Raw genomic sequence first — 110055 nt, 5'->3', positions numbered from 1 at the left:
CGGCGTCGGAATCGGCGTGGCGAGACGTCCGTTCAGTCCCTTCGACGCGGTGACGGGCACGGGATGGACGAAACCGCGTACGCTCTCCCGGACGGCGGGCTCAGCACCCGGCGTCGATGTTGCGTCACAGAGCGGCGTAGCGCGTTTGCGGAGCCCATCGTGGGGTTCGCCGCCGAGGTCGCTCCCGGTATCGATCAGACCGGAGGCCCGCGGTGGCCCGCAGCGAGGAACAACGATCCGTCGAAGCTGCCGAGGCACTCCGGCACCTGGGCCAGCGGTCCTTGCGGGAACTCTCCATGGAGAGCCTGCTGCAGTCGATGGCCGACCTCGCCAAGCGCGTCATGCCCGGTGACCCCGAGGCATCGGTCACGCTGCTGATCGAGGACGAGCCGCGCACCGTCGTCACCACCGGGTCACTGGCCCTCGGGCTCGACGAGGTCCAGTACCACCGCGGGGACGGGCCGTGCCTGCACACCGCCCGCAACGGCGTCCTGGTCGAGATGGGGGACACCCGTGTCGACAGCCGGTGGCCGGACTACGGGCGGTACGTCGCCGACACGGGTGTCCTCAGCGTGCTGGCCGTTCCTCTGGTCATCTCCGGGGAGGAGCAGGTCGCGGGATCGCTGAACGTCTACGCCCGGAGGCCGGAGGCCTTCGACGAGGCCAGCCGGGCGGTGGCCACCGGGTTCGCCCCCTACGCCGCGGTCGCCGCCGGCACCGTCCAGGCGTACCGCCGCGCCCGTGAGACGGCCGACAACCTGCAACGGGCACTGGAGTCCCGAGCCGTCATCGAGCAGGCCAAGGGCATCCTGATCGAGCGCCACAAGCTGACCCCCGACCAGGCGTTCGAGGCCCTGGCCACCGTCTCGATGAACACGAACATCAAGGTGCGCGACATCGCCGAGCACCTGGTCCTCACCGGCGAACTACCGCTCGTCCGGACCGGATCCTCGCTCTCCGCCGACCAGGCCATCCAGCAGCGGGGCCGCTAGCATCACTTCTCGCCCGTGTGCAGCCGCGGCGGTCACCCGGGTGGCGTGCCGCGGTGAGGCCCCGTCACTCCACGACCGCGGGTGGCGGGGCCGCCCACGCGATCAGGACGGGAACCTCCCGACGCCCCACCGCGCACCCGATCCGTCAGGCCGCCCGGCGGCCGACCAGTCGTCGGCGAGGCGGGCAGTGCGCGATCCGGCCCCCTCCGGTCGACGCCCACCCGCCGTGCGGAGCGGCAGGGGTCCGGTCGGCGGCGGTCAGCCGGGTTCTCCGGGGCTCGACCGGTGCCTGTCGAGCAGCTCCTCGACGAGGCCGGTCTGCAGGGGCCTGCTGGAAACGTCCGGCATGGCCGTCCCGAGGGGCACCCGGGCGGCCCGGTAGAGCTCGTCGAGTCGCTCGTTGACGGCGACGGCGAGCATGTCCTGCTCCAGCGTGTTCAGGGGGAGGACGCCCTGGAGGTAGCCGTCGACGTCGAACTCGTCGTGGTTGCCGCCGAGGGCCAGGTAGCGCAGCCAGAGCTCCTGGACGGTCAGCTCCGCCCGCACCCGCGCCGTCTCGCAGAGCCGGTGCCGGTCGTCGGTGTCCATGGCGATGGAACCGCCCCTCGTCAGGCCTGAAGGCGGTCGTCGTCCCGGGGAGCCGCGGTCAGGAGCTCCCGCGCGACCTCCTCGACGGAACGGCCCGACCTGCGGGCGGTGTCGGCGAGCAGGGTGAAGGCGGCATGCCCGTCGGCCGCTCCCTGTGCCATGAGGATGCCCGTTGCCCGGTTGATCGCGTCCCGGCTGCCCAGGGCATCGGTCAGCTGGCGACTGAGCCGGCGGGCGTGCTGCAGGCTCTGGGTGTTCGCGAGGAGGATCGCTGCCTGCTGGGCGAACAGGCTCATCACCCGCTCGGCGTGCGCGTCGTAGTTGTCCGGGCGGTCGGAGTAGACCTTGATGGCGCCGATGGCTTCGTCGGCGACCACGAGGGCGGTACTCAGCACCGAGCGCACCCCCCGGGCGCCGGCCGCGGCGCTCCACGCCGCCCAGCGGTTGTCGGTGGCGGTGTCGTCGATGCGGACCAGCTGCCGCGATCGCCACGCGGTCAGGCACGGTCCCTCGTCGAGTTCGTACTGGAGGCCGTCGGCCTCTTCCACAGCCTGGTTGGAGGACGCCCGCGAGCGCTTGCCGTGCTCGTCGGCGAGGGTGACGCCGGCGCCGATGCTCCCGGCGACGGTGACCTCGGCCAGCGTGGTGACCAGTCGAAGGGCGCTGTCGACCGTCTCCCGGGACAGGACCAGCCCGGCCATCTGCCTCAGGGCGGGGGAGAGCTCCGCGGGCTCCTCCTGCAGGCGGTCAGCGGGTCGGGCCGCAGGGTCGGTCATGGCGTTCCCCTCAGAGGTGGGATCGGGGTCCGTGGGGAATGGCGGCCTCCGGTCGACCGCGTCACCGGGGCCGATCCGCGACGCCGGCCACGATCGCGGCGGCGATCTCCCGGAGCTTCCGGTTGGCGCGTTGGGAGGCCATGGCGAGGATGTCGAAGGCCTCCGCCGCGTCGCAGCGCCGTTGGGCCATCAGGACGCCTTTGGCCTGCTCGATGACGGCCCGGTGCTGCATCGCGATCTCGAGGTTCTCGGCCCGCTGGCGGGTGGTCTCGTAGAGATGCATGTTGCCCACGGCCACGGCGGCGTAGGACGCGAACTTGCGGGCGACGACTGCGGCCTCGGAGCCAAAGGCGTGTGCGCCGACCGCGTAGAGGTTCAGGGCGGCATGGACGGTCTGGTGAACCGGGACCGGGACGGACAGGGAGCTCAGCGAACCGTGCTCGACGCAGGCCCGGGCGTAGTCCGGCCAGCGGGTCTCGGTGCGGGCGTCGGGGATCTCCCGCAGCTCTTCCCCCACCGCGGCCTCCAGGCAGGGGCCGTAGCCGCGGCCGTACTGGGTCTCGTCCAGCTGCAGGGCCAGCGCACCCGTGTAGGCCGCCGTGGTGGCCTTGTCGTTGACGACCACGCTGACGGAGGACTCCGCGACGCCGGGGATGACCTGCTTGGCCAGCACGGCGACGCGCCGCAGAACCGACTCCATCGATTCCTGGCCGAGAGCGACCCGGGCGAGTTCGGCAAACGCCTGTTGCGCGTCGGTGACGGGTGCGGCGGACGATAGATGGGTGCTCACGGCTGTCCGGCCTGTCTATTCGGCAGAGGGCGAGACGGGGTTCTCGTCGACGACGGAGATGGCGCTGGGCGCATCTCCCGTGGTCGCGAGGCCGCTTCCTGACGCCGCGATCGCCGCTCGTCGCGGCGTGGGGCCAACCGTACGCCACCGCGATACGGCGCGGACATGTTCGGGAACACGCCTTGGCACGCCCGTGCCGGTGAAGTCTTCTGGGGCGGCCGCTGGTGCGGAACCGCGGCCGAGGAGCCCGGGTATGCATTCCCGGACGCCCAGCGGTCGTGCAAGAGTGCGGGGGTGGGCCACACGAGTCCTGGCGCGCCCGGGCCTTCCGGTGACGAGCGTTGGCGGACTGACGCGGACCCCGTACCCGCCGACGGTCGGGGGCGGCCGTCGACGCACGCCACCGGTGACGCGGTCCGTCACGACCTGTCCCAGCGGCTGTCCGACCTCGCGCGGCAGATGCAGCACCAGAGCGACCCCCCGGCGGTCATGGAGCTCATCGTCTCGGCGGTCGCGGGCACGATCCCGGGAGCAGAGGAGGCCACTGTCAGCCTGGTGCAGGGACGCCGGCGGGTGATCTCGGCCGCAGCCACCGGCGAGCGGGCGCGGCGGTTCGACGACCTGCAGCGGGAGATCGGTCAGGGCCCCTGCCTGGACGCCGTGTACCAGCAGGTCACCGTGCGCGTCGACGACCTGGCCGGCGACCCGCGCTGGCCGGAGCTGGCCCGTCGGGCCACCGCGGAGCTCGACGTGGCCAGCATCCTGTGCATCCAGCTGTTCGTGCACGGGAGCGACCTCGGCGCCCTGAACCTGATGTCCCACCGGCCCGGGGCGTTCACCGACGAGTCGGAGCGGATCGGTCTGCTGTACGCCAGCCACGCCGCGATCGCGGTCGCCAACGCTCAGGACCTGCACCACATCACCGCCGCTCTGGCCAGCCGCGACGTCATCGGCCAGGCCAAAGGGATCCTGATGGAGCGCTACAAGGTCACCGGGGACATGGCGTTCGCCCTGCTGGTCAGGACGAGCCAGGAGACCAACAGCAAGCTCACGGAGGTCGCCGAACTGCTCACGGAGACCGGCACCCTGGGGCGTTGACACCGCAGCACCGCCGGACGTGGAAGAGCACGACCGTGCTGCCGTGCCGGCCGGTACGGGGCGACGAGCGCCTCAGGACGGCGGGTTCCGGTTCTCGCCCGTGCACCCCTGCGACGACGAGGCGGAGATCCTCTCCCCGCTGTCGGCCTGGTGAGCGACCACGGTGGCGGGTGGTGGCGGCGGCCGGCCGATCATCGGAGGGTCGGTTCAGTCGACCGCAGCCGGACCGGGGTGGTCCCGGCAAGGCCGCGGCCACGGGGCGCCCGCCGGTGCCACGGCCTGGTGCGCCTCGTCACGAGCCCCCCGAACCGGGACGAGGCTCGGACTGCCGACGTCCCACAGGGCCTCGTTCAGGGCCTGGGACAGGGCGTTGTGCTCGTTGTCCGGCCAGAGCGTCGTGCCGGCGAGGTAGTCGGCCATGTCGGTGCGGGAACGGTTTCCGCCGCACTCGAGATAGGCCCACCACAGCGAGTCCGGCCCCAGGTCTCCGAGCCGATGGGCGACGACGGTCAGGGGGCAGGCGAGGGCGGTGCTGGTCATGAGAGTCCCTTCGTGAAGGACGACGGGTCGCGGGACGCAACCGGGGCTCCGGCGAGCGACGGCGGGGTGGCGGGAAGGCGGCCTCGCTGAGGGAGTGGCCGCCTCGGGTCAGGGACGACCGAGGTCGTCGCCCGGCGACGTGCCGAGGAGCTCGCCGGTGTGCACGAGGTGGTCGGCGATGTCGCGGACTTTTCGGTTGCTGTGCATCGATGCGCGCGCCAGGAGCTGGAAGGCCTGGTCAGGCGTCAGCTTGTGCCGCTCCACGAGCACGCCCTTGGCCTGGTCGATGACCGCGCGGGACTGCAGCGCGAGCTGCAGGTTCTCGGCCGTGTCGCGGGCGCTCCGGTAGGCGTGCAGGTTGCCGGCCGCGACCGCGGCGTACGGGCCCAACCGGGTGGCGGCCGATCGGCTGTCCTCGTCGAAGGCGTGGGTGCGGCGGGCGTAGATGTTCAGCGCCCCGGTCACCTCTGCGTCCCCGTCGATGAGCAGGGGGACGGCCAGGGAACTCAGGTTGCCGTGCTCGGCCGCGCGGCGGCTGTAGTCCGGCCACCGGGTGTCGGCGCGGGTGTCGAGGATCTCGGTCAGCTCGCCGGTCCGCGCCGCGTGCAGGCAGGGGCCGTGGCAGCCCTCGTACTGGGTCTCGTCGAGGGCCACGGCGAGCTGCCCGGTGGACACCACCGTGGTGGGTCGCCCCCTGACCAGCAGCGTCACCGAGGTGTCGGGGTGGCCGGGCATGACCTCCGTGGTGAGGTCGGCCACCGTCTGCAGCAGGGCCTGCATCGACAGGTCGCGCAGGGAGAGTCGCCCCAGCTGCTCGAGCGCCTCGGCAGCCGTCGCGGGGTGAGCGTTGTGCGTGCCGTCCACGGCAGGGCCTCCGGTGGTGAAACCGGGGGCGAGGTGGCCTCGGCAGCAGGCCCCGGTCGAGGGGCCCGCATCGCGGATACGCCGATGCTGGACGCAGTGTCGACGCACGTGCACATCGCCGCTGAACTCGACGGTACGCGCATTCGGCGCACCTGGACAGGGACTGGCGGGAGTGCGGCCGCCGGAGCGGGCGGGGGGAGAACTGTGACCAGCCGGTGTGCGACCGCTCAGCCCGAGCCGGCCGGCGCATCCACGAGAGTGGCGAGGGTGGCCCGCGCGCCGCATGCACGAAGGACCGCCAGGGCCCGTCGGTAGGGCTCGACGAAGCGCTCGTCGTCCACCAGGTCGCCGAAGATGCTGCGGTCGGCGACGAAGGCCAGTGGATCCTCGTCGAGCCGGCCGGCGTTGGCGCGGACGCGGTCGGCCTGCCGGTCGACGAGGGTGATCGGGCGCGCCTGGTCATCCCGGCCCTCGGCGAACCGCGCCCAGCTGGCGACGACGGCTGCGGCCCGGTGCACCTCTCCGCCGGTAGCGAGGTTGTCGCGGATCACCGGCAGTACGTACTTGGGGATCAACGCCGAGGTCTGGCTGCACAGCCGGGTCACCGTGTCCGCGACGGCGGCGCTGGTGAAGCGGGCCAGGAGGATCCGCTTGTAGTGCTCGAGGTCCACGTCGGGAACGTCAGGGAGGGTGGGGCTGACCTCCCGGTCCATGTAGTCCTGCAAGAACCGGGACCACAGCGGGTCCCGGCAGGCGTCGTGCACGAAGCGGTATCCGGCCAGGTGTGCGAAGTAGGCCAGCGCCTGGTGGCTGCCGTTGAGCAATCGCAGCTTCATGAGCTCGTAGGGCGTGACGTCCTCGACCAGCTGGACCCCGGCGTCCTCCCACGCCGGGCGGCCGGTCGGAAACCTGTCCTCGATCACCCACTGGGCGAAGGGCTCGCACACCACCGGCCACGCATCCGCGACGCCCAGCCGATCTCGCACCCACGCGACGTCGTCGGGTGTGGTCAGGGGCGTGATCCGGTCGACCATGCTGTTGGGGAAGGACACCTCTCGCCGCACCCAGGCACCCAGCTCGGGGTCCCGCAGGGTGGCGAAGGCGGTGAACGCCCGTCGGGCGACGTCGCCGTTGTTCTGCAGGTTGTCGCACGAGAGGACGGTGAACGGCGCGAGCCCGCGGGATCGGCGGCGAGCCAGGGCCTCGGTGACCAGACCGAAGGTGGTGCTGAGGACCGCGTCGGGGCGCAGGTCGGCCCGGACCTCCGGCGTGCTGTCGTCGAAGGCACCGGACACCGGGTCGGAGTTGTAGCCGCGTTCCGTGATCGTCAGGGAGACGATCCGGGTCTCGGGGTCCGCCATCCTCTCGACCACGGCCTCGGGGTCGTCGGGCGCCAGCAGGTGCTCGACGAGGGAACCGACGACCCGTGGTTCCAGCGATCCGTCGGGGTGCTTCACCACGAGGGTGTACAGCCCGTCCTGTGCGCTCAGGACCTCGTGCATGCGCCGATCCGAGGGTAGGACGCCGACTCCGCAGATCCCCCAGTCGAGGCCCTTGCCGGCATTCATCAGCCGGTCCGCGTACATGGCCTGGTGCGCGCGGTGGAACCCGCCGACGCCGATGTGCACCATGCCGGTGCGCACCCGGCGACGGTCGTAGGACGGGATCGCGACCGCCGGCGCCAGCGACCCGAGCGTGCCGGGGCCGAGGGCGAGCGCCGACGTGCGGTCAGGACCGTGGAACACACCCCTACCCTAACGTGAGGTAAGAGTATTGTGCTCCTTCGTGGAGCTGTCGACGGGCGGGGCGCGCCGGCTCGGTCGCGAGCCGTCAGGCCGCCGCTTCCCTCGCCGCCTTGTCCGCGGGCAGGAAGACGGTCCTGGGGTCGCGTTCGACGACGTCGCCGAGCACCTCGTCGACGCGGGTCATGACGTCGGCCTCGAGCCGGACCCCGGCCGCCTTGACGTTGTCGTGGACCTGCTCGGGGCGGCTGGCGCCGATGATCGCCGCGGCGACGTTCGGGTTCTGCAGCACCCAGGCCAGCGCCAGCTGCGCCATCGTCAGGCCGAGATCATCGGCGATGGGACGCAGCCGCTGCACGCGGACCAGGACGTCGTCGGCGAGGAACCCCGCCACCTGGAAGCCGACCCCGGTGTGGCTGGCCCGGCTGCCCTCCGGCGGCTGCTCCCCGGGCCGGTACTTGCCGGTGAGCACTCCCTGGGCCAGCGGCGACCAGACGATCTGGGACAGCCCCTCCTGCTCGCAGGCGGGAACGACCTGGGCCTCGATGACCCGCCAGAGCATCGAGTACTGCGGCTGGTTGCTGATCAGCTGCACTCCCAGCTCCCGGGCCAGGGAGGCTGCGGCGGCTATCTGGTCGGCCTGCCACTCGGAGACGCCGAGGTAGAGCACCTTGCCGGCCCGCACGAGGTCCGCGAAGGCGGTCATCGTCTCCTCCAGCGGCACCGTGGGGTCGTACCGGTGCGCCTGGTAGAGGTCGATGTAGTCGGTCCCGAGCCGCCGGAGCGACGCGTGGCAGCTCTCGGTGACGTGCTTGCGGGACAGCCCGCGGTCGTTGGGGCCGGGCCCCGTCGGCCAGTAGACCTTGGTCGCGATCTCCAGACCCTCACGGCGCTGACCTGCGAGTGCGCGGCCGAGCACGGATTCGGCGGCCGTGCCGGCATACACGTCGGCGGTGTCGAACGTGGTGATCCCGACGTCGAGCGCCGCCTGCACGCAGGCGACGGCGGCGTCCTCCTCCACCTGGCTGCCGTGCGTCAGCCAGTTGCCGAAGGCGATCTGCGAGACGTTCAGGCCCGACCGGCCCAGTCGACGGAACTCCACGCCGTCCGACCGTAGTCGCAGCCACGCCGCCCGGCCCATGGAGCGCCGGGTGCGAGCGGGAGCGGAGGCACTTGCGCGATCGACCTCTCCCCGCCATCGTGCGGCCAACGAGAGCGGAGAAGAGGTGGTCGATGGCGACCGCGGCCGACGAGGCGACTGACGGCCTCGGCCCCTCAGCAGCGGGGGAGTCGTCCCTGGCATCCGGGTGCGCGGCGTGGCCTCGCCGACGGCTGTCGATCTGCCTGTACTCCCCGTCGGTCGACCCCTCCGGGATGGGCTCCCACATGCTCGACCTGGCTGCGGAGTTCCGGTCGGAGGCCGACGTCTCGGTGCTCTGCTGGGGGACGGCGAGCGGGCGCCGGGTCCTCGACCGTGCCGAGGCGCTGGGGGTCGCCACCCGCGCTCTTCCTCCTCCGCGAGACCCCGAGTTCGGTCAGGCCGTCGTCGACTTCCTCAGCGCCCACCCGGCGGACGTGTTCCACATCCACGTCGGCAGCGGGCGGGAGAACTTCGACGGCGCCCGGGCGGCGCGCCGGGCCGGCGTGCCGGCCGTGGTGCAGACCCAGCACCAGCCGTGGCTGTTGAACCCGCGGAAGCGCGCGCCGTTCTTCCGGGCCATCACCGCGGTGGACCGGCTCATCGCCGTCTCCGAGGGGGTGCGGCTCACGCACGAGCGCATCGGGGTGCCCGCCGACCGGTTGGTGACCGTCCCGAACGGGATCGCCCCCCGCGGACCGGCTCCCGGCCGGGCGGCCGCGCGGCGAGCGTTGGGCCTGCGCCCCGACCACATGGTCGTCATGAACGTGGGCCGGCTCCTCGTGCAGAAGGGGCAGCGCCACCTCGTGGCGGCGATGCCCGCCCTCGCGGCACGCTTCCCGTGCCTGGCGGTGGTGATCGTCGGCGGCGGCTACCTGGCCGACGCCCTGGCCCGCCAGGCGGCCGAGCTCGGCGTGGCCGACTTCCTCCACCTCCCCGGACACCGCACGGACGCCCGGATGCTGCTGGACGCCGCCGACGTCTTCATCCTGCCGTCCCGCCAGGAGGGCATGCCCCTGGCGGCCCTCGAGGCGATGGACGCCGCGCTCCCCGTGGTCGCCACCGACGTCATCGGAACGGCGGAGGTCGTGGTCTCCGGGGTGACCGGGACACTCGTGCCGCCCGAGGACCCGCCCGCCCTCGCCGAGGCGATCGCGGAACTGCTCGCCGACCCGGCCCTGCGGCAGCGGTACGCGCAGGCCGGGCGGCGCCGGTACGTGGAACTGTTCACCGCGCGGCGGATGGCGCAGGACACCCTGCGCGTCTACGAGGACGTCCTGACGTCACCCCGTCCACCGATCGGGAGCGTCTGCCGTGGTGCCGAGTCGTCTGCCGAGCCGTTCGCCCGGTCGCTCGCTGTCCGCGATGCGAGGAACCCGCCGTCCTCACGCCGGAGGAGCGCAGCGACTGCCGAGGGGCCGTGACGGACCGTTCGACGTGCCTGCGCACCGCCAACACAGCACGCGGTGCTCTGGCAGGCGCGCGGTGGGTCAGCCGGGCCCGAACTGCAGCACCGCCTGCAGCGGTGGGCTCGCCAGCCGTCGACCGGCCAGGTCGGCCAGGAAACGAGGGCCGTCCTCGAAGGGGAGGACATCGGTGACCAGCGACGAGCGGATCTGCGCGCCGCGGTCCCGCAGCAGGTCGAGGGTGGCCGCCGCCAGCGCTGTGCGCGTCCATGTCCTCGCCATGCCTCGTGGCACCCGGCCGATCTGCGCGCAGACCAGCGCCAGGCCGTTGTGGTGGAACTCCTCGCCCAGCCGGACGGCCTCGGCACCGGCTTGGTAGAAGCCCAGGTCGACCACCGTGCCTTGCGGCCGCAGGGCTTTCAGGGCGGTGGCGAGGGCGACGTCGTGCCCGCGGCACTGGAGGACGACGTCGGCGCCGGCGTCCCCTGGACCGTGCCGCCAGCGGTGCTTGGCCTCGAGCCAGCCGCGGCCGTCGGCGTCGTCGATGGTGTCGAGTCCGAGGGCGTCCGCGACCGCGCGCCGCTGAGCGGACGGTTCGGCGACGGCCACCGCTGCCGCACCGTGCCGGACGGCGAGCAGAGCGGTGAGGAGCCCGATGACGCCGGCCCCTGTGACGAGCACGTGGCGGTCCCGGACGCCGGCGTCCAGGGGAGCCTCGGGCCCGGCGAGCGCCGCGGCGGCGTGGAGGAGGCCGTTGACGCAGATCGGGCCCATCTGCGCGAGGTAGATCCCGAGCACGGGATCGAGGTCGTCCGGCACCGTGATCGCCGTCGTGCGGGCGGGATCGGCACAGCGGCCGGTGCGGTGGCCGTAGGCCATGGCGACGCGAGTCCCGACGGGCAGGGCGTCCGTGCTGCTCTCGGTCACCCGGCCGACCTCCATGTAGCCGAGGCTGCGCTTCGGGTAGCCGTCCCGGGCGCCCACCCCGAAGGCCCGCAGGTCCGGGTCCCAGCCCAGCCGGTGCTGCGGGTCGGTCCCGCGGACGAGGGCGACCTCGGTCCCGGCACTGATACCGGACCACTCGGTGGCCACCCACGCCTGCCCCGGTCCCGGCTCGGGCTCCGCGTCGTCCAAGATCACGGGCCGGCCGGGCTCGGCCACGCCGATGGACCGCACGCGCCGCTCAGCCATCCACGTCGCCGTCCGTGAGCCGCACCGGAACCCCCTCGCGGGCAGCGCGGTCGGCGGCGCAGGCCAGGACGTGCGTGCGCAGCGCCTCCCCGTAGGGGACACGGGCCTGCTGCACCCGGCCGAGCAGGACGTCGACGAACTCGCGGTCCTCCGTGGCGATCGGGTCCTGCTCGGACCGCAGGACCTCCTCGCCCTCGGCAGTGGTCACCCGGAGCTCGTGGTCGGCGAGCCCACGCTCGGACAGCTCGAGGACGCACCCACCCGTCACCACCTGGAGGCCGACCCGGTGCCGCCAGCCCAGCACCCGGGTGGAGGAGATGCTGCCCACCACCCCCGAGGCGAACCGCAGCAGCGCGGCTGAGGCGGTGGGGACGTCCTCCGGCCCCTCCGGGGCGCTTCGCTCGACGGCCGCCACCGTCTCGACCTCTCCGGCCAACCGGCGGGCGAGGTCGAAGATGTGCGTCGTCTGCTCCACCACCTGGCCGCCGGAGTGCCCCCGTCTCGGCCACCACGGGACCGGGGGCGTCTTGTCCAGCCAGTAGCCGGTGAGGAGGTGGACGGGCTCGTCGGCGAGCAGGTCAGCGGCACGCTGCACGACGTCGAGGTGCCGCCAGTGGTAGCCCACCGCGGTCGGGAGCCCCGTCCCCACCAGCCGGCCGGCGACGGCCTCCGCGGTCGGCAGGTCCGACGCGAGGGGCTTCTCGACGAAGAACGGCAGTCCGCGGTCGATCGCCGCTGCCTCGAGGGCCCCGTGCGCGAACGGCGGCACGCACAACCAGACCGCGTCGAGATCCTCCGTCTCCAGCAACGCCAACCCGTCCCCGTACGGGCGTGCCCCGTACCGCGTGGCGGTCTCCTCGGCGCGCTCCGGCCGGCTGTCGGCGATCGCCACGACGTCGACCTCGGGCAGGCGGGCGAGAGCTCGCAGGTGCTGGCCGGCGATGAAGCCGCTGCCCACGCAGGCCACCCGCAGCCGCCTCATGCCGGGCTCCGGCCGTCCACCGCGCCTCCTCGCTGCCGACGACCCGCCGGGGCCGCGCGTCCCGGCCCCGTCGCGGTGACGGCGCCGGTGGGTCGGTGCCGTGCAAGCTACCGGCTGGGTCCGTCCGTCGCGCGCTGTGCGCCCTGGGCCGCCCGCCCGTTGCCGTGGTCATCTCCGCCCCGCCCGATTCCCCGTACCGTCGGCGGCAGCCGACGACGAGTCCCTGCCGTCAGGCGCCACCGGTCCACACGAGCGGCCGGCGGGGTCGTCCCCGCCTCAGGATGGCTCTGGCCGCAGCGCGCCCGGCGCGACTCGTCGATCAGGGCACGCATCGATGCCTGCCCACCGGCACCCGGCCCCATCGGGTGAGGGCCGGCGCCGAGGTGGCACCGGTCCGAGCCGGCGCGTTCCACCCTGGTCGGCATGACGTGCGACGACTGCCTCGAACTCGCCGACTTCTGCCGCTGCCGGTACCGCTCCTGGTGGCGCCGGCGCAGCTAGCGGCGTTCGCGCCACTCAGCCGAGGGCGTCGGCGACGACGTCGGCCAGCACCTCCGTGCCCGCGGCCGAGGGGTGGGTGCCGTCGTCGCTCATGCCCTCGGCGAAGGTGCCGTCCGGGTCGGCCAGCGGCGTCCAGAAGTCGAGCAGCTCCACCCCGCGCTCGTCCGCCCAGGCGCGCAGCCGCTCGTTGAGGGCCATGGTCTCGGCGGGGAACTCGGCGCTCGGGGGGAGGGTGGCGAAGACGGGCGCCGCCCCGCCGGCCTCGATCTCCTCGGCGATCCGGGTCAGCGTGTCGATCGTCCCCTCGGCGCGGCCCTGCCGGACGTCGTTCGTGCCGGCGAGCACGAGCACCGTGGCCGGGCGCGGGGCGAGCGCCTCGGGCACCCGGGCGAGGATCTCGTCGCTGCGTTCCCCGCCGACCCCGAAGTTGCCGCCGTAGGTGACGGGGGAGTCCTCGCGGCAGCCGAGCACGTCGACGTACGCGTCGTCGACCCCGATGGGCAGCGCCCCCACGTGGCTCCCGGCGGTGATCGAGTCGCCGAGGGCCACGGTGCCGCCCGGCTCGTCGGACGCGGAGAGGAAGCACTCGAAGTGCAGGACGGCGTGCGCCAGCCGGTTGCCGGGGCTGTCGCGGACGAACAGCGAGGCCGCCGAGAGCAGGACCAGCACCGCGACGACGGCCAGCACGACGCGCCTCCGGCCCATGGATCCGACGGTAGCGGCCGACCGGCGGGCGCTCCCGTGGCGCGGGTACCTGTGTGCCCTGCGTAACCGCTGACGAGGTCGCGCGTTGGTCCGCGCACACCGCCCCCACCCGATCTGGAGGAGACGTGCGCCGTCTCGCTACCTGCGTCCTCGCCGCCGTCGCGGTCCTCACCGGCGTCGTGGTGGCGCCCTCCGCCCAGGCCGCGCCGGCCCCGCTGCGCTACGTCGCCCTCGGCGACTCCTACAGCGCGGCCTCCGGCGTCCTCCCGCCGGACCTCGCGGCCCCGCCGCAGTGCCTGCGCTCGACCCGCAACTACCCGAACGTGATCGCCCGCGCGATCGGCGCCCAGCTCACCGACGTGACCTGCGGGGGCGCGGAGACCGGCGACTTCTTCACCGGGCAGCACCCCGGGGTCGCCCCGCAGCTCCAGGCGCTGGGCCGCGACACCCAGCTGGTCACCATGACGATCGGCGGCAACGACAGCGGCGTCTTCATCAACTCGGTCCTGGCCTGCAGCTCGGCCGGGCTCAGCACGCTCGGCCAGGGCAGCCCGTGCAAGGACCGGTACGGCACCTCGTTCACCGACACGGTGCGCAGCACCACCTTCCCGGCGCTGGTGGAGGCCCTGCGGGCGGTGCGGGCGGCGGCGCCGAACGCGCGGGTCGCGATCCTCGGCTACCCCTGGATCGTGCCGGCCAGCGGCGGTTGCTTCGACCGCATGACCATCGCCGCGGGTGACATCCCGTACCTGCGCGACCTCCAGGCGACCCTCAACGACGTGGTGCGGCGGGCGGCGTCCATGTCCGGGGTCACCTACGTCGACCTGAGCCGCGTCTCGGACGGCCACGACGCCTGCCAGCCGATCGGCGTCCGCTGGATCGAGCCGGTGCTGCAGGGCCTGAACCCGGTGATCGTGCACCCCAACGCGCTGGGCGAGGCGGAGATGGCCGCACGCGCCATGGCGGTGCTGCGGCTCGACCGCCGCTGAGCTGAGCGCGGCGTGCGGCGGCACGGTCGGGGAGGCGCCCCGGCCGGGCCGCCGTCGTCAGTGGGGGACGGCGCCCAGCCCCGGCTCGGGCGCGCGGCCGCTGCCGCGCCGCCGGGCGAGCCGGGCAGCGGCCGGCAGGGCGGCGTACCCGTCGGTGAGCCGCGACCGGGCGACGAGCGCACCGGCGCGGTGGGCGGCGATCGAGCGCAGGACCTCCTCGAACGCCGTCTCGACGACGTAGTGGGTGCCGTCGACCAGGTGGACGACCGTGTCGGCGTGGCGCTCGATCCGCTCGATGTGGTCGGGGTCGACGGAGAAGTGCTCGCCGTTGCGGCAGGTCACAGCGATCACGAGGCGGTCCTTTCGCACTCGTCGGCCCGGGGACCGGTGGGCCGGTCCGGAGGTCGGTCCGGCACGGGGGCCATCGGCAGGCCGGGGCCGGTGCTGGAGGCGGCGAGCGCGGGAAGCGCCCGAAGGGGTGAGCGGGCCCGGCTCAGAAGCCGAACAGCAGCCCCAGCCCGCCGAGGGTGAGCAGCACCATCACGACGACCAGCGGGAGCTGGTCGGACGCCCGCGCGTGCCGGGCCGAGAGCAGCGCGCGCTCGTGCGCCAGCGTCACCCCGGCGACGTGGCCGGCGATGATCGCCCCCACCTGCACCAGCGCGATCGCGTCCGAGCCCACCGCGGTGAGGTCGACCCGGTTGCCGTAGGTGCCGAACAGGTCGACGCCGGCCGCGCCGAACGGGTTGCTCACCAGGATCCAGGTCCGCTGCCCGTCGAGGAGCAGCAAGCTGAAGTAGTGCGCGACCGTGTAGCCCAGCGCGATCGGGATGACGGTGGTCGCGTACCGCCCCGGCTGGACGCCCGGGTCCTGACCGGCCAGCCGACCGGAGAGCCGGGTGCCCAGCGCGTAGAGGACGGCGACCACGGCGATCGACGCCAGCAGCCCCACGGTGCCCGAGAGCACGTCGTCCCCCGCCCCCGGACCGGTCTGCCACCACACCGTGCGGGTGAGCCCGTCGAATCCTGTCGAGCCCAGCAGCACGACCACGAGGGCGGTCAGCCCCGGTTCGGCCGGGGTGGCCAGGGCGTTGGCGAGCGGGTTGCGCAGCACCAGCCGGCCGTCGTCCCGCCGTCCCCAGGGGGAGAGCCGGGCGACCAGCGCGGAGTAGGCCTCGAACCCGTCGCCGCGGGCGAACCACCCCTCGCCGAACCACAGCGACAGCGCCACGTGCACGAAGGCGTGCAGCAGCAGGAACACCGCGACGGTCACCGGCTCGGCGCGGCCCGGGACGACCAGTTCCAGCCAGACGAAGACCAGGAGCGAACCCGCGGCGGGCCAGACCCCCAGGGAGGGCAGCCGTGCGGCGCCGGGTGGCGCGGGCACGGCGGGGCGCAGCAGGCGGTGCAGCAGCCGGAGCGGGTTCGCCACCCGCCAGACCGGCCCGAGGAGCAGGCTCGCCGGCACGAGCCCCACCCAGAACGTCACGTACAGGACCCAGGGCGCCAGGTTGCCCGAGGTCTCGTCGGGCCCGAGCAGCGCGACCGCGACGACGAAGGCCGAGACCGCCAGCGCCAGCGCCTGGAGCCCCCGCCGCAGCGGGGCGCCGTCGAGCAGCCGCTGGAGTCCCGCGGGCAGCGGGCGGCCCGACTCCGGGCCACCCAGCCGCGGCGTGCGCCAGAACAGGAGCAGGACGGCGAAGCCGACCAGGATCGCCGCGCCCGCGCCGTACAGCGCGAAGCCGATCGGGATCGGGAGGTCCGTGCGCGAGCCGACCCCGTGCGCGAGGAGGCTCACCCGACCTGCAGCGTGAGCAGCACCGTCCCGGCCCGGTGCAGCTCCAGCTCGAACACCCCGGGGATCGTGGCGTCGAACGTCAGCTCCGCCGGCTGCCCCGGGACGAGGCCGGCCAGGACGTCGTACCCGTGCAGGTGGGCCTCGTCGGCGACGTCGGAGGTGACGACGACGGTGACCGGCTCGCCGACCGGCACCGGCACCCGGCTCGTGCCTCCGGTGACCTGGCCGTCGGCGTACCGCACCTCGATCCGCCGGCCCGCCGCCTCGGACGCGGGGGCCGGCGGGTAGCTGCCGCCGGGGGTGGTCGCCACGGGGGAGACGGCTGGTGCCGCCGTCCCCTCGCCGACGGGGGCCGGCGTGCCGGCGCAGCCGGCCAGCACCAGCGCCAGCGGGACCAGGGCGGCGGCTGCCGCCCCGCGGCGGGTCACCGGCGCACCGCCCCGGTGGTCACGCGCTCCAGGGGGCCGTCGGCAGGGGCGTCGGCGAACGGCTCCGCCACGGCGGCGCGGCGGGCGTACCGGCCCACGCCCCAGGCCATCGCGGCGACGAGCGCGAGCGTGCAGGCCAGGACCACGAGGTTCGCCACCAGCCAGAGGCCACCGCCGGCGTCCTTCAGCTCCCGCTGCAGGATGTCGATCTCGGGGATCGCGCTGCGGGTCATGCCGTCCTCGGCCGGGATCTCGTCGGCGGGGATGGCCTCGTCCCGCGGCAGGTAGATCGGGAACGCGGTGAGCACGCGCCCGTCGTGCACGCGCAGCAGCGTCTTCCACGTGCCGTGCAGCGGCACGGGCTCGGTCGTCCGGTACTCGCCCTCGCCGACCCGTTCCAGGGAGGTCACGACCAGGCCCTGGCCCTGCCACGCGGTGATCTGCACCCACGCGGGGTCGTCCGGGAAGCCGGCGGGGTCCAGCCGGACGCCGATCTGCGCGGTGCGGGGCTCGGTGGTGACCTCCTCGATGGTGAAGGTCGCCTCGACGTCGTCGGGCACGGTCGCGACCAGGCCGTTCGCGACCGCCGCCGCCAGCACGGCGAGGCAGGCCAGCAGCGCCCCGCGGGCGACGGCGGGACGCGGCAGCCGGCGGCGCAGGCCGGAGGCGAGCAGTGCCCCGAGCACGGCCCCGGCGACGCCGCCGGCGAGCGCCATGAGGGTGCCCTCGACCAGGATGTCGCTGCCCCAGGTGAGCTCCTGGACGACGCGGGTCCACCCGGCCTCGGTCGCGTGGCCGACGGTGCCGATGGCGACGCCGGCCAGGGCGCCGAACAGCAGGGGCCGGCGGGCCGGGGGCAGCGCCAGGGCCAGGAGCTCGACCAGGAGCGCCGACCCCAGGTAGAGCGGGAACGTGGGGACGATCTCGTCGAAGACCGGGCCGACGACCAGCGCGATGGCGCTGCGGACGACGAGGAAGAACGCCGTCGCGGCGAGCGCGCCGCCGCGGCCGATGAACATGCGGGCGGCGACCAGCGCGATGCCGGCGGCCGCGGCGATGAGGAACGGCTCCAGCACCAGCCGGAACTGCGGCACGTCGAAGTCGTACTCGCCCTGGAACACCGACATGCCCAGCAGCAGCCCGCCCATGGCCGAGGTCCGCCGGGCGAACCGCGCGGTGCGGCCGCCCGCCCGGTCCCCGTCGTCGGTGGAGAGCCCGCCGTGGCCCTCCTGCTCCAGGACGAGCAGCCCGATGATCGACAGGCCGGCGCCGCCGATCAGCATCAGGTGCGTGGGGCCCCACAGCGTCACGTCCTGGCCGAACATGCGGTGCCACACGTCGTCGAGGGGGAAGCCGAGCAGCGCGTAGAAGCCCGCGCAGGTGAGCAGGATGCCGCCGACCGGGACGTCCCAGCCGCGGACGAACCGCACGGCGGCCGGGCCGGGCCGCTCGTCCAGCGGCATGGCGCAGGCGAGCACGCCGCCGGCGAAGACACCGAAGAGCCCGAAGAGGATGAGGTAGTGGGCCGGGTTGGCCAGCGGTCCCTCGTCGCGGCCCACGCCGATGTGCAGCGCGATGTCCCACAGCATCCCGAGCAGGGCCGTGAGCAGCGAGACCGTGGTGAGCAGGGTCGGGAGCGCCACCCAGGCCGGCGCGCCGGTGGCGGCGCCCAGCCGGTCGCCCACCCGCGTGAGCACGGTGGACCGCCGGGTGCGGTGCGCGAGGACCAGGGCCAGCAGGACCACCGTCAGGAGGACGCCGATGCCCGTGGCGAGGACGACCTCGCCCAGGGCGGCACCTCCGGCCGGTCGTGTCTCGGCGGTGAGCAGCACGGTTTCCCTCCCAGGCATGTAGCTATGGAACATCAGTAACAGTTACATCGGCAACTGGTACATGGAACGAGCGACATAGGCTGAGGTGACGAGGAGAGGGGGAGCAGGTGAGCGCAGCACCGCCCGGGCCGGCCGGTGAGGACGCCGAGCGTGAGCTGACCGTCGACGAGCTGGCCGCCCGTGTGGGGCTCACCGTGCGGAACGTGCGGGCCTACTCGGCACGCGGGCTGCTGCCCCCGCCGCGGCTGGCCGGCCGCACCGGCTACTACGGCCGCGAGCACGTCGCCCGGCTGCTGCTGGTGCGCGAGATGCTCGCCGAGGGCTACTCGCTGGCGATGATCGAGCGCACCCTCACCGGCGCGCCGCCCACCGCCAGCTCGGCCACCCTCTCGCTGCACCGGGCGCTCCTGAAGCCCTGGCTCCCGCCGGAGCCGGAGGTCGCCACGGGCCCCGAGCTGGCCGCCCGGACGGGCGCGCCCGTCGACCCCGAGCTGATCGACCAGCTGGTGGAGCACGGCATCGTGGAGCGGCTCGACGGGGAGCGCCTCCACGTGCACGACCCGGCCCTGCTCATGGCCGGGCTCCAGGTCGTGGGGCTCGGCGTGCCGGCCACGGCGCTGCTGGCGGCCCAGGCGCAGGTCGACGAGCACGTGCGGGCGATCAGCCGCACCTACGTCCAGTTGTTCGTCGACACCGTCTGGCGGGCCTTCGTGGAGGCGGGCGCGCCGCCGGAGCAGCTCGACGACATCCTCGCCACGGTCACCCGGCTCCAGCCGGTGGCGGCGCAGGCGGTGCTGGCGGCCTTCCGCACCGAGATGGCCGCGGAGGTGGCCGGCGCCGTGGAGGCGGCCCTGGGTGAGCTCGAGGACCAGCGGGAGCCCGGCGACCGGTCCGAGCCCGGGGGCTAACCGTTCGGCGGGCGGTCGGAGGGCTCGCCGTCGGCGATCCGCTCCCGGGTCCTGCCCTCGCGGTCGGCCTCGGCCGCCGCCTCCCGCGCGGTGAGCCGGCGGTCGCGCACGACGGCGCCGGCGACCAGCGCCACCAGGACGGCCGCGGGCACGAAGAAGCCGACGGTCCCGATGACGCTCAGGCCGTCCGTGGCGAGGACGTCGTAGCCAGGCACGGCCTCATGTGACACCGGACGATGACACGATGTCAAACGCAGGCGGCGTCAGTCGGAGCCGCGGCCCTCGCGCCAGTAGCCCATGAAGGCCACCGACCGGCGGTCGACCCCGGCCTCCTGCACCAGGTGCCGGCGCAGGCCCTTGACCACACCGGCCTCGCCGGCGAGCCAGGCGTAGACACCGGAGGAGCCGGGCGCGGCGGCGCCCTCGGCGGGGACCTCCCAGAGGATCCCCTCGTCGACGTCCACGTCGGCCAGGTCGGGCGCGGGGGAGGGGGCGATCAGCTCGCCCAGCTCGCGCACCGCGGCCAGGACGGCCTCGGTGAGCAGCTGCCCACGCGGCGCGGCGGGGGCGCCGTCGGCGGGCCAGCGGGGCAGCCAGGTGATCTCCACCCCGGCCGGGGCGGCGACGTTCAGGGCGTCACCGGCCGTCGGCACCTCGAGCAGGACCTTGGCGCGCGGGCCCGCGGGCAGGCCCTCGACGATCGCGCAGATCGCCGGCACTGCGGTCTCGTCGCCGGCGATCAGCAGGCAGGAGGCGTCGGCCGGCGGGTGCCACTCGAAGCCGCCCGTCTCGCCGGGGAAGCGGGCGTTCGGCGCGACCAGGACCACCTCGTCGCCGGCGGCGGCCTGCTCGGCCCAGGCGGAGGCGGGCCCGGTGGCGCCGTGCAGGACGAAGTCGACGTCGACCTCGCGGTGCTCGGGGCGCAGCGCCCGGACGGTGTACGTGCGGATCGGCATCCGGCGCTCCGGCGGCAGGGCGCGCCAGGCGCCGTACCAGTCCTCGCCGGCCGGGCAGTCGAGGATGCCGCGCCCCGGCAGCGGCAGCATGACCTTGATCCGCTGGTCCCGGCCGTTGGACGTCAGGTCGTCCATCTCCGGCCCGGTGAAGGTGATCCGCAGGAAGCTCGGGCTGAGCCGCTGCACCCGCGCGACCTGCACCGGGAAGGTGCGGTAGGCGGGGATCTGCGCGATCTCGACGGTCACGGCGGCTCCCGGGCTCGGTCGGTGTGGGCGCCCGCTTACTTAGGCTAGCCTCACCTGGCTTCCGGCAGTGTTCCACACCGACGCCGGCCGATCCAGATGCACATCCCCTGACCTGCGCCGTCCGAAGGAGAACGATGACCATGCGCCCCTTCCGCGCGACCGCCCTCGCCGTGGTGGCCGCCCTCGCCCTGGCCGCCTGCGGTGGGAACGCCGAACCCGACGACGGGGTGGCGGCCGCGGCGGCCGCCGGCGAGGCCGAGTTCCCCCGCACGGTCGAGCACGCCATGGGCACCACCGCGATCCCGGCGGAGCCGCAGCGGGTCGTCGTCCTGGACACCGGCGAGCTGGACTCGGCGCTCTCCCTCGGGGTGACCCCGGTGGGCGCGGTGACCACCGACGTCTCCGAGGAGTTCCTCAGCTACCTCGCCGACGACGCCGAGGGCGTCGAGGTCGTCGGCACCATCGCCGAGCCGGACCTGGAGGAGATCGCGGCGCTGCAGCCCGACCTCATCCTGTCCAACTCCGTGCGCCACGAGGCCCTGTACGACCAGCTGTCGCAGATCGCCCCCACGGTGTTCGCCGAGTTCCTCGGGGTGACCTGGAAGGAGAACCTCGAGCTCGCCGCCGAGGCGCTGGGCAAGGAGGAGGAGGCCGAGGCCGCGCTCGCCGAGTACGAGGAGCGGGCCGACGAGGTCGGGCAGGCCGTGGGGAACCCCGCGGAGACGACGGTCAGCCCGATCCGCTTCGTCGGTGGCCCGATCCGCGCCTACCAGCCGGAGTCGTTCATCGGCACGGTCCTGGCCGACATCGGCCTGGACCACGTCGACCTGCCCGAGGGCGAGATCCCCACCTTCGTGGAGCTGAGCCCGGAGGAGATCACCGAGGCCGATGCCGACGTCATCCTGTACTCGTCCTTCGGCCCGGCAGCCGAATCCGGTGAGGCGCAGGTCGTGGCCGGACCGCTGTGGCCGCTGCTGACCGCCGTCACCGACGGCCGGGCCTTCGCCGTGGAGGACGACGTCTTCTACACCGGTATCGGGCTCACCGCCGCGACCCTCCAGCTCGAGGCGCTGGAGGACCTGCTCGCCGGCTGACGCGCCGAGGGCCGCCTCCCGGTGATCGGGGGGCGGCCCTCCGTGCTCGGCCCCTCCGCAGGGTCCCGCGCCGAGCCTGCGACGCGTGGGGGGCAGAGGGGTCCTTCTTCAGGGCGTCCCGGTGGAGATCTGCGCGGCCAGGTACTGCGGGGAGCCCACCCGCTCGATGGCGGCGAGCTGCGCCTCGAACCAGTCGGCGTGCTTCTCCTCGTCCAGGACCATCTCCTCGAACACCGACGCGGTGCCGTGGTCGCCGAGGTCGTGGCACTCCTTGGCCGAGGCGTTGAACTGGGCGACGGCGGCCTTCTCGCTGTCGAGCGCGAGCACCAGCATCTCCTCGGCGGTCTCGCCCACGCGGATCGCGCCGAGGCGCTGCAGGTTGGGGTGGCCGTCGAAGAGCAGGATGCGCTGGATGAGGGCGTCCGCGTCGCGCATCTCGTCGATGGAGAGGTCGTAGTAGACCTTGCCCAGCTTGGGCAGACCCCAGGCGTCGAGCATGCGGGCGTTGAGGAAGTACGTGTTGGTGACCGTCAGTTCGAAGGTCAGTGCGTCGTTGAGCAGTTCGACCACGCGGGGGCTAACGGGCTGCACCGGATACTCCCAGCTCTCGCTCGGCCGAACGCTCGGTCGCGCGCCCGGCCCGGACCGGGCAATGCTGACACACCAGGTCGCGGAGCGAGTCGACGCAGTTGCCGCAGGTGCGCCCGGCCCCGGTCTCGCGGGCGACGTCGGCGACGCAGCGCGCGCCGTTGGCGATGGCCTCGAGGATGTCGCGGTCGGTCACCACGTTGCAGTGGCACACGTACATGGAGCGGGTCGCCTATCGCGAGACGGCAGGGCGGTGCTGCTCCGGCACCTGCCCCGGGCAACGGGTGCAGGTTAGCCTTACCTGACCGGCTTGCGCCAGACCACTGGTCAGGGCACCACGGCGGCGCCTAGGTTGCCGGCATGGCCGACCTGGCATCCCGCGCCCGCACCCTCCTGCGGCTCCACACCGATCCCCGCATCCTGGTCCTGGCCAACGTCTGGGACGTGACCTCGGCCCGGGTGGTGGCCGCCACGCCGGGGACCGGTGCCCTGGCCACCGCCAGCCACGCCATCGCGGCGTCCCTCGGGTACGAGGACGGCGAGCGCATCCCGCTGGACCTGCACCTGGACGTGGTGCGGCGGATCGCCGCCGCCGCCGAGCTGCCGGTCTCCGTGGACATGGAGGCCGGGTACGGCGACCCGGGCGGGACGGCGGCGCAGGTGATCGCGGCCGGCGCCGTCGGCGGCAACATCGAGGACGCGCGCCGCCCGCTGGACGAGGCGGTCGCCGCGGTGGCGCAGGTGCTCGCGGCCGGCCGCGCCGCCGGCGTCGACTTCGTGCTCAACGCCCGCACCGACGTCGTCCTGCTCGCGCCGGAGGGCGCCGACCGCGCGGCCCTGCTGGAGGAGGCGGCGCACCGGGGCCGCGCCTTCCTGGCCGCCGGCGCGGCCGCGGTCTTCGTGCCCGGCGTCGTCGCCGCCGACGAGATCGCCGCGCTGGTCGGGGCGCTGGGCCGGGGGAGGCTGAGCCTGCTCGCCGTCCCCGGCGCCACGCCGCCGGTCGCGGAGCTGGAGCGGATGGGCGTCACCCGGGTCTCCACCGGCCCGTTCACGCAGCGGGCCGCACTGACCGCCCTGCAGGACGTGACGGCGGCGTTGCTCGCCGGCGGGGTGCTGCCCGCGGGCACCCGGATGCTGAGCTAGGCGACCCGGCGTGCGGGCGTCGGAGCGGCTGACCTGGGCGGCGGGCCTGGTGGCCCCGGCGCCCGGGGAGCGGGTGCTGGAGGTCGGCTGCGGCCACGGCGTGCTCGTCGACCTGCTCGCCGCCCGGCTGCCGGGCGGGCGGGTCGTGGCGGTCGACCGCTCGCCGGCGATGGTCGCGGCGGCGACCGCCCGCAACCGGGCGTCGATCGAGGCCGGCCGGGTCACCGTCCACGGCGGGCCGCTGGTCGCCGCGGAGCTGCCGGAGCGCTGGTTCGACGCCGTCGTCGCGTTCGACGTGCGGGCCTTCTGGACGCCGCCGGGCACCGAGTGGGACGTCGTCGACCGGGTGCTGGCCCCCGGCGGCCGGGTGGTCGTCGGCTTCACGGAGATGGGGCCGGGCACCGTCGAGCAGGTCCGGGCGGGCGTCCGCCGGACGGCGGGGGAGCGCGGTCTCGTCGAGCACGCCCTGTACCGGGCGGCGACGGCGCCGCTGCCCGCGGCGGCGGTCGAGTTGCGGCGCGCGGCCGGCGGGTAGGAGCCCGAGGCCACCGACGAGAGGACGCCCGCATGACCGACGACCTGCTACCCGGCGACCTGTACGCCTACGAGTCCCTGCTGCCGGCCGAGGAACGGGAGGAGCTCGCCGGCATCCGCCGGTTCCTGCAGGAGGAGGTCAGGCCCCATGTCAACGAGCACTGGGAGGCCGCCACCTTCCCGATGGAGCTGATCCCGCGGTTCGCCGAAGCCGGGCTGGTCGGCCGGAGCTACGACACCGAGGGCTCCCCGCGGGGCTCGCGCCTGTTCACCGGCTTCATCGCGCTGGAGACCTCGCGCGTCGACCCGTCGATGGCCACGTTCCTCGGCGTGCACAACGGGCTGGCGATGGGGTCGATCGTCAACCTGGGCTCCGAGGAGCAGAAGCGGCGCTGGCTGCCCGGCATGCTGGCCCTCGACACGATCGGCTGCTTCGCGCTCACCGAGCCGCACGGTGGCTCCGACGTCGCGCTCGGCCTGGAGACCACCGCCCGGCGCGACGGCGACGAGTGGGTGATCGACGGCGCCAAGCGGTGGATCGGCAACGGCACCTTCGCCGACATCGTCGTCGTCTTCGCCCGGGACGTCGCCGACGACTCGGTGAAGACCTTCGTGGTGGAGAAGGGCACCCCCGGCTTCACCGCGACCAAGATGGAGGGCAAGTACGCGCTGCGCACGGTGCAGAACGCCGACATCACCTTCGAGGGCTGCCGCATCCCGGCGGAGAACAAGCTCGAGGGCGGCAACACCTTCAAGGACGTCAACCGGGTGCTCAAGCTGACCCGGGGCGGGGTCGCGTGGAACGCCGTGGGCTGCCAGATGGGTGCGTTCGAGGCCGCCCTGGCCTACGCGAAGGAGCGGGAGCAGTTCGGCCGCCCGATCGCCGGTTTCCAGCTGATCCAGGACCTCCTGGCCCGCATGGCCGGCAACGTCACCGCGAGCCTCGGCATGGCCGTCCGCGTCTCCCAGCTGCAGGAGGAGGGCATCTTCCGCGACGACCACGCCGCGCTGGCGAAGAGCTTCGTGACCAGCCGGGCACGCGAGACGGTGGCGTGGGCGCGCGAGCTGCTCGGCGGCAACGGCATCCTGCTCGAGCGCGACGTCGTCCGGTACTTCAACGACGCCGAGGCGCTCTACTCCTACGAGGGCACGCGGGAGATCAACCAGCTCATCGTCGGGCGGGCGCTGACCGGGGTGAGCGCGTTCACCTGAGCCGACGGTGCGGCCCGCCCCGCCCCGGGTCAGGGGGGCGGGCCGGGCCGCGGTCTCCGGGCGGTCTACCGATCGCCGCGACGTCCGACGCCGGCGGAGAGGACGGTCACCGAGCGCCGACCAGCCGGGTCGCGGACGCCGCGTCGGCCACCCAGGAGTAGCGGCCCACGGTCGTAGCTGCGTGGCTGTCGGTGGAGCCGACCAGGGTCACGCCGGCGGCGGCGAGGGCCAGCACCACGCGGGGCCCGGGGCAGCGCCACTTCTCGTTGACCTCGACCGTGGTGCCGGTGCGCACCGCGGCCCGCGCGATCGCGGCGATGTGCTCGTCGAGCAGGTCGCTCTCGTGCAACCCGATCTTGGGCAGCACCGAGAAGAGGTGGGCCAGCTGACCGCGACCGGCCCGCTCCATGGCCCGCACGGTCGCGTCGACGAGGAGGGAGAGCGCGTCCTCGGCGGACAGCCCGCCCTCCATCTCCTCGAGCGTGCGGCGGGGGTCCCACGGGCCGTCCAGCCCGGGGAACTGGTGGTCGGCGATGAGGATGCGGTCCACCCCGCCCGGCCCGACGAGGAGGTCGTCGGGGACGTCGAGGCGCCCGGAGGCGTCCAGGATCTTCGCCTCGACGCCGGTGAGCACCTCGAGCCCCTCGATGCGGGGCAGCGCGGCCACCTCGGCGAGGAAGCCGGGCACCCACGTCGTCGTCGACCGGACGTGGTCGACCATGCGGATGCTGGCCAGCCCGGTGTCGCGGGCGGAGATCAGGTTCTCCATCGGCGCGCTGACGGCGTCGTCGGACCAGGTGGAGTGCACGTGGTGGTCGGTGAGCAGCAGGTCGAGGTCCTGCACGGCGGTAGTCATCGGGCGGCCTCCTGGGCGAGGACGTGGGACGGGGAGGAGAAGACGTCCTCCAGGCAGGGCCGGGCGACCCTCGGTACCGCGGGGCGCAGCTGGCGCAGCCGGTCGAGCGACTCGAGCCCGGACATGCCCGGCATCTCGATGTCGGTGATCGCCGCGTCGAACTCGGAACGCGAGGCCAGGGCCAGCGCCTCCAGCGGGTCCGCGCACGTGGTCACGGCCATGCCGCCCCGCTGCAGCACGGTGCGTACGAAGAGTGCGGTGTCGGGGTCGTCGTCGACGACCAGGACGTGCAGAGCACCGTCCACGGTTCCGGCTCCCGTCGGTCGGGTCCCCCGGGCTGGCCGGGAGGGGAGACGCGTGTGTCCCCGCGGGAGTTGACGGCCGCGACCGCGGAACCCATGAGCCGGGCTCCCCACCCCTCACCCCATGGGGTGGGGCCGCCCCCGCGGGCGACGCGACGCCCGCTCAAGCCCACGGGCGCGCCTGCCGATCACCCGGTCAGGTGACCGGAGGACCAGCCTCGGCACGCACAGCGACCAGCGAGGAGGACGTCGTGCCGGAGCAGTCCGTGCTCGTGGTGGAGGACACCCCGGAGATCCGCGAGCTCGTGACCACCGTGCTCGAGCGGGCCGGCTTCGCCGTGCGGGCCGTGGGCACCGGTGCCGAGGCGCTCGAGGAGGTGCGGCGCGACCAGCCGGACCTGATCGTGCTCGACCTCGGCCTCCCGGACGCCGACGGCACCGAGGTCTGCCGGCAGATCCGCGCGGAGACGCCCTGCTACGTCCTCATGCTCACCGCCCGCGCCGAGGAGGTCGACCTGCTCATCGGGCTGGCCGTCGGTGCCGACGGGTACATGGCCAAGCCGTTCTCCCCGCGCGAGCTCGTGGCCCGGGTGCAGGCGATGCTCCGGTTCCCGCGGACCGGGCCGCAGCCGGCCGGGGCGCCCGCGCCGGTGGACGAGTCGGTGCGCCGGCTCGCCGAGCTGGAGGTCGACGAGGACAGCCGCGAGGTGCGGGTGGACGGCGCCGTCGTCGACCTCACCCGCACCGAGTTCGACCTGCTCGCCGCCCTCGCCTCGCGACCGGGCCGGGTGCTCCAGCGGGAGACGCTCCTGCGCGAGGTCTGGCACACCGACTGGGAAGGCAACCTGCGCCTGGTCGAGGCGCACATGTCGAACCTGCGCCGGAAGCTCGTGGCCGCGGGGCTGAACTCCCCGGAGATCAAGACCGTGCGGGGCGTCGGCTACCGGCTCGTCGCCACCGCCGCCGCCTAGCCCGACCCCTAGCCGCCGCCGGGGCATAGGAAGCTGTCCACGCGCCTCGGGGCCGTAGGACGCCGGTGGAGCTCCCTATGCCCCCGGGGTCCGGGCGCTTCAGACGCCGGCGAGCTCCTGCAGACGGGCCACCCGGGAGTGGGCGAGCACCCCGCGGCGGGCGTCGGCGGCGATCTCGCGGCAGAGGGAGGCGACCTCCGGGTGGCCCAGCTGACCGCTGGTCCCGGCGAGGGCGTGCGCGGCGAAGGCGACCGCGGTCACGTCACCCGTGCGCGTGTGCCGGTCGATGGCGGAGAGCCGGGAGGGCAGCGCGTCGGCGTAGAGGTCCTGGAGCCGGGTCATCAGCTCGGCGTCCACCAGGTCGTCGTCCGCGCCGGCGTCCCCGGCTTGCGCGCCCGGCCCCGTGGTCCGGGCGCGCAGGAAGCCGAGGAGGCCGGCGCGGGAGACGATCGCGACGGTCCGGCCGGGGGCAGGGGCCGTCCGATCCACGGGCAGGCTGCTCATGTCCGTGCGTCTCCTGCGTCCGGGTGGGCGCCGGTCGTCCGGCGACACAGAGGACTCTGCGGGGCGAACCGCAGGCCGCCCGCGAGCGATGCGCAAGGAATCCGCAAGAACGGAAGGCCTTCCGCCCGTCCCCGAGAGGTGCGGGGGGGGGCAGGGCGGAGGGCCTCGCTGGTCAGGCCGCCGCGGGGACCGGGAGCGTCATGGTGAAGGTGGTGCCGACGCCCTCGGCGCTGACCAGGTCCAGCCTGCCGCCGTGGGCGGTGGTGATCGCCTTGGTGATCGTGAGCCCGAGTCCCACCCCCGGCACGGCGTTGCGCTGGGCGGTGGAGGACCGGAAGAACCGGGTGAACAGCTGCCCCTGCTCACCGGCGGGGATGCCCATACCGGTGTCGCTGACCGAGAGCCGCGCGACCGGCTCGGCACCGGGCGCCCGGTCCGCGCGGAGCTCCCCGCCGGTGGTCCGCCACATCGGCCGCAGGACCAGCCGCACCTCCCCGCCGGCGGGGGTGAACTTCACGGCGTTGGACACGAGGTTGTCGCACGCCTGCCCGAGGCGGACGGCGTCCCCGGAGACCACCAGGCCCTCGTCCGGCACGTCGACGACGATCTGCACGCCCGCGCCGGTGGCGGCCACCCGAGCGGTCTCCTCCGCGGCGCGGACCACGCCGGCCAGGTCGACGTCGGCCGGCTGCAGGGTGAACCGGCCGCTCTCCACCTGCGCGGTGAAGAGGAGGTCGCCGACCAGCCGGAGCAGCCGCTGGGCGTTGCGCTCCACCGTGGACAGGTACTGCCGCTGCTCGTCGGTGAGGGGTTGGTCCTCGTCGTCCATGACCAGCTCCAGGTACCCGAGGATCGAGCTCAGCGGGGTGCGCAGCTCGTGGCTGATCAGGCTGACGAACTGGTCCTTCATCCGCTCGGTGACGCGGGCCTCGGTCATGTCGGTGCCGACGAAGTTCCAGCCGGCGTGCGCCCCGCGGTCGTCCGAGCGCGGGGTGATGGCGACCGACACGGTGCGGTGGCTTCCGTCGGCGGCGACGTAGGTCCAGTCACGGATGTCGCTGCCGTGCTCGCGGGCGGCGTGCACGAGCGCCTCCAGGCCGCTGCCGCAGGCGCGGTCCTCGGCCACTGCGGCGAGCTCCTCCGGCAGGTGGAAGTCGAGGATCGAGCGGGTGCGGACCACGTCCGGCCGGAGCACGCCCAGCATCTTCTCCGCGCCGGGGTTCCAGACGCGGATGGTGCCGTCCCGGTCGGTGCCGATGATCGAATGCTCGGTGACCGCGTCGATCACGCTCGTCATGGTCTGCGCCCGGGCGGCGAGGATGCGTGAGGCGGTGTCCAGCTCGTCGGCGCGGCTCCGCACCTGCTCGAGCAGCGCTGCCTGCTCCCGCTGCAGCTGGGCGATGTGGTCCGCCTGGGTGCCCAGGCGGCGGGTGTTCTCGTTGACGGCGAGGCTGCCGACGGCGACCGCCAGCGTCCCCAGCAGCAGGTCGCCGGCGGCGGTCACCGGGGTCGCGAGCACGGGCACCGCCAGCACCGCGGTGCCGCCGAGCACCCCGATCAGCACGCCGCGGCGGTCCGGCCGGGTGGCGAGGGCCCACAGCGGGCCGACGAGGAGCAGCAGGGCGGCGGCGGAGCCGGTGCCCGCGTGCAGGAGGGCGACGGCACCCAGCTGCGCCACCGGGACGGCGACGGAGCCGACGAGGGGTCGCGAGCCGAGGGTGACCCAGGCGCCGGTGGCGGCCGAGGCGGCGGCCAGCCCCGCGAGCACGAGGCCGCGGTCCACGACGGGGACGGCACCCGCCAGCAGCAGCAGCGCGGCCGCGGTGAACAGGACCGTGCCCAGCACTGGTCCGTGGAGGGCGTCCGGCGAGCCGGCCGGTCCGGTGGACCGACGGGTCCGGGGGCGGCCGGCGTCCTGCGGGCGGTCGAGGACGGCGAGGCTCATGCCACCGGCTGCCGCACCGCGAGCGCCCGCACCTGATGCACCAGACCGGAGACGGTGAACGGCTTCGGTAGGTAGGCGTCGGCGCCCGCGGCCAGGCCGCGGGCGGCCTCGTCCGGGGACGCGCCGGCCGACAGCAGCAGGATGCGGATGCCCGCGGTCGCGGGCGTGCCGCGGAGGGCGCCGCAGACCTCCAGGCCCGTCGCACCCGGCATGGAGACGTCGAGGACGGCCAGGTCGGGCAGTTCCGACCGCGCCGCGGCCAGGGCCGCCGTGCCGTCGGGGACGGCGGCGACCACCTCGCAGCGGGCCTTGCGCACGGCGAGGCACACCAGGTCGCGGATGTCGTCCTCGTCGTCGGCCACCAGCACGCGGACCGCGCCGCCCGGGGCCGGCCCGGCGGGCCCGCCGGGGGAGTGCAGGACCGGGTCCACGCGGACTCCCGTCGGTCGTGGTCCCCGCCCGCGGCTGCGGAGGGACCGGTGTCGTCGTCCCGGGGAAGAACGGCGGCCCGTCGGGGGGCCTCCAGCAGGGGCCACACCACCTCACCCCTCGGGGTGGGGTGGGGTGGTGTGGCGCGGACAGCAGCGCGCCCCGCCGGGAGGACCCGGCGGGGCGCGCTGCTGTCAGGTGCGGGTCGGCCGACCCGCGGGTGTCAGGAGCCGGAGGTCCGGCTCTGCACCGACTCCTTGGAGTGCTGGGCCTGCCCCTGCACCGTCTCCTTGGACTGCTGGGCCTGCCCCTGCACGGTCTCCTTGGACTGCTGGGCCTGGCCCTGCACGTCCTGGGCCGCCGACTGGCCCTCCTGCTTGACGGTCTCGGCCGCGTCCTGAGCGGTGGACCTGACCTCCTCCACCGCGTGCTGGGCGGCCGGCTTGAGCTGCTCACCCATCTCCTGCGCCGCCTGCTTGGCGGGCTGGAGCAGCGCGTCCTTGTTCTCGCGCAGCGCGGTCTCGGCCTGGTGGGCCAGCTCCTGCTCCTTCTGCGTGGCGGGGAGCAGGCTGGAGACCAGCCACCCGACGCCGAAGGCGATCAGCCCGGCGGCGAGCGGGTTGCCCTGCGCCTGGCGCACGATCGTGTCCGGTGCCTGCTGGACGGCGCCGACCGCGGACGAGGCCGCGTCCTGCACGCTCCCGGCCGCGTTCGAGGCCGCGTCCTGCACGGAGCCGGCTGCGTTGGAGGCCGCGCCCTGCACGGAGCTGGCTGCGTCCGATGCCCGGTGCTGGGCCGAGGAGGTGGTGTCGTGGGCGGAACCCATGACCTTCTCCTTGAGGGAGGACATGCGGCCCTTGGCCGCGGTCACCCGCCGGTCCATGACGCGGGACGGGTTGACCTTCTCGTTGAGGGCGTCGACGTCGTAGCTGAGCTCGCGCCGGGTGTCCTCGATCTGCCGCCGGATGACGTCCGGGTCACTGCTGGTCATTGTTGCGACTCCTCGCGGTCTGGTGGTCAGTTGGGCTTCAGGGCGCCGGGAACCTGCGACAGGGTCTCGGCGGTGCGCTCGGGCTTCGGGTTGACCTGTTCGAACTTCTTCTTGCCCATCAGACCTGCCACCGCAGCGACGATGCCCCAGAGGACCGCGACGATCAGCGCGGACCAGCTGTGGCCCACCAGGTGGGAGAGCGCCCACCACAGTGCGATGGAGAGGAAGAAGATCATCATGTAGGCGGCGAAGCCGGCTGCGCCGAAGAGCCCGGCACCGGTACCCGCCTTCTTCGCCTCGACCTTGAGCTCCACCTTGGCGAGCTCGAGCTCCTGGCGCATCAAGGTCGACATGTCCTTGGCGACCTCGCCGATCAGCGTGCCGACGGAGACGCCCTCGACGTCCGGGTGACCGGCGTCGGTGGTCGGGGTGCCCATGTCGCCGCTGTACTGCTGGCCCTCGGCGTAGTCGGCCGCGTAGTTCTGCGGTGACGGGTCCGCGTAGCCCTGAGGGGTCGATCCCGCAGGAGTCGCCCCGGAGTAAGGGGTGCTCATGTCAGCGCACCTCACCGGGACGGCGGGCCGGGTCGTCCCAGCCCGCGGGCGTGGCCGGCGGGACCATGGTGCCGGCGGGCGGCACCGTGCCGTACGGCGGCGGAGGAAGCGGAGCGCCCGTGCCGGTGCCGGCGCCGGTGGTGGCGGTCGAGTACCCGGAGTACGTGGGGGCCGGGTCGACGTAGTTGCCGGGCGCGCTGTGCTGGCCGGAGCCGGAGCCGGAGCCGGAATCGCTGTGCGCGGCCCGGGCTCCGCTGGTCAGCCGGCCGGCGACGATGCCCGCGGCCGCGGCGCCGAGCAGGAACAGCCCCGGCTTGCGGCGGGCGAAGGTGCGCACGTCGTCGAGCAGCTGGGCGGGCTCGCGGTTCTGCAGCTTGTCGGCGAAACCCTCCACCATGCTGGAGGCCTGGTGGAGCAGGTCCCGGGCGGGCCCGGGGGCGCCTTCGCTGGAGCCGTCGGCGAGACCGCGCAGCTCCTGGGCGAGGGACGAGAGCCCCGTCGCCGCCTTCTGCTGCTGGCTGACAGCCTGGTCCTTGAGCTGGCTGCGGCCCTGCTCGAGCAGGTCCTTGGCCTGGCGCTGCGTCTCGCCGGCCACCTGCTTGGCCTGGTCGGCGGCGGTCGAGGCGACCTGGCTGCCGGCCTGCGCGGCCGTCTGCCCGACGTTGCGGGCCTCGTCCTTCGCGACGTCCTTGGTGTGCTGGGCCTCGCCCTTGGCGACGTCCTTGGTGTGCTGGGCCTCGCCCTTGGCGACGTCCTTGGTGGACGAGCTGTCGGTCGTGTTGGTGGTCGTGGTGCTGGCGCCCGTCGTGGCCGGAACCGGCGGCGGGAACGGGGCATCGATGGAGTGAGTCATCGGTCCTCCTCGGCATGCTTCGTGGTCGGTGGGGCGCTACCCCGCCGTCGTTCCGGCACACATCCGGGCGGCGGAGCACCGCGGTCGGAGGGCCGTGACGTCGATGGGGTCGGCGCCGCGTGGGTTCTGGCGCAAGAGCTGATCTGGATACCCGGCGCATCCGTGCGTCCCGGGGCGCGGCCGGAGGGCGGTGGGGCGGGCCGGCGCTGCACTGCACCGTCCCTCCGCGGCTCGTGGGAGCCCCGTTCCGCGCAGAGGGTGGGGTACCCCTGCCAGGGGGTAGGTGAAACCGCAAGATCGCGGGCGGTTGCTCAACCCGACCAGGGGAAACGCGGCGCGCGGCGCTCGGCGAACGCGGAGACGCCCTCGGCGAGCTCTCCGGCGGCGATCGTCTCGCGGTACCGCGCGGCGGCCAGCGCCTCGCCGTCTCCGCCGTCGGCCAGCGCGGCGACGACCTCCTTGGTCGCCCGCTGGGTGAGCGCCGAGCGGGATGCCAGCACCTCGGCGAACCGGTGCGCCTCGTCGTCGAGCCCACCGGGCTCGACGAGCCGGTCGACCAGGCCGGTGCGCAGGGCGGTGGCGGCGTCGATCAGCTCCCCGCTGTAGAGCAGGTACTTCGTCGTCGCCGGCCCCACGAGGTCCACCAGGGCCTTGGTGGAGGAGGGGGTGTAGACGATGCCGACCTTGGCCGGGGTGACGCCGAAGACCGCCGTCGGGTCGGCGAAGCGCAGGTCGCAGCAGCTGGCGAGCTCCACGCCGCCCCCGATGCAGTGCCCGCGGACGACCGCGATCGTGGGCCGGGGGAAGGTGCGCAGCGCGGTCTGCGCGGCGAGGTTGTGCCGCCGCACGTCGGCCATGGGGTCGACCGGGTCGGCGCCGCCCAGCAGGTCGGAGATGTCGGCCCCCGCGCAGAAGCTGGGGCCGGCACCGGTGACCAGCAGGACCCGGACGCCGGGGTCCGCCGCGAGCGGCGCCAGGACGGCGGGGAGCTCCTCCCACATGCCCACGGTCATGGCGTTGCGCTTCTCGGGCCGGTCGATGGTGAGGACGGCGACGTGCCCGTCCCGCGTCACGCGGAGGTGGGGGGCTCCCGTGCGGGCTCCCGGCGCGAGCGTGCGAGTGCTGGGGGGCAAGGGGGTCCTCCTCTCAGCCCAGGTCGTCGGTGGCGAAGGTGTCGCAGCGTCGCGGGTCACCGGTCTCGTACCCGGTGCGGAACCAGCGCTGGCGCTGCTCGGACGAGCCGTGGGTGAACGCGTCCTGGTCCACCGTGCCGCTGCCCAGGTTCTCCTGGATGAAGTCGTCCCCGATGCGGCCGGCGGCGTCGAGCGCGCGGTTGATGTCGTCCTCGGTGATCTCGGCGATCAACGGCTGCCCCGACTCGTCGGGGACGGTCTCGGCGTGGTTGGCCCAGGCGCCGGCGAAGCAGTCGGCCTGCAGCTCCAGGCGCACGGTGCCACTGGTCGGCCCCGACTCGCCGGGGGCGACCTGGCGGTTGATGCCGAGCAGGTTCTGCACGTGGTGGGCGTACTCGTGGGCGATGATGTAGGCGTTGACGAACAGCCCACCCTGCGCCCCGAACTGCTGCTGCAGCTGGTCGAAGAAGGTCAGGTCGATGTACACCAGTTCGTCGGCCGGGCAGTAGAACGGCCCCGACCCGCTGGTGGCCCCGCCGCAGGCGGTCTGCACCGAGCCGGAGAAGAAGACGGTCTGGGTGGGCCGGTAGTCCGCGCCCAGCACGCCCGACCAGTAGTCCTGGATCGACTCGATGTCGGCGACCACCGCGCACTCGACCGAGGCGTTCGCGTCGGCCCCGGTGCGGCACTGCTGCTCCAGCTGGCCGTTGTCGGCCGTCTGGCCCGGCCCCAGACCGGAGAGACCGCCGACGCCGGCACCGGTGCCGTCGCCACCGCCGCCCAGCAGCTGGAACAGCACCAGCACGACGATGCCGACCACGCCCAGACCGCCGCCGCCCACGGCCAATCCGCGGCCGCCGCCGAACCCGCCGCCGCCCCGCAGGTCGCGGACGCCCGACGTGTCCAGGTCGGCTCCTTCGCTGTACCGCATCCCGTGCTGCTCCTCCCGCCGTCTGGCCGAGTGCACGGTGCCACCGGCCCCGGGTGCCCGCGACTCGGGTCGGCGCGCAGCGGGGTGGCGGCGGCCCTAGATTCGGCGCATGCCGCTGGAGGGTGAGTACGAACCGAGCACGCAGCAGTGGGTGCGCGACCAGGTCGAGCGCTACGAGGCGACCGGCGGGCGCGAGGCCAACACGCTGCGGGACACCGGGCTGCCCGTGGTCGTCTTCGCCACCCGCGGAGCCAGGAGCGGCAAGGTGCGCAAGCAGCCGCTGATGCGGGTCGAGAGCGAGGGCGTGTACGCCATGGTGGGCTCCCAGGGCGGTGCGCCGACCCACCCGGCGTGGGTGGCCAACCTGCGCGCCCACCCCGACCAGGTCACCGTGCAGGACGGCCCGGAGCCGTGGGACGGCGTGGCGCGGGAGATCTCCGGCGCCGAGCGCGACGAGTGGTGGGAGCGCGCCGTGGCGGCCTACCCGCCCTACGCCGAGTACCAGCAGAAGACCGAGCGGCGGATCCCCGTCTTCCTGGTCGAGCGCCGCTGACGCAGGGCGGCCCGGCGGCTCACGGCAGCGCCGCGGCCAGCCGGGGGATCGCCGCGGCGACGTCGGCGTCCCAGCCGGTGAAGGGCTCCGCCTCGACGGTGCGGGCGGCGCCCCGGCCCGCCGCGCGCCACGTGCCGGTGATCCGGCCGTCGACGACCACGGTCGGGCGGAAGACGCCGTTGCGCCCGGGCACGATGCGCTCGGCGTGCGCCGGGTCCAGGACCGCGCCGCGCTCGGCGTAGCCCAGCACGAACTCGTCGAACCCCGGCAGCAGCAGCGGCGCCCGGGCGGCCTCCCGGTGCGCGGCGCAGCGTTCGGAGGTCTCCGGGTCGAGGAAGTGCTCGACGCCCTCCACCTCGATGCGCTCCAGCCGGTCGCGGACGCCGTCGAGCCCGGCGCGCACGTCGCGCACGGTCGTGCCCGCCCAGCGGACGAGGTCGTGCACGGTGGCCGGACCGTGGCCGAGGAAGTACCGCAGTGCCAGCTCCGCGAGCGCCTCCTCGCGGGTGAGCCGGCGGGGGGAGTGGATCCACTCGTCGAGCAGCACGAACAGCTGCTCGCCTTCCTCGGTCGGCCCCAGGCAGAGCGTGCCGGTCTGGGCGAGGTACCAGAGCAGGTGGTAGCCGCGCTGACCGGTCGTCGGCACCCCGCCCTCCTCGATCGCCGCCAGCAGCGCCCGGCGGGGGAGGCGGCGGTCACCCGACAGCGCGGCGACGGCGAGCGTGCGGGCCCGCTCGGCGTCGGCATCGGTCAACCCCAGGGCGGCGCGCCGCCCGGCGAGCCCGGCCAGCGCGCGCGGCCCGAGCAGCTCGAGCATCCAGGGCAGATCGCCCGCGGGCAGCAGGTGCAGCGTCCCCCGCATCGGCCAGGAGCGGACGACGGCCCCGGTGTCGAGGGCGTGCAGCACGGCGGCACGGTCCCGGGCCCGGGTGCGCAGGGCCACCGAGGTCACCGCGCCCGGGAAGTCCTGGCCCTGGAGCGCCAGGAGCCGGTGCACCGCCGCGGCGGGGTCCGCGGCCGGTGGCCCGGCCAGCCGCTGGGCCACCAGGCGCAGGAGGGCCACGTCGTGCAGCGTCGTCACGCGCACACCGTGGCAGAGGAGTGCGACGGTCGGGCTACCGCCGCCGCTCGACCACCTCGACCGGTGGGGTGGCCGCGTGCCAGGCGCGCGACCGCTCGCTGGCCTGCTCGCCCTCGTCCCCGTGCAGCCGGTCGGCGATGTCGTCGAGGATCGCCTGCCGGCCGTAGAGGACGACGACGTCGCCCGTGCGCACCTGGAGGTCCTCGCTCGGCGCCCCCATCCACGTGCCGTCGTCCCGTTCCACGCCCAGGACGGTGACCCCCTCCTCGGGCAGCCGGAGCCGGCCCAGGGGACGTGAGGAGATCCAGTCGTCGTCCCGCACCGGCAGCTGGATCACCTGCCACCGGCCGCGGAGGTGCAGCAGGGCCGCGTAGTCGCGGATGTCGAGGTCCGCGACCCGGCTCAGCACCCGTTCGATGACCCGCCGCAGCACCCGGTCGACGCGGTCGTTCCGCGAGAGCCAGAGCAGCGCGGCCATCGAGCCGACGATGACCAGCGTCCGGCGCACGCCGCCTCCGGTGGAGTCCACCCCCGCGTAGGTGAGGATGAGCGTGCCGAGCACCGAGACGGCGCCGGCGCCGCTGACCAGCATCAGCACCATGACGATCCGCCGGCGCACCGGGTGGGACACCACGGCCTCGGCCTCCGACGTCGTGAAGCCGGTCCCCGTGAAGGCCGAGCGGGCCTGGAACCGGGCGTGCTGCAGCGACATCCCGGTCATGGTCAGCGCGACGGTGGCGACGCGGGTGACGAGCAGGCCCAGGGTGACGATGACGACGAGGGAGACGACGGCGGCCACGCACCACGCTTACCGTGCCCGGGCGTGCGGAGCGACCCGGCTGCCAGACTGCGGGCGTGCGGGCGGAGGACTGGGACCGGCGGTACGCGGAGCAGGCGCAGTGGTCCGCGGGGCCGAACGAGCTGGTTGCGGAGCTGCTCGCCGACCTGCCGCCGGGCGAGGCTGTCGACCTGGCCGCGGGTGAGGGGCGGCACGCGCTCTGGCTGGCCGCACGGGGCTGGGCGGTGACCGCGGTCGACTTCTCCGCCGTCGGGCTCGAGCGCGGGCGGGGCCGCCCCGGTGCGGAGCGGGTCCGCTGGGTGACCGGCGACGTCCGCACCTGGTCGGCGCCGCCGGGATCGCTGGACCTGGTCCTCGTCGCCTACCTCCACCTGCCCGAGCCGGAGACGACGGCGCTGCTCACCCGGGCCGTCGGCCGGCTCCGCCCCGGCGGGCGTTTGCTCCTGCTCGGGCACGACGTGGAGAACCTCACGGCAGGGGTCGGCGGGCCGCAGGACCCGGCGATCCTGCACAGCGTCGACCGGCTCGCCCCGGTGGCGCGCCTCCTCCACGTCGACCGGCTGGAGCAGGTCCGCCGGGCCACCCCGCACGGCACCGCCCTGGACACCCTGCTCTGGGGACGGGCGCGCGAGCTGACCGGTGATCGCGGCCCGCGTGCCGGCGTGGCGCCCCCGTCGTGACCGGGACGCCCGACGCGATCGAGGAGTGGTTCGCCGCCGCGCAGGGCTGAGCGGACCTCGGGCGGTACCGTCCCTCGCCATGATGGGCATGGGTGGTGCCGGCGGGCCGGAGTCGGAGCGCCGGCGGCGGCTGGTCGCGGCGATCGTGGTCCTGGCGATGCTGCTGGCGGCCGGGGCGACGGTGCTCTCCATCGCCCTCGGCTGAACCCGGTCAGGCCTTTGGGCCCTGGTGTCCGGCGCGGCGGAACGAGACCGTATGGAACCGCCGAGGCCTGATCCCGCCCGGCTCCACTCCGGAAACGAAGGACCGCCGATGACCCTGGTCGTCCCGCCGAGCTCCTCCGGCCCCGCCGCCGACGGCTCCACCGGTCCGGTGGACCTCCCCGCCGGCGCCACCCACGACCGGCCCCGCGGCGACGACGCGGTCAGCGCGGCCGTCGGCCGGCTGAGCGGCGAGTACTCCGGCCGGGTCGGGCGACGCGAGGTCGTCCGGGTCGTCCGGGAGAGCCGGCGCGACCTGGGCGGGTCGCCCGTGGGGGCGCTCCCCGAGCTGGTCGAGCGGCTGGCGCGCTACCGCCTGGACCGGCACATCGGCTGAGCGCCCCGGGAATGCGGTTGCCCGGCGGGGCAGGATGAGCCCGTGGGCTACGTCGACGTGACCGGGGTCCGGCACACCCTCTCCGACGGGCGGGTGCTGCTGGACGACGTCTCCTTCCGCATCGGGGAAGGAGCCCGCGCGGCGCTGGTGGGCGAGAACGGCGCGGGCAAGACGACCCTGCTGCGGATCATCGCCGGCGACCTCGCGGCCGAGGCCGGGTCGGTCGCCCGCACCGGTGGGCTGGGGGTGATGCGCCAGTTCATCGGGGCGGTCCGGGACGACACGACCGTGCAGCGGTTCCTCGTCGACCTCTCGCCGCCCGCGGTGCGCGACGCCTGGGACGCCGTCGAGTCCGCCGAGCTGACGCTCATGGAGACCGACGACGAGCGCTCCCAGATGGCCTACGCCGACGCGCTGGCGCAGTGGGGGGACGCCGGCGGTTACGACGCCGAGGTCACCTGGGACACGGTGACCGTCGCGGCGCTGGGCGTGCCCTACGAGCGCTGCAAGTACCGGGAGCTCGCCACGCTCTCGGGCGGGGAGCAGAAGCGGCTGGCGCTGGAGGCGTTGCTGCGCGGGCCGGACCAGGTCCTGCTGCTCGACGAGCCGGACAACTACCTCGACGTCCCCGGCAAGCGCTGGCTGGAGCAGCGCCTGCTGGAGACGCGGAAGACGGTGCTGTTCGTCAGCCACGACCGCGAGCTGCTGGCCCGGGTGGCCGACCGCGTGGTCACCGTCGAGGGCGGGACGGCGTGGGTGCACGGTGGCGGGTTCACCTCCTACCCCGAGGCGCGCACCGCCCGGCACGAGCGCCTGGCCGAGGTGCGGCGCCGGTGGGAGGAGGAGCACCAGCGGCTGGTCGACCTCGTCCGCACGCTGCAGCAGCAGGCCGCCAACTCGCCGGACATGGCCAACCGCTACCACGCCATGCAGACCCGCCTGGCCAAGTTCGAGGCCGCCGGGCCGCCTCCCGACCGGCCGCCGGAGCAGAAGGTCGCCATGCGGCTGCGGGGCGGCCGCACCGGTGTGCGCGCCGTGATCGCCGAGCAGCTGGAGCTGACCGGGCTGATGCGCCCGTTCGACCTCGAGGTCTGGTACGGCGACCGCGTCGGCGTGCTCGGCGCGAACGGGGCGGGCAAGTCGCACTTCCTGCGGCTGCTCGCGGGGCAGGAGGTCGCGCACACCGGGGCGTGCCGGCTCGGGGCGCGCGTCGTCCCCGGCTTCTTCGCCCAGACCCACGCCCATCCGGAGTGGCAGGACCGCACCCCGGTCGACCTGCTGTGGCACGGCGAGCCCGGCCGGCCGGGGGTCGACCGCGGGCGGGCGATGGCGGTGCTGCGCCGGTACGGCCTGACCGAGGCCGCCGACCGGCCCTTCCGCACCATGTCCGGCGGTCAGCAGGCGCGGTTCCAGATCGTCGCGCTGGAGCTGTCCGGCGCCACCTTGCTGCTGCTCGACGAGCCCACCGACAACCTCGACGTGCTCTCGGCGGAGGCGCTGGAGGAGGCGCTCGCGGCCTTCGACGGAACGGTGCTGGCGGTCACCCACGACCGCTGGTTCGCCCGCTCCTTCGACCGCTTCCTGGTCTTCGGCGCCGACGGTCGGGTGTACGAGTCCGCCGAGCCGGTGTTCGACGAGACGCGGGTCGTGCGGGCCCGGTGAGCACCTTTCCGAGTTGATCATCGGCGTGTGGCTGGGCGACACGCCGGTGGGGCCGACCGTTTGCCGATGATCAACGCCCGGGTCGGTCAGCCGAAGGCTCGGCCCTCGCCGCGGTAGGTGGGCAGCGCGTCGACGACGGTGCCGCCGTCCACCGCGTGCAGGGCGTCGACGTGCTCGCAGAGCTCGCCGGCCTTGGCGTGGCGGAACCACACCCGGTCACCGATCCGCAGCCCCGCGGTGCCCGGCCCGCGCAACGGGGTCTGCACCTCCCCGACGCCCTCGCCGGGCAGCCGGCGGAGCCCGGCCGGGAAGGTCGGCAGGGGCAGCCTGTCGGCCCCCGGCGGCCCGGAGGCGATCCACCCGCCGCCGGCCACGGTGACGACGCCCGGCGCCGGGACGCGGGTCACCGGGACGGCGAAGAAGGTGGCCGGGCGGCCGGTGAAGGCCCGGTACCCGTCGAAGAGGGCGGGGGAGTAGAGCCCCGATCCGGCCGCCACCTCGGTGACGGCGCTCTCGGCGGCGGTCCGCTCCAGGCTGCCGGTGCCGCCGCCGTCGACGAAGCGCAGCGGCGCCACCGCGGAGACGGCGGCCACCACCGCGGCGCGGCGGGCGGCGAGCTCGCGGGCGGAGAGGACGTGCAACGCGCGCACCGCCAGTCCCCGGAGCGGGCGCCCCGCCGGCGCGTCCTGCAGCCCGGCGATCTGCGCCTCGTAGGCCATCAGGCCGACCAGCTCGACGCCGGGGCGCGCGACCACGGCACGGGCCAGGGCGGCGGCCTCCGCGGGGGTGTGCACCGGCGACCGCCGGACACCCACGTGCACCCGACCGCCGGCGGCGCGCAGGGAGGCGTCGACGTCGATGCACACCCGCAGCACCGGGCGCCCGGCGGGCGGGGCCAGGGTGTCGATCAGGTCCAGGTGGCCGGTGGAGTCGACCATCAGGGTGATCCGCTCCGCCGCCCGCTCGTCCCGCGCGAGCTGCCGCAGCGCGCCGGCGTCCGCCGTGGGGTACCCGACGACGACATCGGTGCTGACGGGGTCCTCCCCGCCGGCCAGCCAGAGCGCCTCCCGAAGGGTGTAGGCGAGCACGCCGGAGAACCCGGGCCGTGCGAGCACCCGCCGCAGCACGCCGCGGCACCGGACGGACTTGCTGGCGACCCGGACGGGCCGGCCGGCGGCGCGGGCCACGAGGTCGGCGGCGTTGGCGTCCAGCGCGGCGAGGTCCAGCACGGCGAACGGGGCGTCGAGCCCCGAGGTGGCGCGCTCGAGGGCCCGGTGCCGGTCCGCGGTCATCACCGCGCAGCGTGCCGGGTGCGGAGCCGGACGGGCAAGGGCGCACGGGCGGTTGACCGGCGTGGGCGCACCCACCAGAGTGCGCGCTCGACGGAGGGAGACCGCGTGACGGAGCTGCTGGACCGGACGGCCGAGCGCACCCGCTGGCGCAACTGGGCGGGCAACCAGCGTGCGGAGGTGACCGCGGTGCACCCGGCGTCGACCGACGAGGTCGCCGAGGTGCTCACCGCGGCGTCCGCCGAGGGGCGCCGGGTGCGGCCGATCGGCAGCGGGCACTCCTTCTCCGGCATCGGGCTGCCTGCCGACGTCCAGCTCGTGTGCGACCGGCTGTCCGGGATCCGGGAGCTCGGCGACGACGGCCTGGTCACCGTGGGCGCCGGCACGACGCTGCACCGGCTCGGCGTGGAGCTGCTGCGCCGCGGGTGGGCGCTGACCGACCTCGGCGACATCGACCGGCAGACCGTCGCCGGCGCGCTGGCCACGGGGACGCACGGCACCGGGGCCCGCTTCGGCGGACTGGCCACGCAGGTGCGCGGCCTGGAGCTGGTGCTGCCCTCAGGGGAGGTGCTGGCCTGCGACGCCGACCGGCACCCGGAGGTGTTCGCCGCCGCGCGCGTGGGCCTGGGTGCCCTGGGTGTGGTGACGGCGGTGACCCTGCAGGCCGTGCCGGCGTTCGCGCTCCGCGCCGAGGAGCGGCCGGGCACCCTCACCGCGGCGCTCGAGGGCTTCGAGGAGCTGATGACCTCCACCGACCACGTGGAGTTCTACTGGTTCCCGCACACCGACGCGACGCGGGTGTTGGGCAACACCCGCGTCCCGCTGGCCGAGGGGCTCGCCCCCCTCCCACGCTGGCGGGCGGTGTGGGACGACGAGGTGCTCGCCAACGCGGCCTTCGCCGGGGTGGTCGCCGCCGGGCGCCGCGTGCCTGCGCTGGTTCCCACCCTGGCGCGGGTGTCGGCGCGCGCCCTGGGTGCCCGCGCGTGGACCGACCACTCCCAACGCGTCTTCGTCAGCCGGCGGCGGGTGCGCTTCCTGGAGATGGAGTACGCCGTCCCCCGCGCCGACGCCCCGGCGGTCCTGGCCGAGCTGCGCCGGGTGCACGAGGCGGGCGACTGGCGGGCGGCCTTCCCGGTGGAGGTGCGGCTGGCCGCGGCCGACGACGTCCCCCTGTCGACGGCGACGGGCCGGGACACCGCCTACATCGCCGCGCACGTGCCCGCGGGCACCGAGCCCGGGTGCTGGTTCGCCGCGCTCGAGCGCATCGCGGGGGAGGTGGGCGGCCGGCCGCACTGGGGCAAGCTGCACGGTCTGGACGCCGCCACGCTGCGCCGGCGCTACCCGCGGTTCGACGAGTTCGTGGCGCTGCGGGACCGGCTGGACCCGGCCGGGGTGCTCGGCAACGACCACCTGGACCGGGTGCTGGGGCCGGCGCCGCAGGCCTGAGCCCGGGCCGGCGCGGGTCACAGGTCGACGTCGGGCTCCCCGGTGCCGCCGATGCGGTCGAGCTCGGCCAGCTCGGCGGGGCCGAGCACCCGCGCCGAGGCCTGCAGGTTCTCCTCCAGGTGCGCGACCGATGAGGTGCCGGGGATGAGCAGGATGTTCGGGGAGCGGGCCAGCAGCCAGGTGAGCGCCACCTGCACCGGCGTCGTCTCCAGACGCCGGGCCACCGTCTCCAGCGCGGCCGACTGCAGCGGGGTGAAGCCCCCGAGCGGGAAGAACGGCGTGTAGGCGACGCCGTCCCGCGCGAGCGCGTCGATCAGCGGGTCGTCGGCGCGGTGCACCAGGTTGTAGTGGTTCTGCACGCAGACCACCGGCGCGATGGCCCGTGCCTCCGCGTACATCTGCGGGGTCATGTTGCTGACCCCCAGGTGCCGGACCAGCCCCTCCTGCTGCATGGCCGCCAGCGCCTCGAACGGCTCGGCGAGCGAGCGCTCCACGGGCTCGGCGAAGCCGGGCATGCGCAGGTTCACCACGTCGAGGGCCTCGACCCCCAGGTGGTCGATGTTCTCCTGCACGGCCCGGCGCAGGTCGTCGGGGTCCAGGGCTTCGGGCCAGCCGCCGTCGGCGTCGCGGCGGGCACCGACCTTGGTCACGATGACCAGGTCCTCGGGGAAGGGGTGCAGCGCCTCGCGGATGAGTTCGTTGACGACGGTCGGGCCGTAGTAGTCGCTGGTGTCGATGTGGTCGACGCCGAGCTCGACGGCCCGGCGCAGCACCGCGATCGCGGCGTCCCGGTCGGCCGGCGGCCCCATGACGTGCGGGCCGGCGAGCTGCATGGCCCCGTAACCGATGCGGTGCACCTCCCGGTCGCCGAGGCGGTAGGTGCCGGACTGCTCCGCGGTGCCGATCGTCATGCCCCTCCCTACCCGGTGGGCGGGGGGCATGCGCGCCTCAGGCGACCGGCTGCGGGTGGTCGCCGGTGCCGACCGGCACGGTGGCGGCCCGTGCGCGCCGGTCCGCGGACCCGGCCAGCAGCGCGAGCCCCGCACCCACCAGCGCGAGCGCCGCGCCCACCCACATCGGCGCGGTCAGCCCCAGCCCCTGGGAGATCACCAGGGCGCCGAGTGCGGCACCGAGGGCGTTGGCGACGTTGAACGCGGCCTGGTTCGCGGCCGACACCAGGCTGCCGCCACGGATCCGCGCGGCCTCGATCACGCCGTTCTGCACGACCGGGCCCATGGCGAACCCCAGCGTGCCGAAGAGCACGAGCAGCACCACGGCCGCGACCGGCTCGCGGGCCAGGAAGGAGAAGGCCACCAGGATGACGGCGACACCGGCCATCCCGGCGGCGACGAACCGGAACCCGTACCGGTCGCCCAGCCGCCCGCCGAGCAGCGTGCCGACGGTGGTGCCGACGCCGAAGAGCGCCAGCACGGGTGTGATCCCGGCCGCGGGCAGACCGGCGAGATCGGTGAGGATCGGGGCGACGTAGCTGTAGACGGCGAACGTGGCCGCGAAGCCGATCATGGTGAGGCCGAGCACGAGCCACACCTGGCCGCGGCGGAACGCCGCCAGCTCGGTGCGCAGGCCGGCGGCGTCGCCGCGGTCGCCGGGCAGCCAGGCCAGCAGCCCGGCGACGGTCACCAGCCCGATGACGGCGACGGCGGCGAGCACCAGCCGCCAGCTGGTCTGCTGGGCGACCCACGTGCCGATCGGGACGCCGATGACGTTGGCGAGGGTGAGCCCCAGGATCATCAGCGAGATGGCCCGGGTGGCGTGCTCGGGAGCCACCAGCCGGCGGGCGGCGACCGCGCCGACCCCGAAGAAGGAGCCGTGCGCGAGCGCGGTGAGGACCCGGGCGGCGGCCAGGGTGCCGTAGGTGGGCGCCAGTGCGGCCAGCGTGTTGCCGACGACGAAGACGACCATCAGCGCCACCAGGGTCTGCCGCGGGGTGAACCGCAGACCCAGCGCGGTCAGCGTGGGGGCGCCGACGACCACCCCGACGGCGTAGGCGGAGATGAGCAGGCCGGCGGCGGAGACCGAGACGCCCAGGCCGTCGGCGATCTGGGGCAGCATCCCCATGACGACGAACTCGGTGGTGCCGATGCCGAAGGCACCGATGGACAGGGCGAGCAGTCCGCGGGGCACGGGGAACTCCAGGGGACGCGGTCGGGGCGGGGCCGGCGGACGGCGTCGTCCTGGTGGTGCCGGGCTGCGTGCGGGTGGATCCGGTGTGGGCGGGGGAGCCCCGACCGGCGCCGGGCGGGCCCGGGGCCGGTCGGGACCACTGTGCCGAGCCGGGCGGCGCGGCCGCCCGGCGGGGGGTCAGGGCTGCAGGAGCACCTTCACCGCGCCGTCCTTCTTCTGACGGAAGTTGGCGTAGGCCTCGGGCGCCTGCTCCAGCGGCACGCGGTGGGTGGCGAACTCGTCCACGCCCAGCGGGTCGCCCTCGAGCAGCAGGGGGAGGATGTCGGGCACCCAGCGCCACACGTTGGCCTGCCCCATGCGCAGCTGCACCTGCTTGTCGAACATGCGCATGAGGGGCAGGGGGTCGGTCGCGCCGCCGTAGACGCCCGACAGCGAGATCGTGCCGCCGCGGCGGACGGCCTCGATGGCGGTGTTCAGGGCGGCCAGCCGGTCGATGCCGGCCACGGTCATCACCCGCTCCATGATCGCGTCGGGCACGAGCGCGCTCGCCTTCTGCGCGATCGTGGCCAGCGGGGAGCCGTGCGCCTCCATGCCGACGGCGTCGATGACGGCGTCCGGCCCACGGCCGTCGGTCAGGTCGCGGACGCGGGCGACGACCTCGGCCTGCTCCGTGGTGTCGATGACGGTGATGCCGTTGCGCCGGGCGCGGGCCAGGCGCTCGGGGACGACGTCGGAGGCGATGACCTGGCCGGCGCCGAGGTGCTTGGCGATGCGGGTGGCCATGTCGCCGATCGGGCCGAGCCCGAGGACCAGCACGCTGCCCCCCTCGGGGATGCCGGCGTACTGGACGGCCTGCCAGGCGGTGGGCAGCACGTCGGAGAGGTAGACGAACCGGTCGTCCAGCGGGGCGTCGGGGACCTTGATCGGCAGGGTGTTGCCGAAGGGCACCCGCAGGTACTCGGCCTGCCCGCCCGGCACCTGCCCGTAGAGCTTGGTGTAGCCGAACAGCGATGCCCCCATCCCCTGCTCGCGGTTCTGCGTGGTCTCGCACTGCGACTGCAGCCCCTCGGCGCACATCCAGCAGGTGCCGCAGGAGATGTTGAACGGCACGACCACGCGGTCGCCGGGCTTCACCGCGGTCACGTCGCGTCCGACCTCGCGGACGACCCCCATCGGCTCGTGACCCATCACGTCGCCCACCGACATGAACGGTGCCATGACCTCGATGAGGTGGAGGTCGGACCCGCAGATGCCGCTGGAGGTGATCTCGACGATCACGTCGGTCTGCTCCTGGATGGTGGGGTCGGGGACGGTCTCCACCCGGACGTCGCCTCGGCCGTGCCAGGTCACTGCGCGCATAGGTCTTCTCCCTCGATCGGGCTGCGGAAAAGGGCTCTTAGGCCCTACGTGAGCCGGATCGCGCCACTCTCAACCATCTGCAGCGTGTTCGTCACGTTACGTTGATAGATGGTCACGCTCAGGTGAGCAAACGGGCGGCGATTCGGTGATCCGGTTCACACAACCGGCCCCTCCTACCCCGTCGCAGAGATCACGAATCCATCACGGCGTGTTTACATGGGCCCCGCTCCTCTCCCCGGGAGCCGCTGTGCAATGTCCGCCGACGGAAGTCAGGTGCATGAGTTCGCTCCACCACGACCGCCTCCCCGAGAGGGGTGCAGCGCCGACCGCCACGGTCGACGCCACGCCCGCTCCGGCCCGCGCCACCCGCGGGTCGACCGAGGAGAAGGCCGCGTCCACGGCCTCGCCGCAGCGCCAGGGGAAGGCGCGCGGAACCGAGGCCCGCAGGACCGAGAACACCTCCCGCACGCGGGCCCGCGCCGCCACGGTGACGGCCGCGGGGGCCACGGCGGCCACCGCCGGCCCGGCGACCGCCACGGCTGCCGAGCCGACGGCGCCGTCCGCGGCGCGGCTCTCCGCGGCCCGGGCCGCGGTGGTGCAGGTCATCGCGGCCAAGGTCGCCGCGGCGGCCGCCGCCGAGGCGCCGGCGCGGCGCCGGCCCACCCCGTACAAGCGGTCGGCCGTCGACGTCGCCGCCCTGGCGCCGGTCACCGACGTCACCGCGCTGGTCGACGCCCCAACCCCCGAGGCCGTCGTCGTCGTGAAGGACGCCCCGGGGCGTCCCGCGCCGGCGTCCGCGCCCGTCGAGCCGGTCGTCCGCGTCCTCGACGCCGAGGAGGCGCCCGACGCGGGAGCGGCCGAGGTCGTGGCCGCCGTCGCGGCGGGCCGCCGAGGCTGGCTGGACCGCCGCCCGCCCGCGGGACGGCGACGGTCCGCGCTCTACCTCGCCGCCGCACTCGTCGGTGCGCTCAGCATCAGCGGCGCGTCGGTCAGCGGGGCGACGGAGGTCGAGACGGCCGGCCACTCGGTCAGCGTCGCCGAGCAGCTCGGCATCGACGCGTCGTCGGTGACGCCGCAGGTCGACGAGGACGACACCTCGCGGCTGCGGGAGATGGTCGCCAGCCGCACCGCCCGGGACGCCGATCGCACGGCCGCCGCGGACGCCCAGGCCGAGGCCGACCGGATCGCCCAGGAGGAGGCCGACCGCGCCGCCGCCGAGGCGGCCCGCCCCAAGGCGGTGCTCCCTGTCCAGGGTGGGCGGCTCACCAGCGGCTTCGGGCCGCGCTGGGGCACGCTCCACGCGGGCATCGACCTCGCCGCGCCCATGCGCACTCCGGAGTACGCCGTCATGGACGGCGTCGTGCTCGAGGCCGGCCCCGCCAGCGGCTACGGCCTGGTGGTCTACCTCCAGCACGAGAACGGCGACGTCACCGTCTACGGCCACATGGACGAGATCCTGGTGACCCCCGGGCAGGTGGTCCGCGCCGGCGACACCATCGCGCTGCTCGGCAACCGCGGTCAGTCCACCGGCCCGCACCTGCACTTCGAGGTGCACGTCGGCGGCATCGGCGGGGAGCGGATCGACCCCCTGCCGTGGCTGCGGGAGCGCGGCGTCCAGATCTGACACGCCGGATCCACGACGACGCCCTCCGCCGGAGCGATCCGGCGGGGGGCGTCGTCGTGCGTGGGGCAGTCGGCTCGTGCCTCGCGTGGAGGTCGGCGCGCGCGGTGGGACAGTGGAGGCGCACGACCGGCCGGCAGGAGGAGATCGCGGTGGAGCACGGGCACCACTCGGGCATGTGGGTCCCGGAAGAGGCGCCGACCTGGGGTCGGATGTTCCTGCCGCACCTGGACCCCTGGTCGGTGCTGGCGTTCCTCAGCATCATCGGGCTCGTCGTCTACCTGGCCGCGGTCGTCCGCCTGCGCCGCTCCGGCGTGGCCTGGCCGTGGTGGCGGACGCTGGCCTGGGTCGGCGGCACCGCCTCGCTCTTCGCCGTCACCGGCACCTGGTTCAACGGCTACAGCATGGTGCTCTTCAGCATCCACATGACCCAGCACATGGTGCTGTCGCTCATCACGCCGCTGCTCCTGCTGCTCGCCGCACCCGTCACGCTGGCGCTGCGCACCCTGCCGCGCGGTCGGGGGGCGGCAGGCGCCCCGCGGGCGCTGCTGCTGGAGGCGCTGCACAGCCGGTTCGCCCGTTCCGTGGCCCACCCGCTGTTCACCGTGCCGCTGTTCATCGCCAGCCTGTACGGCGTCTACTTCACGCCGCTGTTCGACGTGCTCATGTCCAACCCGGCGGGGCACCAGTTCATGCTGGCGCACTTCGTCGTCACGGGGCTGCTGTTCTTCGGGCCGATCACCGCCCAGGACCCGTGGCCGCGCACGCTCAGCCACCCCGGCCGGATGCTCGAGCTGTTCCTGCCGGTGCCGTTCCACGCCTTCTTCGGCGTCGCGATCATGATGGCCGGGTCGCTGGTCGTCGACACCTTCGCCCAGCCGCCGGCCGGGTGGGGCGTCGACCCGCTCGCCGACCAGGCCGTCGCCGGCGGCATCGTCTGGGCCTTCGGCGAGCTGCCCACCGTCCTGGTGCTGGCAGTCGTGTTCTTCTCCTGGGCGCGCTCGGACGACCGCCGGGCCCGCGCGCTGGACCGCGCGGCCGATCGCGACGGCGACGCCGAGCTGACCGCGTACAACGCCCGCCTCAAGGCGCTCGCCGAGCACGGGTGAGGAGCTGGAACGGCCCCCTGCAGGGTCCCGCCGCGAGCCTGCGAGCGGTGGGGGGTGGGGGGGTCCTTGCTCAGCCGACGTGGACGACGGCGTCACCCTCGGCCGGCAGGTCGTCCTTGGTCGCCTTGATGAGCAGCGCCGAGACGACGGCGCCCAGCAGCAGCAGCCCGGCCGCCCACGTGAAGGCCGTGGTGTAGCCCTCCACCTGCGCCGCGAGACCCACCGACGGGTCCTGCGGGTCCGCGCCCGAGGCGAGCACGTCGGCGGTGTAGGTGCTGATGGCGGCGACCGAGAGGGAGGCCAGCACGGCGGTGCCGATCGAGGCGCCGACCTGCTGCGTGGCGTTCAGCATCGCGCTGGCCGCCCCGGCGTCGTGGACGCCGGCGCCCACCAGTGCCAGGTTCGACAGCGGCACGAACGTGAAGCCGAGGCCGAGCCCCAGCAGCAGCTGGCCCGGGAAGGGCAGCTGCCAGAAGCCGGTCTCCAGCCCGACGAACGACAGGGTGAGGAGCCCGGCGGCGGCGAGCACGCCGCCGAGGACCATGAGCGGCTTCGGCCCGACCCGGGGGACGAGCACGCTGGCCAGGCCCGCCGAGACGAACACCCCGAGGGTGGTGGGCAGCGACGCCAGTCCCGCCATCACCGGCTCGTACCCGAGCACCTGCTGGAAGTACAGGCTCAGGAAGAAGAACGCCCCGAGCAGCCCGGCGCCGACCAGCGTCGAGGTCAGGTAGGCGCCGCCCCGGTTGCGGTCGAGGACGATGCGCATCGGCAGCAGCGGGTTGCGGGTCCGCAGCTCCAGCAGGACGAACAGCGCGACCAGCACCAGCCCGCCCACGATGAACAGCCACGCCGGGCCGTCGCTCCAGCCGCTCTCCGGCGTCACCAGCCTCGCGGTGCCCTGGGCCGCCGCCCGGGCGTTGGCCGCGGCGGCCGCGGCGGCGAAGGTCTGCGAGGCCTCGGCCACGCGGGTGAAGCCGTAGACGATCGACGCCAGGCCGAGGGTGACCAGGACGGCGCCGGGGATGTCGTAGCTGGTGTCCCCGGGGGCCCTGCTCTCCGGCACGATCGGGATCGCCAGCACGATGGCCAGCAGGGCGACCGGCAGGTTGACCCAGAAGCACCAGCGCCAGTCGGCGTACTCGGTGAGCACCCCGCCGAGCAGCAGGCCGATGGCCGAGCCGCCGCCGGCGATGGCGCCGTAGACGCCGAAGGCCTTGGCGCGCTCCTTCGGGTCGGTGAACAGGACGGTGAGCAGCGCGAGGGACGCCGGGGCCAGCAGCGCGCCGAAGACGCCCTGGAGGGCGCGGGCGCCGAAGAGCATCGCCTCGTTCTGCGCGACGCCGCCGAACGCCGAGGCGACGGCGAAGCCCGCCGCGCCGACCAGGTAGGTGCGCTTGCGGCCCCAGAAGTCGGCGATGCGCCCGCCGAGCAGGAGGAAGCCACCGAAGGTCAGGGTGTAGGCGGTGACGATCCACTGCTGGCTGGCCGCGCTGATGCCGAGGTCCGCGGTGACCGCGGGCAGTGCGATGTTGACGATCGTGGCATCGAGGATGACCAGCAGGACGGTCATGGCGATGACGCCGAGGGCCAGCCAGCGCTTCTCGTAGGGCTCGTCGGCGCCGGTCGCCGGTCCGCCGCCGGCGGGGGAGGGGAGGGATTCGGTCACGGGCGTCCTCGGTTCGTGCGGAGCGGGCAGGATCGCCGGCCGGAAGAGAACGTAGCGGCCTGCAACCATGTCGTCGTGCCTGTTTCGCTGGTGTTCACCTCCGACACGCACGTCCCCAAGCGCGCGCGTGACCTACCTCATGCGCTGTGGACGGCGATCGACGCCGCCGACGTGGTGGTGCACGCCGGGGACTGGGTCGACGCCGCTCTCCTGGACCTGTTCGAGGCCCGCTCCCGCCGCCTGGTGGCCGTGCACGGCAACAACGACCACGGGCCGCTGCGCGACCGCCTGCCGCTGGTCGCCCGCGCCGAGATCGAGGGGATCCGGTTCGCCGTCGTGCACGAGACCGGCGACGCCAAGGGGCGCGAGGAGCGGTGTGCGGTCCGCTTCTCCGACACCGACGTCCTGGTGTTCGGGCACAGCCACATCCCCTGGGACACGGTGGCGCCCTCCGGGCTGCGGCTGCTCAACCCGGGCTCGCCCACCGACCGGCGTCGCCAGCCGCACGGCACGTACGTGACCGCGGTGGCCGACGCCGGGCGCCTGCGGGACGTGACCTTCCACGCCGTGCCGCCGCGGCGGTGAGCGGGCCGCCGCTGGACCCGCGCGCGGTGGCGTTGCTGGCCTGCCCGGCGTGCGCCGCGCCCCTCGCCGCCGAGCCCGGCGACGCGGGGCTGCGCTGCGACCGGGGCCACGCCTTCGACCGCGCCCGTCAGGGGCACGTGACGCTCCTCCCCCCCGGCCACCGGGCGCCGTCGGGGGACTCGGCGGCCATGGTCGCCGACCGGGTGGCGTTCCTCTCGGCCGGTCACTACGACGGCGTCACCGCCGCCCTGGCCGGGGCCGTCCGCGCGCCCGGGGAGCCCGCCACCCTGCTCGACCTCGGCGGCGGCACCGGGCACCACCTGGCCCGCCTGCTCGACGACCTCCCGCGGGCGGCGGGTGTGGTGCTCGACGCCTCGCGCTACGCCGCGCGCCGGGCGGCGAGGGCCCACCCGGGCGCGGTGGCGGTGGTCGGGGACACCTGGGCGCGGCTCCCGGTCCGCGACGGCGCCGTCGACCGGGCCCTCGTGGTCTTCGCCCCGCGCAACGGCCCGGAGATCGCCCGGGTGCTGCACCCGGAGGGGCGGCTGGTCGTCGTGACGCCCGGCCCGGACCACCTCGCCGAGCTCGTCGGCCCGCTGGGCCTGCTCCGCGTCGACCCCGGCAAGGCCGGCCGGCTCAGCGCGACCCTGGAGCCCCACCTGGCGCGCGAGGGCGGGCGGCGGCACCGCCGGACCCTCTCGCTCGACCACGCCTCGGTGGCGACCCTGGTAGGGATGGGGCCGCACGCGCGGCACCTCACGGCGGCGGCGCTCGCGGCCTCGCTGGCGCGGTTGCCGGCCGCCGTGGAGGTCACGATCTCGGTCGACGTGGCCACCTACCAGCGCCTCCGGTGATCCTCACGGCGCGCCTCACCTGCCCGACCTGAGGTGCCGCACGGCACGGTCTAAGCTGCGAGCCGTGACGATTGCACCGGCGCCCATCGTGAGCCGGCCCAGCCCGGCTCACGTGGTCGAGAAGGGCTCGCGGCTCTCGAACCTGCTGCGGACCACCGACCACAAGACCATCGGTCTGATGTACCTGACCACCTCGTTCGTCTTCTTCATCGGTGGTGGCCTGATGGCGCTGCTGATGCGGGGTGAGCTGGCGCGGCCGGGCCTGCAGTTCCTGTCCCCGGAGCAGTACAACCAGCTCGTCACGATGCACGGCACGGTCATGCTGCTGATGTTCGCGACGCCGCTGTTCTTCGCGTTCTCGAACCTGATCATGCCGCTGCAGATCGGTGCGCCGGACGTCGCCTTCCCGCGGCTGAACGCCTTCTCCTTCTGGCTGTTCCTGTTCGGCAGCCTGATCGCGGTCGGCGGCTTCCTGACCCCCGGTGGCGCGGCGGACTTCGGCTGGTACGCCTACGCGCCGCTGTCGAACGTGGTCCACTCCCCGGGCCCCGGCGCGAACATGTGGTTCGCGGGCCTGGCGGTCAGCGGTCTGGGCACGATCCTGGGCGCGGTCAACTTCATCACCACGATCGTCTGCCTGCGGGCGCCTGGCATGACGCTGTTCCGGATGCCGATCTTCACCTGGAACACGCTGGTGACCAGCGTGCTGGTCCTCTTCGCCTTCCCGATCCTGACCGCCGCCATCATGGGCATGCTGGCCGACCGCAACATGGGCGCTCTCATCTACTCGGATGAGAACGGCGGCCCGATGCTGTGGCAGCACCTGTTCTGGTTCTTCGGGCACCCCGAGGTCTACATCATCGCGCTGCCGTTCTTCGGCATCGTCACCGAGATCATCCCGGTCTTCGCCCGCAAGCCGCTGTTCGGCTACAAGGGCATGGTCTTCGCGACGCTGGCGATCGGTGCCCTCTCGCTCGCCGTCTGGGCGCACCACATGTACGCCACCGGCGCGGTGCTCCTGCCGTTCTTCGCCTTCCTGACCTACCTCATCGCCGTGCCGACCGGCATCAAGTTCTTCAACTGGATCGGCACCATGTGGCGGGGTCAGATGACCTTCGAGACGCCGATGCTGTTCTCCATCGGCTTCATGATCACCTTCCTCCTGGGTGGTCTGACCGGCGTGCTGCTGGCCAGCCCGCCGCTGGACTGGCACGTCAACGACAGCTACTTCGTCGTCGCCCACTTCCACTACGTCGTCTTCGGCACCGTCGTGTTCGCCGCCTATGCCGGCATCTACTTCTGGTTCCCCAAGATGTGCGGCCGGATGATGGACGAGCGGCTGGGCAGGCTGCAGTTCTGGCTGACCTTCATCGGCTTCCACGTCACGTTCCTGGTGCAGCACTGGCTGGGCAACGAGGGCATGCCGCGCCGCTACGTCGACTACCTGGAGACCGACGCCTTCACGACGCTGCACACGGTGTCGACGATCGGCTCGTTCATCCTGGGCGCCGCGACGATCCCGTTCGTCTACAACGTGGTGAAGTCGTGGAAGTACGGCGAGCTCGCGCTGCGGGACGACCCGTGGGGCCACGGCAACAGCCTCGAGTGGGCCACCTCCTCCCCGCCGCCGCGGCACAACTTCGTGGAGATCCCCCGGATCCGCTCGGAGCGCCCCGCGTTCGAGGCGCACTACCCGCACCTCATCGAGCGGCTGCAGGCCGAGGCCCACGTGGGCAAGCGGCACGAGCCCTACGGCGGCGTCAGTGAGCTCGGCGCCACCACCGGTCACCGCGCCGGGCCGAACGACCCCGACCCGACCTGAGGAAGGACCACCCTTCCCCCGCGCCTCGCAGGCTCGGCGCGGGCCCCTGAAGGGTGGCCGTCCAGACCGTCACCGACGCCCCGTCGGCCTCCGGGCCGGCGGGGCGTCGGGCGTCTGCCGTGGCGGGTCAAGGGGCGCAGGCTGCGTGCGGCACGATGACCGCGTGCCGCACGAGCCCACACCCGACCTGCTGCCCTCCCCCGTCGCGACCGCGCCGCGGGCGCTGCTGACCGTCACCGGGGCAGACCGGCCGGGGGTGACCGCCCAGCTCTTCACCGCCCTCGCCGCGGACGGGGACGGGCACCCCGCCGTCGAGGTCCTCGACGTCGAGCAGGTCGTGGTGCACGGGCACCTGGTGCTCGGCGTCGTGGTCGGCGCCCTCGGCAGCGAGGCGATCGCGCCGGTGGGGGAGGAGGAGCTGCTCGACCGGCTCCGCACGGTGGCGCAGGACGTCGAGACCGCGGTGGGCGTCCGCGTGTCCGTGGAGTCGGCCAGCGGCCCCGACGCACCGGTCGCCGCGGGGCGCCCGCACCACGTCATCGTGCTGGGGCGCCCGGTGCCGCCCGAAGCGGTGGCCGGCGCCGCGCAGGCGGTCGCCGGCATCGGCGGCAACATCGACGCGATCCGGCGGCTCTCCGACTACCCGGTCACCAGCTTCGAGCTCACCGTCTCCGGGGCGGAGGCCACCGCCCTGCGCGCCGCGCTCGCCTCGGTGGCGGCCTCGACCGGCGCCGACATCGCCGTCGAGCAGGTCGGGATCGCCCGGCGCAGCAAGCGGCTGATCGTCCTCGACGTCGACTCCACCCTCGTGCGCGGGGAGGTCATCGACGAGCTGGCCGCGCGCGCGGGGCGGGCGGCGGAGGTCGCCCGCATCACCGCGGCCGCCATGAACGGCGAGCTGGACTTCGCCGAGTCGCTCCGGGCGCGGGTCGCGGTGCTGGCCGGGCTGCCGGAGGAGGTGCTGGACGAGGTCCGCGAGCACCTGGTGCTGACACCGGGCGCGCGCACCCTCATCCGGACGCTCCAGCGCCTCGGCTTCCGGTGCGGCATCGTCAGCGGCGGCTTCACCCAGATCACCGACCCGCTGGCCGAGAGCCTGGGGCTGGACTTCGCCGCCGCGAACACGCTGGAGGTGGTCGACGGCCGCCTCACCGGCGGGCTGGTCGGGGAGATCGTCGACCGGCCCGGCAAGGCGCGGGCGCTGATCCGCTTCGCCGAGCAGTACGGCATCCCGCTGGACCAGACGGTGGCCGTCGGCGACGGGGCGAACGACCTGGACATGCTGAGCACCGCCGGGCTGGGGATCGCGTTCAACGCCAAGCCGTTCGTGCGGGAGCAGGCGCACACCGCACTCAACCAGCCCTACCTGGACGCGGTCCTGCAGGTGCTCGGGTTCACCCGGGACGAGGTCCTCGACGCGGTCTGACCGCCCACCCGCCGCCATGATCAGGTTCCCTGATCGTGGCGCGTCCTCCCTCACGGTCGGCGGTGAGGGAGGACACCGCGCGGTGAGGGTGGACGTCGTCGCAGCGGCGTCTCAGGCGGTGCGGGGCGACCCCTCCAGCGCGACGCCGGCGGTGCGCAGCTGGTCCAGCGCCGCCGCGGTGGTCGCCTCGGAGACCCCTGCGGTGAGCGGCAGCAGGACGCGGGTGGCGAACCCCGCGGCGACGGCGTCGAGTGCCGTGGCGCGCACGCAGTGGTCGGTGGCGATGCCGACGACGTCCACCTCCTGGACGCCGTGCCCCCGCAGCCAGTCGGCCAGCCCCACCCCGTCGGCGGTCCCCTCGAAGCCGGAGTAGGCGGCGGCGTACTCGCCCTTGTCGAACACGGCCTCCAGCGGGCCGCGGTCCAGCGCCGGGTGCAGCTCCACCCCGCCGGTGCCGACCACGCAGTGCGGCGGCCAGGTCTCCAGGAAGTCCGGGTGCTCGGCGAAGTGGTCGCCGGGGTCGATGTGGTGGTCCCGGGTCGCGACGACGTGGTCGTAGCCCGCCGAGCGGACGTGCTCGGTGATCGCGGCCGCGACCGCTGCGCCGCCGGCGACGGCCAGGCTGCCGCCCTCGCAGAAGTCGTTCTGCACGTCGACGACGATCAGTGCACGGGTCATCTGTGCAGTGTGCCTTTCCCGGCCCCGTCCAGGGCACCGCCGCGAGCTTGCGAGTGGTCGGGAGGACGGGGCCCTTCTGCCGCTCAGGCGGTCTCGGTCTCCAGCGCCGGTTCCCCGCGGGAGAGCGCCCATGCCTCGGCCGGCAGCGCCTCGCGCACCCGCGCGTGGTGCTCGCGGGCCCGCCGCAGCGCCTCGGGCGGGGTGACGTCGTCGCAGGGCGCGCCGTCCCGGACGAGCGGCACCACCAGGTCGCGGTCGCCCTCACGCGCCTCGACCGGGGAGCTGCTCACCACCTCGGCGGTGGCCGTGCCGTCGGCGGCGTGCCGGCGCACGGCCCGCTTGCGCCCGCCGACGGAGTTCTTGCCCTCGGAGCGCTTGGCCACCGGGACGCCGTCGCGCTCCACCAGCTTGTAGACCATCCCGGCCGTCGGCGCCCCCGAGCCGGTGACCAGCGAGGTGCCCACCCCGTAGCCGTCGACCGGCGCGGCCATGAGCCCCGCGATGGCGTACTCGTCCAGGTCGCTGGTGACGATCACGCGGGTGCGGTTGGCGCCCAGCTCGTCGAGGAGCTCCCGGGCCCGCGTGGCCAGGGTCGGCAGGTCGCCGGAGTCCAGCCGGATGGCGCCCAGCTCCGGGCCGGCCACCTCGATCGCCGTCCGGATGCCCTGCTCCACGTCGTAGGTGTCGACGAGCAGCGTGGTGCCGGTGCCGAGGGTCTCCACCTGGGCGCGGAAGGCCGCCCGCTCGTCGTCGTGCAGCAGCGTGAACGCGTGGGCGCTGGTACCGGTGGTGGGGACGCCGTAGCGCCGCCCCGCCTCCAGGTTGGAGCTCGACGCGAACCCGACGAGGTGGGCCGCGCGGGCGGCGGCGACCGCGGCCTCCTCGTGCGTGCGGCGCGACCCCATCTCGATGCAGGGCCGCTCGCAGGCCGCCGCCACCATGCGGGCGGCCGCCGAGGCGATCGCCGAGTCGTGGTTGAGGATCGACAGGGCCAGCGTCTCCAGCAGCACGCCCTCGCCGAAGGGGGCGCGCACGGTGAGCACCGGGGACCCCGGGAAGAACAGCTCGCCCTCGGCGTAGCCGTCGACGTCCCCGCGGAACCGGAAGTCGGCCAGCCAGTCCAGCAGCCGCCGGTCGGTCAGCCCCTGGTCGCGTAGCGTCGCGAGCTCGGCGTCGCCGAACCGGAAGTGCGGCAGCGCCTCGAGCAACCGGCCGGTGCCGGTGAGCACCCCGTAGCGGCGGCCGTGCGGCAGGCGGCGGGCGAACACCTCGAACACGCAGTCCCGCTCCGCTGTGCCGTCGGCGAGCGCGGCGGCCAGCATCGTCAGCTCGTAGCGGTCGGTGAGCAGGGCGGGAGCCGTCGGCATGGCTCCGGAGCGTAGGCGGACCCCCGGTCGCCGGGGCGGACGACGTCCTAAGCTGGGACCCGTGGCCGGACCGCTCGCCCCGACCCGGGCCCCCGAGACGACCGTCGAGGAACACGGAGACCTCGACCGGCCGTGGGTGACCGTCGTCTGGAACGACCCGGTCAACCTCATGACCTACGTGACCTTCGTGCTGCAGGAGCTGTTCGGCTACGACGAGCCGACCGCCACCACGCTGATGCTCCAGGTGCACCACGAGGGGAAGGCGATCGTCAGCTCGGGCCCGCGCGAGCGCATGGAGCACGACACCAGCCGGCTGCACGCCTACGGGCTGTGGGCCAGCTACCAGAGGGACTCGTGAAGCCGTTCCGCGCCAAGGGCGGCCACCTCGTGGCCCGCCTCGACCGGGCCGAGGCAGGCATCGTCGGGCTGCTGCTCGACCAGCTGGAGCAGCTGCTGGCCGCCGACCGGGCCGACAGCAGCGGGGACCCGGTGATGGACCGGCTCTTCCCCGCGGGGCACCGCAGCGACCCGGCGCTGGCCGAGGACTACCGCGGCCTCACCAAGCAGACCCTGCGCGGCGGCAAGGCCGACGACCTGGCCACCGTGCGCGCCACCCTGCCGGCCGACGGGGGGGAGGTCCGGCTGGACGACGAGCAGGCCGGTGCCTGGCTGCGCACAAGCAACGACCTCCGGCTGGCGCTCGGCACCCGCCTGGACATCAGCGAGGACACCGAGCCGCCGGAGGAGATCGTGGACGAGACCGACCACCAGCTCGCGGTCTACTACTGGCTCACCGCGCTGCAGGGGTCGCTCGTGGACGCGCTCGTCGCCGGTCGCGCCGGCCGAAGGTGAGCAGCACCAGGGCGGCGAGCAGCAGGTCGAGGACGAAGAGCACGTAGACCATCCCGTGCAGTTCGACGTCGGCCAGGATCGCGCCGACGGTGGAGACCAGCACCAGGGCCGAGGCGGCGAGCAGCAAGAGCAGCAGCACCGCGCGCACGACGACGATGACCACGACGGGGCCCCGGTCGCCCGGGTGCGCGGCGCTGTAGCCGTGGTGCCGGAACAGCCCTCGCACGCCCATGACCAACGCCGGCAGGGCCAGCAGCACGACGCCGGCGGTCAGGAGCAGCGGGACCCACACGACGCCGACCGTATCGGTCCCGGCTCGTTCCCCGGCGGCCACCCGGCGGGCCCCGGCCGGTCACCCGGCAGGGGGGCGTCCCGGGGGCGATCGGGGAGCGGCCCGGTGGGCACGCCTAGACTGGCCGACGTGCTGCGCATCGACCGCGCGACCTACGACGCCATCGTGGCCCACGCCCGGAAGGACCATCCGGACGAGGCCTGCGGCGTCGTCGCCGGACCGGAGGGGACCGACCGTCCCGAGCGCTTCGTCCCCATGCTGAACGCGGCGCGGTCGCCCACGTTCTACGAGTTCGACAGCGCCGACCTGCTCGCGCTCTACCGCGACATGGACGACCGGGACGAGTGGCCGGTCGTCGTCTACCACTCGCACACCGCCACCGAGGCCTACCCCTCGCGCACCGACGTCGGGTACGCCTCCGGCCCGGCCGCCGACCCCCGCACGCACTACGTGCTGGTGTCCACCCGCCACCACGGTCCCGAGACCGGCCTGGCCGGCGACGACGTCGAGTTCCGCAGCTACCGGATCGTCGACGGGGAGGTGTCGGAGGAGGAGGTCGAGATCGTCGAGTCCTACCTGTTCGGGCACTCGCCGACGACCGTCGTCTACGACTGAAAGAGGGCCCCGTCCTCCCCGCCCCTCGCACGCTCGGGGCGGTGCCCTGGACGGGGCCGTCCCGGAATGCCCCGCGGTGAGCGGGCGTTGCCCGGCTCAGATGCACCACCGCTGCCTCTGCAGCGCCCCCCAAGACAGACACGTCCCGAGGAGAACCACGCCATGGCCATCGAGGTCCGGATCCCGACCATCCTCCGCACCCACACCGGCGGCAGCAAGACCGTCGAGGGCCAGGGGGACACCCTCGCCGCGCTGATCGACGACCTCGACAGCAAGCACTCGGGCCTCAAGGACCGCCTCGTGACCGAGGAGGGCAAGCTGCACCGCTTCGTCAACGTCTACGTCAACGACGAGGACGTGCGCTTCACCGGCGCCCTGGACACCCAGGTCAAGGACGGCGACTCGGTGACGATCCTCCCGGCGGTCGCGGGCGGCTGCTGAGCGGCGCCCCGCTCCCCGCCCCTCGCCCCCGTTCCGGAAGAGCTCACCCGATGGCCCGCTTCGCCTCCCTCGTCGACTCCCTCGGCGGCACCCCGCTCGTCGGGCTGCCCAACCTCTCGCCGACGCCGGACGTGCGGCTGTGGGCCAAGCTCGAGGACCACAACCCCACCGGCTCCATCAAGGACCGCGCCGCGATCAAGATGATCGAGGCAGCCGAGAAGGAGGGGCTGCTGCGGCCCGGCTCGACCATCCTCGAGCCGACCAGCGGCAACACCGGCATCTCGCTGGCCATGGTCGCCCGGCAGCGCGGTTACCGGCTGATCTGCGTGATGCCGGAGAACACCTCGATCGAGCGGCGGCAGCTGCTGGAGATGTACGGGGCGGAGATCATCTCCTCGCCGGCGGCCGGCGGCTCCAACCAGGCCGTCGCCATGGCCAAGGAGCTCGCCGCCGAGCACGACGACTGGGTGATGCTCTACCAGTACGGCAACCCGGCCAACGCCCAGGCGCACTACGAGGGGACGGCGCCGGAGATCCTCGCCGACCTGCCCTCGATCACCCACTTCGTCGCCGGGCTCGGGACGACGGGCACGCTCATGGGCTGCTCCCGCTACTTCCGCGAGCAGAAGCCCGGTGTGCAGGTCATCGCCGCGGAGCCGCGCTACGGCGAGCTGGTCTACGGCCTGCGCAACATCGACGAGGGGTTCATCCCCGAGCTCTACGACGCCGACCTGCTGGACTCGCGGTTCTCCGTCGGGCCGGACGACGCCATCCACCGCACCCGCCAGCTCGTGGAGCGGGAGGGCATCTTCGCCGGCATCTCCACCGGCGCGATCCTGCACGCTGCGCTGGGCATCGCCGACAAGGAGGTCGCGGCCGGGCGCCGGGCCGACATTGTCTTCATCGTCTGCGACGGCGGCTGGAAGTACCTCTCCACCGGCGCTTACGCGGGCACGCTCGAGGAGGCGACCTCCGCGCTGGAGGGCCAGCTCTGGGCCTAGAAGGACCACCCTTCTCCCCACGGCTCGCACGCTCGCCGCGGGCCCCTGAAGGGTGGCCGTTCCAGCACGTCGCCGCGCTCGCCGCGGGCCCCTGAAGGGTGGCCGTTCCAGCACGTCGCCGGGGGTCGGCGGGACCGTCGGTGGGGGCCGCTAGCCTGACCGGCGACATGGGGACGCAGCCAGGAGCCGACGCGCCGATCGGCATCTTCGACTCGGGCGTCGGTGGGCTCACCGTCGCCCGCGCCGTGCTCGACCAGCTGCCCGGCGAGGCCGTCCGCTACATCGGCGACACGGCGAACGGCCCCTACGGCCCCCTGCCGATCGCCGAGGTGCGCCGCCACTCCCTGGCGGTCATGGACGAGTTGGTCGGCAGCGGCGTCAAGATGCTCGTCGTCGCCTGCAACTCCGCCAGCGCCGCCTCCCTGCGCGACGCGCGGGAGCGATACGACGTCCCGGTGGTCGAGGTGGTCCTGCCCGCGGTCCGCCGGGCGATCGCCGCCACCCGCAACGGCCGGATCGGCGTCATCGGCACCCAGGCGACGGTGACCAGCGGCGCCTACGACGACGCCTTCGCCGCCGCGCCGCAGGTGTCGGTGACCTCGGCCGCCTGCCCGAGCTTCGTCGACTTCGTCGAGCGGGGAGTCACCAGCGGCCGGCAGCTGCTGGGTCTGGCGCAGTCATACCTGGACCCCCTCATGGCCGCCGGCGTCGACACCGTCGTCCTGGGCTGCACGCACTACCCGCTGCTCACCGGCGTGCTCTCGGTGGTGCTGGGGGACGGCGTCACGCTCGTCTCCAGCGCCGAGGAGACCGCCAAGGACGTCTACCGCGTGCTCACCCGCGCCGACCTGCTCCGCGATCCCGCGGCGCCCTCGCCGCGGCACGTCTTCCTGGCCACCGGCGACCCCGAGCCGTTCGCCCGGCTCGGCCGCCGCTTCCTGGGGCCGGAGGTCGGTGCCGTGCTCGGCGCCGGGCGGGCGGGTGCCGCGTGAGGCTGACCGTCGTGGGGTGCTGCGGCAGCGGGCCCGGTCCCGACTCGCCCGCGTCCTGCTACCTGGTGGAGCACGACGGGTTCCGGCTCGTCATCGACCTGGGCAACGGCTCCTTCGGGGCGCTGCAGCGAGTCGCGGACCCCGCGTCGGTGGACGCGGTGTTCCTCTCGCACCTGCACGCCGACCACTGCCTCGACATCGCCCCGTTCGTCGTCTGGCACCGCTACTCGGGCGGCCCCCGGGGGCCGCTGGTACCGCTCTACGCGCCGGTGGGCGCCGAGCGGCGACTGGCGCTGGCCTACGACGTGGACGGCGACGGCCTGACCGACGTCTTCGACTTCGTCCCGGTGGGCCCGGGGACCTTCCGCCTGGGCCCCTTCGACGTGGAGCTGGCCCGCACCGCGCACCCGGTCGAGACCTACGCCATCCGGCTGACCGCGGGCGGGCGGTCGCTGGTCTACACCGGCGACACCGGCCCCTGCGAGCGGGTGGTCGAGCTGGCCCGCGGCGCCGACGTGCTGCTCGCCGAGGCGGCGCACCCCGACAACGCGCCCGAGCAGCCGCCGGGTCTGCACCTCACCGGGCGGCAGGCCGCCCAGCACGCCGCGGCCGCCGGCGTCGGCCGCCTGCTGCTCACCCACATCCCCGCCTGGGTCGACCACATCGGCCAGCTCTTCGCCGCGAGCTCGGTGTTCAGCGAGACCGAGCTGGTCACCCCCGGCGCCACGTACGAGATCTGAGGAACGACCCTCCTTCGCAGGCTCGCGGCGGGCCCTCGCAGGGGCCGGTTGCCGGATGGCCGTGATCGCGGAACGGTGACCCCATGGAGGAGCGGGACGGCGTGCCGCTGAGCAGCCTGGACTCGCCGCTGGGTGACGGGCTCGGCGTCCCCAAGCGCGCGCTCGTCGACCACCTCGACGCCGTCGCCGACCGGCTGGTCCCGCTGCTGGCGGGCAGGCCGCTCTCGGTGGTGCGGGTACGGCCGGGCCAGGCCCCGTTCATGCAGCGCAACGTCAGCAAGGGCGCCCCCGCCTGGGTGCGCACGGTGGCCGTGTGGGCGGAGTCCGCCCACCGCGAGGTGCACCAGGTGCTGTGCGACGACCGCCGCACCCTGCTGTGGCTGGCCAACCAGCGCGCGGTCGAGTTCCACGTGCCCTTCCTCCCGGCCGGCTCGCGGGAGCCGACCGGGCTGGTGCTCGACCTCGACCCGCCCGACGGCGCGGACTTCTCCGCCGTCGTGGCCGTCGCCCGGCTGGCCCGTCGGGCGCTGGCAGATGCCGGGCTCGCCGGCGCGGTGAAGACCAGCGGCTCCTCGGGGCTGCACGTCGTCGTCCCGGTGCAGGGCTCGCCGGTCGAGGACGTCGCCGCGGCCACGCGGGCGCTGGCGCAGCGGACGGCGCAGCTGGACCCCGGGGTCGCGACGACGGCGTTCCTCAAGGAGGAGCGGGAGGGCCGGGTCTTCGTGGACTCCACCCGGTCGGGGACCGGCACGGTCGTCGCCGCCTACAGCCCGCGGGTGCGGCCGGGGCTGCCGGTGTCGGCGCCCGTCGACTGGGCCAACCTGGACGCGGTGCGGCCGGGGGACGCCACCGTCACCTCGGGGTCGTCTCTGCCGGACTGGGCGGCGTTGCTGCCGGAGCCGCAGCAGCTCCCGGCCGCGCTCGTCGCCGAGGGGCACACCATCCCGGTGGCCCGGGTGCAGGCCATGCACGAGGGCAAGCGGCGGGCCCGGCTGCGGCGCGAGGCAGCGGAGGGGGACGCCGGCCGGTAGCCCTCGAACGGGCGGGTGCCGACGACGTCGGGGCCCGCTCCTCCTGCCCTACGCTGCCACCCGTGAGCGGCGCCCCGGAGGAGATCGTGCGCCACGCGGCGCGGACCCTGATGAGCGGCCGCCGCCTGGACACCGGCACCCTGGCGACGGAGCTGGGCATCTCCCGGGCGACCCTGTTCCGCCGCGCCGGCAACCGGGACGCGATCCTCGGCGAGGCGCTGGCCTTCCTGGGCCGGCGGACGCTCGCGGCCGCCGAGCGCGAGCACGACGCCCGGGCGTCCGGGGACGGGCCGGACACCCGGCTCCGCTCCCTGGCGGTGATGGAGGACTTCCGCTACGCCCTCAGCACCGCCCTCCCCGTCCGCCGCCTGCTCGACGAGGAGCCGGCGACCGCGATCCGCGTGCTCACCGATCCGCAGGGCCGGGTCCAGCCGCGGGTCGTGGAGGCCTACACCGAGCTCTTCCAGCGGGATGTCGACGAGCACGGTCTCGAGCCGCAGATCCCCGTTCCGCTGCTCGCCCTCGCCGTCGTCCGGCTGGGGGAGTCCTTCCTCTACTCCGACGTGCTCGCCGCCCGGGCACCGGACCTCAAGGCGGCGACGACCGTGCTCGACGCACTGGTCACCAGCGTCTTCGGGCTCGATCGCCGCTGAGGACGACGTCCGGGCCGTTCCGGGGGATGTTCCGGCGGGCGCCCCTCCGCCACCGGCGGCTGTCCCCAGGCGCGGCGGTCGTCCACAGCCGGGTCTCCGGGCGCCCCGGTCGTCGCTGTCCGGCGGGACGCTGGGCGGCATGACGACCGATCCGCAGACGATCGCCTGGCTCGACCAGGAGGACAGCCGCCTGGCGCAGGGGATCCGCGTCCACCGGTTCGCCGTGCAGTACGTGATGCGCGGCGAGGCCTCCGACGAGCCGGCGTTCGGCTACACCGTGGGCCTGTTCGGGGTGGGGCACCCCGAACTGGTCGTGGTGGGCGTCGGGCGCGAGGCGGCGAGCGGCCTGCTCGACCACGTCGCCGGCCTGGTCCTCGACGGCCGGGACCTGGTGCCGGGCGAGGTGCTCACCCACGGCCGGGCGGAGCCGCTCGTGGTGGAGGAGCTGCCCAACCCGGGGGAGGTCCTGTTCAGCGCCAACCGCTTCTACCAGCGCCCCGACGAGTACTCGGTGCCCGCCTACCAGCTGACCTGGGCCCACCCGGACGGCGGCTTCCCGTGGGACCCGGGCTACCCGTGCCCGCCGGAGTGCCAGCCCCGGCCGGGGACGTGGCGGGCCTAGGCAGACGTTCTTGCCCGGCCACCCCGCAGTGGCCCCTGGAGGGTGGTTCTTCAGTCCAGCCCGAGGTCGCGGCGGAGCTTGGCGACGTGCCCGGTGGCCTTGACGTTGTAGGAGGCGCGCTCGACCCGGCCCTCGGCGTCGATGACGAACGTCGACCGGATCACGCCGACGACCTCCTTGCCGTACAGCTTCTTCGTGCCGTAGGCGCCGTAGGCCTGCATCACCTGCTTGTCGGCGTCGGAGACGAGCGTGATGCGCAAGTTCTCCTTCTCCCGGAAGCGGGCGAGCTTCTCGACCGGGTCGGGGGAGATGCCGATGATCTCCAGCCCCGCCTCGGCGAGGTCACCGGCCGCGGCGGTGAAGTCGACGGCCTGCGTGGTGCAGCCCGGCGTGAGCGCGGCCGGGTAGCAGTAGACGATCACGCGCCGGCCGCGGTACGAGGAGAGCGACACCGGGGTGCCGTCGGCGTCGGGCAGCGTGAAGTCCGGCGCCGGGTCGCCGGCGGCCAGGCGGACGGGGGCGGCGTCGGTCTCGGTCATGCCGCGCATCCTGCCGTGTCTGCGGGAGGGGCTCGCAAGGGGGCGCACCTCAGCCGGGCAGGAAGGAGAAGCGGACGTGCCGCTGGTGGTTGTCCGTGTTGGTGTCCACCAGGCAGATGCGCTGCCAGGTGCCCAGCATCAGCCGCCCCTCCAGCACGGGGACGCTGGCGTGCGGCGGCACGAACGCCGGCAGCACGTGGTCCCGGCCGTGTCCCGGGCTGCCGTGCCGGTGGCGCCACCGGTCGTCGCGGGGGAGCAACTCGTCCAACTGGGCGAGCAGGTCGTCGTCGCTCCCCGCGCCGGTCTCCAGGATCGCCAGCCCGGCGGTCGCGTGCGGGACGAAGACGTGCAGCAGGCCGTCGCCCTCCGGCTGCACGAACTCGGCGCAGTCGTCGGTGAGGTCGACGACGACGGGGACGCCTCCGGTCCGGACGGCACGCAGCTCCGATCGCATGGCACCGATCCTGCCGGAGGCCCGGGCCCGTGCGCCCGCCAGCACGCGGGGGAGCGGGCCCGGGTCGCGGCCGCCCGTCGGCGGCGCGCACTACTGTCGGCACCCGTGACGCAGCCTCGACCCACCCCCCGCGCCGACGGCCGTTCGGCCGACCAGCTCCGCCCGGTGACCATCACCCGCAACTGGCTCGACCACGCCGAGGGCTCGGTGCTCGTCGAGTTCGGGCGCACCCGCGTCCTGTGCGCGGCGAGCGTCACCGAGGGGGTGCCCCGCTGGCGCAAGGGCTCGGGCCTGGGCTGGGTCACCGCCGAGTACTCGATGCTGCCGCGCGCCACGCACACCCGCAGCGACCGCGAGTCGGTCCGCGGGAAGATCGGCGGCCGCACGCACGAGATCAGCCGGCTGATCGGCCGCTCGCTGCGCGCCTCGATCGACCTGGGTGCGCTCGGAGAGAACAGCATCGCCATCGACTGCGACGTTCTGCAGGCCGACGGCGGCACCCGCACAGCGGCCATCACCGGCGCCTACGTGGCGCTGGCCGACGCGGTGGCGTGGCTCGGCGAGCGCAAGAAGCTGGCGAAGCGAGAGCCACTGGTGCAGTCGGTCGCCGCGGTCAGCGTCGGGGTCATCGACGGCGAGCCGCGGCTGGACCTCGCCTACGAGGAGGACGTCCGCGCCGGCACCGACATGAACGTGGTCTGCACCGGGAACGGCGGCTTCGTCGAGGTGCAGGGCACCGCCGAGGGCGCGGTCTTCGACCGGCCGACCCTCGACGCGCTGCTCGACCTGGCGGTCGGCGGCTGCGCCGAGCTCACCCGCCTGCAGGCCGAGGCGCTGTCGCGGGAGCCGGTCGGCCGATGAGCACGCGGCTGCTGCTGGCCACCCGCAACGCAGGCAAGCTCGCCGAGCTGCAGCGGCTGCTGGCGAGCGCGGTGCCCGGGGTCGAGGTCGTCGGGCTGCGCGACGTCGAGGAGTACCCGGAGGCGCCGGAGACCGGCGCGACGTTCGCGGAGAACGCCTTGCTCAAGGCCCGGGAGGCTGTCCGGTACACCGGGCTGCCCGCCGTGGCCGACGACTCCGGGCTCGCGGTCGACGCGTTGAACGGCATGCCCGGGGTGCTCTCGGCGCGCTGGTCGGGCCGGCACGGCGACGACGACGCCAACACCGCGCTGCTGCTCGGCCAGCTCGCCGACGTGCCCGGCGAGCGGCGGGGCGCGGCCTTCGTGTGCGCGGCGGCGCTCGTCACCCCCGACGGCACCGAGCGGGTGCTGGAGCGGGAGTGGCGCGGCCGGGTGATCCGCGAGAAGCGGGGGAGCAACGGCTTCGGCTACGACCCGGTGTTCGTCCCCGAGGGGCTCGAGCTGACCTCGGCGGAGCTGGAGCCGGCGGAGAAGGACGCCCGCAGCCACCGGGGGCAGGCCTTCGCGGCCCTCGTGCCGGTGCTCGCCGAGGTGCTGGGCGCCCGCTGAGGCGTCGATCCCGACGGACCGGGGAGCCGAGCCAGGCGAGGGAGTCCGCCTCCTCGGGCTCGGCGTGCCGGCCCGGGCGCACGGGCTCCTCGCCGGCGCCCGGCGCCCGGCGCCGAAGGCCGGTGCGCCTTGGCGGCCGCGTGCGGGCCGGGCGGCGGTGGAGTGGACGACGGCGGCCGAACCCGGCTGACGGGCGGCTCCCCGAGGGCTAGCGTCCGGCGCGTGAGCCTGCCCGCCCGCGTCCGACCACCCGGGGCCGGTGACGAGCGGGAGCTGCTCGTCGGCTGGCTGGACCTGCAGCGCGCTGTCGTGCACCTCAAGTGCGACGGGCTCACCGACGACGACGCCCACCGGGCCCTGCTGCCGACCTCACCGCTCATGTCGATCGCCGGCCTGGTCTCCCACCTGCGCTGGGTGGAGCACTGCTGGTTCGAGGTGCTGTTCCTGGGCCGGTCGAAGGAGGCCAACCCGCAGTTCGGCGACGACGGGAGCGCCGACTGGCGCGTGGGCGGCGTCCCGCTGGCGCGGCTGCTCGACGAGTACGCCCGCCAGTGCGCCGCATCGACGGAGATCGTGGCGGCCGCGTCGCTGGACGAGCTGGGTCGCGACGAGGAGTACGGGGGCACGACGCTCTCCCTGCGCTGGATCCTCGGGCACATGGTGGAGGAGGTCGCGCGGCACGTGGGGCACCTCGACCTGCTCCGCGAGCTGGTCGACGGGCGGACCGGCTACTACTGATCCCGGCGCGTGAGCGGCCGTCGGGCGGGGCACACCGGGGCGATGCAGGTCTTCGTGGACGCCGCCCGGCCGCTGCGCTTCGCCGACGGCACCCCGGTGACCGCGGCCTCGGGCGTGGCCCCGCTCGGGGACGGCTGGCTGGTCGTGCAGGACGACTCGACGGTCGCCGCCTGGCGCCGTCCGGACGAGGTGGTGGCGCTCGAGGTGCTCCCGCCCGTCGAGGGGCTGCGCACGTTCCGCGAGGCGGAGGGCACCAAGCGCCTCAAACCCGACCTGGAGGTCGCCTGCCCGGCGGAGGTGGACGGCGAGCCGGCCGTGCTCCTCCTCGGCTCGGGCTCCTCGCCCCGGCGCATGCGGGGGGTCCTCGTGCGGCTGGAGGGCGGGCGGCCGGTGGTGCGCTCCGCGGAGCTCGGCCCGGTCTACCACCGCGTGGCCGACGTCCTGGGGCTGCCGATGGACCACGTGAACCTGGAGGGGGCGAGCCGCCACGGCGACGTGGTCCGGTGGTTCAACCGCGGCAACCTCATGGCCGGCGTCCGCTCCGCGAGCGTCGACGTGCCGCTGCAGGACGTGGTCGCCGCCGTCCTCGGTCGCGCGGAGCCCGCCGCCGTCCCGGTGGACCGGCCGCGGGAGTACGAGCTGGGCCAGGTCGAGGGCGTGGGCCTGGCGGTCACCGACGCCGTCGCGCTGCCCGACGGGCGGGTGCTGCTGAGCGCCGCCGCCGAGGACACCCCGAACGCGGTGGACGACGGTCCCGTGGTCGCCACCGCGATCGCGCTGCTGGACGGCGACACGGTGCAGGCGGTCGTGCCCATCCCGGAGGTGGACGGGCACGTGCACAAGGTCGAGGGGTTGGCGCTGTGCGGGGTGGACGGCGACACCGTGCACCTGCTGGCCGTGGTGGACGACGACGACCCCGACGCGCCGTCGGCCGAGCTCGACCTGCGGGTGGTCCTGGGCTGACCGTCGCGTCAGCCGGCCCGGCGGAGCAGCTCGGCGCGCCCCTCGAGCCGGCCGGCGCGACGAGCACCAGCACGGCCAGGGCCGTGGCCACCGCGACCCCGACCCACCACCAGGCGGATTGCGCGACCGCGAGGATGGCGGAGACCAGGGCGAGGGCGGCGGGCAGGGGCAGCGCGCGGGTCCGCGTCGCCCGCACCGTGAGCGTCGTGGCGGGCACCGCAGCCGTCGTCACCCCGTCGGGGACCACCACGCCGGGACGACAGCGCGCACTCTCGGAGACGTCCGCGTGCGGGAGGGGGGAGTCGAACCCCCACGCCCGAAGGCACCAGATCCTAAGTCTGGCGTGGCTGCCGTTACACCACTCCCGCGTGGTCCCGGAGTGTAGGAGCACCTCTGCGGGTGGCCGTGGCGGACCGTCGGCGCGCTGACCTGCGGGACGTCTGGCAGGCTGTCGCCGTGCCCCGCGACCCACGACAGATCCAGCTCGAGATCGATGCGGCCCGCGAGTCGCTGGCCGCCACCCTGGACCAGATCGCCTACCGGAGCAGCCCGACCCGGCTGAAGGCGCAGGGCCGGGACGCCGTCCAGCGCTTCCTGCGGACGCCGGCGGGCCAGGCCACGGTCGGCGCGGTCGGGCTGCTGGTGACCCTGGTCGTCGTCCAGAAGGTCCGGCACCGCCGCAAGGCCGACGTCGTGCAGGTCGGGCGCCGCAAGGTCGTGGTCGAGAAGGTCAACCGGACGCGCTGATCCGGTGCGCCGCGATCCGGTCGGCCCGGGTCAGGAGTCGGTCTGGGACTACCCCCGGCCCCCGTCCGCCGAGGTGACCGGGCGGCACGTCGTCGTGGAACTCGGTGGGCGGGTGCTCGCCGACACCCGTCGCGCGGTGCGGGTCTGCGAGACCAGCCACCCGCCGGTGTACTACGTGCCGCGCGAGGACGTCGCCGTCGACCTGCTCGAACGGGCGCCGGGCCGCTCGGTGTGCGAGTGGAAGGGGGCGGCGACCTACTGGGACGCCGTCCTCGACGGCCGGCGCGTCCCGGCCATCGGGTGGTCCTACGAAGACCCCGCCCCGGGCTACGAGCACCTGCGCTCGGCGATCGCCTTCTACCCCGGCAGGGTCGACCGGGCGCTCGTCGACGGGGAGCAGGTGCGCCCGCAGCCGGGCGGCTTCTACGGCGGCTGGGTCACCGACGAGATCGCCGGCCCCGTCAAGGGTGGGCCCGGCACCCTCGGGTGGTGAGCGGCGGGGTCAGCCCTGGGTGCGCACCAGCGGCAGGACGACCGTCTCGAGCACCTCGTCGGCGAAGGCCTCGTCGACCGGGCGGTGCGTGAGCAGCCAGCGCTGCACGAGGAGCGCGCTGATCGTCTCGGCGGCGACCGAGCTCCGGAACTCCGGGCCCACGTCGCCGCGGGCCTCGGCCTGCTGCCACACCTTCTCGAAGGACTGCCGCCACACCGCGAGCGGCCCCTGCTCGAACGCCTCGGCGAGCGCCGGGTGGCGCGGCACGGTGGAGAGCAGCGAGAGCGTGGCCGCGCCGGTCGGCCCGTTCACGACGCCGACCAGGGTGCGCATGATCTCGCGCAGGTCGCCCTCGAGGGAGCCGGTGTCGGGGCTCTGCGCCACGTCGCGGTTGAGGTCGGAGATGGTGTCGACCACGAGGTCCTGCTTGGTGCGCCAGCGGCGGTAGATCGTCGCCTTCCCGACGCCGGCCTCCGCGGCCACCGCGTCCATGGTCAGCGCCCCGTAGCCCACATCGGCCAGCAGTCGCAGGATCGCGGCACGGATGACGCCGTCGCGGCTGGGATCGCGCGGCCGGCCGCCACGGCTCGGGCGGTCGGCTTCGGCGGTGGGGAGTGCGGCCATGGGCAAACCTTAGACATTCAAGTTGAGAAAGTGCTGGAAGTCCTCCTCGAGTACCCCGGAAGAGCGTTCCGATACCGCCGCGCGCCTGTCTCGCGGGCCACATCCGGTGCGTCACCCTGTCCTGCGTGGGAACCATCTGCGGCGGTGTCTGCGGGTGCCGTCAGAACTGGGAGACGCCCGGCCGGGCGAGCCGCGCGCTGCTCGCCACCTCGATCGGGCACGTGCTGCCGCACGTCGCCCGCACCGCGAGGGCTCTGGGCCTGACCGTCCACTCCTCACCCCAGCTGGTCGACGTCGTCGACGACCGCGGCGGGCGTGGCCTGGAGCGGCTGTTCCAGAAGCTGGCGCGGGAGCTCACCGGCGCTGAGACCGAGGCCGTGCGGGTGGCCACCGACCCGCCGGACGACGGCCCCGCGCTCACCGCCCGGCTGCTCACCGCACCCACGCTCGCCGTCGAGCTGGCCCGGCGCGGGGTCACCGTGGAGGTCGGCGTCCTGGCCGAGGCCGAGCTCTGGTCGGTGTACCAGCCGATCGTCTCGCTGGCCGACCGGTCGGTCGTCGCCCACGAGGCGCTGCTGCGCGGGCTGGTCGACGGCCGCGAGGTCGGTGGCGGGGACCTGTTCTTCGTCGCCGAGTCGGCGGGCTGGCTGGACCGGCTGGACCGCATCGGCCGGGAGTCCGCGATCTCCGGCGCGATGCCGTGGCTCGGCGGGGACGACCTGTTCATCAACGTCAACCCCACCTCCATCTACCGGCCGCAGGTCTGCCTGGCCAGCACCGAGCGGGTCGCGCACGACGCGGGTGTCGACCCCCACCAGCTCGTCTTCGAGGTCGTCGAGTCGCACGCCGTCGCCGACCGCGGGCACCTGGTGTCGGTGCTGGAGCACTACCGCTCCCTGGGCTGGCGGGTCGCGCTCGACGACGTCGGCGCGGGCTGGTCCAGCCTGTCGCTGCTGGCCGCGGTCCGGCCCGAGGTGGTCAAGCTCGGCAAGGGGCTCGTGCAGGAGCTGCCGGACGACGGCGCCCGCACGGTGCTGAAGGCGGTGACCGACCTGGCCCACCAGCTCGGGGCGGTCGTCGTCGCCGAGGGCGTCGAGACCGAGCAGCTGGCCGAGGAGGTCACCGCGCTCGGGGCCGACCTGGGCCAAGGGTGGTTGTTCGGCCGGCCGGTGCGCCCGGAGCCCGCGGTGGAGGAGCCCGAGGGGCGCTGGCAGCCGGTGGCGCGCTCCCGCTGAGCCCCGCGGCGTTCAGCCCAGGGCCCACCCGGTGAGCACCGGCCGGCCGTGCTCGTGGCCTAGTACGCCGTACCGGCCCGCGGGCAGCGCGAACAGCGACCCGGCCTCGGGAGCGAGCCCCAGCCACCGGGCCGTCAGCACCCGGAGCACGTGGCCGTGGGCGACCAGCGCGACGTCGCCGTCGGGCAGCCGGTCCCGCACCCGGTCGAGCACCCGGTCCACCCGCACCCCGACGTCCGTGAGCGACTCACCGGGGACCTCGGCGTCCACGGTGCCGTCCCGCCAGATCGACCACTGCCGGCCCAGCTCCTCGCTGATCTCGGCCGTGGTCCGGCCCTCGTAGCCGCCGTAGTGCAGCTCGACCAGGTCGCCGTCGACGGCCGTGGTGGTCAGCCCGGCGAGCTCCGCGGTCCGGCGCGCCCGCTGCAGCGGGCTGACCCGCACCTCGGCGAACGCCCGGCGACCCAGCACCTCCCGCAGCGAGCGGGCCTGCTCCTCGCCCTCGGGCAGCAGCGGCAGGTCGGTCGCCCCGGTGTGCTGGCCGCTGCGGCTCCACTCGGTCTGCCCGTGCCGGAGCACCACCAGTTCTCCCATCGGCTCATGGAACACGCCCGGGAGGGAACACGCACGGGGGTTGCCACGCTGGCTCCCGGCATGACCACCGCACAGCTCAGCGACACGTTCACCATCGGCGGCGACCTCCCCGTGCACCGGCTCGGCTACGGCGCGATGCAGCTGCCCGGCCCCGGCGTCTGGGGCGAGCCGGCCGACCGCGCCGCCGCCGTGCGCGTCGTGCGGGCCGCCGTCGAGCAGGGCGTCGACTTCATCGACACCGCCGACTCCTACGGCCCCGAGATCAGCGAGCAGATCATCGCCGAGGCGTTGCACCCGTACCCGGAGAACCTGGTCATCGCGACCAAGGCCGGCCTGACCCGCCAGGGCCCCGGCATCTGGACGCCGGTGGGCCGCCCGGCCTACCTCAAGCAGCAGGTGGAGCTCTCCCTGCGGCACCTGGAGCTCGACCGCATCGACCTCATCCAGCTGCACCGCATCGACGCCGAGGTGCCGCTGGCCGACCAGCTGGGCGCCTTCAAGGAGCTCCAGGACGAGGGCAAGGTGCGCCACATCGGCGTCTCCGAGGTGTCGGTCGAGGAGCTGGAGGCCGCTCGCCAGGTCACCGAGATCGTCAGCGTGCAGAACCTGTACAACCTCACGAACCGGCAGAGCCAGGACGTGCTCGACTACGCGACCGCCGAGGGCATCGCCTTCATCCCGTGGTTCCCCATCGCCACCGGTGACCTGGCCGCCCCCGACAGCCCGGTCGCCGACATCGCCCGCGAGCTGGACGCCACCCCGTCGCAGGTGGCGCTCGCCTGGCTGCTGCAGAAGTCGCCGGTCATCCTGCCGATCCCCGGCACCAAGTCGGTCGACCACCTCACCGAGAACCTGGGTGCGGCGCGGCTGATCCTCTCCGACGAGGACATGGCGCGCCTGGACGCCATCGCCTGACCCGCAGTTCCCGCGAGCCATGCGAACTCGTGGCCATCGCCGCCTGATGGCCACGAGTTCGCATGACTCGCGGCTCACCCGCCTCTCAGCCCAGCCCGAGCGCCGCCCGGATGGCCGCGAGCACCTGGTGGGGGCGACCGAGCAGGTCGGCTGAGGTGAAGCGCAGGATGGTCCAGCCCGCGAGGACCAGGCCGTTCTGCCGGCGGACGTCCGCCACGAAAACCCTGCGGTCCCGGTGCACGTCGCCGTCGAACTCCACCACCACCCGGCGGTCGGGCCATGCCAGGTCGACCTGCCCGAGGAACCGCCCGCCGTCCCGCACGACGTGCTGCAGCACCGGTGGCGGCAGGCCCGCCTCGTGGATGGCCCAGCGCAGCACCGACTCCATCGGGGAGCCGGCCAACGGGTCGGCGCACGCGGCGACCCGTCGGGCGGTCACGATCCCCCGACGTCCGGCCGATCGCAGCAGGACAGCGGGGAACTGGGCCCGCGGGTACCCCCGCGCCAGCATCTGGTCGGCGACGGCCAGGAGCGCAGCGGGTGGGACGACGGCGGCGAGGTCCATCCAGGTCCGGCTGGGCGAGGTCGTCACCACCCCGTGCAGCCGGCGCGTCTCGGGTGCGGGCACGTCGGAGAAGTGCAGGCGGCGGTCGCGGCGCTGGCGGAGCCGGGCGTCGCGCGGGACGGTCAGGTGCACCCGCTCGTCCTCCGCCACCAGTGGCACCTGGAAGCCCCACAGGCGGGCCGCCGTGAGGTGGCTGACCACTGCCCCGTCCGGAGCGCCGAGCAGCACGGCGCGCATCCGCTGCAACTCGTCGCCGGATCGGGGGAGGTAGGTGTCCCGCGAGGCGTGCAGGACGTCCCGGTGACGCAGGTGCCAGTCGGTGATGCCCTTCGCCCGGGCGCCGCGCCGGTCCAGCGGACCCTGGACCCGTGGCGGTACCGGGGGCGTGGGCATGCCGAGGAGCGTGCCGAAATCAGGGGTCGCTGCGCTTCCGCCATCCACAGGCAGGGCGAGCCATGCAACCTCGTGGCCATCGCCGGCTGATAGCCACGAGTACGCATGGCTCGGCACGGCCGGACCCCGGCGCGAGGGGCGGACGCGGCACGCGTCACCATGGCCCCGTGGACGCCGAGGACTTCCGCCAGGTCAAGGACGCCGTTCGCCAGCTCATCCGCGAATCGGTGCTGCCCCGCGAGGAGCAGATCGAGGACGAGGACCGCATCCCCGACGACCTGCGCGCGCAGGCCGCCGGGATGGGGCTCTTCGGCTACGCGCTGCCCGAGGACTACGGCGGGCTGGGCGTGACCATGAGCGAGGACGTCGAGCTGGCCATGGAGTTCGGCTACACGACGCCGGCGTTCCGCTCGCTGTTCGGCACCAACAACGGGATCTCCGGCCAGGTCATCGCCAAGTTCGGCAGTGACGAGCAGAAGACGAAGTACCTGCCGCGCCTCTCCGCGGGCGAGCTGATCGGCTCGTTCGCGCTCACCGAGGCCGAGGCCGGCTCCGACCCCTCCGCGCTGCGCACCAGCGCCCGCCGCGACGGCGACGAGTGGGTCATCAACGGCAGCAAGCGGTACATCACCAACGCGCCGATCGCCGACCTGTTCGTCGTCTTCGCCCGCACCGACCCCGAGCAGAAGGGCGGCCGCGGCATCTCCAGCTTCGTCGTGGAGACGACCACGCCCGGCGTCACCGTCGGCCCCCGCGACAAGAAGATGGGCCAGGCCGGCGCCTGGACCTCCGAGGTGTTCTTCGACGACGTCCGGGTGCCCGCCGACGCGCTCATCGGCGAGGAGGGGCGCGGCTACGCCAAGGCGCTCACCGTGCTCTCCCGCGGCCGCCTGCACATCGCGGCGCTCTGCGTCGGCATGGCGCAGCGGGTGCTCGACGAGTCGGTGGCCTACGCGGCCAGCGCGAAGCAGGGCGGGGCCCCGATCGGCCGCTTCCAGCTGGTGCAGGCGATGCTCGCCGACATGCACGCCGAGCTGCTCGCCGGCCGCAGCATGGTGCGCGACGTCGCGGCCCGCTACGACTCCGGCGAGGACACCTCCGTCGGCCCCTCGTCGGCCAAGCTCTTCTGCACCGAGATGGTGGGGCGCGCCGTCGACAAGGCCGTCCAGGTGCACGGCGGCATGGGCTACCTGCGGACGACGCCGGTGGAGCGCTTCTACCGCGACGCCCGGCTGTTCCGGCTCTACGAGGGCACCAGCGAGGTGCAGCGGGTCATCGTCGGTGGCGCGCTGCTGCGCGAGGCCGGCATGCAGCGTGCGTAAGGACCCTCCTGCCCCCCACCACTCGCAGGCTCGCGGCGGGCCCCTGCAGCAGGGCCACCTGACGGACGAGGAGCGGGGCGTTCGCCGCGCCGCCGTCGGGGAGCTGGGGGAGGCGTTGCGCGACCTGGTCGACGCCGCCGTCCGCACCGAGGTGCCCGTCGACCGGCTGGCCGAGGCGGCGCGCGTGGCGCGGGAGCTCGCCGCGCTCCTCTCGGCCGACCTCCGCGAGGTGCACGAGATCGCGTCGGTGGACGACCCGGACAGCGGGGAGCGCTGGTACAGCCCGGTCTACGGGCCGGGCAGCCCGGTCGCCCCGCCGATGGTCGTCGAGGACTTCCCGGACGAGGGCCGCTGCGTCGGCCACGTGACCGTCGGCAAGAAGCTCGAGGGGCCGCCGGGGCTGGTGCACGGCGGGGTCGTGGCCACCCTCCTCGACCACGTGCTGGCGCGCTCGGCGCGCGGGGCCGGGCACGGGGGCCTGACCGCGACGCTGACGGTCACCTACCGGCGGCCCGTGCACCTGGGGGTGCCCCTCGTGGTGACGGGCCGGCTGGTCTCGGTCGAGGGACGGCGCGCCACCGCGACCGCCCGCCTGGTCGCGGCGGACGACCCGGACACCACGCTCGCCGAAGGTGAGGCGCTGTTGGTCGCGCTGCGCGCGGAGCGGGCGAGCGAGGTCTTCGCGAGGACCGGCCGGGACGTCGGCGCCTGGACCAGCCGCAGCTGATCCCGGTTCGAGAACTGCGGCTCCTACCAGCCGCTCACGGCCCCCTCCGCCGCGGTTCCGGACGGGCTGCGGCCGGAGCTCGCCGACGTCGGCCGCCTGGCCCGGCGCGGGGTGCGGGTCCTGGTGGGTGCGGCCCGGGCAGGGGAGCGGCCGCGGCTGTCGCGGGTGCTCGCTGCCCACCTCGGTGACGCCGCCGAGGGCCTGGACGTCGTCGAGGAGACCTGGCCCGGCTACGAGCACGTCGACGTGCAGGCCGGCGTGGACGCCTGGCTGGCTCGCCCGGGAGGCGGCACGAGCTGGTCGGCGTCGCCGGGTTCCAGCACGTGCACTTCGGGATCGGGCGACCTGCTGGGCCCGGAGGCCGAGCACCCGCACGGCCCACGGCCCGGCAACCCCGCCACGGTGAACCTCGCCTGCGGCCCCGACGGCGAGGTGCGCGCCTGCCAGCGATGCGCGATCAGCTCGTCGGCACCGACCAGGCCGGTGTCGCCCGGGCCGCGGCCGAGATCCGCGAGGCGAGCATCGAGCACAACGTGTTCCGCGGCAAGGTGCTCTCCTTCGGCCAGGAGGTCTTCGGCCACGGGCAGACGCTGCTGCAGTTCCACCGCCGCCCGGAGCTGGGGGCCGACCAGCTCGTCCTCGCGCCGGCCACGCTCGCCGAGATCAAGCGGCAGGTGGTCGACGTCGCCCGGCACAAGGCCCGCCTGCTCGCCGCGGGACAGCACCTCAAGCGCGGGGTGCTGCTGTACGGCCCGCCCGGGCGTCGGCAAGGCCCACACCGACCGGTACCTGGTGAGCAGCCTGCACGGCACCACGGCATCCAGCTGCTCCGCCGGGCCGCGCTGGTCGCCGCGACCCGCACCCCCGACGGCGGCGCGCTCGCGGTGTCGGCCGGCGACCTGACCGCGGCGCTGGACGAGCTGCTCGACACCCGCAACGCGATGACCCGCACGTTGCTGGGGAGCCTCCCCGGCTGAGTCAGTTCGCCCGCGGGCCCGGCGCGTTGGCGGCGTCGCCGGCGGGGTCGAGCTCCGGGCCGCCCGCCGGCCGCAGCAGCGGGCCCGGCGCGCCCACGCCCGCGCCCAGGGCGGCCACGAACTGCCGCAGCACGTCGTCCCCGGCGTGGAACGGCGCCCAGTCGAGCAGCTTGCGCGCCCGGCCGGTGTCCAGCGCCGGCGCCTGCGTGCCGATGTCCAGCCAGCCGGGCTCGGTGGGCACCAGGTGGGCGGTGAAGGCGGCGTGCAGCCCGGCGCGCAGGGCGAAGGCGGGGGTGGGTATCCGCACCGACCCCAGCGCCCGGGCGAGCGCGTCGGCGTCCAGCAGCGGCTCGGCCGCCAGGTTGAACGGGCCGGGAGCGCGCCGGTCGAGCATCCGCTCGAGGGCGTCGGCGACGTCGTCGGCGTGCACGAACGCGATGGCCAGCGCCGGGAGGGGGAGCGGCAGCAGGCGGGCGACCGGGCCGGGGAGCATGCGTGCGGCACCCAGCAGCAGCGGGCCGAGGAAGTAGCGGCCGATCTCGCTGCTCGCCTCCGGCTGCAGCACCAGGGTGGGGCGGACGACGGTCAGCGTGGTGTCCCGGTGCCGACCGAACACGTCGCGGACCGCGCTCTCGGCCTGCGACTTGTCGCGGCTGTACTGCGCGCTCGGGATGCCGGTGGTCGGCCAGTCCTCCGTCACCCGCTGCCCGCGCGCCCCGCCGGCGTAGGCGCCGATGGAGCTCATGTGCACGAACTGGTCGACCCCCGCGGCCGCCGCGGCGCGGGCCACCCGCCGGGTGCCCTCCACGTTCACCTCGCGCAGCCGACCGGGCTGCCGGCCCGGCTGCAGCGCCCAGGCCAGGTGGACGACGGCGTCGGCGCCGGCTACGAACTCCGCGACCTCGCGCTCGCTGGCGGCCTCGCCGAGGTCGGCCAGGTGCCAGCGCACGCCGTCGTAGGGGGCGCCCGACGGCGGGCGGCGCCGGGCCAGCCCGCGGACCTCGGCGACGCCGGCGGAGGGGGCGGTCAGCCGGCGCAGCAGGGCGGTCCCGACGTTGCCGCTGGCTCCGGTGACGGCGATGGTGCGGCCGCGCAGCTGGCCGGGGATGAGGTTCGGCATGCCCCTGCGGCTACCCGTCCGCCCCCGGGCCAACCGGGGGGTCGGCGTCCTCAGCCGCGCATCGCCGACGACGTCGCCCCGCGGGGAGCCTCCGCGTCGAGCGCCTGCCCGCGCAGCTCGGGCAGCGCGAACGCGGCGACCGCGGCCACCACGAAGAAGGCGGCGAAGGTGGCGAAGACCAGGCCGGTGCCCCCGGCGTCGACCAGCAGCGGGACGCAGAGCGGGGCCGCGATGGAGGCGAGCCGGCCGAACCCGGCGGCGGCGCCCGCACCTGTGGCCCGCAGGGCGGTCGGGTAGATCTCCGGCGTCACCGCGTAGAGCGCACCCCAGGCGCCGAGGTTGAAGAACGACAGCACCATGCCGGTGACCAGCACCGCGGTGTCGCCGTCGGCGGCGGCGAAGAGCCCGGCGCCCAGCGCGGAGCCGAGCAGGAACGTCGCCAGGGTGGGGCGCCGGCCCCACTTCTCGATCAGGTAGGCCGCCACCGCGTACCCAGGCAGCTGGGCGAGCGTGATGATCAACGTGTACTGGAACGACTTCACCAGCGAGAAGCCGTCGTTGAACAGCAGCGTCGGCAGCCAGATGAAGGCGCCGTAGTAGGCGAAGTTGATGCTGAACCAGACGGTCCATAGCGCGGCCGTCCGCCGTGCGGCGCCCCCGGCCCACAGCGCCCGCAGGCCCGGCGGGGCGGCGGGCGGAGCGGGAGCGGGGGAGGGCACGGGCGCGACGTCCGCGGAGCGCTCGAAGCGGCGCACCGTGGCCTCGGCCTCCTCCGTCCGGCCGCGCAGCTCCAGGAAGCGCACCGACTCGGGCAGCCCCCGGCGCACCACCACGGCGTACAGCGCCGGCACCGCGCCCAGGGCCAGCGCCCAGCGCCACCCGTCGTCGCTGGTGGGCACGACGAAGTAGCCGATCAGCGCGGCCAGCGTCCAGCCCACCGCCCAGAACGCCTCCAGCAGCACCACCACCCGGCCGCGCACCCGCGCGGGGGCGAACTCGCTCACCAGGGTCGAGGCGACCGGCAGCTCGGCGCCCAGCCCGAGGCCGATCAGGAACCGGAAGACCAGCAGCGCCCCGACCGACCAGGACAGCGCGGCCGCACCGGTCGCCAGCCCGAACACCAGCAGCGTGAGGGCGAACACCTGGCGGCGGCCGAACCGGTCGGCCAGCAGTCCGCCGAGCGTGGCGCCGAGTGCCATGCCGACGAAGCCGATCGACCCGATCCACGACACCTCGCCGTTCGACAGCCCCCACTGCGCGACCAGCGCGGTCATCACGAACGAGATGAGGCCGACGTCCATCGCGTCCAGCGCCCACCCGATGCCGGAGCCGACGACCAGCCGGTGGTGCTCCCGGGTGACGGGCAGCCGGTCGAGGCGCTCGGCGCGGGTCAGCGACGTCGTCTCCGTCATGGCGAGCAGTCTCGCAACCGGGCCGGTCAGCCGCGGACGTGGGCGGTGACCAGCTCGGCGGTCCGCTCCGCGGCGAGCTCCGGGATCCAGTGGGTGACGCCGTCGAGGACCTCGAGCCGGTACGGCGCGTCGACGAAGCGGACGGTGTCCTCGGTGGCGGCGCGGCCCAGGAAGGTGTCACCGGTGCTCCACACGTGCAGCGTGGGCACCCGCACCTTCCCGACCGGGTCCCGCCCGCTCCACGGCACGGCGCGGTACCAGTCCAGCGCCGCGGTCAGCGCGCCCGGCTCGCGCATCCGCCGGACGTAGCGGTCGGCGGCGTCGTCGGGCAGGCCGCCCTGCCGGAGCACCCGGCGGAGGACGACTCCCTCCCCGGCCAGCAGCAGCCGCTCGGGCAGGACGGGCAGCTGGAACAGCCCCACGTACGAGGAGCGCAGCGCCTGGTCGCTGCGCACCATCGCGCGGGCCATCGCCCCCGGGTGCGGCACCGAGAGGGCGGTGAGGGTGCGCACCCGGTCGGGGTACCAGGCCCCGAGCGCCCACCCGACGAGGCCGCCCCAGTCGTGCCCGACCACGTGCGCGGAATCCAGCCCGGCGGCGTCGAGCAGGGCGAGGACGTCGTCCGCGGTCTCGCGCAGCCGGTAGTGCGCCCGGCCGCGGGGGCGGGCCCCGGGGGAGTAGCCCCGCTGGTCGGGTGCGAGCGTGCGCAGCCCGTGCTGGTGCAGCGCCGGGGCCACCCGGTCCCAGGCACCGGAGTCCTGCGGGAAGCCGTGCAGCAGCACGACGGGGTCGCCGTCGGCCGGCCCGGCGTCCCGGACGTCGAAGGTCAGGTCGTTCCTCCGGAAGCTGTCCACCCGACGACTGTGCCAAAGAGCGACAGGAGCCGCCCTGCGAGGCGGTCCGACGATGGGCGGCCGGAGGCCTCCCCGAGGAGGACCGGGAAGGGCTCCACGCAGGAGCGGGAGGGCACGTGGCCGCGGTGTCGTCCGGAGGACGACAATGTCGCCGTGACCGCCACCCCTGTCGAGCTCATCGTGCTGGTCGACGACGACGGGCGGGCGATCGGCGCGATGCCCAAGCCGGAGGTCCACCACGGCGAGACTCCGCTGCACCGCGCCTTCTCGGCCTACCTCTTCTCCGACGACGGCCGGCTCCTGGTCACCCGCCGGGCCGAGGACAAGGCGACCTTCCCCGGGATGTGGACCAACACCGTCTGCGGCCACCCGGGCCCCGGCGAGGACGACGGCGACGCGATCGCCCGCCGCGCCGGCTTCGAGCTGGGGCTCGGCGTCACCGACGTCCGCCCCGCGCTGCCGGGCTACCGGTACCGCGCGGAGTTCCGCGGGGTCGTGGAGAACGAGGTGTGCCCGGTCTACGTCGGGCGGTTCACCGGCTCGCCCGCGCCCGAGCCCACCGAGGTGGGCGAGTGGGAGCTGCTGGAGTGGGACGCGTTCCGCCGCCGGCAGGAGACCGAGGGCGACGCGTGGTCGCCGTGGTGCCGGGAGCAGGCGCGGCTGATCGAGGACGCCGGGCTGCACCGCTTCTGACCGCAGGACGTGACGGCGCGCGGACCGCGCGTCGCGCCCCGGAGGGGCCCGGCGTGCCGTCCGCCCGCCTCCGCGGGGGGCGGACGACGTCTCGCTAGCGTCCCGGGCGTGGACCGACGACGGTTCCTGCTCGCCCTCGCGGCCGGGCTGGCGGGCACGGCCGTGGCGCGCGGCGCGGCCGCCCTCGGCGAGCCCGCGCCCGGGGCGGCCGCCCCGGCGCCGCCCGAGCCGGCCGGGCACCCCGTCGCGCGGGGGAAGCCGGTGCGCCGGGGCGTGCCCGGGGTCGAGCCGCAGCCGCCGCCCACCGGGGTGGTCGAGGCCCTGCCGCTGGAGCAGGACCTGCTCGCGCTGACGATCGACGACGGCACCAGCAGCGAGGTGGTCGCGGCGTTCGCGCGGTTCGCCGCCGACAGCGGGACCCGCCTGACCTTCTTCCCCAACGGCCGCTACCGGGCGTGGGAGGAGAACGCCGCGTTGCTGCGCCCCCTCGTCGACTCCGGGCAGGTGGCCCTGGGCAACCACACCTGGTCCCACCCCGACCTCACCACGCTCGGGGACCGGGAGGTCGCCGAGGAGATCCGGCGCAACCGGGACTTCCTGCGCTCGACGTTCGGTGTGGAGGACAGCCCCTTCTTCCGCCCGCCGTTCGGCGCCCGCGACGAGCGGACCGACCGGATCGCCGCGGACCTCGGGCACCCGACCATCGCCATGTGGAACGGCACCTTCGAGGACTTCCGGGTGCTCACCGCCGAGGAGCTCATGGCAGCGGCCCGGCGCTGGTTCAGCGCCCGGACGATCGTCGTCGGCCACGCCAACCACCCCACGGTCACCACCGTGTACGGGCAGCTCCTGGAGCTGATCGCCGAGCGCGGGCTGCAGACGGTCACCCTCGCCGACGTCTGGTCCACCAGGCGGTAGCGGCCCGACCTGCGGCTGCGGCGGTTCTCGGCGAGGCTGTCGGCGACGGACACGCACGGACGACGGAGGAACTGCTGTGGAGGCGTCGCTGAAGGGCCGGGTCGCACTCGTGACGGGCGGGGCCAGCGGGCTCGGCCGGGCCACCGCGCTCGCACTGGCCGAGGACGGCGCGCACGTGGTCGTCGCCGACATCGACGCGGCGGGCAGCGAGGAGACGCGGTCACGGGTGGCGGCCGCGGGCGGCTCCGCGGAGGTCGCCGACCTGGACGTCACCCAGGACGAGAGCCGGCGGGCCGTCGTCGCCGACCTCTTCGACCGGCACGGCGACACCTTCGACGTCCTGGTCAACGTCGCCGGCATCGACCGGCCCGGCTACATCACCGACATCGACCTCGCGGACTACCAGCGGGTGCAGGCGGTGAACTGCGAGGGGCCGATCTTCCTCACCAGCGAGTTCGTGAAGCGGGTGCAGCACCTGCCCCAGGGGCGCACCGCCGACGTCGTCCACGTCGTCTCGCTCTCGGCGATCACCTCCGGCAGCGGGGCGATCGCCTACAACGGCTCCAAGGCCGGCTTCCTCAACGCGACCCGGTGCATCCAGCGCGAGCTGCGGGAGAAGGCGGTCCGGCTCGACGACGGCAGCGAGCGGCCCTTCCCGTGCCGGGTGCAGAGCGTCATCCCCGCCGCCATGGACACCCCGATGATGGAGCAGTGGGGTATCCCCGGGCACCTCATGATGCCGCCGTCGGCGGTCGCCGACGCCATCCGCACCCTGCTGGCCCTCCACCCGGCGGCCTTCGTCCCCGAGATGCAGATCGTCCCGCGGCTCGAGCCGAACTTCCCCCGCTGATCGACCATGAGGAACTGCCGCATGAGCGCTCCGGACGACCCGACGCCCGACACCGCGATGGCGTCGGGCACCGACGCGGGCAGCCCCGGCGGGCGGCTGGGCCCCGGTGACCTCGCGCCCGACGAGGAGCGGCTGCTCGCCGCGCTCGAGCGCGGCGCCCGCAGGGGGTCGCCGGACCCGCTGGAGACGATCGCCGTCGTCCGTGCGGCCGAGGACGAGCGCCCGCTGCCCGGCCGTGGCGGGCCGCCCGACGACGGTCTGACGCCCCGGTTCACCGCACCGGGCGCCGACTGACCGCCGGGGTCAGCCGGACGACGGCCGGGCCGGACGGCGATGAGCACGCCGCGCGGCCGGCCGGCACCACCCGGCGAGCGCGCGGAACGCCTCACGCGCGGCGCCGAGGACGCGGTCGGCGTCCCCGCCGGCCTCGACGTGCGCGCGCGTGACCCGGCGGTAGGCGGCCCACATCGCGCCGGTCTCGGCGCCGTACGGGGAGAAGGCGCGGATGCGGACGCCGGCCAGGCCGGGGAGCGCGGCGAGGTGCCGGTCGATGAACGTGCCACCGAGGGTGGAGCCCTCCAGGACGTAGAGCCGGCCCAGCGCCTCGTCGGTGCCGGCGACGGCCGGGAGCTCCGGCGCGTGGCCCGGCACCGGCACGCCCAGCGTCGCGAGGTCGGCGGCGAAGAGCCCGGCCCGGCGGCGGCGGGCCCAGTCCACGGTCGCGGCGTCGGCGGGGTGGCGGGCGGCCCATCCGTCGAGGCCCCGCTCGGCCGCCGTCCAGAAGCCGTGCATCAGGCCGAGCACGTGGGCCAGCCGGGCCGGGTCCAGCTCCGGGTCGAGCAGGTCGAGGGTGTCCTCGACGACCCGGTGCTCCTCGGCGGTCCCGGTGCGCAGCGCGCGCAGGACGTCCTCGTGCCCGCTGCGGGGATCCACCTGCGCAGCCATGTCTCCCGCAGCCATCGGCACCGAGAGTAGGTGAGCCGCGGCGCTCACGAGGGGTCGAGCGGCCGACCCCCGGCGAGGCGGGCGGCGCGCAACCCGGCGTGCAGGAGCAGGCGGGCGTCGCCGTCGGAGAGGTCCAGTCCGGTCAGCGCCGAGATGCGGCCCAGCCGGTAGTAGAGCGTCTGCCGGTGGACGTGCAGCGCCGCCGCCGTCCGCGCCGCGCTGCCGGCGCAGTCCAGGTAGGTCTCCGCCGTCGCCGCGAGCACGGGGTCGTCGAGCAAGCGGCCCAGCACCGGATCGGGCCCGGGCAGCGCCGCGGCCGTCCGCCACCCGCCGAGCTCCCCCCAGCGGGCGACGGGGAAGAACCGGTCGACCGCCGCGGCGACCCGCGCCGCCGCCCGGGCCTCCGCCCACTGGCCGGGCAGGTCGCCGGTGCCGCGGCGCGCCGACGAGACGCCGGCGGTGCTCCCGGCCGGTAGCGCGGCCAGCGAGGCCGCGGCGAGCGCGCCCGCGGGGCGCAGGTCCGCGGGCGCCGGGAGCGGCACGAGCACGGCGACCCCGCCGTCGACGACGGTGGCGACCGCGCCCGCGGCGGGGAGCCGGCCCGACACCGGGTGCCCCGGCGCGGGGGAGAGGGCGACCAGCACCTGGGCGCCCTCGGCGGTCAGCCGGTCGCCGAGCCGCAGGGCGGCCTGGGCCCGAGCCGCCGGGCGCCCGGTCAGCGCGTCGGCGAGCACCGGCCCGAGGTCGGCCGCGGGGCGGCCGGCCAGCGCGCGCCCGGCGCTCGCCGCGAGGTCCAGCGCATGGCGCAGCGCCGGATCGGCGTCGTCGTCGGGGTCGATGCGGCCGTCGTCGAGCAGCCAGAGGTAGCCCCGGGTGCGGTCCTCGTGGCGGACCGGCAGCACCAGCCGGGTCAGGACGCCGGCCGCGGGGTCGGCCGGCGTCCGCATCGGCCGGGTCGCCGACGCGATGCCGAAGTCCTCGAACCAGCGGCGGGTCTCGGGGGTCGAGCCGCGGGTGAGGATCGACCGGGTGCGGACGGCGTCCATGGGGTCGGCGCCGCTGTCGTCGTGCGCGCAGAAGGCCAGCAGCGTGAAGCCCGCGTCCTCCAGGGTGGCGGGGGCCCGGAGCACCCGCGACACCTCGTCGACCAGCTCCTGCAGCTCGTCGCGCACCACGCCTCCTCCGCCTCCCGAGGTCTCGTACAGCTGTATGAGAGCAGACGCGGGGAATCCCGACATCTGTCGCTGGCCCGGAGGGGTGGTGGGTACCTAGCGTTCGAGGGGCACGTGGCGTCGGCCCGGAGGAGGACCCGTGGTGCTGCAGAAGGTCCTGTTGGCCGCCTCCCGCCGGCCGGCCCTGCGCCGGGCGGTCACCGGCACGCCGGCCACCCGGCGGGTGGTCGACCGGTTCGTGGCGGGGGAGTCGCTGGACGACGCGATCGCGGCGGTGCGCGCGCTCGCCGCCGACGGCATCGCGGTGACCCTCGACCACCTCGGCGAGGACGTCACCGACCGGGCGCAGGCGCGGCGGACCCGCGACGCCTACCTCGCCGCCCTCGAGGCCCTCGCCCCGCTGGGGCTGGGGCACGCGGCCGAGGTGTCGGTCAAGCTCTCGGCCTTCGGGCAGGTGCTTCCCGACGGCGGGCACGACCTCGCGCTGGAGCTGGTCCGACCGGTGGTCGAGGCGGCGTCGGCCATCGGGACGACGGTCACCCTCGACATGGAGGACCACCGCACCGTCGACTCCACGCTGGCCGCCGTCGCCGAGCTGCGCAAGGAGCACCCGGCGACCGGCGCCGTCCTGCAGTCGATGCTGCACCGCACCGAGGCCGACGCCGCCGAGCTCGCGGTCAGCGGGTCCCGCGTGCGGCTGGTCAAGGGGGCGTACCACGAGCCGGAGTCGGTGGCCCACCAGCGCAAGCGGGACGTCGACGCCGCCTACCGCCGCTGCCTGGAGATCCTCATGCGCGGGCCCGGGTACCCGATGGTCGGCTCGCACGACCCCGCGATGGTCGCCCTGGCGCACGAGCTGGCGGCGCAGCACTCGCGTGCGGCCGACTCCTGGGAGGTGCAGATGCTCTACGGCATCCGCCCCGACGAGCAGCGCCGGCTGGCCGCCGCCGGCACCCGCGTGCGCTCCTACGTGCCCTACGGCGCCGACTGGTACGCGTACTTCATGCGCCGGCTGGCCGAGCGCCCGGCCAACGTCGCCTTCTTCCTCCGCTCGCTCACCACCCGCTCCTGAGAACGAGGTTCCCCATGGACGCCGTCACCCGAGTCCCGTCCCCGGTCAACGAGCCGGTGCTCACCTACGCCCCGGGCACGCCCGAGCGGGAGCAGCTGCAGCGGCGGCTCGCCGAGCTGGCCGCCGAGCCCCTGGAGCTGACCGCCACGGTCGGCGGCCGGCAGCGGATGGCCGCCGGCGGGACGTTCGAGGTCGTCCAGCCGCACCGGCACGCCGCCGTCCTGGGCACCTCCGCGCAGAGCACGCACGCCGACGCGCAGGAGGCGATCCGCTGCGCGAAGGAGGCCGCTCCCGGGTGGCAGGAGCTCTCCTTCGACGACCGCGCCGCGGTGTTCCTCAAGGCCGCCGACCTGCTGGCCGGGCCGTGGCGCCAGACGCTGAACGCCGCCACCATGCTGGGCCAGAGCAAGACCGCGCAGCAGGCGGAGATCGACAGCGCCTGCGAACTGATCGACTTCTGGCGCTTCAACGTGCACTTCGCGCGGCAGATCCTCGCCGAGCAGCCGCAGTCCTCGCCCGGCGTGTGGAACCGCACCGACCACCGCCCGCTCGAGGGCTTCGTCTACGCGATCACCCCGTTCAACTTCACCGCGATCGCGGGCAACCTGCCGACGGCGCCGGCGCTCATGGGCAACACCGTGGTCTGGAAGCCCGCGCCCACCCAGCAGTTCGCCGCGCACTTCCTCATGCGGCTGCTCGAGGAGGCGGGGCTGCCCCCGGGCGTGATCAACATGCTGCCCGGCGACGGGGTCGCCGTCTCGGAGGTGGCCCTCGCCGACCGCGACCTGGCCGGCATCCACTTCACCGGGTCGACACCGGTGTTCCAGCACCTGTGGCGCACGGTCGGCGAGAACATCGCCGGCTACCGCGGCTACCCGCGGATCGTGGGGGAGACCGGCGGCAAGGACTTCGTCGTCGCCCACGCCTCCGCCGACGTCGACGTGCTGCGGACGGCGCTCGTCCGCGGCGCGTTCGAGTTCCAGGGGCAGAAGTGCTCCGCGGCGTCGCGGGCGTACGTGCCCCGCTCGGTGTGGGAGCGGCTGCGCGACGACCTGGTGGCGACCACCGAGTCGCTGCCGATGGGCGACGTCACCGACTTCTCGAACTTCATGGGCGCGGTCATCGACCGGAAGTCGTTCTCGAAGCTCTCCGGCGTCATCGACCGGGTCGACGACGACCCCGCGCTGTCGATCGTGGCCGGCGGGCAGAAGGACGACTCCGAGGGCTTCTTCGTTCGCCCGACGATCATCGAGGGCACCGACCCGGGGCACGAGGTCTTCACCACCGAGTACTTCGGCCCGGTGCTCGCGGTGCACGTCTACGACGACGCCGACTACGACACGGTGCTGTCGCAGATGGAGTCGGCCGCGCCGTACGCGCTCACCGGCGCGGTCATCGCGCAGGACCGGGCGGCGATCGCGCACGCGCAGACGTTCCTGCGGCACGCGGCGGGCAACTTCTACGTCAACGACAAGCCGACCGGCGCCGTCGTCGGCCAGCAGCCCTTCGGGGGCGGGCGGGCCTCGGGCACCAACGACAAGGCCGGGGCGATGCAGAACCTGATGCGCTGGACCTCGAGCCGGTCGATCAAGGAGACCTTCGCGCCCCCGACCGACCACCGGTACCCCTACATGGGCTGAGGCATCCGCGGCCACGATCAGCTGCCCTGATCGTGGCGCGTCCTTCCTCACGGTGGGCGGTGAGGGAGGACGCGCCACGGTGAGGGAGGACGCGGTCAGGGGGCTGCGGCGGCCGGCCAGCGGACGAGGCCGTCGTCGCCCAGGACCGCGCCGTCGGCCGGGCGGTGGGGGGTCACCCGGCCGTCGGGCATGAGGTGCCCGACGGTCACGCGCCGGCCCAGGACGGTGACGTCGGCGACCAGCCGCCGGTGGCAGCGCCACCACACGTACTCGCTGCACATCACCGCCACCGTGGCGTCCGCCGCCGCGGCGAGCACCTCGTCCAGCGCGGCCGCGAACTCCGGCGTCCGGGTGTACCCGGCGTAGGCCGCGAACTGGGCCACGGTCCACCACCCGTCCGCGACCGGCTCGTCGCGCGGCAACCGGCGGCGGCCCCCGAGGCGCTCCTCCCAGCGGTAACCGATCCCCGCAGCGGGCAGCCACCGCTCCAGCGCCTCCCGCCGGACGTCGGGGTTGCTGCGGCTGCCGGGGAAGCGCCGCACGTCCACGACCTGCTCCACGCCTGCCGCGCCGAGCCGGGCGGCCAGCGCGGCGCGGTCGTCGGACCCGTGGCCCACGGTCAGCAACCCCACGCCCACGTGCCTACCCGGGTGCCGCCGGTCACTCCCGGCCGGTCATGATCGGCGGGCACGGGATGGACGACGGCGACGGCGAGCGGGGGAGCGGTGGAGGTGCAGGCCCCCCTGTGGCGGTCCCGCGGGGTGCAGTCGCTGGTCGGCGTGACGGCGCTGGGGTTCGTCAGCTACTTCCTCACCCTGGCCTCGCTGCCGGCGTACGCGGTGGCCGGTGGTGCCGCGGAGAGCTGGGCGGGGGTGGTGACCGCGGTCTTCCTGGGCGTCACCATCGCGGTGCAGTCGGTCGTGCCCGCCTTCGTGCACCGCTTCGGGACCGGCCCGGTGTTCGTCGCGGGGCTGCTCGCGCTCGGGGTGCCGGCCCCCTTCTACGTGCTCGACGACGGCGTCGCCTGGATCTCGGCGCTCTCCGCGGTGCGCGGCGCGGGGTTCGCGGTGATCACGGTCCTCGGCGCGACCCTGGCGGCGCGGGTGGCGCCCCCGGGGCGGCGGGGGGAGTCCATCGGCCTGTACGGGCTGGCCATCGCGCTGCCCAACATGGCCGCCGTCCCCGTGGGGGTGGCGCTCGTGCTCAACGGGCACGTCGGCGTGCTGTCGTGGCTCTCGGCGTCGCCGGTGCTGGGGCTGGTCTTCCTGCCCGCGCTGCTCCGGGCGGCGGGTGGCCGCGAGGAGCCCGCCCCGGCCGGCAACGCGCGGGCCGCGGTGCGCGCCGCGCTCGCGCCGTCGCTCGTGCTGCTCGTGGTGACGACGGCCGGCGGCGGGTTCGTGACCTTCCTGCCGATCGACCGCCCCGACGGGCTGGTGGCCACCGCCGCCCTGCTGCTGTGGGGGTTGGCCGGTGCGGTGACCCGCTGGCGCGCCGGCGTGCTCGCCGACCGTCTGGGCACCGCGGTGCTGCTGCCGCTCTCGGTGCTGGTCGCCGGGCTGGGGCTGGCGGTGGCCGGTGCGGGGCTGTGGTGGGGCACCGTCTGGGTGCTGCTGGGCGCGGCGCTCTTCGGTGCGGGGTTCGGCGGGGTGCAGAACCTCACGCTGCTGCGGGCCTTCGCCCGGGCCGGGGAGCGGGGGACGACGGCGGCCAGCGCGCTGTGGAACGCCTCCTTCGACGCCGGCACGGCGGCCGGGGCGCTCCTGCTCGGGTTGGCCTACGGCGCCGTCGGGCTCTCGTGGACGCTCGTGCTGTCGGCCGTCGCGCTCGCCGCTGTCCTGCCGGTGGCCGGGGCCGCCGCCCGCGAGCCGTCGGTGCGCCGCTGAGTGCCCTCAGCCCTGCCGGGCGGCGTGCAGCGAGCGGATGAAGAGGATCTCCTCGGCCGACCGCCGCAGCCAGGTGCGCAGCCCGTCGGGGTCGTCGCGGTTGGCGTCGCGCACCTGACCGAGCTTGAGCTGCCGGGTGCTGGCCTGCGTGCGCTGCGCGGTGGGGAGCGCGCGGCCCTCGGCGCGGGCGATCGCGGTGAGCCCGGCGCCCACGAACACCAGGTCGCGGATCTCGTCCAGGCCGGCGAGCAGCCGCTCGGCGGCGGCGTCATCGCCCGCGGTCAGGGCGGTCAGGAGTTCGTCGGCGCGGCGGCGGCCCTCGGCGGCCGGGTCGGGCGTGGTCACCGCACCACTGTGCCCCGGCCGTCGGGGCCGGGGCACAGCGGGGGCGGGGGACTGCGCCGGTTCCGGACGCCTGACGGCCCCCTTCCGGGTACCGCCCCGAGCCTGCGAGGGGTGGGGGGAAGGGGCTCCTTCGTCAGGCGTCGCGCCGGCGCAGCACCAGGTAACCGGCGAGCAGGACGGCGGCCACCTCGGCGCAGAACACGGCGAACCCGGTCCACGGGCCGAGCAGGTTCGGGTTGAACGACACCGGCGTGGCGACGACGGAGCCCGCGTTGCCCGGCATCAGCTTGGTGGCCCACTCGCCCCAGGCGCCTGGCAGCAGCATCACCATGTTGCCGACCACCAGCAGCAGGGCCAGCACGATCGACAACGCCGCGGCGGTGTGCCGCACGAGCAGCCCGACGGCGGCGGCGAACAGGCCGATGCCGGCCATGTAGAGCCCGCTCCCGAGCAGCGAGCGGAGCACGCCGTCGTCGGAGAGCGCCAGGCCGATGCCCTCCCGCTCGAGGAACCAGTTGCCGCCGAGGTAGCCGAGGACGGCGGTGACCGTGCCCGCGACGAACAGCGTCCCGGTCAGCACGAGGGCCTTGGCCACCAGCACCCGGCCGCGGTGCGGGGTCGCGGTCAGCGTCGCGCGGATCATCCCGGTGCCGTACTCGCTGGTGACCACGAGGGCACCCAGCACGATGGCGGTGATCTGCGCGACCGTCATGCCCCAGGTGATGAACGCGCCCGCGGCCTCGCCGGCGGTCCCGTCCGCGAGGTCCGCGGCGCTGACCGCGCACACCAGCACGGTGAGGCCCGCGCCCAGGGTGACCAGCGCGCCGATCGACCAGGGCGTCGAGCGCACCGACCAGAACTTGATCCACTCCGCGCGGACGGTCTGCGCGAAGCCGGGTTCACGGACACCGGGCACGTGCCGGTGCGGGTCGAGGGTGACGGTGTCGGTCATCCGGGGGCTCACGGTTCCGGTCATCGGGTCGCTCCGGCGGGGGTCCGGTCGCGGGCGGTGTACTCGACGCTCGCGGCGGTGAGGGTCATGAACGCGTCCTCGAGCGAGGAGCTGACGAGGGAGAGCTCGTGCAGGAGGTGCCCCTGCCGGCCGACCAGCTCGCCGATGGCGGCGGCGTCGCGGCCCTGCACCCGCAGCTCGTCGTCGACGGTGGTGACCTCGAGCCCGTCCCGGCGCAGCAGGTCGGCCACCGCGGCCCGCTGGGGGCTGCGCACCCGCACGTAGGAGGCGGCGTGCTCGGCGATGAAGTCGGGCATCGAGCAGTCGGCGAGCACCCGGCCCCGGCCGATCACGACGAGGTGGTCGGCGGTGAGCGCCATCTCGCTCATCAGGTGGCTGGAGAGGAACACCGTGCGGCCCTCGGCGGCCAGCTGCCGGGTCAGCGTGCGCACCCAGCGGATCCCCTCCGGGTCCAGGCCGTTGACCGGTTCGTCGAGGACGACGACCGGCGGGTCGCCGAGCAGGGCGACGGCGATGCCGAGGCGCTGGCCCATGCCGAGGGAGAAGCGGCCCACCCGCTGGCCGGCGACGTCGGTCAGCCCGACCAGGTCGAGCACCTCGTCCACGCGGCGCACCGGGAGCCCGTTGCTCGCGGCCATCCAGCGCAGGTGGTCGCGGGCCGAGCGCCCGGGGTGCACGGCGCGGGCCTCCAGCAGTGCGCCGACCTGCCGCAGCGGCGCGGGGTAGTCGGCGTAGCTGCGCCCGTTCACCGTGACGGTGCCGGCGGTGGGCCGGTCCAGGCCGAGCAGCATGCGCATCGTCGTGGACTTGCCGGCGCCGTTGGGGCCGAGGAAGCCGGTGACCCGGCCCGGGTGCACGGTGAAGGAGATGCCGTCGACGGCGGTGCGGTCGCCGTACTTCTTGGTCAGGCCGCGCGCCTCGATCATCGCGGGCCTCCGGGGAGCGGTCGGGAAGTCATGCCCCGGAGCCTGTCGCGCCGGCGGTCCCCGCCACATCGGGGAGCGCCCTGATCGGACCCTGAAAGCTCCCTGGGAGGTCAGGCGGTCCGGGGGAGGGGCATCCCCGGCTGCAGCTCCCGGCGGAGTGCTCGCGCGGCCGCCTGGCCCGCCCGGTTGGCGCCGATCGTGCTGGCGGAGGGCCCGTAGCCGACCAGGTGCAGGCGTGGCTCGCCGACGACCTGGGTGCCGTCCATGCGGAACCCCCGGCCGGGCTCGCGCAGTCGGAGCGGGGCGAGGTGGCCGACCGCCGCGCGGAAGCCCGTGGCCCAGAGGATGACGTCCGCGTCGACGGACCGGCCGTCCTCCCACGCGACGCCCTGGGGTGTGATCCGGTCGAACACCGGCAGCCGCCGGAGGACACCGCGCTCGAGCCCGTCGCGCACGTAGGGGGTGTCGACGGGCAGCCCGGTGACGCCGACGACGCTGCCGGGCCGCCGGCCCTCGCGGACCGCGGCCTCGACCATCGCCACGGCCCGCCGCCCGGCGTCCTCGTCGAACGGACCCTCGCGGAAGACCGGGGGGCGGCGGGTGACCCAGGTCGTGGACGTCACGCGGGAGATCTCGGCCAGCAGCTGGGTGGCCGAGGCACCGCCGCCGACCACGACGACGTGCTGCCCGCGGAACTCCTCCGCGGCGCGGTAGTCGACGGTGTGCAGCTGGCGCCCGCGGAACAGCTCCTGACCCGGGTAGCGCGGGACGAAGGGCCGGGTCCACGTGCCGGTGGCGTTGACGACGGCGCGCGCGTTCCAGGTGCCGCGGTCGGTGGCGACGGCGAAGCGGCCGTCGTCGGCCCGGCGGACGGCGGCGACGCGGACCGGCCGCAGCACGGGCAGGTCGAAGCGCCGCTCGTACTCCGCGAAGTACGCGGGGACCGACTCCACGGCGGGCGCCGCGTCGTCGTCCGGGTGGAAGGGGAGCCCCGGCAGGTCGTGGACGCGGTGGGTGGTGCCGAGGGTCAGCGAGGGCCAGCGGTGGCGCCAGGCGCCGCCGGGCCCGGGCTCGCCGTCGAGCACCACGAACCCGCTGTCCCGCTCGAAACCCTGGCGGGCCAGCGCCCATGCAGTGGAGAGCCCGGCCTGCCCGGCGCCGATCACGGCGACGTCGACGTCGCGGGGCGGCGGGGTGGCGGTCACCCTCCCGGCAACCGGCCGCGGCAGCCGCTGCTTCCCGTCGCCGTCCGACGACGGGGGGCCGGACCCGTTCCGGGAAAACCGACCGGCCGGTATGGTGCGCCGGGCAACGACCGCCCCGACGGGAAGAGCGCACATGACCACGCGCGAGGCAGCCGACCGCACCCCGGGGCCGGATGGCGCGCCGTGGTTCGTCTCCGTCGAGGTGCAGGTGCGGGTGACGGCCGCCCGGCCCGAGCTCGCGGCCGGCGAGCGCCTGGACGCGGCGGGGGTGGCGGTGCTGGAGCGGGCGCGCTCCCGGGGGCTCCGGACGGCGGTGCTCTCGCTCGACCGGGGTGCCTACGGCGACGACCTGGACTGGGTGGTCGACCACTGGGTCGACTGCGACACCCGGGACGCGGCCGGGATCGTGGGGGCGGTGCGCGCGCTGGGCGGGACGGCGGCCGCAGTGACCAGCGCCGTCGCCGGTTGCACCGGCGCCGCGGCCGTCGCCGCCCGCGCGCGGAGGCTGCGCGGCCCGACGCCCGGGTCGCCGGCGTTGGCCGACGACCGCGGCGCCGTTCGCCGGGCGATCGGTCGAGCCGGCCTGCCCGACGTGCGCTGGGCCGAGGTGGCGGCGGACGCCCCGGACCTGACGTCCCCGGTCGGCTACCCCTGCGTGGCGTGGCCGGGCCACGGGGACGCGCGGCTCGTCTCCGACGACCGGGAACTGCGCGAGATCGCGGCCCGGGACCGGGCGCGGTCGGGGCACGGCAGCGCACGGGCGTCCCGCCACCGGTTCGTCGTCGAGGAGCACGTCCCCGGTCCCCGGTTCGGTGCAGACGGCTTCTGCGACGACGGGACCCCGCTCGTCCTCGCCTGGTCGGAGATCGTCACGACCCCGCCTCCGCGGCTCGACCACCTGGTCAGCACGGCGACGACGCGGCCGCCGGTACCGCAGGCCGCCGGCTGGGTCCGCGCCTGGCTGGCCGCGGTCGGCCACGACACCGGGCCCTTCCACGTCGAGTTCGTCCTCGGTCCGGCCGGTCCGCGGCTGGTCGACGTCGGGACCGCGCTCGTCGGCGACGGCGCGCACACCTGCGTCGACCAGGTGAGCGGTGTCGACACCGCCGACCTCCTGGTCGCCCGCCTGCTCGGCGAGCCCGCCACTACCCCGGCAGCGGTCGCCGGCGCCTGCACGCAGATGCACCTGACCGCACACGCGCCGGGCCGGGTGCGCGCCGTGGGCGGCGTCCGCGACGTGGCCGCGATCCCCGGTCTCGTGGTCGCCGAGGTCTTCACCGGTGCGGGCGAGCTCATCGGGGCGGTCGCCGGCCGGCCGGAGCGCCTGGGGCAGGTCGTGACCGTGGGGGAGACCGCCGAGCAGTCCCGGCGGCGGGCCGCCGCGGCGCTCGACGGCATCCACCTGAGCGTCGACGACCTCGACCCCGTGCCGCCCCCGCGACGGCCGGGTCGCCGCGCCTGCGAGGGCGGCGCCGGGTTCCCGACCAGCGGGCGCCGTCGGGGATCGGCGCGGCGGACCGCCTGACCACCGCCGTTCGGCCGTACCGGGCCGACCGGCGCAACGTGCGCACCGCACGCAGGTCTCGGCCGACGGGTGTGGTCCCGGCCCACTGGAGGTCGGCGCAGGGGCCCGCGGCAGCAGAGTGACCGATCCGTGACCGTTCGGGGGATCGCGCTGCGCCGATCTACCCCTAGAGTCACGGCCCATGTGTGCCAGATCACTCGCCGGCCGTGCAGCCGGTGTGCGCCGCACACCCCGGCCGGGGCACGTGCGCCGTCGTCGCCCCGGTGGGCGAGCGGCGGCGGTTCCCGCGCCGGCCGCGCGGCCCGGGAACGCGACCGCCCCGAGGCCTCGCCTCACCCTTCCTCGCACGCTCGCTCCCGCGCCCTCCGGCGGCGCAGAAAGGAGGTCCTCCTCGTGCTGAGCATCGAGTCGCTGCACGTCACCTACGGCGGAGCCGTCCAGGCCGTGCGGGGGGTGTCCATGGAGGTCCCCGACGGGAAGGTCGTGGCCGTCCTCGGCAGCAACGGCGCCGGGAAGACGACGCTCCTGCGCACCATCTCGGGCACCCTCCGGCTGCACCGCGGCCGGGTGGAGTCGGGGAGCGTGCGGTTCGACGGCACCGACCTGGTGTCCAAGGACCCGGCCCAGGCCGTCCGGCTCGGCCTCGTGCAGGTGCCCGAGGGGCGGCGCATCTTCGGGCGGCTGACCGTCGAGGAGAACCTGCGCGCCGGGGGGATGGGCAACCGCGACAAGGCGGCGAAGTCCGAGGCCCAGCAGCGGGTCTACGACCTGTTCCCGGTGCTGAAGGAACGGAGCTCGCAGCGGGGGGCGCTGCTCTCCGGCGGTGAGCAGCAGATGCTCGCCATCGGCCGCGCGCTGATGGCCAGCCCCCGGTTGCTCCTGCTCGACGAACCGTCGCTGGGGCTGGCGCCGCGCATCATCGGCCAGATCGGCGAGGTCATCGCCGAGATCAACCGGCAGGGCACCTCGGTGCTGCTGGTCGAGCAGAACGCGACGATGGCGCTCGGGGTCGCCGACCTGGCCTACGTGCTCGACGTCGGAGAGGTGTCCCTCTCCGGTGACGCGCGGCAGCTGTCCCAGACCGACGAGGTCCAGCGGCTGTACCTCGGTCACGACGGCGCCGGCGAGGCCGGCGAGCGGCGGGTCCGCGTGCCCTCGGGGAAGAAGCTCTCCCGGTGGACGGCATGACCGCCCCGCACGCCGCCGGCTCGCACGCCGCCCGGCCGGCCGCCGCCGGGCCGGACACCGGGTCGGAGATCCGGTCGGACATCCCGCCGGTCGAGGTCGACAACGTCAGCGTCCGGTTCGGGGCGATCAAGGCCCTGTCGGAGGTGTCCTTCACGGTCGCGCCCGGCTCGATCCACGCGATCATCGGCCCGAACGGCGCCGGCAAGTCGACGATGTTCAACGTCCTCTCCGGGGTCTACAAGGCCGCCGAAGGCCAGGTCCGGTTCGGTGAGCACCGGCTGGACCGGATGCGGCCGTACCAGATCGCCGGCATCGGCGTCGCCCGCGCGTTCCAGAACATCGCCCTCTCCGGCACCCAGTCGGTGGCCGAGAACCTGATGCTGGGCCGTCACCACCTGACCAAGGCCGGCTTCCTCGCTGCCGGCCTGCGGCTCCCGCGGGCGACGCGGGAGGGGAAGATCCACGGGGCCCGGGTCGCCGAGATCGCCGACTTCCTGGAGCTCGGGGAGAAGCTGCACACGCCCGTCGGCGTCCTCTCCTACGGCGACCAGAAGCGGGTGGAGGTGGCCCGGGCGCTCTGCACGGAGCCGCGGCTGCTCCTGCTCGACGAGCCCGTGGCGGGCATGAACGCCGAGGAGACCGACCGGATGGCCGACGCCATCCTCGAGATCCGGTCGGCGCTCGGGATCTCCGTCGTCCTCGTCGAGCACGACATGGGGATGGTCATGTCGCTGGCCGACCGCGTCACCGTCCTGGACTTCGGCCGGCGGATCGCCGACGGCACCCCGGCCGAGGTGCAGAACGACCCCGAGGTGATCCGGGCCTACCTCGGCTCCGGCGACGAGGAGAACCCCGCCGACGCCGCCGCCCACCACCACCCCTCCGACACGCCAGGGGCGACCTCGTGACCCAGTTCCTCTCCCTGCTCCTCAACGGCATCTCCCTGGGCGCGCTGTACGCGCTGATCGCCCTGGGCTTCGTGATCATCTTCAAGTCCAGCGAGGTGGTGAGCTTCACGCACGGCTCGCTGCTGCTGCTGGGCGCCTACTCCATCGCGCGGCTGTCGGACTCGATCGGGTTCCTGCCGGCCGTCGTGGTGGGCATCCTCATCACCGCGCTCGCCGCGTTCGTCATCGAGCGCCTGATCATCAACCGGCTCCGTGGTGCCGCGGTGATCAGCCTCGCGATCGTCACCATCGGCGTCGACATCATCATCCTGACCGAGCTGATCCGGCGGATCGGCTCGGACATCCTGAACGTGCCGCACCCGTGGGGCGGGGAGTCCTTCCGGGTCGGGAGCGTCGGGCTCAGCCAGAACCGGCTGATCGCCTTCATCGTGGCGGCGGTCCTCATCGCCCTGTTCTTCGCGGCCTTCAAGTACTCGAACTGGGGCATCGCGATGCGCGCCTCGGCAGAGGACGGCGAGACGGCGGCGCTGATGGGCATCCGCCAGGGGCGGGTCTCCGCGCTCGCCTGGGTGGTCGCCGGCGTCCTCGCCGCCGTCGCGGCGCTGTTCCTCGTCGGCTCGCCCACCCCGGGCGTCAGCCCGACGGCGTACGCCGTCGCGCTGCGGGCCTTCCCGGCCGCGATCCTCGGGGGCCTGGACTCGACGGGGGGCGCGCTCGTCGGCGGCCTCCTCATCGGCATCGCCGAGGCGCTGGCCGCCGGGTACCAGGACCAGTTGCTCTTCCTCGGCCGCGGCTTCAGCGCCGTCGTCCCCTTCATCGTGATGATCGCGGTCCTCATGTTCCGGCCCTCCGGCCTGTTCGGGACGAAGGAGCTGACCCGTGTCTGAGTCGACGATGACGGCGCCCCAGGGGGCGCACCGGTCGGGAGTCGACGCGGAGTCGTCGGCCGGCGCTGGCGGCTCCCGGTTGCGGTCGCTGCTGCGGCCGCTGCTGCTGGTCGCGTTCCTGCTGGTCCTGCTCGCCCTGCCGCTGTACGTGGAGGAGTTCTGGCTGCGCACGGGGTTCGCCGCCTTCGGCGCGATCGTCGGCGCGATCGGGCTGAACCTGCTCGTGGGCAACAGCGGGCAGCTGTCGCTGGCGCACGCCTTCTTCCTCGCCGTGGGTGCGGTCAGCTACGTCTACGTCTCCGGCGAGCCGGGCGGGCTCGGCGTCGCCGAGCTGGGCGGGCTGGGCCTGCCGCCGATCATCGGCATGATCGTGGGCGTCCTCCTCGCAGGGCTGGCGGGGCTGGTCTTCAGCCCCCTGGCCGCCAGGCTCCGCGGCATCTACCTCGGTGTGGCGTCACTGGCGCTGGTCTTCATCGGCATCCACGTGCTCAACAGCTGGACCGAGGTCACCGGCGGCTTCAACGGGCGGGCGGCACCGGACTTCTCGCTGTTCGGCTTCACGTTCGCCAACAGCGATCCCGACCTGTTCGTGCTGGGTGTGCCGTTCCGGGAGGCCGAGCGGCTCTGGTACCTCGGCTTGGCTCTGGCGCTGGCCGCCTACGTGTTCGCCCGCAACCTGCTGCGCGGACGCCCGGGCCGTGCGCTGCAGACCCAGCGGGACAGCGAGGTCGCGGCCTCGGTGATGGGCGTCAACGTCCAGGGCTACAAGGCGCGGATCTTCCTGGTCAGCTCCATGTACGCCGGGCTTGCCGGCGTGATGTACGCGCTCTCGATCGGCAGCATCGCACCGGAGTCGTTCGGCCTCGAGCTGTCCATCCTGTACCTCGCCATGATCGTCCTCGGCGGGCTCGGCTCGGTGAACGGAGCCGTGCTCGGGGCGATCTTCGTGAGCGCGCTGCCGCTGGTCTTCCAGAGGTACGCCGACCTGATCCCGTTCGTGGGTCGCGGCGAGGGCCTGGCGGCCGGTGAGGCGGCCCGCTTCCTCTTCGGCGCGGCCATCGTCCTGGTGATCCTCTTCGAGCCCGCCGGCCTCGCCGGCATCGCCCGCCGCATCTCCGGGCGGTTCCGCCGTCCGGGAGGCCGGCTGACCCAGCGCCCACCCGACACACCCAGTCGTTCCACCGAACCCACTCCGTCCGACCCACCAGCCCAAGGGAGCACCACGTGAGACTCAGCAAGCGATCGGCCGGCGCCACGATGCTGGCCGCCACCTTCGTCATGGCCGCCAGCGGCTGCAGCACCAAGGCGCCGGAGTCCTCCGGCGGCGGCGGTGGCGGTGCGGCCGCCGGCGACGTCGCGACCGACATCGGCGTCGAGGGCGAGACGATCAACCTCGGTGTGCTCACCGACCTGACGGGCGTCTTCGCGGCGCTCGGCAACGACATCACCAACGCCAACTCCCTGTTCTGGGAGAACAACCAGGTCTGCGACACCTACGACGTCACCCTCGACGTCCAGGACACCGGCTACGTCCCCCAGCAGGGCGTCTCGCTCTACAGCGGCATGCAGGACAACGTCCTGGCCATGCAGCAGACGATCGGGTCGCCGATCAACACCGCGCTGGCCCCGGAGTACGAGGCCGACCAGATCGTCAACTTCCCCTCGGCCTGGTCCAAGACGCTGACCGAGATCCCGGGCACGGGTGTCGTGGGCGCCACCTACGACGTGGAGATCGCCAACGGCTACGACTACCTGTTCCGGGAGGGGCTCCTCCAGGAGGGCGACACCGTCGGCCACATCTACTTCGAGGGCGAGTACGGCGCCAACGGCGTCGAGGGCACCCGGGCCGTCGCCGAGGCCAAGGGCCTCGAGGTGATCGAGGCGCAGATCAAGGCGACCGACCAGGACATGAGCGCCCAGATCACCCAGTTCAACTCGGCCGGCGTGGACCTCATCGCGCTGACCGTGGCCCCGGGCCAGACGGCCTCGGTCGCGACGGTCGCCGCCGCGCAGGGGCTGGACGTGCCGATCCTCGGCAGCAACCCCGTCTTCGCGCCCGGCCTGCTGGAGGGACCGGCCGCCGAGTGGCTGAAGACCCACCTGTACGTGGCGTCTCCGGTGTCGTCCTTCGACGCCCACCCGGAGCTGCTCCAGCAGTACCAGGAGGCCTACCCCGACGCCGTCCCGAGCCTCGGCGTCGTCGTCGGCTTCGGCATGAGCGAGATCATGAAGCAGGTGCTCGACGCCGCCTGCGAGAACGGTGACCTGACCCGTGAGGGCGTCCTGACCGCCTTCCAGGAGCTGGAGGAGGTCGACACCGGCGGTCTCGTCGTCCCGATCCGCGGCTTCGAGGTCGGCCAGTCGCCGAGCCTGGAGAGCTTCATCCTCCAGCCGGCCGACGTGCCCGGCGGTGCCACCGTCCTCCAGGACGCCTTCGAGGGCGAGTTCGCGGCCGACATCGCCGGCTGACCCGCACGACCAGCGGCGCCCCCCCCCTTCTGGGAGGGGGCGCCGTCGCGTGCGCCTACAGCCGCCCGGCGCGGGCGACCGGCACCAGCCGGAGGGCCAGGAGCGCGGCGAGCCCGGCGGCCGCGGCCAGGGGCAGGGTCGCCGACGTGGCGCGAGCGGCCACGGCCATCGCGAAGGGCGCGGCGAAGCCGAGGTAGGCGAAGGAGAGGAAGACCGAGGTCAGCGCACCCAGCCGGGCCGGCGGGGCCAGCCGCGCGGTGAGCGTCAGCCCGGCCGCCAGGCAGAGCCCCCCGCCCGCACCGAGCAGGGGTGCGGCGAGGACCAGCCAGGGCAGCGCCCCGGTGGCGGCGAAGGCGGCGGCGCACCCGAACCCGAGCGTCCCCGCCGCGACGCCGACGACGGCGGTCCACGCGCGCAGCCGGCGCTGCAGCCCGGCGACGACCGTGCCCGCGCCCAGCGTGACCCCGGCGAGCACGCCGGTGACCGCCACCCCGCCGTACGGCAGCTCCACCAGCAGCGGGACGGCGCTGATGATCGTCGAGGGGAACGCGTAGACGCAGATCGCCACCGGGGCCAGCACGCTCAGCAGCAGCAGCCCGTCGCCGCGGCGGACCAGCGGCGCGTCCGGCGTCCCCTCGGTGCCGGCGCGCCGGGCGGGGACCAGGTCGACCGTCTCGGGGAGTCGCACCGCGAACGCCAGGCCGGCCGCGACGAGCACGGTGTGCACCAGGTAGGGGAGCACGGTGGGCGCGGGGGCGTACTGGCCGAGCAGGCCGCTGGTCAGCGGACCGAGGGAGAACCCGGCGGTCATGGCGAAGGCGGCGCGCCGCCCGCCCGCCCCCTCCCCGGAGGCCTTCGACAGCTCGCCGACCCACGCGCTGCCGACGCTGAAGACGACCCCGCTGACCACGCCCTGGGCGAAGCGGGCGGCGAAGAGCAGGAGCAGGGAGTCCCCGGCCGCGGCGAAGGCGAGCGATGCCAGCCCCGAGAGGACGATGCCGGGGATCGCCACCCGCCGGCGGCCCAGCCGGTCCGACAGCGGGCCGGCGAGCATGAGGGCGGGCACGAGCCCGGCGGCGTAGCAGCCGAACAACGCGGTCAGCACCTCGGCGGAGAGGCCGAGCCGCTCCTGGTAGACCAGCAGGAGCGGGGTGGGGACGTTGGTGCCCGCCGCGACGGCGAACAGCGCGAACACGGCGCGCTTCCAGATCACCGGCGCACCCTACGGTGCCGCCGCGTCCGGCCCGCCGTCGTCGCGGGCGTGGTCGCGCAGTCCTCGCTGGGCAGCCGGCCGGCGCGCCCCCGTGGCCGCCGGGCCGGTCGCGGTGCCGGCGGCCCTGGGAAACGGCCTCCACGACCCGGATACGACGAAGCGGCGACGCCGTGGGGCATCGCCGCTGGTCGATCCTGGTGCGCCATCAGGGACTCGAACCCCGAACCCGCTGATTAAGAGTCAGCTGCTCTGCCAATTGAGCTAATGGCGCGGTGCGCCCGGGCAGCCGGGCACGAGCAGGAACGATACCAGCGACCACGCCGTGCCCGGTGCCGGGGGCAGGTGCTCTCCGCCACGTTCCCGGAACCGCCCGCCGGTCGTGCCCGTGTCGCATCCCACTCCCGGCTGTCGGACGTGCGTGGACACTGGTGGGGATCGCCCGCCCGGGTCCGGGGTGGGCCGGGGGAGGAGTCCGACGAGGTGCGACGCACAGCCACGATGATCGCGACGGGAGCGCTGGTCCTGCTGGCCGGCTGCACCGGGTCGGACGCCGAGGTGTCGGCCGAGCCGACCGTCGCGGCCGCGCCGGCGACGATCGAGCTCGCGGTCGCCGACGGGGCGGTCGACGTCTCGCCCGTGATCCCGCTGGAGATCGCGGTGACCGGCGGGGAGCTCGACCAGGTCACCGTCACCGACGCCGCGGGGGCGCCGGTGCCCGGCGACGTCGCGGAGGACGACGGCACGGCGCTGTGGGAGCCGGAGACACCTTTGGCCTACGGCACCGGCTACACGCTCACCGCGACCGCCACGGGCGAGGCGGCGGAGCCCACGACGGCGACGTCGTCGTTCACGACGGTGGACCCGGTCTCCGTGGTGACCCCGGGCATCGGCCCGCTCGACGGCCAGACCGTCGGTGTCGGGATGCCGATCCGCGTCTACTTCTCCGAGCCGGTCGCCGACAAGGCCGCCGTCGAGCGCAACCTCGTGGTCACGAGCTCTACGCCCACCGACGGCGTCTGGAGCTGGTTCAGCGACACCGAGGTGCACTTCCGCCCGTCGACGTACTGGCCCGCGGAGATCGACGTCACCCTGGACGCGAACCTCTACGGCGTCGACTTCGGCGACGGCGTGTGGGGGGAGAAGGACCGCTCGATCTCCTTCTCCATCGGGCAGCGGCACGTCTCGGTCGCCGACGCCGCCACCCACACCATGGAGGTCTACGACGGCGACGAGCTGGTGCAGACCTTCCCGATGAGCGCCGGCGGCCCCGAGTTCCCGAGCCGCAACGGCCCGCACGTCGTCACCGAGCTCAACCGGGACCGCATCATGGACTCCAGCACCTACGGCACGCCGGTCGACAGCCCGAACGGGTACCGCACGCCGGTGGAGTACGCGGTCCGGCTCAACGACAACGGCGAATTCGTGCACGCCGCGCCCTGGTCGGTGGCGCAGCAGGGGCGGGAGAACGTGTCGCACGGCTGCATCAACCTCTCCACCGAGCGCGCCGCCTGGTTCTTCGAGTTCTCGCGGCCGGGCGACGTCGTCGAGATCCGGAATTCCATCGGCCCGACGCTCTCGGCGGCCGACGGCGCGATCTACGACTGGGCAGTCCCCTGGGAGGAGTGGCGCGAGGGCAGCGCGCTGGCGTAGGAGCGGCGTTTCCGCGAGATCCCCGGGGGGCACCACCCCGTCGCATCCGAGGAGGGGGTCCGTCGTGGAGCCGTGGTTGATCGTCGTGCTGGTCGTCGTGGCACTGGTGCTGCTGGCGTTGGTGGCGTTCGCGTACACCAGGCGCTCGCGGACCACGGGGGCCCGCAAGCGGGCGCAGCAGCGCGAGGAGGCCCGCGACCACCTGCGCGAGGCCGAGCTCCGCGGCGCCCGGGCCGAGAAGGAGCAGGCGCTCGCCGAGGAGCAGGCCGCCCGCGCCCGCCGGGAGCTCGCCGAGGTGCAGGAGCGCGCCGCGCTCGCCGAGCAGGAGGCCCGGCAGCGCGCCGCCCGCGCCGAGGAGGACCGCACCGCCGCCGAGGAGCTCCGCGCGCAGGCCCAGCGCCTGGCGCCCGACGTCGCCTCCGACGGTCAGCCGCACCCCGAGGGCGGCGCCACGCGCATCTGACGCGCCACCGCTCAGTTCGCGCCCCAGCGGCGGTCCCAGTTCCGAGGACCGTCGAACCGGAGGGGTGCCATGACCGATCTGCTGGCCATCGGGACGCGCAAGGGGCTGTGGCTGGCCCGCAGCGAGGACGACCGCCGCACCTGGTCGCTGGACGGCCCGCACCTGCTGGCGCAGGAGGTGGCGGCGGTGTCCGTGGACACCCGTCGCGCCACGCCGCGGGTGCTGGCGGGTGTCCAGTACGGGCACTGGGGTCCGTCGGTCACCTGGTCGGACGACCTCGGGGGCAGCTGGCAGGAGACCGACCACGGGGCCATCCGCTTCCCCGAGGACACCGGCGCCGCGCTCGGCCGGGTGTGGCAGCTGCGCCCGGACTCGGCCGACCGGCCCGACCTGGTCTGGGCGGGGTGCGAGCCGCAGTCGCTGTGGCGCAGCACCGACCGCGGCTGCAGCTTCTCGCTGGTGCGCGGGCTGTGGGACCACCCGCACCGGCCCACCTGGGAGCCGGGGGCCGGCGGCGGCGCGGTGCACACCGTGCTGCCCGACCCGGTCACCGACCGGGTGACCGTCGCGATGAGCACCGGCGGGGTCTACGTCAGCGACGACGGCGCCACCGGGTGGTCGCCGCACAACCGGGGCATCAGCGCCGTCTTCCTCCCCGAGCCGCCCGAGTACGGGCAGTGCGTGCACAAGGTCGCCGTCGACGCCGGTGACCCCGCGCGGATGTACGCGCAGAACCACTTCGGGGTCTTCCGCACCGACGACGGCGGCGGGTCGTGGACCTCGATCGCCGACGGGCTCCCGGCCGACTTCGGCTTCCCCATCGCCGCCTCGCCGACGGTGCCCGGCACCGCCTGGGTGGTCCCGCTGGTCGCCGACGTGCAGCGCGTCCCGCCGGACGGCCGGCTCCGCGTGCACCGCACCCGCGACGCCGGGGGGAGCTGGACCGAGGTCGGCGCCGGACTCCCCGACGGCTCCTGGACGGCGGTGCTGCGCGACGCCTTCTGCACCGACGACCACGAGACCACCGGCGTCTACCTCGGCACCCGCGACGGCTGCGTCTACGCCAGCGCCGACGAGGGCGAGACGTTCACCCTGGTCGCCGACCACCTGCCCGACGTGCTCGTCGTGCGGGCGGCCCGGCTGCCGTGAGGGGGGCCGGCATGACCGTGGAGGTGGTCCTTCCCGGGTCGCTGGCCGACCTCGCCGGGGGGACGCGGCACCTGCGGGTCGACCCGGACGACGCGACGCTCGCCGCGGTGCTGGACGCGGTGGCCGCCCGGCACCCGGTGCTCGGCCGGCGCATACGCGACGAGGCGGGCGCGCTGCGGCGGTTCGTCAACGTCTACGTCGACGGTGAGGACGTGCGCTGGCAGGGCGGCCTGGCGACCGCGGTCCGCGACGGCGCGGTGGTGCAGGTGCTGCCCTCGGTCGCCGGCGGCTGTTGAAAGGCCCGCTGCCCACGGCCCCGTCCCGAGGCTCGTCCCGAGCCTGCGAGGGATCAGGAGGACGGGGTCCTTCCACTCGTGGCGGGACCCCGCAGGCGGCCTCAGAGGGCGGCGAGCGTGGCGCAGTTCGGGCAGAGCTGCGCGTCGTCGTAGCCCTCCGGCGGCCAGGGCAGCTGCTCGTCGATGGAGACGAAGGCGCCGCACAGCGCCTTGCGGCTCTGCCCGTTCACCCGCCCGATCGTCGCGTGCGCCGGGCCGATCTGCCGGGGGGTGAGGCCCTCGGCGCCGAAGGACCCGACCATGACGACCGCGTGTGCCGTGCCGTACGCGTAGACACTCGTCATGCGCCCAGAGTCCGAGCCCGCGGCCGGTTGCGCCACCACCGCCGGGCACGTGTCCGCCGCACCCGTCACACCACCCCCACCCGACTCGCGCGGTGTGCGGCGGGTGGGGATGGTGGCCCGGTTTCCCGGCGGGGTCCTTGCTCAGGAGGCGTAGATCTTCTCCACCTCGGCGGCGAACTCCTTCATGACCACCGAGCGCTTGAGCTTCAGCGAGGGGGTCAGCTGGCCGCCCTCCACCGTCCACTCGACCGGCAGGACCGCGAAGGACTTGATCGACTCGGCCTTGGACACCTGCGCGTTCGCCCGGTCGACCGCGGCCTGGAGCTCGGCCATGACCTCCGGGTCGTCGACCAGCTCGGCCAGCGGGGTGTCGGTCGGGCGTCCCTTGGCCTCCAGCCACCCGGGCAGCGCCTCGGCGTCCAGGGTGATCAGGCAGCCGATGAACGGGCGGTTGTCGCCGACGACGATGCACTGGCTGACCAGCGGGTGGGCGCGGATCTTGTCCTCGAGCACCGCGGGCGAGACGTTCTTCCCGCCCGAGGTGACGATCAGCTCCTTGATCCGCCCGGTGATCGTCACGTAGCCCTCGTCGTCGATCACGCCGACGTCGCCGGTGGCGAACCAGCCGTCGCGCATCGTCTCGGCGGTGGCCTCCGGGTTGTGCCAGTAGCCGCGGAAGACCTGCGGCCCGCGGATGAGGATCTCGCCGAGGTCGTCGATGCGCACCGCCGAGCCCGGCGCCGGCCGGCCGACGGTGCCGACCTTCATGGCGTCCGGGCCGCTGACCGTGGCCGGGCCGGTGGTCTCGGTGAGCCCGTACCCCTCGAGGATGGTGACGCCGATGCCGCGGAAGAAGTGGCCGAGGCGCTCGCCCAGGGGCGCGCCGCCGGAGAGCGCGTACTCCACCTGGCCGCCCATCGCCGCCCGCAGCTTGCCGTAGACCAGCCGGTCGAACAGCGCGTGCTGCAGCTTCACCGCCAGCGAGGGGCCGCCGGTGTCCTGCCCCTTGGACCAGGCGACGGCGACGCGCTCGGCGCGGTCGAAGATCGCGCCCTTGCCGCCGGCGTGCGCCTTCTGCCGGGCGCCGTTGTAGACCTTCTCGAAGACGCGCGGTACGGCGACGAGGAAGGTCGGCCGGAAGCTGCCGAGATCGGCCAGCAGCGAGGCGAGGTCGGGGGTGTGGCCGAGCCGGGCGCCGTTCTGGATGCAGCCGACCTCGATGATCCGCGCGAAGACGTGCGCCAGCGGCAGGAAGAGCAACGAGCTCGCGTTCTCGGCCACCATCGCGGGGATCACCCTGGGGGCGAGCTCCGCGACGTACAGCAGGTTGCCGTGGGTCAGCTCGCACCCCTTGGGGCGCCCGGTGGTCCCCGACGTGTAGATGATCGTGGCGAGGGTGTCGGTGGTGAGCGTGGCGCGGCGCGCGGCCAGCTCCTCCTCGGGCACCTCGTCGGCGCGGGCGGCGGCGGCCTGCAGGTCGCCGGCGTCGACGGTCCAGATCTCGCGCAGGTCGGGCAGGTCGGCCCGCACCGACTCCACCAGGGCACGGTGCGCGGCGCTCTCGACGACGACGGCGACCGCGCCGGAGTCCGACAGGATCCACTGGGCCTGCTCGGCCGAGGAGGTCTCGTAGATCGGGACGCCGACGGCTCCGGCGGTCCAGATCGCGTAGTCGGCCAGCGTCCACTCGTAGCTCGTCCGGCCGAGGATGCCGACCCGGTCGCCCGGCCCGACGCCGGCCGCGATCATCCCGCGGGCGAGCGCTGCGACCTGCTCGGCGAACTCCCGGCTGGTGACCGGCACCCAGACGCCGCCGACGTTGCGGCTGAGGGCGACCCGGTCGGGGTTCTCGCGGGCGTGGGTGGTCACCGCGTCGGGCAGCGCGGCGGTGGTCGGGATCTCGAAGGCGGTGGGGCTGGAGTACTCCTGCACGGGTGGGCTCCTCGGGGTGACGACACGACACTGTGACGTGGCTCGCGAAGATACAGAACGAGCGGTCTGTATGTTCGGGTTCCCGGCCCGGGGACCGCCCGGGATCCGTGAGTTCCCGGAGGTCGGTGTGCAGTCAGCCCTCTACGAGGCCGAGCACGAGTCGTTCCGCGCGATGCTGCGTGACTTCCTCGCCAAGGAGGTCACCCCGCACCACGACGAGTGGGAGAAGGCCGGCGTCGTCGACCGCTCGGTCTGGCTGCGGGCCGGCGAGCAGGGACTGCTGGGTATGGACGTGCCGGAGGAGTTCGGCGGCGGCGGGGTCAAGGACTTCCGCTACAACGCCATCCTCTCCGCCGAGGTCAGCCGGGCCGGCGCCAGCGGCCTGGGATTCACGCTGCAGAACGATGTCGTCGCGCCCTACCTGATCGGGCTCACCACGGACGAGCAGAAGCGACGCTGGCTCCCCGGGCTCGTCAGTGGCGAGATCATCACCGCGATCGCCATGACCGAGCCGGGCGCGGGCTCGGACCTGCAGGGGCTGCGCACCACCGCCCGCCGCGACGGCGAGGAGTGGGTGCTCAACGGGTCCAAGACCTTCATCACCAACGGCATCAACGCCGATCTCGTCATCGTCGTCGCCCGCACCGACCCCGAGGCCGGCGCCCGCGGCTTCTCCCTGCTCGTCGTCGAGCGCGGCATGCCCGGGTTCGAGCGCGGCCGCAACCTCGACAAGATCGGCCTCAAGGCGCAGGACACCGCCGAGCTGTTCTTCGAGGACGTGCGGGTGCCGGCGGCCAACCTGCTCGGCACGGAGGGCCACGGCTTCTTCCACCTCATGGAGAACCTGCCGCAGGAGCGCCTCTCCATCGCCGCGGGCGCGGTCGCCTCGGCGCGCATCGTGCTCGACCTGACCGTCCGGTACTGCAAGGACCGGACCGCCTTCGGCAAGCCGATCGGGTCCTTCCAGAACACCCGGTTCGAGCTCGCCGAGATGCACACCGAGGTGTCGATCGCCGAGACCTACCTCGAGAAGGCGATCCTCGAGCACAACGCCGGCCGGTTCACCGTCGAGGACGCGGCGATGGCCAAGTGGTGGACGACGGAGCTGCAGAAGCGCGTCGTCGACCGGTGCCTGCAGCTGCACGGCGGCTACGGCTACATGCTCGAGTACCCGGTCGCCAAGGCGTTCCTCGACTCGCGCATCCAGACGATCTACGGCGGGACGACGGAGATCATGAAGGAGATCATCGGCCGCTCGCTCGGCGTCTGAGCCCGTCCACCCATCCCGAGAGGACCCGTATGGCCACCGAGGCACGAGCATGAGCACCGAGGCGTTCATCTACGACGCCGTGCGCACCCCGCGCGGCAAGGGCAAGAAGACCGGTGGGCTGCACTCGGTCAAGCCGATCAGCCTGACCACCGGGCTCATCGACGAGGTGCGCCGGCGCAGCCCCGGGCTGGACCCGGCGCTGGTCGACGACATCGTCCTGGGCGTCGTCTCGCCGGTCGGGGAGCAGGGCGCGGTCATCGCCCGCACCGCCGCCCTCGCGGCCGGCCTGCCCGAGACAGTGGCCGGCGTGCAGATCAACCGGTTCTGCGCCAGCGGCCTGGAGGCGGTCAACCTCGCCGCGCAGAAGGTGCGCTCCGGCTACGAGGACCTGGTGCTCGCCGGCGGCGTCGAGTCGATGTCGCGCGTGCCGATGGGCTCCGACGGCGGCGCCTGGCCGATGGACCCCGAGACCGCCGCCCGCACCGGCTTCGTCCCCCAGGGCATCGGCGCGGACCTGATCGCGACCCTGGCCGGCTGGAGCCGGGAGGACGTCGACGCCTACGCCGCAGAGTCCCACGCCCGCGCGGCGAAGGCCTGGTCGAACGGCTACTTCGACGGTTCGGTCGTCCCGGTGACGGACCGGAACGGCACCGTCGTCCTGGACACCGACGAGCTGGTCCGCCCCGGCACCACAGTCGAGTCGCTGGCCGGGCTGCCGTCGGCGTTCGCCGGGATCGGCGACATGGGCGGCTTCGACGCCGTCGCGCTGAACAGGTACCACTGGGTCGAGCGCATCGACCACGTCCACACCGCCGGCAACTCCAGCGGCATCGTCGACGGCGCGGCCCTGGTGGTCGTCGGCACCGAGGATGCGGGGCGCCGCAACGGGCTGACCCCCCGCGCCCGCATCGTGAGCACCGCCGTCTCCGGCGCCGACCCGGTGATCATGCTGACCGGCCCGGCGCCCGCGACGCACAAGGCGCTGGCGAAGGCCGGGCTCACCGTCGACGACATCGACCTGGTGGAGATGAACGAGGCGTTCGCCGCCGTCGTCCTGCGGTTCATGTCCGACACCGGCTTCGACCACGAGCAGGTCAACGTCAACGGCGGCGCGATCTCGATGGGGCACCCGCTGGGCGCCACCGGCGCGATGATCCTGGGCTCGCTCGTCGACGAGCTCGAGCGGCGCGACCTGCGCCGCGGCCTGGCCACCCTGTGCGTCGGCGGCGGGATGGGCATCGCCACCGTCGTCGAGCGAGTCTGAGGAGCACCGCAGTGAGTGACAGCACCATCCGCTGGGAGTCCGGCGCCGACGGCGTCGTCACCCTCACCCTCGACGACCCCGCGTCGTCGGCCAACACCATGAACGACGCGTACGTGCGGTCGATGGGCGAGACGATCGACCGGCTGGAGCGGGAGCGGGACTCGGTCCGCGGCGTCGTCCTGACCAGCGCCAAGAAGACCTTCTTCGCCGGCGGGAACCTCGGCAGCCTGATCCAGGCGACG

At 74.6% G+C, this 110055-nt stretch carries 119 protein-coding genes and 2 tRNA genes (1 of these 121 running past the window's edge); 63 read left to right on the top strand and 58 right to left on the bottom strand.

Annotated features, from left to right (window positions below):
• Positions 1-296: 296 nt before the first annotated feature.
• A complete protein-coding gene (locus ACI792_RS03870) occupies positions 297-992 on the top strand; it encodes an ANTAR domain-containing protein (protein WP_456601408.1) in 696 nt (231 codons plus the stop codon).
• A 258-nt stretch (positions 993-1250) separates the two neighbouring features.
• Here the strand turns inward: ACI792_RS03870 and ACI792_RS03865 are convergent, their stop codons facing one another.
• The 3 genes from ACI792_RS03865 to ACI792_RS03855 form a co-directional block, all read right to left on the bottom strand.
• Entirely contained in the window at positions 1251-1580 is a 330-nt protein-coding gene (locus ACI792_RS03865; protein WP_456601407.1) for a hypothetical protein, read from the bottom strand.
• A gap of 20 nt (positions 1581-1600) precedes the next feature.
• The gene (locus ACI792_RS03860) at positions 1601-2356 is read right to left on the bottom strand and encodes a GAF and ANTAR domain-containing protein (RefSeq protein ID WP_456601406.1); all 756 of its coding nucleotides are present in this window, start codon (positions 2354-2356) and stop codon (positions 1601-1603) included.
• Between the two features lie 61 nt (positions 2357-2417).
• The gene (locus ACI792_RS03855; protein WP_456601405.1) at positions 2418-3056 is read right to left on the bottom strand and encodes an ANTAR domain-containing protein; all 639 of its coding nucleotides are present in this window, start codon (positions 3054-3056) and stop codon (positions 2418-2420) included.
• A 549-nt stretch (positions 3057-3605) separates the two neighbouring features.
• On the opposite strand from ACI792_RS03855, the gene ACI792_RS03850 reads away from it, so the two are divergent.
• On the top strand, positions 3606-4244 hold the full coding sequence (locus tag ACI792_RS03850) for a GAF and ANTAR domain-containing protein (RefSeq protein ID WP_456601404.1): 639 nt from the start codon (positions 3606-3608) through the stop codon (positions 4242-4244).
• A gap of 207 nt (positions 4245-4451) precedes the next feature.
• Here ACI792_RS03850 and ACI792_RS03845 read toward each other — a convergent pair whose 3' ends face one another.
• From ACI792_RS03845 to ACI792_RS03830, 4 genes are all read right to left on the bottom strand, one after another.
• Complete coding sequence (locus ACI792_RS03845; protein WP_456601403.1) at positions 4452-4784, bottom strand: hypothetical protein; 333 nt, start codon at positions 4782-4784, stop codon at positions 4452-4454.
• Positions 4785-4892: 108 nt separating this feature from the next.
• On the bottom strand, positions 4893-5648 hold the full coding sequence (locus tag ACI792_RS03840; protein ID WP_456601402.1) for an ANTAR domain-containing protein: 756 nt from the start codon (positions 5646-5648) through the stop codon (positions 4893-4895).
• Between the two features lie 227 nt (positions 5649-5875).
• Complete coding sequence (locus ACI792_RS03835; RefSeq protein WP_456601401.1) at positions 5876-7393, bottom strand: mannitol dehydrogenase family protein; 1518 nt, start codon at positions 7391-7393, stop codon at positions 5876-5878.
• A gap of 85 nt (positions 7394-7478) precedes the next feature.
• Positions 7479-8492: an aldo/keto reductase family protein gene (locus tag ACI792_RS03830; protein ID WP_456601400.1), complete on the bottom strand. Its 1014-nt coding sequence runs from the start codon at positions 8490-8492 to the stop codon at positions 7479-7481.
• A gap of 131 nt (positions 8493-8623) precedes the next feature.
• Between ACI792_RS03830 and ACI792_RS03825 the strand changes: the two genes are divergently transcribed.
• Positions 8624-9952 (top strand): glycosyltransferase family 4 protein, encoded by a 1329-nt coding sequence (locus tag ACI792_RS03825; protein WP_456601399.1) that lies wholly within the window; start codon positions 8624-8626, stop codon positions 9950-9952.
• Positions 9953-10018: 66 nt separating this feature from the next.
• Here ACI792_RS03825 and ACI792_RS03820 read toward each other — a convergent pair whose 3' ends face one another.
• From ACI792_RS03820 to ACI792_RS03810, 3 genes are all read right to left on the bottom strand, one after another.
• Positions 10019-11125 (bottom strand): zinc-dependent alcohol dehydrogenase, encoded by a 1107-nt coding sequence (locus ACI792_RS03820; RefSeq protein ID WP_456601398.1) that lies wholly within the window; start codon positions 11123-11125, stop codon positions 10019-10021.
• Complete coding sequence (locus tag ACI792_RS03815) at positions 11118-12107, bottom strand: Gfo/Idh/MocA family protein (protein ID WP_456601397.1); 990 nt, start codon at positions 12105-12107, stop codon at positions 11118-11120. The genes ACI792_RS03820 and ACI792_RS03815 overlap by 8 nt, the downstream gene beginning before the upstream one ends.
• A 516-nt stretch (positions 12108-12623) precedes the next feature.
• On the bottom strand, positions 12624-13313 hold the full coding sequence (locus ACI792_RS03810) for an SGNH/GDSL hydrolase family protein (RefSeq protein ID WP_456601396.1): 690 nt from the start codon (positions 13311-13313) through the stop codon (positions 12624-12626).
• A gap of 125 nt (positions 13314-13438) precedes the next feature.
• Here ACI792_RS03810 and ACI792_RS03805 point away from each other — a divergent pair, with 125 nt between their 5' ends.
• A complete protein-coding gene (locus ACI792_RS03805; protein WP_456582861.1) occupies positions 13439-14302 on the top strand; it encodes an SGNH/GDSL hydrolase family protein in 864 nt (287 codons plus the stop codon).
• Positions 14303-14359: 57 nt separating this feature from the next.
• Here ACI792_RS03805 and ACI792_RS03800 read toward each other — a convergent pair whose 3' ends face one another.
• From ACI792_RS03800 to ACI792_RS03785, 4 genes are all read right to left on the bottom strand, one after another.
• Positions 14360-14653: a flagellar FlbD family protein gene (locus ACI792_RS03800; RefSeq protein ID WP_456601395.1), complete on the bottom strand. Its 294-nt coding sequence runs from the start codon at positions 14651-14653 to the stop codon at positions 14360-14362.
• Positions 14654-14795: 142 nt separating this feature from the next.
• Positions 14796-16100 carry a hypothetical protein gene (locus ACI792_RS03795; protein WP_456601394.1) on the bottom strand — a complete coding sequence of 435 codons (1305 nt, stop codon included), beginning with the start codon at positions 16098-16100 and terminating at the stop codon, positions 14796-14798.
• Positions 16097-16528: a hypothetical protein gene (locus ACI792_RS03790; RefSeq protein ID WP_456601393.1), complete on the bottom strand. Its 432-nt coding sequence runs from the start codon at positions 16526-16528 to the stop codon at positions 16097-16099. Before ACI792_RS03790 ends, ACI792_RS03795 begins: the two co-directional genes overlap by 4 nt.
• The gene (locus tag ACI792_RS03785; protein WP_456601392.1) at positions 16525-18378 is read right to left on the bottom strand and encodes a hypothetical protein; all 1854 of its coding nucleotides are present in this window, start codon (positions 18376-18378) and stop codon (positions 16525-16527) included. The genes ACI792_RS03790 and ACI792_RS03785 overlap by 4 nt, the downstream gene beginning before the upstream one ends.
• A gap of 89 nt (positions 18379-18467) precedes the next feature.
• Here ACI792_RS03785 and ACI792_RS03780 point away from each other — a divergent pair, with 89 nt between their 5' ends.
• Positions 18468-19268 (top strand): MerR family transcriptional regulator, encoded by an 801-nt coding sequence (locus tag ACI792_RS03780; RefSeq protein WP_456601391.1) that lies wholly within the window; start codon positions 18468-18470, stop codon positions 19266-19268.
• On the opposite strand, the gene ACI792_RS03775 is transcribed toward ACI792_RS03780, so the two are convergent.
• Both ACI792_RS03775 and ACI792_RS03770 read right to left on the bottom strand, forming a co-directional pair.
• Entirely contained in the window at positions 19265-19483 is a 219-nt protein-coding gene (locus ACI792_RS03775) for a hypothetical protein (protein ID WP_456582855.1), read from the bottom strand. The two genes, ACI792_RS03780 and ACI792_RS03775, sit on opposite strands and share 4 nt — an antisense overlap.
• A gap of 48 nt (positions 19484-19531) precedes the next feature.
• Positions 19532-20470, bottom strand: coding sequence for a siderophore-interacting protein (locus tag ACI792_RS03770; RefSeq protein ID WP_456601390.1), 939 nt, complete (start codon positions 20468-20470; stop codon positions 19532-19534).
• 134 nt (positions 20471-20604) lie between these two features.
• Here ACI792_RS03770 and ACI792_RS03765 point away from each other — a divergent pair, with 134 nt between their 5' ends.
• Positions 20605-21564, top strand: a complete 960-nt coding sequence (locus ACI792_RS03765) for an ABC transporter substrate-binding protein (RefSeq protein ID WP_456582853.1) — start codon at positions 20605-20607, stop codon at positions 21562-21564.
• Between the two features lie 108 nt (positions 21565-21672).
• Here ACI792_RS03765 and bfr read toward each other — a convergent pair whose 3' ends face one another.
• The gene (gene bfr / locus ACI792_RS03760; RefSeq protein ID WP_456601389.1) at positions 21673-22155 is read right to left on the bottom strand and encodes a bacterioferritin; all 483 of its coding nucleotides are present in this window, start codon (positions 22153-22155) and stop codon (positions 21673-21675) included.
• Entirely contained in the window at positions 22142-22372 is a 231-nt protein-coding gene (locus ACI792_RS03755; protein ID WP_456582851.1) for a (2Fe-2S)-binding protein, read from the bottom strand. Before ACI792_RS03755 ends, bfr begins: the two co-directional genes overlap by 14 nt.
• A 140-nt stretch (positions 22373-22512) precedes the next feature.
• Here ACI792_RS03755 and ACI792_RS03750 point away from each other — a divergent pair, with 140 nt between their 5' ends.
• Genes ACI792_RS03750 through ACI792_RS03740 form a run of 3 tightly spaced genes read left to right on the top strand, consistent with a single transcriptional unit; the run spans position 22513 to position 25041 of the window.
• Positions 22513-23295, top strand: coding sequence for an isocitrate lyase/PEP mutase family protein (locus ACI792_RS03750; RefSeq protein WP_456601388.1), 783 nt, complete (start codon positions 22513-22515; stop codon positions 23293-23295).
• 10 nt (positions 23296-23305) lie between these two features.
• The gene (locus ACI792_RS03745; protein ID WP_456601387.1) at positions 23306-23830 is read left to right on the top strand and encodes a class I SAM-dependent methyltransferase; all 525 of its coding nucleotides are present in this window, start codon (positions 23306-23308) and stop codon (positions 23828-23830) included.
• A gap of 32 nt (positions 23831-23862) precedes the next feature.
• Complete coding sequence (locus ACI792_RS03740; RefSeq protein WP_456601386.1) at positions 23863-25041, top strand: acyl-CoA dehydrogenase family protein; 1179 nt, start codon at positions 23863-23865, stop codon at positions 25039-25041.
• Positions 25042-25147: 106 nt separating this feature from the next.
• Here ACI792_RS03740 and ACI792_RS03735 read toward each other — a convergent pair whose 3' ends face one another.
• Positions 25148-25897, bottom strand: a complete 750-nt coding sequence (locus ACI792_RS03735; RefSeq protein ID WP_456601385.1) for a histidinol-phosphatase — start codon at positions 25895-25897, stop codon at positions 25148-25150.
• Positions 25894-26202, bottom strand: coding sequence for a response regulator (locus tag ACI792_RS03730; RefSeq protein WP_456601384.1), 309 nt, complete (start codon positions 26200-26202; stop codon positions 25894-25896). Before ACI792_RS03730 ends, ACI792_RS03735 begins: the two co-directional genes overlap by 4 nt.
• Positions 26203-26450: 248 nt before the next feature.
• Between ACI792_RS03730 and ACI792_RS03725 the strand changes: the two genes are divergently transcribed.
• A complete protein-coding gene (locus tag ACI792_RS03725; RefSeq protein ID WP_456582846.1) occupies positions 26451-27170 on the top strand; it encodes a response regulator in 720 nt (239 codons plus the stop codon).
• Positions 27171-27269: 99 nt separating this feature from the next.
• Here the strand turns inward: ACI792_RS03725 and ACI792_RS03720 are convergent, their stop codons facing one another.
• The 8 genes from ACI792_RS03720 to ypfJ all read right to left on the bottom strand — a co-directional run bounded on the left by ACI792_RS03720 (position 27270) and on the right by ypfJ (position 34510).
• Positions 27270-27674 carry an Hpt domain-containing protein gene (locus ACI792_RS03720; RefSeq protein ID WP_456601383.1) on the bottom strand — a complete coding sequence of 135 codons (405 nt, stop codon included), beginning with the start codon at positions 27672-27674 and terminating at the stop codon, positions 27270-27272.
• 172 nt (positions 27675-27846) lie between these two features.
• Positions 27847-29619: a sensor histidine kinase gene (locus tag ACI792_RS03715; protein WP_456601382.1), complete on the bottom strand. Its 1773-nt coding sequence runs from the start codon at positions 29617-29619 to the stop codon at positions 27847-27849.
• Positions 29616-30050, bottom strand: coding sequence for a response regulator transcription factor (locus ACI792_RS03710; protein ID WP_456601381.1), 435 nt, complete (start codon positions 30048-30050; stop codon positions 29616-29618). Before ACI792_RS03710 ends, ACI792_RS03715 begins: the two co-directional genes overlap by 4 nt.
• Positions 30051-30271: 221 nt before the next feature.
• The gene (locus ACI792_RS03705; RefSeq protein WP_456601380.1) at positions 30272-31039 is read right to left on the bottom strand and encodes a DUF3618 domain-containing protein; all 768 of its coding nucleotides are present in this window, start codon (positions 31037-31039) and stop codon (positions 30272-30274) included.
• A gap of 26 nt (positions 31040-31065) precedes the next feature.
• Positions 31066-31593 (bottom strand): phage holin family protein, encoded by a 528-nt coding sequence (locus tag ACI792_RS03700; RefSeq protein ID WP_456582605.1) that lies wholly within the window; start codon positions 31591-31593, stop codon positions 31066-31068.
• 1 nt (position 31594) lies between these two features.
• Positions 31595-32446 (bottom strand): hypothetical protein, encoded by an 852-nt coding sequence (locus ACI792_RS03695; protein WP_456601379.1) that lies wholly within the window; start codon positions 32444-32446, stop codon positions 31595-31597.
• Positions 32447-32757: 311 nt separating this feature from the next.
• The gene (locus ACI792_RS03690) at positions 32758-33579 is read right to left on the bottom strand and encodes an enoyl-CoA hydratase/isomerase family protein (RefSeq protein WP_456601378.1); all 822 of its coding nucleotides are present in this window, start codon (positions 33577-33579) and stop codon (positions 32758-32760) included.
• 13 nt (positions 33580-33592) lie between these two features.
• Positions 33593-34510 (bottom strand): KPN_02809 family neutral zinc metallopeptidase, encoded by a 918-nt coding sequence (ypfJ, locus tag ACI792_RS03685; RefSeq protein WP_456601377.1) that lies wholly within the window; start codon positions 34508-34510, stop codon positions 33593-33595.
• 109 nt (positions 34511-34619) lie between these two features.
• Here ypfJ and ACI792_RS03680 point away from each other — a divergent pair, with 109 nt between their 5' ends.
• The gene (locus ACI792_RS03680; protein ID WP_456601376.1) at positions 34620-35063 is read left to right on the top strand and encodes a nitroreductase family deazaflavin-dependent oxidoreductase; all 444 of its coding nucleotides are present in this window, start codon (positions 34620-34622) and stop codon (positions 35061-35063) included.
• 19 nt (positions 35064-35082) lie between these two features.
• Here the strand turns inward: ACI792_RS03680 and ACI792_RS03675 are convergent, their stop codons facing one another.
• Complete coding sequence (locus ACI792_RS03675) at positions 35083-36144, bottom strand: winged helix DNA-binding domain-containing protein (protein WP_456601375.1); 1062 nt, start codon at positions 36142-36144, stop codon at positions 35083-35085.
• Positions 36145-36178: 34 nt separating this feature from the next.
• The gene (locus ACI792_RS03670) at positions 36179-36943 is read right to left on the bottom strand and encodes a TrkA C-terminal domain-containing protein (protein ID WP_456601374.1); all 765 of its coding nucleotides are present in this window, start codon (positions 36941-36943) and stop codon (positions 36179-36181) included.
• Between the two features lie 56 nt (positions 36944-36999).
• Between ACI792_RS03670 and ACI792_RS03665 the strand changes: the two genes are divergently transcribed.
• The 4 genes from ACI792_RS03665 to ACI792_RS03650 all read left to right on the top strand — a co-directional run bounded on the left by ACI792_RS03665 (position 37000) and on the right by ACI792_RS03650 (position 39883).
• Positions 37000-37623, top strand: coding sequence for a class I SAM-dependent methyltransferase (locus ACI792_RS03665; protein WP_456601373.1), 624 nt, complete (start codon positions 37000-37002; stop codon positions 37621-37623).
• 79 nt (positions 37624-37702) lie between these two features.
• Complete coding sequence (locus tag ACI792_RS03660; RefSeq protein ID WP_456582615.1) at positions 37703-37828, top strand: hypothetical protein; 126 nt, start codon at positions 37703-37705, stop codon at positions 37826-37828.
• Positions 37829-37936: 108 nt separating this feature from the next.
• A complete protein-coding gene (locus ACI792_RS03655) occupies positions 37937-38221 on the top strand; it encodes a three-helix bundle dimerization domain-containing protein (RefSeq protein ID WP_456582616.1) in 285 nt (94 codons plus the stop codon).
• Between the two features lie 42 nt (positions 38222-38263).
• A complete protein-coding gene (locus tag ACI792_RS03650) occupies positions 38264-39883 on the top strand; it encodes an ABC-F family ATP-binding cassette domain-containing protein (RefSeq protein ID WP_456601372.1) in 1620 nt (539 codons plus the stop codon).
• Positions 39884-39969: 86 nt separating this feature from the next.
• Here ACI792_RS03650 and ACI792_RS03645 read toward each other — a convergent pair whose 3' ends face one another.
• Positions 39970-41175, bottom strand: a complete 1206-nt coding sequence (locus ACI792_RS03645) for an alanine racemase (RefSeq protein ID WP_456601371.1) — start codon at positions 41173-41175, stop codon at positions 39970-39972.
• A 105-nt stretch (positions 41176-41280) separates the two neighbouring features.
• On the opposite strand from ACI792_RS03645, the gene ACI792_RS03640 reads away from it, so the two are divergent.
• Positions 41281-42618 (top strand): D-arabinono-1,4-lactone oxidase, encoded by a 1338-nt coding sequence (locus tag ACI792_RS03640; RefSeq protein WP_456601370.1) that lies wholly within the window; start codon positions 41281-41283, stop codon positions 42616-42618.
• Between the two features lie 17 nt (positions 42619-42635).
• Here the strand turns inward: ACI792_RS03640 and ACI792_RS03635 are convergent, their stop codons facing one another.
• The 3 genes from ACI792_RS03635 to ACI792_RS03625 form a co-directional block, all read right to left on the bottom strand.
• Positions 42636-43529 carry an oxidoreductase gene (locus ACI792_RS03635; RefSeq protein WP_456601369.1) on the bottom strand — a complete coding sequence of 298 codons (894 nt, stop codon included), beginning with the start codon at positions 43527-43529 and terminating at the stop codon, positions 42636-42638.
• A gap of 37 nt (positions 43530-43566) precedes the next feature.
• Complete coding sequence (locus tag ACI792_RS03630) at positions 43567-44763, bottom strand: MFS transporter (protein ID WP_456601368.1); 1197 nt, start codon at positions 44761-44763, stop codon at positions 43567-43569.
• A gap of 177 nt (positions 44764-44940) precedes the next feature.
• Positions 44941-46122 (bottom strand): zinc-dependent alcohol dehydrogenase, encoded by a 1182-nt coding sequence (locus ACI792_RS03625; RefSeq protein WP_456601367.1) that lies wholly within the window; start codon positions 46120-46122, stop codon positions 44941-44943.
• A 277-nt stretch (positions 46123-46399) separates the two neighbouring features.
• On the opposite strand from ACI792_RS03625, the gene ACI792_RS03620 reads away from it, so the two are divergent.
• Positions 46400-47746, top strand: a complete 1347-nt coding sequence (locus tag ACI792_RS03620) for a M23 family metallopeptidase (protein WP_456601366.1) — start codon at positions 46400-46402, stop codon at positions 47744-47746.
• Between the two features lie 149 nt (positions 47747-47895).
• Positions 47896-48852 carry a cytochrome c oxidase assembly protein gene (locus ACI792_RS03615; RefSeq protein WP_456601365.1) on the top strand — a complete coding sequence of 319 codons (957 nt, stop codon included), beginning with the start codon at positions 47896-47898 and terminating at the stop codon, positions 48850-48852.
• 70 nt (positions 48853-48922) lie between these two features.
• Here the strand turns inward: ACI792_RS03615 and ACI792_RS03610 are convergent, their stop codons facing one another.
• Entirely contained in the window at positions 48923-50521 is a 1599-nt protein-coding gene (locus tag ACI792_RS03610) for an MFS transporter (protein ID WP_456601364.1), read from the bottom strand.
• A gap of 75 nt (positions 50522-50596) precedes the next feature.
• On the opposite strand from ACI792_RS03610, the gene ACI792_RS03605 reads away from it, so the two are divergent.
• The 4 genes from ACI792_RS03605 (at position 50597) to serB (ending at position 55208) form a co-directional block, all read left to right on the top strand.
• The gene (locus ACI792_RS03605) at positions 50597-51106 is read left to right on the top strand and encodes a metallophosphoesterase family protein (RefSeq protein WP_456601363.1); all 510 of its coding nucleotides are present in this window, start codon (positions 50597-50599) and stop codon (positions 51104-51106) included.
• Between the two features lie 11 nt (positions 51107-51117).
• Positions 51118-51960, top strand: coding sequence for a putative RNA methyltransferase (locus ACI792_RS03600; protein WP_456601550.1), 843 nt, complete (start codon positions 51118-51120; stop codon positions 51958-51960).
• Between the two features lie 64 nt (positions 51961-52024).
• Positions 52025-53782, top strand: a complete 1758-nt coding sequence (gene ctaD, locus ACI792_RS03595) for an aa3-type cytochrome oxidase subunit I (RefSeq protein WP_456601362.1) — start codon at positions 52025-52027, stop codon at positions 53780-53782.
• Positions 53783-53945: 163 nt separating this feature from the next.
• Positions 53946-55208, top strand: a complete 1263-nt coding sequence (serB, locus tag ACI792_RS03590; RefSeq protein WP_456601361.1) for a phosphoserine phosphatase SerB — start codon at positions 53946-53948, stop codon at positions 55206-55208.
• 111 nt (positions 55209-55319) lie between these two features.
• On the opposite strand, the gene ACI792_RS03585 is transcribed toward serB, so the two are convergent.
• Positions 55320-55886 carry an isochorismatase family protein gene (locus ACI792_RS03585; RefSeq protein WP_456601360.1) on the bottom strand — a complete coding sequence of 189 codons (567 nt, stop codon included), beginning with the start codon at positions 55884-55886 and terminating at the stop codon, positions 55320-55322.
• An 83-nt stretch (positions 55887-55969) separates the two neighbouring features.
• Positions 55970-57253, bottom strand: a complete 1284-nt coding sequence (locus ACI792_RS03580; protein ID WP_456601359.1) for a nicotinate phosphoribosyltransferase — start codon at positions 57251-57253, stop codon at positions 55970-55972.
• Between the two features lie 61 nt (positions 57254-57314).
• Here ACI792_RS03580 and clpS point away from each other — a divergent pair, with 61 nt between their 5' ends.
• The gene (gene clpS / locus ACI792_RS03575; protein ID WP_305998956.1) at positions 57315-57611 is read left to right on the top strand and encodes an ATP-dependent Clp protease adapter ClpS; all 297 of its coding nucleotides are present in this window, start codon (positions 57315-57317) and stop codon (positions 57609-57611) included.
• Complete coding sequence (locus tag ACI792_RS03570; RefSeq protein ID WP_456601358.1) at positions 57608-58105, top strand: DUF2017 family protein; 498 nt, start codon at positions 57608-57610, stop codon at positions 58103-58105. The genes clpS and ACI792_RS03570 overlap by 4 nt, the downstream gene beginning before the upstream one ends.
• Here the strand turns inward: ACI792_RS03570 and ACI792_RS03565 are convergent.
• Positions 58044-58397 (bottom strand): hypothetical protein, encoded by a 354-nt coding sequence (locus ACI792_RS03565; protein WP_456601357.1) that lies wholly within the window; start codon positions 58395-58397, stop codon positions 58044-58046. The genes ACI792_RS03570 and ACI792_RS03565 overlap by 62 nt on opposite strands.
• 105 nt (positions 58398-58502) lie before the next feature.
• Here ACI792_RS03565 and ACI792_RS03560 point away from each other — a divergent pair, with 105 nt between their 5' ends.
• The 8 genes from ACI792_RS03560 to ACI792_RS03525 all read left to right on the top strand — a co-directional run bounded on the left by ACI792_RS03560 (position 58503) and on the right by ACI792_RS03525 (position 64492).
• The gene (locus ACI792_RS03560; protein ID WP_456601356.1) at positions 58503-59012 is read left to right on the top strand and encodes a Mov34/MPN/PAD-1 family protein; all 510 of its coding nucleotides are present in this window, start codon (positions 58503-58505) and stop codon (positions 59010-59012) included.
• Between the two features lie 162 nt (positions 59013-59174).
• Positions 59175-59453, top strand: a complete 279-nt coding sequence (locus tag ACI792_RS03555; RefSeq protein ID WP_456582631.1) for a MoaD/ThiS family protein — start codon at positions 59175-59177, stop codon at positions 59451-59453.
• 50 nt (positions 59454-59503) lie between these two features.
• A complete protein-coding gene (locus ACI792_RS03550; RefSeq protein WP_456601355.1) occupies positions 59504-60454 on the top strand; it encodes a PLP-dependent cysteine synthase family protein in 951 nt (316 codons plus the stop codon).
• A gap of 167 nt (positions 60455-60621) precedes the next feature.
• The gene (gene murI, locus ACI792_RS03545) at positions 60622-61446 is read left to right on the top strand and encodes a glutamate racemase (protein ID WP_456601354.1); all 825 of its coding nucleotides are present in this window, start codon (positions 60622-60624) and stop codon (positions 61444-61446) included.
• Positions 61443-62186 (top strand): MBL fold metallo-hydrolase, encoded by a 744-nt coding sequence (locus tag ACI792_RS03540; RefSeq protein ID WP_456601353.1) that lies wholly within the window; start codon positions 61443-61445, stop codon positions 62184-62186. The genes murI and ACI792_RS03540 overlap by 4 nt, the downstream gene beginning before the upstream one ends.
• Before the next feature lie 83 nt (positions 62187-62269).
• Positions 62270-63217 carry a DNA polymerase domain-containing protein gene (locus tag ACI792_RS03535; protein ID WP_456601352.1) on the top strand — a complete coding sequence of 316 codons (948 nt, stop codon included), beginning with the start codon at positions 62270-62272 and terminating at the stop codon, positions 63215-63217.
• Between the two features lie 62 nt (positions 63218-63279).
• Positions 63280-63870: a QsdR family transcriptional regulator gene (locus ACI792_RS03530; RefSeq protein ID WP_456601351.1), complete on the top strand. Its 591-nt coding sequence runs from the start codon at positions 63280-63282 to the stop codon at positions 63868-63870.
• A 139-nt stretch (positions 63871-64009) separates the two neighbouring features.
• A complete protein-coding gene (locus ACI792_RS03525; RefSeq protein ID WP_456601350.1) occupies positions 64010-64492 on the top strand; it encodes a DUF4262 domain-containing protein in 483 nt (160 codons plus the stop codon).
• Between the two features lie 50 nt (positions 64493-64542).
• Here the strand turns inward: ACI792_RS03525 and bcp are convergent, their stop codons facing one another.
• Positions 64543-65031 (bottom strand): thioredoxin-dependent thiol peroxidase, encoded by a 489-nt coding sequence (gene bcp / locus ACI792_RS03520; protein ID WP_456601349.1) that lies wholly within the window; start codon positions 65029-65031, stop codon positions 64543-64545.
• Positions 65032-65080: 49 nt separating this feature from the next.
• Positions 65081-65485: a YjbQ family protein gene (locus ACI792_RS03515; protein WP_456582639.1), complete on the bottom strand. Its 405-nt coding sequence runs from the start codon at positions 65483-65485 to the stop codon at positions 65081-65083.
• 105 nt (positions 65486-65590) lie between these two features.
• On the opposite strand from ACI792_RS03515, the gene rph reads away from it, so the two are divergent.
• The 4 genes from rph (at position 65591) to ACI792_RS03495 (ending at position 68655) form a co-directional block, all read left to right on the top strand.
• Positions 65591-66346, top strand: coding sequence for a ribonuclease PH (rph, locus tag ACI792_RS03510; protein WP_456601348.1), 756 nt, complete (start codon positions 65591-65593; stop codon positions 66344-66346).
• Positions 66343-66954: an RdgB/HAM1 family non-canonical purine NTP pyrophosphatase gene (gene rdgB, locus ACI792_RS03505; protein ID WP_456601347.1), complete on the top strand. Its 612-nt coding sequence runs from the start codon at positions 66343-66345 to the stop codon at positions 66952-66954. The genes rph and rdgB overlap by 4 nt, the downstream gene beginning before the upstream one ends.
• A 222-nt stretch (positions 66955-67176) precedes the next feature.
• Positions 67177-67692 carry a DinB family protein gene (locus tag ACI792_RS03500; protein WP_456601346.1) on the top strand — a complete coding sequence of 172 codons (516 nt, stop codon included), beginning with the start codon at positions 67177-67179 and terminating at the stop codon, positions 67690-67692.
• Positions 67693-67701: 9 nt separating this feature from the next.
• Entirely contained in the window at positions 67702-68655 is a 954-nt protein-coding gene (locus ACI792_RS03495; RefSeq protein WP_456601345.1) for a DUF6910 family protein, read from the top strand.
• Positions 68656-68942: 287 nt separating this feature from the next.
• On the opposite strand, the gene ACI792_RS03490 is transcribed toward ACI792_RS03495, so the two are convergent.
• Positions 68943-69023: transfer RNA gene (locus ACI792_RS03490), tRNA-Leu, on the bottom strand.
• Between the two features lie 88 nt (positions 69024-69111).
• On the opposite strand from ACI792_RS03490, the gene ACI792_RS03485 reads away from it, so the two are divergent.
• Positions 69112-69402: a DUF3618 domain-containing protein gene (locus ACI792_RS03485; protein ID WP_456601344.1), complete on the top strand. Its 291-nt coding sequence runs from the start codon at positions 69112-69114 to the stop codon at positions 69400-69402.
• 4 nt (positions 69403-69406) lie between these two features.
• Positions 69407-69895, top strand: a complete 489-nt coding sequence (locus ACI792_RS03480) for a DUF427 domain-containing protein (RefSeq protein WP_456601343.1) — start codon at positions 69407-69409, stop codon at positions 69893-69895.
• Positions 69896-69904: 9 nt separating this feature from the next.
• Here the strand turns inward: ACI792_RS03480 and ACI792_RS03475 are convergent, their stop codons facing one another.
• Entirely contained in the window at positions 69905-70519 is a 615-nt protein-coding gene (locus tag ACI792_RS03475; RefSeq protein WP_456601342.1) for a TetR/AcrR family transcriptional regulator, read from the bottom strand.
• A gap of 125 nt (positions 70520-70644) precedes the next feature.
• Between ACI792_RS03475 and ACI792_RS03470 the strand changes: the two genes are divergently transcribed.
• The gene (locus ACI792_RS03470) at positions 70645-71754 is read left to right on the top strand and encodes an EAL domain-containing protein (protein WP_456601341.1); all 1110 of its coding nucleotides are present in this window, start codon (positions 70645-70647) and stop codon (positions 71752-71754) included.
• 12 nt (positions 71755-71766) lie between these two features.
• On the opposite strand, the gene ACI792_RS03465 is transcribed toward ACI792_RS03470, so the two are convergent.
• Positions 71767-72363, bottom strand: a complete 597-nt coding sequence (locus ACI792_RS03465) for a histidine phosphatase family protein (RefSeq protein WP_456601340.1) — start codon at positions 72361-72363, stop codon at positions 71767-71769.
• Between the two features lie 45 nt (positions 72364-72408).
• Between ACI792_RS03465 and ACI792_RS03460 the strand changes: the two genes are divergently transcribed.
• Positions 72409-73263, top strand: coding sequence for an aldo/keto reductase (locus ACI792_RS03460; protein ID WP_456601339.1), 855 nt, complete (start codon positions 72409-72411; stop codon positions 73261-73263).
• 85 nt (positions 73264-73348) lie between these two features.
• On the opposite strand, the gene ACI792_RS03455 is transcribed toward ACI792_RS03460, so the two are convergent.
• Complete coding sequence (locus ACI792_RS03455) at positions 73349-74221, bottom strand: endonuclease domain-containing protein (protein ID WP_456601338.1); 873 nt, start codon at positions 74219-74221, stop codon at positions 73349-73351.
• Between the two features lie 167 nt (positions 74222-74388).
• Here ACI792_RS03455 and ACI792_RS03450 point away from each other — a divergent pair, with 167 nt between their 5' ends.
• From ACI792_RS03450 to ACI792_RS03440, 3 genes are all read left to right on the top strand, one after another.
• Positions 74389-75543: an acyl-CoA dehydrogenase family protein gene (locus tag ACI792_RS03450; protein WP_456601337.1), complete on the top strand. Its 1155-nt coding sequence runs from the start codon at positions 74389-74391 to the stop codon at positions 75541-75543.
• Positions 75536-76270, top strand: a complete 735-nt coding sequence (locus ACI792_RS03445; RefSeq protein ID WP_456601336.1) for a PaaI family thioesterase — start codon at positions 75536-75538, stop codon at positions 76268-76270. Before ACI792_RS03450 ends, ACI792_RS03445 begins: the two co-directional genes overlap by 8 nt.
• Before the next feature lie 449 nt (positions 76271-76719).
• Positions 76720-77247, top strand: coding sequence for a hypothetical protein (locus ACI792_RS03440; protein ID WP_456601335.1), 528 nt, complete (start codon positions 76720-76722; stop codon positions 77245-77247).
• A gap of 1 nt (position 77248) precedes the next feature.
• On the opposite strand, the gene ACI792_RS03435 is transcribed toward ACI792_RS03440, so the two are convergent.
• Genes ACI792_RS03435 through ACI792_RS03425 form a run of 3 tightly spaced genes read right to left on the bottom strand, consistent with a single transcriptional unit; the run spans position 77249 to position 80633 of the window.
• A complete protein-coding gene (locus tag ACI792_RS03435; RefSeq protein WP_456601334.1) occupies positions 77249-78367 on the bottom strand; it encodes an NAD-dependent epimerase/dehydratase family protein in 1119 nt (372 codons plus the stop codon).
• A gap of 50 nt (positions 78368-78417) precedes the next feature.
• Positions 78418-79779, bottom strand: a complete 1362-nt coding sequence (locus ACI792_RS03430) for an MFS transporter (protein ID WP_456582657.1) — start codon at positions 79777-79779, stop codon at positions 78418-78420.
• Positions 79780-79805: 26 nt separating this feature from the next.
• A complete protein-coding gene (locus tag ACI792_RS03425; protein WP_456601333.1) occupies positions 79806-80633 on the bottom strand; it encodes an alpha/beta fold hydrolase in 828 nt (275 codons plus the stop codon).
• 153 nt (positions 80634-80786) lie between these two features.
• On the opposite strand from ACI792_RS03425, the gene idi reads away from it, so the two are divergent.
• The 4 genes from idi to ACI792_RS03405 all read left to right on the top strand — a co-directional run bounded on the left by idi (position 80787) and on the right by ACI792_RS03405 (position 83388).
• Complete coding sequence (idi, locus tag ACI792_RS03420; RefSeq protein ID WP_456582659.1) at positions 80787-81326, top strand: isopentenyl-diphosphate Delta-isomerase; 540 nt, start codon at positions 80787-80789, stop codon at positions 81324-81326.
• A 108-nt stretch (positions 81327-81434) separates the two neighbouring features.
• On the top strand, positions 81435-82244 hold the full coding sequence (locus tag ACI792_RS03415) for a polysaccharide deacetylase family protein (protein WP_456601332.1): 810 nt from the start codon (positions 81435-81437) through the stop codon (positions 82242-82244).
• 76 nt (positions 82245-82320) lie between these two features.
• Complete coding sequence (locus tag ACI792_RS03410) at positions 82321-83094, top strand: SDR family NAD(P)-dependent oxidoreductase (protein WP_456601331.1); 774 nt, start codon at positions 82321-82323, stop codon at positions 83092-83094.
• A 21-nt stretch (positions 83095-83115) separates the two neighbouring features.
• Positions 83116-83388 (top strand): hypothetical protein, encoded by a 273-nt coding sequence (locus ACI792_RS03405; RefSeq protein WP_456601330.1) that lies wholly within the window; start codon positions 83116-83118, stop codon positions 83386-83388.
• 9 nt (positions 83389-83397) lie between these two features.
• Here the strand turns inward: ACI792_RS03405 and ACI792_RS03400 are convergent, their stop codons facing one another.
• Positions 83398-84054, bottom strand: a complete 657-nt coding sequence (locus ACI792_RS03400) for a biliverdin-producing heme oxygenase (protein WP_456601329.1) — start codon at positions 84052-84054, stop codon at positions 83398-83400.
• 29 nt (positions 84055-84083) lie between these two features.
• Complete coding sequence (locus ACI792_RS03395; protein ID WP_456601328.1) at positions 84084-85211, bottom strand: helix-turn-helix domain-containing protein; 1128 nt, start codon at positions 85209-85211, stop codon at positions 84084-84086.
• Between the two features lie 139 nt (positions 85212-85350).
• On the opposite strand from ACI792_RS03395, the gene ACI792_RS03390 reads away from it, so the two are divergent.
• Complete coding sequence (locus ACI792_RS03390; protein WP_456601327.1) at positions 85351-86283, top strand: proline dehydrogenase family protein; 933 nt, start codon at positions 85351-85353, stop codon at positions 86281-86283.
• Between the two features lie 14 nt (positions 86284-86297).
• Positions 86298-87923, top strand: coding sequence for an L-glutamate gamma-semialdehyde dehydrogenase (gene pruA, locus ACI792_RS03385; RefSeq protein WP_456601326.1), 1626 nt, complete (start codon positions 86298-86300; stop codon positions 87921-87923).
• 95 nt (positions 87924-88018) lie between these two features.
• Here the strand turns inward: pruA and ACI792_RS03380 are convergent, their stop codons facing one another.
• Entirely contained in the window at positions 88019-88555 is a 537-nt protein-coding gene (locus tag ACI792_RS03380; RefSeq protein ID WP_456601325.1) for a DUF488 domain-containing protein, read from the bottom strand.
• 99 nt (positions 88556-88654) lie between these two features.
• Here ACI792_RS03380 and ACI792_RS03375 point away from each other — a divergent pair, with 99 nt between their 5' ends.
• Complete coding sequence (locus ACI792_RS03375; protein ID WP_456601324.1) at positions 88655-89806, top strand: MFS transporter; 1152 nt, start codon at positions 88655-88657, stop codon at positions 89804-89806.
• A 6-nt stretch (positions 89807-89812) separates the two neighbouring features.
• On the opposite strand, the gene ACI792_RS03370 is transcribed toward ACI792_RS03375, so the two are convergent.
• From ACI792_RS03370 to ACI792_RS03355, 4 genes are all read right to left on the bottom strand, one after another.
• Entirely contained in the window at positions 89813-90151 is a 339-nt protein-coding gene (locus ACI792_RS03370) for a hypothetical protein (protein ID WP_456582931.1), read from the bottom strand.
• Between the two features lie 133 nt (positions 90152-90284).
• Positions 90285-91127 carry an ABC transporter permease gene (locus ACI792_RS03365; RefSeq protein ID WP_456601323.1) on the bottom strand — a complete coding sequence of 281 codons (843 nt, stop codon included), beginning with the start codon at positions 91125-91127 and terminating at the stop codon, positions 90285-90287.
• Entirely contained in the window at positions 91124-92050 is a 927-nt protein-coding gene (locus ACI792_RS03360) for an ABC transporter ATP-binding protein (RefSeq protein WP_456601322.1), read from the bottom strand. The genes ACI792_RS03365 and ACI792_RS03360 overlap by 4 nt, the downstream gene beginning before the upstream one ends.
• Before the next feature lie 110 nt (positions 92051-92160).
• Positions 92161-93255: an NAD(P)-binding domain-containing protein gene (locus tag ACI792_RS03355; RefSeq protein ID WP_456601321.1), complete on the bottom strand. Its 1095-nt coding sequence runs from the start codon at positions 93253-93255 to the stop codon at positions 92161-92163.
• A gap of 133 nt (positions 93256-93388) precedes the next feature.
• Between ACI792_RS03355 and ACI792_RS03350 the strand changes: the two genes are divergently transcribed.
• The 6 genes from ACI792_RS03350 (at position 93389) to ACI792_RS03325 (ending at position 100232) form a co-directional block, all read left to right on the top strand.
• Positions 93389-94780: an ATP-grasp domain-containing protein gene (locus ACI792_RS03350; protein WP_456601320.1), complete on the top strand. Its 1392-nt coding sequence runs from the start codon at positions 93389-93391 to the stop codon at positions 94778-94780.
• Between the two features lie 393 nt (positions 94781-95173).
• Entirely contained in the window at positions 95174-95968 is a 795-nt protein-coding gene (locus tag ACI792_RS03345) for an ABC transporter ATP-binding protein (RefSeq protein ID WP_456582926.1), read from the top strand.
• Positions 95965-96876 carry an ABC transporter ATP-binding protein gene (locus ACI792_RS03340; protein WP_456601319.1) on the top strand — a complete coding sequence of 304 codons (912 nt, stop codon included), beginning with the start codon at positions 95965-95967 and terminating at the stop codon, positions 96874-96876. The genes ACI792_RS03345 and ACI792_RS03340 overlap by 4 nt, the downstream gene beginning before the upstream one ends.
• Positions 96873-97763, top strand: coding sequence for a branched-chain amino acid ABC transporter permease (locus ACI792_RS03335; RefSeq protein WP_456601318.1), 891 nt, complete (start codon positions 96873-96875; stop codon positions 97761-97763). The genes ACI792_RS03340 and ACI792_RS03335 overlap by 4 nt, the downstream gene beginning before the upstream one ends.
• Complete coding sequence (locus ACI792_RS03330) at positions 97756-98991, top strand: branched-chain amino acid ABC transporter permease (protein WP_456601317.1); 1236 nt, start codon at positions 97756-97758, stop codon at positions 98989-98991. The genes ACI792_RS03335 and ACI792_RS03330 overlap by 8 nt, the downstream gene beginning before the upstream one ends.
• Positions 98988-100232, top strand: coding sequence for an ABC transporter substrate-binding protein (locus ACI792_RS03325; RefSeq protein ID WP_456601316.1), 1245 nt, complete (start codon positions 98988-98990; stop codon positions 100230-100232). Before ACI792_RS03330 ends, ACI792_RS03325 begins: the two co-directional genes overlap by 4 nt.
• Before the next feature lie 55 nt (positions 100233-100287).
• Here ACI792_RS03325 and ACI792_RS03320 read toward each other — a convergent pair whose 3' ends face one another.
• On the bottom strand, positions 100288-101445 hold the full coding sequence (locus ACI792_RS03320) for an MFS transporter (RefSeq protein ID WP_456601315.1): 1158 nt from the start codon (positions 101443-101445) through the stop codon (positions 100288-100290).
• Positions 101446-101640: 195 nt separating this feature from the next.
• Positions 101641-101716 (bottom strand) — tRNA-Lys (locus tag ACI792_RS03315).
• 209 nt (positions 101717-101925) lie between these two features.
• On the opposite strand from ACI792_RS03315, the gene ACI792_RS03310 reads away from it, so the two are divergent.
• The 4 genes from ACI792_RS03310 (at position 101926) to ACI792_RS03295 (ending at position 105003) form a co-directional block, all read left to right on the top strand.
• The gene (locus ACI792_RS03310) at positions 101926-103095 is read left to right on the top strand and encodes a L,D-transpeptidase (RefSeq protein WP_456601314.1); all 1170 of its coding nucleotides are present in this window, start codon (positions 101926-101928) and stop codon (positions 103093-103095) included.
• Positions 103096-103159: 64 nt separating this feature from the next.
• Positions 103160-103558, top strand: a complete 399-nt coding sequence (locus ACI792_RS03305; protein ID WP_456582919.1) for a hypothetical protein — start codon at positions 103160-103162, stop codon at positions 103556-103558.
• Between the two features lie 69 nt (positions 103559-103627).
• Entirely contained in the window at positions 103628-104707 is a 1080-nt protein-coding gene (locus tag ACI792_RS03300; RefSeq protein WP_456601313.1) for an exo-alpha-sialidase, read from the top strand.
• A gap of 11 nt (positions 104708-104718) precedes the next feature.
• A complete protein-coding gene (locus ACI792_RS03295; protein ID WP_456601312.1) occupies positions 104719-105003 on the top strand; it encodes a ubiquitin-like small modifier protein 1 in 285 nt (94 codons plus the stop codon).
• 101 nt (positions 105004-105104) lie between these two features.
• Here the strand turns inward: ACI792_RS03295 and ACI792_RS03290 are convergent, their stop codons facing one another.
• Both ACI792_RS03290 and ACI792_RS03285 read right to left on the bottom strand, forming a co-directional pair.
• The gene (locus ACI792_RS03290; RefSeq protein ID WP_456601311.1) at positions 105105-105347 is read right to left on the bottom strand and encodes a hypothetical protein; all 243 of its coding nucleotides are present in this window, start codon (positions 105345-105347) and stop codon (positions 105105-105107) included.
• Between the two features lie 141 nt (positions 105348-105488).
• Complete coding sequence (locus tag ACI792_RS03285) at positions 105489-107279, bottom strand: AMP-dependent synthetase/ligase (protein WP_456601310.1); 1791 nt, start codon at positions 107277-107279, stop codon at positions 105489-105491.
• A 127-nt stretch (positions 107280-107406) separates the two neighbouring features.
• Here ACI792_RS03285 and ACI792_RS03280 point away from each other — a divergent pair, with 127 nt between their 5' ends.
• The 3 genes in view from ACI792_RS03280 to ACI792_RS03270 are tightly spaced (at most 49 nt apart) and all read left to right on the top strand, a layout consistent with a single transcriptional unit that may run on beyond the window.
• The gene (locus tag ACI792_RS03280) at positions 107407-108549 is read left to right on the top strand and encodes an acyl-CoA dehydrogenase family protein (protein ID WP_456601309.1); all 1143 of its coding nucleotides are present in this window, start codon (positions 107407-107409) and stop codon (positions 108547-108549) included.
• A gap of 49 nt (positions 108550-108598) precedes the next feature.
• Positions 108599-109813, top strand: coding sequence for an acetyl-CoA C-acetyltransferase (locus ACI792_RS03275; RefSeq protein WP_456601308.1), 1215 nt, complete (start codon positions 108599-108601; stop codon positions 109811-109813).
• Positions 109814-109824: 11 nt separating this feature from the next.
• On the top strand, positions 109825-110055 hold the 5' portion of the coding sequence (locus ACI792_RS03270) for a 3-hydroxyacyl-CoA dehydrogenase NAD-binding domain-containing protein (RefSeq protein ID WP_456601307.1). 1935 nt of this gene lie beyond the right edge of the window; the window shows 231 of its 2166 coding nt (coding positions 1-231); it begins with the start codon at positions 109825-109827; its stop codon lies off the right edge, out of view.

The sequence above is a fragment of the Blastococcus sp. SYSU DS0669 genome, assembly GCF_054050895.1.
The sequence above is the reverse complement of the archived record's forward strand: the minus strand, read 5'-3'. Positions and strand labels throughout refer to the sequence as shown.

What these genes read in the sequence shown, in the direction of transcription:
- ACI792_RS03825 (WP_456601399.1), top strand. Translation starts at nt 8,624, where the DNA reads ATGGCGACCGCGGCCGACGAGGCGACTGACGGCCTCGGCCCCTCAGCA.
- ACI792_RS03815 (WP_456601397.1), bottom strand. Translation starts at nt 12,107, where the DNA reads ATGAGGCGGCTGCGGGTGGCCTGCGTGGGCAGCGGCTTCATCGCCGGC.
- ACI792_RS03455 (WP_456601338.1), bottom strand. Translation starts at nt 74,221, where the DNA reads ATGCCCACGCCCCCGGTACCGCCACGGGTCCAGGGTCCGCTGGACCGG.
- ACI792_RS03300 (WP_456601313.1), top strand. Translation starts at nt 103,628, where the DNA reads ATGACCGATCTGCTGGCCATCGGGACGCGCAAGGGGCTGTGGCTGGCC.
- ACI792_RS03430 (WP_456582657.1), bottom strand. Translation starts at nt 79,779, where the DNA reads ATGACGGAGACGACGTCGCTGACCCGCGCCGAGCGCCTCGACCGGCTG.
- bcp (WP_456601349.1), bottom strand. Translation starts at nt 65,031, where the DNA reads ATGACCGAGACCGACGCCGCCCCCGTCCGCCTGGCCGCCGGCGACCCG.
- rdgB (WP_456601347.1), top strand. Translation starts at nt 66,343, where the DNA reads ATGAGCACGCGGCTGCTGCTGGCCACCCGCAACGCAGGCAAGCTCGCC.
- ACI792_RS03400 (WP_456601329.1), bottom strand. Translation starts at nt 84,054, where the DNA reads ATGGCTGCGGGAGACATGGCTGCGCAGGTGGATCCCCGCAGCGGGCAC.
- ACI792_RS03715 (WP_456601382.1), bottom strand. Translation starts at nt 29,619, where the DNA reads ATGAGCCTCGCCGTCCTCGACCGCCCGCAGGACGCCGGCCGCCCCCGG.
- ACI792_RS03275 (WP_456601308.1), top strand. Translation starts at nt 108,599, where the DNA reads ATGAGCACCGAGGCGTTCATCTACGACGCCGTGCGCACCCCGCGCGGC.
- ACI792_RS03740 (WP_456601386.1), top strand. Translation starts at nt 23,863, where the DNA reads ATGACCGACGACCTGCTACCCGGCGACCTGTACGCCTACGAGTCCCTG.
- ACI792_RS03705 (WP_456601380.1), bottom strand. Translation starts at nt 31,039, where the DNA reads ATGACCAGCAGTGACCCGGACGTCATCCGGCGGCAGATCGAGGACACC.
- ypfJ (WP_456601377.1), bottom strand. Translation starts at nt 34,510, where the DNA reads ATGCGGTACAGCGAAGGAGCCGACCTGGACACGTCGGGCGTCCGCGAC.
- ACI792_RS03755 (WP_456582851.1), bottom strand. Translation starts at nt 22,372, where the DNA reads ATGTACGTGTGCCACTGCAACGTGGTGACCGACCGCGACATCCTCGAG.
- ACI792_RS03405 (WP_456601330.1), top strand. Translation starts at nt 83,116, where the DNA reads ATGAGCGCTCCGGACGACCCGACGCCCGACACCGCGATGGCGTCGGGC.
- ACI792_RS03700 (WP_456582605.1), bottom strand. Translation starts at nt 31,593, where the DNA reads ATGAGCACCCCTTACTCCGGGGCGACTCCTGCGGGATCGACCCCTCAG.
- murI (WP_456601354.1), top strand. Translation starts at nt 60,622, where the DNA reads ATGGGGACGCAGCCAGGAGCCGACGCGCCGATCGGCATCTTCGACTCG.
- ACI792_RS03635 (WP_456601369.1), bottom strand. Translation starts at nt 43,529, where the DNA reads ATGACGATCGGCACCGCGGAGCAGTCCGGCACCTACCGCCTCGGCGAC.
- ACI792_RS03365 (WP_456601323.1), bottom strand. Translation starts at nt 91,127, where the DNA reads ATGACCGGAACCGTGAGCCCCCGGATGACCGACACCGTCACCCTCGAC.
- ACI792_RS03655 (WP_456582616.1), top strand. Translation starts at nt 37,937, where the DNA reads ATGACCCTGGTCGTCCCGCCGAGCTCCTCCGGCCCCGCCGCCGACGGC.
- ACI792_RS03720 (WP_456601383.1), bottom strand. Translation starts at nt 27,674, where the DNA reads ATGAGCAGCCTGCCCGTGGATCGGACGGCCCCTGCCCCCGGCCGGACC.
- ACI792_RS03350 (WP_456601320.1), top strand. Translation starts at nt 93,389, where the DNA reads ATGACCACGCGCGAGGCAGCCGACCGCACCCCGGGGCCGGATGGCGCG.
- ACI792_RS03360 (WP_456601322.1), bottom strand. Translation starts at nt 92,050, where the DNA reads ATGATCGAGGCGCGCGGCCTGACCAAGAAGTACGGCGACCGCACCGCC.
- ACI792_RS03440 (WP_456601335.1), top strand. Translation starts at nt 76,720, where the DNA reads ATGCGCGATCAGCTCGTCGGCACCGACCAGGCCGGTGTCGCCCGGGCC.
- ACI792_RS03535 (WP_456601352.1), top strand. Translation starts at nt 62,270, where the DNA reads ATGGAGGAGCGGGACGGCGTGCCGCTGAGCAGCCTGGACTCGCCGCTG.
- ACI792_RS03525 (WP_456601350.1), top strand. Translation starts at nt 64,010, where the DNA reads ATGACGACCGATCCGCAGACGATCGCCTGGCTCGACCAGGAGGACAGC.
- ACI792_RS03660 (WP_456582615.1), top strand. Translation starts at nt 37,703, where the DNA reads ATGATGGGCATGGGTGGTGCCGGCGGGCCGGAGTCGGAGCGCCGGCGG.
- ACI792_RS03750 (WP_456601388.1), top strand. Translation starts at nt 22,513, where the DNA reads ATGGCCGACCTGGCATCCCGCGCCCGCACCCTCCTGCGGCTCCACACC.
- ACI792_RS03290 (WP_456601311.1), bottom strand. Translation starts at nt 105,347, where the DNA reads ATGACGAGTGTCTACGCGTACGGCACGGCACACGCGGTCGTCATGGTC.
- pruA (WP_456601326.1), top strand. Translation starts at nt 86,298, where the DNA reads ATGGACGCCGTCACCCGAGTCCCGTCCCCGGTCAACGAGCCGGTGCTC.
- ACI792_RS03865 (WP_456601407.1), bottom strand. Translation starts at nt 1,580, where the DNA reads ATGGACACCGACGACCGGCACCGGCTCTGCGAGACGGCGCGGGTGCGG.
- ACI792_RS03555 (WP_456582631.1), top strand. Translation starts at nt 59,175, where the DNA reads ATGGCCATCGAGGTCCGGATCCCGACCATCCTCCGCACCCACACCGGC.
- ACI792_RS03475 (WP_456601342.1), bottom strand. Translation starts at nt 70,519, where the DNA reads ATGGCCGCACTCCCCACCGCCGAAGCCGACCGCCCGAGCCGTGGCGGC.
- ACI792_RS03515 (WP_456582639.1), bottom strand. Translation starts at nt 65,485, where the DNA reads ATGCGATCGGAGCTGCGTGCCGTCCGGACCGGAGGCGTCCCCGTCGTC.
- ACI792_RS03860 (WP_456601406.1), bottom strand. Translation starts at nt 2,356, where the DNA reads ATGACCGACCCTGCGGCCCGACCCGCTGACCGCCTGCAGGAGGAGCCC.
- ACI792_RS03850 (WP_456601404.1), top strand. Translation starts at nt 3,606, where the DNA reads ATGCAGCACCAGAGCGACCCCCCGGCGGTCATGGAGCTCATCGTCTCG.
- ACI792_RS03820 (WP_456601398.1), bottom strand. Translation starts at nt 11,125, where the DNA reads ATGGCTGAGCGGCGCGTGCGGTCCATCGGCGTGGCCGAGCCCGGCCGG.
- ACI792_RS03340 (WP_456601319.1), top strand. Translation starts at nt 95,965, where the DNA reads ATGACCGCCCCGCACGCCGCCGGCTCGCACGCCGCCCGGCCGGCCGCC.
- ACI792_RS03295 (WP_456601312.1), top strand. Translation starts at nt 104,719, where the DNA reads ATGACCGTGGAGGTGGTCCTTCCCGGGTCGCTGGCCGACCTCGCCGGG.
- ACI792_RS03870 (WP_456601408.1), top strand. Translation starts at nt 297, where the DNA reads ATGGAGAGCCTGCTGCAGTCGATGGCCGACCTCGCCAAGCGCGTCATG.
- ACI792_RS03580 (WP_456601359.1), bottom strand. Translation starts at nt 57,253, where the DNA reads ATGCCGACGGCTCCCGCCCTGCTCACCGACCGCTACGAGCTGACGATG.
- ACI792_RS03620 (WP_456601366.1), top strand. Translation starts at nt 46,400, where the DNA reads ATGAGTTCGCTCCACCACGACCGCCTCCCCGAGAGGGGTGCAGCGCCG.
- ACI792_RS03855 (WP_456601405.1), bottom strand. Translation starts at nt 3,056, where the DNA reads ATGGAGTCGGTTCTGCGGCGCGTCGCCGTGCTGGCCAAGCAGGTCATC.
- ACI792_RS03845 (WP_456601403.1), bottom strand. Translation starts at nt 4,784, where the DNA reads ATGACCAGCACCGCCCTCGCCTGCCCCCTGACCGTCGTCGCCCATCGG.
- ACI792_RS03435 (WP_456601334.1), bottom strand. Translation starts at nt 78,367, where the DNA reads ATGCCGAACCTCATCCCCGGCCAGCTGCGCGGCCGCACCATCGCCGTC.
- ACI792_RS03550 (WP_456601355.1), top strand. Translation starts at nt 59,504, where the DNA reads ATGGCCCGCTTCGCCTCCCTCGTCGACTCCCTCGGCGGCACCCCGCTC.
- ACI792_RS03680 (WP_456601376.1), top strand. Translation starts at nt 34,620, where the DNA reads ATGCCGCTGGAGGGTGAGTACGAACCGAGCACGCAGCAGTGGGTGCGC.
- ACI792_RS03695 (WP_456601379.1), bottom strand. Translation starts at nt 32,446, where the DNA reads ATGACTCACTCCATCGATGCCCCGTTCCCGCCGCCGGTTCCGGCCACG.
- ACI792_RS03645 (WP_456601371.1), bottom strand. Translation starts at nt 41,175, where the DNA reads ATGACCGCGGACCGGCACCGGGCCCTCGAGCGCGCCACCTCGGGGCTC.
- ACI792_RS03625 (WP_456601367.1), bottom strand. Translation starts at nt 46,122, where the DNA reads ATGCGCGCAGTGACCTGGCACGGCCGAGGCGACGTCCGGGTGGAGACC.
- ACI792_RS03735 (WP_456601385.1), bottom strand. Translation starts at nt 25,897, where the DNA reads ATGACTACCGCCGTGCAGGACCTCGACCTGCTGCTCACCGACCACCAC.
- ACI792_RS03785 (WP_456601392.1), bottom strand. Translation starts at nt 18,378, where the DNA reads ATGCCTGGGAGGGAAACCGTGCTGCTCACCGCCGAGACACGACCGGCC.
- ACI792_RS03765 (WP_456582853.1), top strand. Translation starts at nt 20,605, where the DNA reads ATGACCATGCGCCCCTTCCGCGCGACCGCCCTCGCCGTGGTGGCCGCC.
- ACI792_RS03810 (WP_456601396.1), bottom strand. Translation starts at nt 13,313, where the DNA reads ATGGGCCGGAGGCGCGTCGTGCTGGCCGTCGTCGCGGTGCTGGTCCTG.
- ACI792_RS03460 (WP_456601339.1), top strand. Translation starts at nt 72,409, where the DNA reads ATGACCACCGCACAGCTCAGCGACACGTTCACCATCGGCGGCGACCTC.
- ACI792_RS03585 (WP_456601360.1), bottom strand. Translation starts at nt 55,886, where the DNA reads ATGACCCGTGCACTGATCGTCGTCGACGTGCAGAACGACTTCTGCGAG.